We start from the raw sequence: 115,343 nt of genomic DNA, 5'->3' as shown, positions 1-115,343 counted from the left end.
ACGTGTTATCTCATACCATACATTTTGTTTGCCATTTTCAGAATGACTGGTTTTACATATCCTGTGTTTTTGAAAGAGGGCGCAGGCGGAATTATCCGTTCGTTTGTCATGGCATTCATAGTGAGTTGGTTAGTGGGGTTGATGGAAAAACGACGAATCAGGTTAAAGCTGTAGGGGCGGGGAAATTAGGAGCTAGGAATTAGAAGATGTTGTAGCAGAGAGTATATTTTGTTCTTACTGGGGTCGTATATATATCAACGGTAGTTGTAACGAAAGAAGTAAAAAAAGATGAAAAGAATTCTTACAGGTACATTGTTCATTGCATTGTTTATGTTACCCAATGTTGGATTTAGTCAGGTGTCGATCCACGTCAACCAGGTTGGGTTTAATAGTGACGATGCAAAGGTTGCTGTCATTAGTTCGGATAAGCCGTTGCCACCCAATACATCCTTTACGGTTGAATATCTTGACTATAAAATGAGTTTAAAAGGTGTGTTACGTTTGCCGGTACAAATAAGTGATTGGTTCCCTGGAACGTATTTTTACACGGCAGATTTTTCAGCAATTACTAAGGAAGGGAATTATGTTCTGCGCGTTGGACTGGATTCAACTTATTATTCTTCGCAATTTTTTATCGGTAAACATGCATTGGCTAAAGCTACATTGCCGGCAATCCTCAATTACTATCACAAGCAAAGAGCCAATACGCCACAAGAATTAGAAGCAGACAAACATGTAATACTATACGGAAGTAATAAGACCACAAATGTACAAGGCGGATGGTGCGATGCATCGGGAGATATCAGCAAATATTTCTCACACTTGTGTTACACAAATTTCATGTCGCCGCAACAAATTCCTTTAGTAACATGGTCAATGGAAAATGCAGTAGAATCAATTCCTGCTTTACTTACATCATTGAAAATAAAAGACTCACTTGAGAGTGAAGCTTTGTACGGCGCGGATTACGTGTTACGTTCTCTTTCGCCGGAAGGATATTTTTATACAACAGTATTCAGTTATTTCAAACCGGATCCTAACCAGAGAAGAATCGTTGGACTGCTGGCAAATAGCGTCACGACCTCCGATTATCAAAGTGCTTTTCGTGAAGGTGGAGGAATGGGCATTGCAGCTTTGGCCCGCGCAGCAAGATGGAAGAAACATGGTGATTCTACATCGCAGCAATATTTGGCTGGAGCAAAAAAAGCATTTGCTCATTTACTGATAAACAATTTGAAGTATTGCGACAATGGCAAAGAAAACATACTTGATGACTATTGTGCATTGATGGCGGCAACAGAACTATGGATAACTACCAATGAAGAACTGTATAAAAACGAAGCACGAAAACGTGCAAAAAACATTTCTAATCGATTAACACCGCAAGGATATTTTATTGCAGATGATAGCAAAAGACCCTTCTGGCATGCGTCAGATGCAGGTATGCCGGTCGTTGCTTTGTCCAGATATTTAGCAAAGGAATCAGAGCCATCTTTGCGAAGCGCTGCTTTACAAACAATACAAAAAGCGCTTGACTACAATTTGCAGATCACCAACGAAGTGAGCAATCCGTTTGGTTATGCGCGTCAAACATTTGCCATACAAAATAAAATCAAAGATGGATTTTTTATTCCTCATGAAAATGAATCCGGCTGGTGGTGGCAGGGTGAAAATGCGAGGCTGGCTTCCCTTGCAACTGCTGCATTAGTTGGAGGCACATTGGTGTATGGAAAAAACAAAAGTGCAAAAATAGATTCTTTGCAAACATATGCTGCTCGCCAGTTGTCGTGGATATTGGGTTGCAACCCATACGATATATGTTTTATGTACGGCTTTGGAAAAAACAATGTACCACACATGGCATCTATGTTTGGTCATGGGTCGGAAAGGGGCGGTATTTCAAATGGTGTGACCGGCGGCGAGAATCCTGATGGTAGTGGAATATTATTCAAAGAAAAAGCTGATGGCAATGAATGGCGATGGACCGAACAATGGTTGCCACATGCCGCCTGGTTTTTGCAGGCAATGGGCGCCGAAGGGCAGGAATTAGAAATTAGGAATTAGGAGTTGGGAATCCTTGCAGCATGAATCTATCGCTTTCAGTGATTTATTGCTGGCAGAGGCAACGGAATAGAACTCCGAAGCTGGAAGCTTCGGAGAGCACAGTGAATCTTTATTTATAAAAACAACACGATGAAACAATTCTCTTTTGTAATTCTTTTCTCTTTGCTCGCGACTTGCGTTGTTGCTCAAAAAGCAAGCACGACTAAACCCGTAGTAATTGGCTATGTTGGTGGTTACAGAGGATTGGCGGATACTTCAATCATTGAGGCAAACAAACTTACACACATCAACTATGCATTTGTAGATGTAAAAAATAACCGTGCATATCTGCACAATGAAAGGACAGACACGATCAACTTCAGGAATCTAAACGGATTGAAATTGAAAAATCCTTCGCTTAAGATTCTTATTTCAATCGGAGGATGGACATGGAGCAAGAATTTCTCCGATGCGGTGCTTTCAGATACTTCGCGGAAAGCTTTTGCAGAAAGTGCTGTTGCAATAATGGCGAAATATGACTTGGATGGTGTTGATATAGATTGGGAATATCCCGGCTTGAGAGGTGATTCAAACGTATTTCGCCCGGAAGACAAAGAGAACTATACGCTGATGTTTAAAGCGCTGCGTGCAGAACTGGATACGCTGCAGCAAACAACGGGAAAGAAATATTTGCTGACAACTGCGGTTGGCGGCTTCTTAAATTTCCTGCATCACACAGAAATGGGCAAGGCGCAACAGTATCTGGATTATGTGAATTTGATGACGTACGATTACGGCTGGCGCACAGCATCGCATCACACCAATTTGTACAGTGCTTCTAAAGACTCGATGGCGAACTCTGCCGACAAAGCCGTGGCCGCATTTGTTTCTGCCGGTGTTCCGGTTAGTAAACTTGTTATGGGCATTGCGTTTTATGGCAGAGGCCTGATCGTTGAAGGAGATACCAAACGCGGCATCGACAGCAAGATCACATCCCATACCCATGTTGGTGGTTATTCCTACATAAAGGATAGTTTGCTTACGCAAAAAGATTATCGCAGTTATTGGGACAAAAAGGCAAAAGCTCCATATATTTTCAACGCTACCGATAAGAAATTTATTTCCTACGATGATGAACGTTCCGTAAAATACAAATGCAAATATGTGCTTCGCCACAAACTTGCAGGTGTGATGTTTTGGGAATATGCGGATGATAGGAAAGGGTATTTGTTGGCGGAGATTACGAGCACCTTTGGTAATTAAGAATTAGGAATTAAGAATTCTTCACAAACTAGTAGGGCTTACTTTTTTCGAACGATCCGGAGTTGGGAGAACTTGACTTCATTTTTTTCTGTTACACGAGAAGAATTCTTAATTCCTAATTCAATGTCGTTTCCTTAAGGGTACACCTTCGGCATGAGATTGCTTCGCCCATTCTCGTTTGTTTATTTTACTTGTTATAGTTCAATCATTTATCCTCCACAGGGGCTCGCAATGACGTGCAACTTTCGAATTCTGCAATAGCAGGTTGTTGGCTAAAGTTCAAAATAGTAGCGCCGTCATTGCGAGACCCTGCCGAGAATCGAGATTGTAAAAGGAAAATATTTCTGAATTGCAGGGAATGGGTCGAAGCAATCTCCGGAGGCTATTCTTAAGATAACGGCATTAATTTCCAATTCTTAAGTAAATTGAAATGTTAAAGTTTTCTTATAGACCCATTTTTCTGTAACGTTTTCCTTTGCATGGTGGTCAGAATGGAGACAACATTTTTTAAAGAAGTTTCGGTGCAGGCTTCGTGCCTCGCATTGATCCCATTAACCTTAAATATTTCCTCATGCAATGGTATTTGTGTGCGTTGACCGCTCTATTACTTGCTACAGGCTGTAAAAAGACCACCTGTGAATGCCCTCCGAAAACTGATGATCCGAAAATGGAATACACCGAACTGAATGACAAAGCAGTCGGATTTAACTCAAGCTATTCCCTGGACCTGAACAAAGATGGTGAGGCCGATTTCTCTTTTTCAACACTTCTTGTTGGTGATCCGGTCCTAAGAAGGGATTACCGTCAGTACTACATCGTTTCCAAATTTTACACGAACTGCCTGGTAAACGGCAATGAAGAAACTCCGGTGCTGCAAAAAGGCGATAAGATTGGATCGTTGCCGCCCGAAGGTTTTCATTGGTACAATGCCTCGCATGTTGTGATTGCGCAAAAGATCATTGAAGAGAACGGAACATCATGGTCGGGCAATTGGAAACAAGTTGCTCACGCGTACCAGCCGGTAAGCATTCTCAAAGGCGATAAAACCTACTATGGCTGGATCGAACTATCCTTCGACATGCAAAGTGAAAAGATTATTCTGCATCGGGCTGCTGTGGCGAAGGACCCAAATGTGGAGGTGAAAGCAGGGGGGTAGAGAGCAATTAATAATTAATAATTAAGAATTAATAGGTGCTGCGCAGAGATGGAATTCAAGCTTTCGAGAGGATGCAATTTTTACTTTATTGGTGTATTGTATTTCATTTCGCAAACCACTCTATTAATTCTTAATTATTAATTACTTCACCGTCGCTCTTTCCTTATCCTTCCCCATTCCTCCCGCACCAACCTGTTCTTTAATGCCGTAGAAAATGGTTTTCCAGATGAGATTAAACATGGACTTTGTAACGTCTCTTTCATATTGAACGTTTACGACATCGGGACGATTGTCATTCGCCTTATTTTTCTTTTTCAATAAAATTTTATTGGCAAGAAAAGTAATGAAGCCGCGCTTTTTAAAGCCGGTCGGACTTGATGTGTCGCGCTTCAGCATTTCAATATCAACGTTGTCGTAGAGGAATGTGATCTTGCCATTTGATCGAGTGTCGTTTGCAGTCATGTTGAATGAGAGGAGTTTAATGTTCGCACTGTTGATCTTTACTTCGCCAAGTGGAATGGTAACCTGGTTAAGAATTTTGCCATCAAACGCGCCGAATTTTCCACTCACTTTAAATTCTCCGTTAGCCGGATTGTTAGGAAAAACAAAGTGTGCATCAAGAGGTGCCTCACCCATGAATCTCGCGGTGATTGCAATATTCATTACGCCACTTCCTTCAATGTTGCTTAGATTGTTTATATCTCCATTAACTTTTGTAAAACTTATTACACCCACCTTTTTTGTGTCCGCACTTTTTTCTTTGTAGGCAACCGTTGCGTTTTGTACTTTGATATATGGCACACGCACCGGTACGTCAAGTTTACTTAAGAGCTGGTGCGGATATCCACCTACTTTTGATTTGTTATTTGGCGGCGCCGTCCTGTCCTGGTATACCTCAATGTGAGCATCCGATAAAAGAATTTTATCGGCCAGAATAGAACGGTTGTTAAGAAATTCACTGTAGTCAAAATTATCCATAGTGAATTCAGGCGCCCTTATGTCAAACCTGTCAATCTGGTGCCCCAGATGTTTTGCAAAATCATCTTTGTCATATAGCGGGTGCAGTTTAAGGTCTTTAATAGTCGTTATGGTTTTTCCCTTTATCTGTACGTACAGCTTTGCTAATGAAAGTTTGTACATAGCCTTACTCAGCGGCATTGAAAAACTGTCAACATAAATCCTTGCATCGCTGGAATATAGAAATCTGTCGGTATTGCCTCGCGTGGTAGAATCTATAAGGACATTGAAAAGATCTGCACTTATACGATTTACGTCGGTTTCCTTATAATGTTGATTCGTGCCATAATACGCGAAGGACGCATTGTGAAGTGAAAGTGTGTCGATCCTTATCGAGCTAATATCCTTGTTGATCTTGTCATATAGCGTGGTGATCTTTATCGTTGTATCAACTTCTGTTTTCTTTTTTACGGAATCAAAGTGATACATTTTAATCGTTGCATCATCCAATAATATCTTGCGGAGATCAACTCCTTTCTCTGTTAGCAGTTTGTAGGCATCCACATTTTTTATCTCCAGCTTTTTTAGCACGATATCAACTGTATTGGCAGGGATGTCAGCGGGTCTCAGCGTTTTAAGTACGGATGAATCAATTGCAAAATGTATGTCACGGAGAGTGACGCTTAAATTGTCAATATCAACTTCTGTTTTATTAATGTATATTTTGTAAAGGCCGCCAGTTGCTTCATGTACAGTCTTCTCTATACGTTGCGAGAGCCGCCTTTCAACATTGCTGGATTTAAAATAGCTTTTAAGGAATAGGTATGTGCCTAATCCCAGTATCAATATTCCGATCAGGATGTAGAGTAATATATTCTTTCGCATTTGCATAAAAAAGTGAGCAGAAAGTTGTGATATGCAATTCATTCTCACCACTTAACTGCTCACATTTATTTAAGTTCTTATTGTTAGCGCATCACTTTTTAACAGGTGATGAAGCAAAAAAGTTTTCAATAGTATGTAACAGATTTGAAACAGGGCCTTCCATCTTGTTTGTTCTGTCATCGATGGTTGTATCGTCCAGGGCTTTACCCAATTCTATGGAAGCTGGTAGGTGCGTTAAAATTTCATGACGCTGATCTGCCAGTAGCGACTGGGCCTTCACGGGATCATTGCCTGCCTGTTCGTTAAGAAGTTTCACTGCCTGCACTGCAAGGTTATCCAGCACGCCGGCGGTATACATTTCTGAAAAGCCGGAATAGTCAGCTATCTTGTTCACCACGTCCGTATAGTTTGTACCAAGCATATCTGCCAGCACATTAGTAGCCGGATCGCGCTTGAGCAGTTTTGCGCCACCATCGAGGGTGTGTGTATATTTGTACAACACTGTTAAAACAGTCGGAACGCCTGCCTGTGCCAGTTTATCATATCTGTGTGCAAAATCTACTTCTTTAAGTTCCTGCGTGTTGGGGTCAATTTTGTTAATGTTTGTCCCCATATATTCCTGAAGTTCTTTTACCAGATTGAGTTGCATAGTGGGTGGTTTATGTTTGAGTGATAGAGAGCAATTCGGAATTAATAATTAATAATTAAGAATTAGTAGTTGTTACAACAAAATGACATTTAGTTTTCAGAAATGGTACGTCTTATTATTATTTGAAAAAGCATGAAGTACTACATTTCGCTCACCCACTATTAATTGTTAATTATTAATTATTAATTTGGCTATTTCGCCATTCTGCGTGCCGCCTTCTTTGGAGCTGCTCGCTTAGCCGCAGCTTTCTTCGGCGCAGCTTTCTTCGCCGTTGCACGTTTTGGCGCAGCCCGCTTAGAGGTGGCTTTTTCCGGTGCCTTCATTCCTTTTTCTCTTGCTTCACTTAACGCAATGGCAACTGCCTGTTTGGGATTTTTAACAGTGCCGCCTTTGCCGCCGGGTCCGCTTTTCAATGTGCCTTTTTTAAATCTGTGCATATCTTCTTCAACCACGTTTTGGGTTGCTTTTGAATATTTTGGCATAACATGAAATTTAACGATTAATAAATAGGATATGTGAACACAAGTGTGAAACTATTGCCACATAAGCCACTGTATATTCATTAAAAATCCTACCGTTCCTGCTAAGAGGCGAAAAGCCTGAATTTGGGGATTTCTGGCTACATTTTTCCAGTCTTTACAAGGATGTCAAACGGCAAGGTATTTACTGGACATCCTGAAAATACTGTTATGCGACCTGAATATCATTTACAAGAAATGCGTGACATGCGCTACTGCATTAACAAAGCTGTAAACAATGGTTACACGCAGGATTTTAAAGTGAACGAAAAGGGCCTGCTTTCTCTTCAGACAGAACAGGTGTATAAACCGGATGATGTCAGAGTAGTAGATTTCTACAGGTTTGAAGGTGCATCAGATCCGGATGACAATGCAATATTGTATGTGATCGAAACCGGAAACGGTTCGAAAGGAACACTTGTTGATGCTTACGGCGTTTATGCAGACATGCAAATAGGGCGCTTTCTAAAACAAGTTGAAGACATTCATAAGAAATCCCCGATATCGTAGCAGAAGTAAAATTCAAAAGTGAAAAGTAAAAGCTGAAGGACACTGTCTCTTATTTTGACTTTTATCAAATACCAAACATTTTAATCAATAATTAAATTTTCATTTTATGGAAAAAACAACAAAAAGTACAAATGGCAAAGCGGCTGCTGCCACCGCAACAAAAAAACCATCTTCTTCAAAAAACAAAACAGTTAAATCGATGCTGGCTGATTTTTTTGTGGAAGAAATAAAGGACATCTATTGGGCAGAGAAGCACATTATAAAAGCGTTACCAAAAATGCAAAAAGCAGCTAATTCAGATGAGCTTGCCAATGCATTTGCAGATCACCTGAAACAAACAGAAGGACATGTAACTCGTCTTGAACGCGTTTTTGAGTTGTTGGGAGAAACACCCAAAGCAAAAAAATGCGATGCAATGGAAGGTATCCTTAAAGAAGGGGAAAGCATCGTTGAAGAAACTGAAGAAGGCACCAGCACTCGCGATGTAGGTTTGATCCTGGCTGCGCAAAAAGTAGAACACTATGAGATCACGACATACGGTAGTCTTCATCAGCTTGCCACTACAATGGGCAAGAACGATGTAGCTGATTTGCTTGCACAAACTTTACAGGAAGAAAAAAACGCTGATAAGTTATTAACAAAAATCGCCGAAGCGCATATCAATAATGCTGCAGAGGATGAGGAAGAATAGTTTTGCCTAAAGCTGAACGCATAACGCCTAACGCAGGAACCTCTGCGTTGCGTGTTATGCGTTTTTTGCTACTAGCGTAAGCATTAAGCGTTCAGTTTTAAATATCAAACATGGAAGCTCTTAAATTATCGCACCCGCAATTTCTACGAATAGCTGCAGATTACAAAGAGTCTGCGAAAGTGGCGCATTTGGTATACGTGTCTGTTAGTGATCCCGGAATTGTGCGCGTGAAGAAAGGAAAGGGATTCAGTTACTATCTTGAAGATAAACTTGTGAAGAGCAAAGATGAGTTGCTTAGATTCAAGAAGCTGGTTATTCCGCCGGCATGGAAAAATGTATGGATATGCACATTACCTGAAGGGCACATTCAGGCCGCGGGCCTTGATGCACGCGGACGCAAGCAGTACCGTTACCATCCGCTTTGGAATGTGTTGCGCAATGAAACAAAATTTCATCGCATGTTGGAGTTTGGAAAAATGATTCCGGCACTACGTGCAAAGATTGAACAAGACATTGTTTCCAAAGAATTGAATGCGGATAAAGTCATAGCAACTGTGATCTCGCTGATGGAACGCACTTACATACGCATCGGCAATGAAGGTTACGAAAAGCTGTATGGATCTTATGGGCTCACTACTTTAAAGGATAAACATGTTTCTGTAAAAGGAGACAAAATTTCTTTTTCTTTCAAAGGAAAAAAAGGCGTGTATCACAATGTTTCTCTCACTAACAAAAGGCTCGCGAAAATTGTCGAGGCGTGCCGCGATATTCCCGGCAAGGAACTTTTTCAATTTTATGACAGCGAAAACAATCGCAAGTCAATCGATTCCGGGGCAGTGAACAATTATATCAAAGAAGCCACGGGAGCGGATTTTACAGCAAAAGATTTTCGTACATGGGCGGGAACCTTGAATGCATTACGTGCTTTTAAATCGATGGGAGAAGCGGCAACATCGACTGAAGGAAAGAAAAATGTGGTGGCAGTGTTGGATGAGGTGAGCCAAAAATTGGGAAACACCCGGGCCGTTTGCAAGAAATATTATGTCCATCCCGGCCTGATAAAGATGTATGAAGAAAACAATCTGAAAAAATACATAACGGCGCTAGATAAAATCGAAGAACCGGACAATAAGACGGATTTGACGGGAGAGGAGAAGGTGTTAATGAAGGTGTTGGCGGAAACGATTTAGGGAATGTGGAAATTTGAAAATTGGGCCACCGTAGGGCGCATTCATTCTTTTGCACAGAAAAAATTTTTCTGTTCAATAAGTTGATGCGCACAAGCTCAATGCTTAATAGAATTACTGCCGACGAACGTACTGCGACGCAACAAAAGCTCAATTCTTATTCCAACTGCTTGTCTCCAAATCTGCTCAAAACATAAATAACTAACAATCAATCTGGAAAACCGCGTCTAAAGCCATTTTCAAATCTTCAAATTTTCAAATTATCCAATTGTTTACCTTACTTTTGCAGCGCATAAAAGTGCGTTTTAGAGAATGAAGAATATTCGAAATTTTTGTATTATAGCCCATATTGACCACGGAAAAAGTACCCTGGCAGACCGTTTACTACAGAGCACAGGTACCATTAGTGATAGAGACATGATGGACCAGGTGCTGGATGACATGGACCTTGAAAGAGAAAAAGGTATTACCATCAAAAGCCACGCAATTCAGATCAACTACGCGCACAACGGCGAAAAATATACACTTAATCTTATTGATACTCCGGGCCACGTTGACTTTAGCTATGAAGTGAGCCGTGCCTTGGCAGCCTGCGAAGGCGCTTTATTGCTTGTTGATGCTACTCAGGGTATCCAGGCACAAACCATCTCCAATCTTTACCTGGCAATAGATAACGACTTGGAAATCATTCCCGTAATCAATAAAATTGATATGGACGGAGCAATGATTGACGAGGTGAAGGATCAAATCATTGATCTGATCGGATGCAAACCAGAAGATATTCTTTTGGCGAGCGGCAGAACAGGTTTAGGTGTTGACAAGATTCTGGAAGCGATTGTTGAAAAAATCCCTGCTCCGGCAGGCGATCCAAATGCTCCTTTGCAGGCGTTGGTTTTTGACAGCGTATTCAACAGCTTTCGGGGTATCATCGTGTATTACCGTATCATGAATGGTACGCTGAAAAAGGGCGACAAAGTTAGATTTACTTCCAACGATAGTGAATATGAAGCAGATGAGGTTGGCGTACTTAAGCTGAAAATGGAAGAACGCAAAGAAGTGGAATGCGGTACAGTAGGTTATATCATTACCGGTATCAAAAATGCAAAAGAGGTGAAAGTGGGTGATACGCTTACTTTAACTGCAAATCCTGGCGAAGGCATCAAGGGTTTTGAGGACGTGAAACCGATGGTATTTGCCGGCATCTTCCCAGTTGAAACAGATGATTTTGAAGAGCTTCGTGAGTGCATGGATAAACTGCAACTAAACGATGCCTCTCTTACATACGAACTTGAAACCTCACAAGCGCTTGGTTTTGGTTTCCGATGCGGATTCCTCGGAATGCTGCACATGGAAATTATCCAGGAGCGCCTGGAAAGGGAGTTTAACCAAACGGTAATTACAACCGTACCGAACGTAAGCTTTATCGCTTACACAGGGAAAGGTGAAAAAGTGATTGTGAACAATCCTGCTGAAATGCCTGATCCTACTCGCATCGACAGGATTGAAGAGCCTTTCATCAGAGCGCAGATCATCACCAAGCCTGATTACATAGGTAATATCATGACACTTTGTCTTGGCAAACGTGGTATTTTGTTGAACCAAAGTTATCTTACTCAAACGCGTGTTGAGTTGATCTTTGAAATGCCTTTGACAGAGATCGTGTTTGACTTCTACGACAAGCTGAAGAGCCAGACGAGAGGTTACGCTTCGTTCGATTACCATCCGATCGGATACCGTGATAGTGATATCGTGAGAATGGATATTCTGCTGAACGCTGAAAAAGTGGATGCTTTGAGTGCCTTGATCCACCGCAGCCGTTCACAAGATTTCGGTCGTAAGCTTTGCGAAAAATTAAAAGAGTTGTTGCCTCGTCAACAGTTCATGATTGCGATACAGGCTGCCATTGGTGCGAAGATCGTTGCCCGCGAAACCATCAGTGCAATGCGTAAAGACGTAACTGCAAAATGTTATGGAGGTGATATTAGCCGTAAACGTAAACTGTTGGAAAAACAGAAAGAAGGTAAAAAACGTATGCGCCAGATCGGTAGTGTAGAGGTTCCACAAGAAGCGTTCCTCGCAGTATTGAAACTGGATGATTAAAAAAACGATTTTCCAAATAAATAGAATGTCTCACTGAAAAGTGGGACATTTTTGTTTCACGCCGCGAACGCCGCGGGGCAGCGACGCAGACGTTCGCCAGGAAGCCATTTTGTTTTATGCTTTGTAAAAAGTATATGATACAAATTCTTTTCGTATCACAGTAAATTTACCCGCTGCGCCGTTGCTTCGCCGCGTTCGCTGCGTGAAAAAAATCATGTCTTTGCGTGAAATATGTGCGCTACTTGCGTGGAAGTTTTTTTAGCATTTTGGGGATATAGTATTTTGTTGCTGCTTCAGGCGTCATTTTCACGGCCTCGGCGCGTTGGCCCTTGACCATACTTCTCCAGACAATTTCTTTTGATTTTGCGTCGATCATATCGATCACCAGTGATCCTTCCCGCAATGTATCGATCTGCATTTTTCCGTGATAAGTAACGGGCCTGTTGTCGCTGCTGTAATAGTATACGTTGGAAAACGGATCCGTGTTGGCGCGAACATAGCTACCGCCGGAAAGTCCGCTATAACTGTTGTAGGAAGGCATATCCGCACGTGTGAGTGTTTGCGGGCTGTAGTCGACCACTTTGTCCTGCGATACCTGGTAGTCGTACTTCATCACCAGCTCATAGGTAAAAAGGCAATCCGGATGTAGCGTGTCCAGCTTCATTCCTTTTGCGTCCAGCTGATCCTTCACTTCTGTCACCATTAAAGGGACAAGTACGGTTCGATTAACCAATTTCGCATATTGGGTGTCGGTAGTCGGTAAAAAGGCATATGTGTTGTATTTCTTAAAATCTACGTTTTGCATTTTCTCCTGGGAAAACTGAATGGCCTGTTTCGACGAGCAAGAGCAAATAATAACACTTGCAATAAGGGTAAAAAGGACAAGTTTGCGCATAAGAGTGGTTTCTGTTTCTGATTATTAATAGAAACAAGCAAACGTTCTGCTTTGTTCGATCAATAATTTTGATCAATTATTCCAAAAACTTAATTTGGGTTAGAATTTTCGAGGCGTAGCGCAGTCCGGTAGCGCATCACGTTCGGGACGTGGGAGTCGCTGGTTCGAATCCAGTCGCCTCGACTGGGGAAGTTCGGTGGGCAAATCTCAACGGACTTTTTTATTTTAGGGTTATAATATGAAAACATTTTATAGAGTATACAATGATTGGAATTTGAGCCAAAGATATAGTTTGAAATCATTCGGGATTGAAGTGGATGAAGGTTTCAGTTCAATCGATTTTAGTGGCACAGATGAAAATAAAGAGTTACTACAGTTGATAGATGAGTGGGCCTTAGAAAAGTATTATTGGACTGAGTATGACAAAGAAGACTATTTAAATAGTAAATTATTTGTTTTATCTAGTCGCTGGGCTAACGGCTATCCAATGCCCGACATCAATGGGGGGTATTTTGCAAAAACATATCAAACTGATAATAATTATTGTGATGCTTGTGATATCGCGAAAGTTCAACAAGATTCTTTTAGATTGGCAAAGGAGCCGAAGTGGGGTAACAAGACCTGTTTTACTATGAATTGGATTTATGATGAATTATTTGTTCGAAAAAACCTTTATGATAATGTATTTAAGAAAATAGGCTTAGACTTTACACCTGTTGTTTTATTTAAGAAAGAAACAGTTTTGGAGGATACTTTGCAGTTGAAAATACCCAAGGTTGACATGCCATTGAATTTGAAGAACCAACCATTTGAATTATGTGCCAAATGCAACAGAAAAAAATACAGAAATAGCTTTAAAGGACTTTTTCCTTCTTTTAAGGGGAGTATCCCCAATCTTCCAATTTTTAAAACATCTGACTACTTTGGAAGTGGCGCCGAAGCACACAATAAAATATTTATTACAAGAGAATTGTGGGATGAACTTAAGTTATTAAAAGTGAACATTAATTTAATTCCCGTAGAGCCTTAATTCTCTTTTCAACTTATGTATAAGCCTGTTAGCTCTTAAGAATCCTTGCTATCCTTTCCAAATCATCGATAAACCGGTTCGAAAACTGTCCAGTGAGGTCGACTGGGTCTTGAAACCCGCCATCATAGCGGGTTTTATGTTTTTTGAAAAAACAACTTCACTTTAATATCTTAGTATTCAAAGTCAAAGAGATTCGAATCTTGTGAAGTTTCATTGAAACAGCGTACTCTCAAAACCTATCAAATCAAAAAAATGATCAGTTTAAATAGTTTTAAGGAATTCCTTTATCAACAATTTGATTCGAAGCAGATTTACTTCGATGAGCATAGTTCTGACATACATTTTTATCAAATAGATTGTTTTGCTGATCAGCCTTATAAATTGGCAATTGAAGTTTGCCATGATCTTGTTAAGATTGCAACTGTAAGTAAAGAGCCAGAGTTGGACTTTTCACTCTATGATTATATTTTCAATGATTTGAAGAAAGCAGAAGAGCTTATAATTGAAGTTCAAAAAAATGGATATAAATCGCCCTCCAAGTACTCTCACAAGTAAAAAACAATTAGTGGACCATATTGAAAAAGGATTTATAGAAAGACAAAAGGCCCTTTGTAAGAAATACAATGCTGAATTTTTAGAATCTCCATTTGACAAAATAATTGGAGTAGCCTTAAAAAGTTTTAACACTTTTAGCTTACCCATTAATGGACTACGACATCCTATTGAAAATACTCATTCGACAAACTGGTACATATGGGCTGGTGAATATTCTAATTCTGACGACTTTTTTCAACCTGTACATATTAATCATCTTCTCGAACTATGTCCCAAAGCAATTAATTATTTAGGACTGGCTCCTGGATGGCGATTTTTATTTGATAATACGTATGAGGATGTTTGGTATGATAGGCTGATTTTAAATATCTAGCCGCTAAAAACGCAGTCATGAACTGATTAACATATCCTCGCTATTCTTTCCAAATCATCAATAAACCGGTTCGAAAACTGTCCAGTGAGGACGACAAATGTACATTCAAGCGATTTTAAAGGCCTACAGAAATCCAGGTTTTACGGGCCTTTTTCCTCTTTTTATAACAAATCATATCAATTTATTTCAAAGAGTTCGGTGAGTAAAGCGGTGAGCCAGCCTCAGAATTATATTTGACTCACCAGAATGCTTCCATCTTTTTGAGTTTGAAAGAATTAGATCATTGCAATTGATCTGATTTGATAGGATTCGAAACGGATTCGAACCTGCGGACTAGTGAAAATGAAGAGAACGAAATCAATCTATTTCAAAACTTTTCAAATTGTATGCAATGAAAACAACGCATTCATTCAGTATTGATTTTCTTGTCAGGAAATGCAAGGAGGACAGGAAAAGCGGACGTCTCAATAATTGAATCTGATGAGAAGCTGAGTTTCGCAGATGTTGATCGCAGTACTTTACGAAGGTTTAGTTTTCATATCCTGGATGTATCTACGCCGGGATATTTTGATCCAGCATGAAAAAACAATATTCGTTACCAATGTAACACATCAGGTTTCAATTGAGACTCTCACTCCTGAGGGCCTTAGTTAAAATATAAGATTGCAGATCTTTAATTTCTACATATACTGTAGAAAACGCAATACATCACATTGACATATATCCCGGAGAGATTATTAACTAAGAATAAAAAACTAGTTGTAGGTGTTTAGTGGAACATGCGAAATGCCTGTTTCGAAAATTAGCATTGATGGCGTACTTGATCTATTGGATTGGTTGTTCGCGAATCGCTTACAGCGAACAATTTTTTATTTAAATACTTAAGATTAGTTTAATTGAACCCAGGGCGATGATGGTTTACATCAATTCATTCTAGATTATATGCAACTCGTTCTGATATAACTTGGTGTTGCTTTAGGGATACTGCAGTTTTGTTTTATAATAACAAAACAATTAAACTAAATTTCAATGAAAAAAATTGGATTCTTTGTTCTTGCAATCATGTTGATTGTAAGTTCCTGTAAGAAAGATAACGATGGTCACAGTGGTATTTTTAAGGGGCCAGTGGTACAGGTGCATGATGGCAAAGCATGGACCTGGATACAACTTGACAATAGTGGTAAACCTGAAAAATTGGGCATTACAATAGATGACGCCGCTCTCAATAGCCTGCCTATTGGTGGTGATGGCCATACTGGCCACGACCATAGCGGGGAGAATGACTGGATATTAAAATATCATCCAAAAGCTAGTATCTTACCTTTCGATCATACTGGTTTAGATTGGAACCCTGCCGGCCACGAACCTGAGCCCATTTATGGTAAACCACACTTTGATTTTCATTTTTATATGACGAGTGCAGATGCCGTTGACGCAATACCTCCTTACGAATTAGATAGCTTGAAATTTAACAACTGGCCTGCTCCCGCTTACCTTCCTGCCAATTATTTTAATGCAGGTGGAGGCGTTCCGAAAATGGGTGCACATTGGGTTGATCCAACTTCGCCAGAATTTAATGGCCAACCCTTTACACAAACATTTATATATGGCACCTATGATGGCAAAGTGACTTTTTACGAACCGATGATAACGTTAGATTTTTTGAAGAACAACACCAATTTTGAAAGAAGTATTCCACAGCCTTTGAAGGTTCAAAAAAGTGGATACTATCCAACAGTGGAGAGAGTAGTTAAACATGATGGGCTTACAGAAGTAGTATTGGATGGGTTTGTTTTCAGAACACAATCGTAGTTTATTAAGCTTCAAGACAACAACCAAAAAGTCTTCTCAGCAATATTTGAGAAGGCTTTTTTTATTTTTAGGAACAGCCATTTCGCCAGCCCGCCACTCTTCCCTTCCTGCAACACACCATCCGCGAGGGTTTATGAGGCGGGTTTGTCCCCAAGGAAAAGGGGGAGCGTAAATTGTTTTCAATCTAGCCTTAATGGGTAGAAAGAGCTCTCTGAAATTTTCATCCTGCTGCTTATATTTGTGGCAATGGAACGTTATTTTGAAATACCGGTAAGTTATGAAGGGGAAGAGCAACTCCTGAAAGGACGACTGGTTACTTTTATGTGGGGAGTTAATATTTAAGTTGCTCGTGCCCGGGGAGTTTATCTGTGCATGAGTTGACAACATTACAATGCGGACCTCAAATGGTTTTTTAAAAGCCTGGACTTTACTATGCTCCATCTGCTTTATTTAAACAAATAAACAAGAACCGAATTCTTTCAGCTCTTGTTTATTATACGATAGCATGTGTATTACAATAAAGGTTTTCAGTAGTTGATCATTGCAGCGTCACTTTTATGATATTTGGTATCGGGGGGAGCGTAGTGAAATCGTTGGGATTCGGAACTGCCTGGATTGGTTTTCTCTCATTCAGTGGTGTGCCAGCAAGATTGAATTGTGTGATGCCTGCTCCTGGAAACTGATTAATAGCTGTGCCATCATCAAACAAGCCGATCATAGAAGAAACATCTCCTTTCTCTGTAGCCTCAATATCTTTGCCGGTAGTGGCAAAGAACCAATCATTCGAAAAACCGTACATTGTAGCAATGGCTATTTTTTCCCCGTTTCTTAGAGACAATAGTTGAGATACTTTACTTCCCATGTTACCATTGATCCTTGGAAGAAGTACCGTTGTGGCGGGGTCTTTCAGTACATATACAGCCTTCACACCGGGTTTTGTTTTCAACGCCGCGGCAAGAATATCTGCATTGCCTTTTTGTGCAAGGTCTTTCAGTCCCTCACCTCTGTCATACTCACCTGTTTTGTAAAAAGGATTGGCGCCGCCATCATAGACCACAACAAGAACAGGTGACAGTGGTGTAAAGATGCCTGTCAGCTTCGAGACATAAGCGCTTAGGGTCGCATTGTTTCCGGCTTCAGCAATGTCGGTTAGTCCGTTGGCAGAAAGTTTACCTGCACTAAAAATAGGCTCTGGTAATAACAAATTGCCGCCAACAACATAAGAGATGGCCCAAACGCCCGGACTAAAAGGTGTTTCGTTTGGAGTGCCGCCGGAATTATTCATGATGGTAAGTGTGAAGGTGGAATTGCCGTTATAAGCAAGTGATAATTTCATCAGCTGGGAAGCCGGTAAATAAGTGTGTCCATAGTCATCCATTGATGTTACTTCTTTAATGTTCCTGGCAGTTGCTTCGGCTGTTCCGGGATGCACTACACCGGCGCCCGGAGTTTGGTTCATGCGGGTGCCATTATCCCAAAGCTTTACCTGCGAAGATACGTCGCCGGTAATGGGGGTGCCGTCATCATTGTACAGTTTTATGCCGGGGTTTTCCGGCGCAAAGAACAAGTCATTGCTCCATCCGTACATGGTAGCGAAAGTCAATCGCTGGTTTTTAGCAGCTGAAAAAGTAATAGCAGCAGATTCGCCAGGAGGAATTACCGCTGGCTTTCCATTTCCCTGGAAGGTGCCTGATTCTACCAGTGGCCTACTATCCAACACATTCTCAATGGTTATGGTGTTAGGCTGCGGCATAGACGAATTGTCTTTTTTGCAGGCTGTAAAGAGTAAGCAAGGCAGGACAAGTAGTGAGAGTTTTTTTGCAAGACTTGTGTTCATGGTATTATCTTTTTGTACCGGCAAAACAACAATAACAGTGTCCCAAACCTGTTTCATAATTATAACAAAAGTATCACAGCCATTTTTGTAGAAGAATTTTGTTCAATTTTGTTTTGTCTATGGATAACAAAAAAGTATTGATAATAGAAGACGACAACAATATCGTGGAACTACTTACGATACACCTCGTTGATCTTGGCTGTAAAGTGATGTCAGCAGAAAACGGCGAGCTTGGATGCAAAATGGCGAAGGAGGAAGCATTTGACCTTGTCATACTTGATATTATGTTGCCTTTGCTCAACGGAATGGAGGTCTGCAGAAAAATAAGACAAACAGATCGTCGCACACCGATTATCATGTTAACTGCCAAGTCAGAGGAGCTGGATAAAGTACTGGGGCTGGAAACAGGAGCAGACGACTATCTGACGAAACCCTTTAGCATCCGCGAATTCATTGCAAGAGTAAATGTGATTTTCCGCAGAAGCGAAGAGCATGCGGTCTCTTCGAGCGAAACACTGCCACAATCTGTGTTAAGTTATGGTGGCCTCGTTATCGACATTGATAAAAGAAAAGTCACACTGAATAATTTGAGAATCGATCTTTCTCCCAAAGAGTTTGACCTGATAACGCTGCTGGCAACGCATCCCGGTAAGAGCTATAACCGCAAACGCTTGCTGAACCTGGTATGGGGATATGATTTTGAAGGCTATGAACACACAGTAAACAGTCATATAAACCGGCTGCGTGCGAAGATTGAAGAAGATGTTTCAAATCCGAAATTTATTTTAACCACCTGGGGAATTGGATACAGGTTTAATGAAGAACTATAAATTATGTCAATCCGAACAATAAAAGGCAACTTGCTATTTTGGAAAATCGCCATTGTATTTACTACGCTGATTGTTATGCTGGGTGTAGTGTTTGTAATCATTGCTTCAAGATATTCTTCTTCCTACTACACCGCTGCGCACCAGGAATTATATGGCGACCTTGCCCGGCACCTTGCTACTTTTTCCAAACCTTTTAAAGATGGGAAACCCGATACTACCGTAACACACGACATCATTCACTCTACAATGGTCGCCAATCCGAGTGTGGAAGTGTATTTGCTGGACACGGCGGGTAACATAACAGACTATGTTGTTCCGGACACTACGGTGCAAATACGTAAAGTAGATATTGCAAAAGTAAAACAGTGGCTAGCCGCCAGTGAAGGGGATAAGCCAATGGGAGACAATCCTAAACAGCCAAATGAACCGAGTATATTTTCAGCCGCTTCAGTATATGACAATGGGAAGCTTTCCGGTTATGTATATGCTGTTTTGTCCAGCGAAAAACAGCGAAACATTTTGAATGCCGTCAACGGTCATTTACATTATCGTCTTGGTATGTATATCTTTTTCACGGTTCTCGTGGTAACATTTATCGTAGGGCTCGTTACCTTTTTTTTAATAACCGGCAGTATTGACGGTATCGTTAATGTAGTGAAGAGATTTAAGGAAGGGGATTACTCTGCCCGCATCAAGGGGCATGATAAAGGTAATCTTGGAATGCTTACTTCCACTTTTAACGAGATGGCAGATGTCATTGTTGACAATATTGAAAAGATCACGGCTACTGACAAATTTCGCCAGGAACTGATCGCCAATGTTTCCCATGATCTTCGGACACCGCTGGCTATTACCCGCGGTTATGTAGAGACACTTATGATCAAAGAGGCTGATCTAACGGAACAGGACAAGCACAAATACCTGCACATTATTTACGACAGTACAAAAAAACTATCGGTGCTGGTGGAGCAGTTGTTTCAGTTTGCGAAACTGGAGGCAAATCTTATCACTCCGCAAAAAGAGCTATTTCTTATTAGTGAACTGGTCTCGGATATATTAGTAGCAAACGAGCTGAAAGCAAAAGAAAAAAGGATAGCGCTGCATATTGACACTGCCGGTGCGATCCCTGCTGTGATGGCCGACATTGCACTAACTGAACGGGTATTTCAAAACCTGCTGGACAATGCATTCGGTCATACGCCTGAAGGGGGCCGTATCACCGTTCATTTGAGCAACGAAGAGGAAGGTGTAAAAGTGGAGGTGAGTGATACCGGAGCAGGCATTGCTAAAGAACAGCAACCATTTATCTTTGAACGTTATAAACAATTAGGGAGCAAGGTTGTCGAAAAAAAAGGAATGGGAATAGGACTTGCCATTGTAAAAAAGATTCTCGAGCTGCATCAGTCAACGATAGAGGTAATTAGTGAGCCTGGAAAGGGCGCCACTTTTCTTTTTGTGTTACCCATCGTAACAAAGCCTGTTGTGTAAATAAATTATCTGTCCCGGGAAGGTCGGTTGATTCCTTGCTGTTAGAGCCTATCCTTTTACACTTAGAAAAATTTCATTGCCTTATTCTTTTTTTGTTATGTCTTGTGTTTGAAGAGCAATGATTCGCAAACTTTGATTGTAAGTTTTACCGAAACATTTCTATCTAAAAACGTTATACAAACTATTCTGCCAACCAGATCTTCTGAATAGATTTGGAGCATGGCTTTGGATGCTCTGATCTGGATTAGTGGTAAGTCGATCGGTAAAACGACACAATACTACGCTTTCAAATATTGCTACGCACAGTTGATGCATTTCCACATTTACCAGGGTAATGTAACACGAATATTTTGCTCTCCATATTCGTTAGGCCCACTTGATCTGGTGGCAACAATCGGCAGGGCCACATTAAAAATGTTAGACGTGCTGTTTTGATGCTGTCACACAATCATCGGTTGATTCGCATATACATTACCGTTACCAATCCAGATTGAAATATTATAAATTTTGTACTTCATTCGGCAGACTTAGAAAGGTCGTGTACAACATTAGGTTTGTCGTAAGGGTGGCCGGAAGTTGTCTTCGCGCAAGGCAGATAGGACGTATATTGGCTTTGAAATCTTTCTAAAAAGTGCGTGAAGTCGCATTATACAACAAAGGAGATAGGATGACCACAAAACTAACATCAGGGTTGAGTACAATACAGGGTACCCCCGAATGAAAGCTATAAATAACTAATCCTGCCAGCACAAGCGTAGGAAAGCTTGATTTTTTCAGTGAAGCATATAACCCAATCAGCACTTTATATAACATCTCAATCGAAAAACCGTTCCGATGACCTTATAATTGTACGGACCATCGTTGACGCAATAGCAAGAAATATATTTAAGCACCTAACAACCTAATGTGTGGCGATTTTTAGATGGGAACATACTTTAGCAGCAAGTTCTTCGTATTCTTTCACTGAGCATGGCTTGGCAAAATATCCAGCTGCCCCATTGGCAAAACATGCACGTATATGATCTGCATTACTGGATGAACTCCATACGAGTTTTGGTACATTAAACAAATGAGGAAAGTTTTTCATGATTAACAAGACCTCAACCCCAGTAGCTGGAGGCATATTATAATCCAATATAATCAAGCTGGGATATTTATCCGAAGATTCTTGCACCAATGCGTTCAAAAGGGCATCACTATTACGAAAGGTCTTAATAACAACTGAAGGTTTGTGGTTTAAAATGGCTTCTTCCAACAGAACCAAATCTTCCGGATCGTCGTCGGCAATGAAAATAGTTCCTGTTCTCGGGGTAGTCATTAGAGAGGTATTTAATCCGTCATGCAAAAATATAGAAGTCATTTGGTTTGGTTGTTTTTTATCTGTTAAGGCTGTAATACTTTCTGGGTCAATGCTCTTTGCATTATTACAAACTAAGACTGTGTCAGGGGAAGCGTGATTATAAAAACAGCGCCTTCTCCAGGCTTACCTTCGGCCTTAATAGATCCTTTGTGCAGGTCGACAATTTTTTTACAAAGCGCAAGGCCAATTCCTGTTCCTTTGTATATGCCCTTTGGATGAAGCTGTTGAAATAAGTCGAACATTTTCTCTACATATATTTCTTCAAAGCCAATACCGTTATCCGCAAATGTAATTGTGGCGACATCTGCAGCCACCACAGCATTAATGTTCACTACGGGTGATTGGTCGGCCCTGGCGAATTTTAAGGCATTTGACAGAAGGTTCTCAAAAAGTTGTTTGATCTGTCGGCTATTACCCTGAATAGTTGGTAATTCACCTATGGTGATCAACGCGTTTTTTTCTGTGATGGCTATTTCAAGATCCTGGATAATTTCTGCGGCAATCACATTAAGATCTAAAATGTCGAATTCATTTTTTTGCATCGTAGAGTAGGAGAGCACATCCTTTACGAGGAGACGCATACGGTCTGAGGCGCTGATCAGGTTTTCAAAAAACACGAGGGCCTCTGGCGGCATGGCATGTCGAAACTTATGCCCAAGCATATCACTGTAAAAACTTATTTTTCGTAAAGGTTCCTGCAAATCATGGGATGTAACATAAGCAAATTGTTCTAACTGTTTGTTGCTCTGGTTGAGCAATGTAATATATTCTTCGAGTTCTGCTTTTGTTTGCTTAAGCTCTATATTGTCCTTTAAAGTTTGCTCTATCAATTTTTGTGCATGTATGTCAACCAGGAAATTATTGCGTGACATTACTGAACCATTTTCATTGACAATAGCAATCGATACCCCCGTGTGCCATCTGTATTCACCTGTCCGGATATCCTTTACCCTCTGTTCCGGAACTACAATGGCCTCGGGGCTTTCAGCGTTTGTCTTCCAATTTTCCCAGGTCTTTGCCAGGTCCTCCGGATGTAATATTGATTGCCATTGATTATTGTTGATATTCTCAATAGTAGCACCTGTATAACTTTCAACCCATTTATTGGCAAAGGTGAGTGCTCCTTTCTTATTCAAACTGAAGATCATGATGGGCAACGAATCGGTCAGGCTCCTGTATTGCTCTTCGCTTTCGCGCAGCCTGTCCGCCAATTCAATCAACTGACGATTCTTTCGCTTAATTTCTTCGTAGGGAGAAATGCCGGGATCATTGTTGAATTGGATGGTCCATTTCTCAATGATAAAATCATCGATCCGGATGTTATGCGCCAGGCGATATTTTAGTTCAATTCTGGTGCCTGCATCGGCAGTGGATACATTAATATTGGATACCAGCTTTTGGGCGTAATTAAATCCTTCATCTCTCGTTTCAGAAAAATTATGCCTGTTGTCTTCTAAAACTGCATAGATAAATTTTGGCTGTTCTTTTTTCCCGGAAACAAACAAGGTCAGCGTGGTGGTAATGTTGTTTGCAATTGAACTTCTGCTTACTTCTGAAACAGCAGTGGCAAATGTTGTTTGCGCGGAAAGAGACAAGCCGGTTAACTCCGCCAGCCTCATGGATTGTTTGTGAGCAAGTATTAAATCCATTTCATTTTCCAGGATCACCTTAGTTAACTCAATCATAATTTGCCGTTTACTCGTCCCACAATTACAGACATGTCGTCTGTTTTTCTAGCGTGATCTTTGTAAATCACTGCGGCCAATATTGAAAGATCACATTTCAATATGCCGGGATATTTTTGCAGGTCCCATCTCGTTTTAATACCATCGGAACACATAATGATCGTTTGGGAATGTTCCGCATCAGTTATTTGCTCCTTCAGTGTATTGGGAATATTATGCCCGATTATTCCATTATAGGAAAGATAATTTTTGCCGGTAAAACCATTGGTACTTCTTGTAGCTATGTTACCGATACCACAAATGCTCCATGTTTTTTGTTTTATGGAATAGATGGCTACTGTTCCTACCAGCCCTCTTGTTCGTTTTGTTTCAATATGAATCTGTCTTAACATTTCGGAAGGAGATTGCATGAAGGGTATTTTTGCAACAGTCTCAACGGCATGCATTACTGCTTTGTTTGCCTCGACTCCATGCCCCAGGCCATCACCAATAAAAAGCGTGATATAATCTTTTGTCACTTTATGATAAGTTGCATCACCACTCACTGTTTCGCCGGGTTTTGCTACCACAATCGACTTTATTTCGGTTTTACTTTTTCTTTGTGCGGTACTACTTTTTTTAAACACTCTGGATAAAAGAACAGTGCCCCAATCTTTCAATGAGAATATTTCAAAGTCATCCGACAAACGTTTAATAGCGCCAAGTCCGTGCCCCAATGTATTTGCGGTAGACATGCCATCACTGATCATTTTAAGGGGGTCTGTCATGCCGGGCCCATTATCGATGCCGATAATTTCCAATCCTTCCTCGTCAGGGTCTGTAATGGCACGAACGAGTATTTCACCGCCTCCTGCATGCTTTGCAAGATTGGATGTTATTTCTGCAACAATGATATCTATCTCCCCAATTTTTTTCTGCGAAAAATGCAGACCAACTGCAATGTGATGAATTTCCTTTTTTAATATCGAAAAATAACTGCGATCGGAGGCATTAAAACTGATGTGTATTTCGTTAGCCATTCTTCCATTTAATAATTGTGACAATTGTACCTTTTCCTACAACGCTGTTGATCGTAAACTCACTTGACAATCGTTTAGCTCCCGGCAAACCAAGACCAAGGCTTTTACCCGTTGAGAACCCATCTGTCATCGCCCTTTCTACATTTTCAATGCCTGGCCCCCTATCCGTGAATGTAAGCCTGATGCCATTTTCTCTTATTTTACTAACCACTTCTATCAATATTTCCCCACCATTTGCATACCGTAACATGTTTCTTACCAGTTCACTGGCGGCGGTAATTAGTTTAGTCTGATTAACAAGCCCCATTCCTATTTTTACGGCGTGCTCCTTGACGCGATTCCGAAAGGGAACAACATCCTGCTCCTTTTCAATCTTGAAATTGTCTTTATTCAGTACCGTCAAGATTGTCATACTGTTCGTCGTCGTCGTAATCCGGGACTTCTCCATTAACTAGTATTTTATTTTTTAACAGTTCCATTCCCTTCTCTACATTGAGTGCCGTATGAACTCCGGAAAGCGGTAATCCGAGTTCTATTAGCGTGATGGCAACGGCCGGCTGCATGCCTACAACAACAGTAACTGCGTCCATTATTTTGGACATGCTGGCTATGTTCCCAATAATACGGCCCATGAATGAATCAACAATTGAAACAGCGGATATATCTATTAATACACCCCTCGCTTCAGTCGTGCTGACCATTTGCACAAGATCCGATTCCAGGTTAAGGGCCAGGCGGTCGTAAAGATCAACCTGAATAGTAACCAGCAGGAACTGGCCCATTTTTAAAATAGGTATTTTCTCCATCTGATGATCTACATGTTTTTAAGCGAATAATTCTCTTTTTGCTTTTTACGAACTTCCAGCTGCAATACACTAAATGCATGCTTCAATGCGCTTGAAAGCGAACTTTTTGTAATTACATTGGAAAGATCAATGCCAAGATGAACAACGGTTTGTGCTATTTCCGGGCGTATCCCACTGATGATGCACTCTGCACCCATCAAGCGTGTAGCACTAACTGTTTTAATTAAATGTTGTGCCACGAGAGAATCCACTGCCGGGACCCCTGATATATCAAGAATCGCGATGCTGCTGCTGGTGTTTACAATCTCCTGTAACAGGCTTTCCATTACTACCTGTGTTCTTGCACTATCCAGTGTGCCAATAATCGGTAAAGCGAGGATGCCATCCCAAACGCGGATAACGGGTGTTGAAATCTCAGTGATCTCATCGGTTTGTCTTAAAATAACTTCTTCTCTTCCCTTGATGAACGTTTCAAAAGTGACAATGCCGAAGCTATCAATGAGTTTATTGACTTTCATTGTTGCATCGTACAAAGCAACCGGATCGCTCTTTAGTTCCTGTTGAAGTGTTTCAAACAAGGCATCTTTCAAACTAAACACGAATGTTCCTGTTTCACGGGGAGAAAATCCTTGCCTGGCTCTTGTAATAGAGATGCCACTAAGGATTTCATAAACATTTTCAAAATCAGCAGATTCAATATCGGCAAGATTTTCGTCAGTTAGTTTCTTCAGCAGTGCGTCCACCAACTCTTCAGATTGAATACGTAGTTCGTCATTGCTCATCAGGTCCTCACGAAGGTTTGCATCCTTTAGCTGATTTTTCATCCAAAGGTCAAGTATCTGCTTTTTCTTTTTTTGTAGCATTTTTGAAATTTCAATTTTCATGAACAGGAATTTGTGCATGTTGTATAATACAGTACCAATAAATTAAAAAGGGATTTGAGGCCAATTCTAGAAGATAGGATCTTGTCCTTAAATATAGTAATTAAAGTGGTAAATAGCTGAAAGGCAGTAAAATATTGACCCGACCACGAATAATCGTTGCAAACCAAACCTATTTCGTGTATGACTGACACACTCCAAACAATACTAGTGGTTGATTGTCGGCAACTTCGCTGGCATTAAATCGGCAATTTAAGTGGATGGGTATAACTTATATATAAATGCTCTATTTCCATTAATTCCAGAGTTATATTACTGTCTACTTTGTGCTTTTAATGTAATGCAAATTAGGTCCAATTCCGTCAGGCGTTGTATAACTAGTATGTTTGGAGCCGTCAAATTTCCAAAGATCTGCATCAACTGCTCCAATCCAAAGATTTACATTTTCATCTTCATTAATAGCAAATACACGCGTAAGGGTGCCAGGCTTGTCAATTGGTTGATATTGTTGGAAAATGCGCGTAAATTGATCCCCTGACCGCGCCGCAAACTTATGGCAATTAAAGTTCTTTGAAGGAGATAGGCTGCTTTATCTCTACAATGAAACAGATGCCGCAAAGCAAGTCCCATTTTCATTTACCAGTTGGCGCAATAAAATTTCTTTATCAATCAAATTACAGGATATGAAAAAAATATTTTTTCTGTTGATCATTGTTTTGTCCGTTGCAAGCTTTGCACAGTCGGCTATGTTGGAGAAGTTCAAACAAAAAATAAAAGATCGTGCTGCACAACGTACCGATGAAGGGATGGACAAGGCAATGAATAAAAACTTTTTCAATGCGCATTCAGGTTTGAGTTGCATGAAAATAGCCATCGCACCGGCAACAAAAGACAATTGGACGATTTATTTGCGCAGCGAGAGAGCGGACGTCGAAACATTCAGCAATGCACCAAAGCCGCTGGTGAAGCTCGGCAGCTCATACGACAAACCTATACATGTGGCCATATGGATACAAAAAGAACGTTTCCGCCTGTGGATGAACGGCGAAAAATTGTATGACGTACCACAGGTCGTTCCAGAAAAATCGGCGTTCAACAGACTAAGTTGCTAAAATGGAGGTTGCCGATAATTTTAAGACGTGGATAGGCAAAATTGTTTTCATCATCTTATGTTGGTTGAATGTATTTTTAATTCACGGTCATTCATTTTCCCAGCATGTTTTTAAGTTTTGTAAAATCGACCGCTTTTTTTATCGCTTCGTAGTTGTCTGCAAATACCGCATCGCCTTTTGCTATTTTATAAACCACGGTAAAAAATTGGGGGGAAGATTTTGGTAATTTCTTATGATAGTAATCAAGATTGGGCTTTACGGCGAAGAAAGAACCACGGGTACCCTCGTCTACAAATTTTTCAAATCTTTCCTCTTCATTCCACATACAAATAGCAGGGAGGGATAATTCGGTTTCCGGCCTCTTTAAATATTCGTTCACATTATTGAGGTACTTGTTGGTGTATTCTTTTTCGCTGGGAACTTCCTGTATCGACTTCTCCAATCTCTTCTTTTGTATCAATAAATATTCTTTGCGGCTTACATAATAAAAGGGAAGTGTGTCATTGTAGGTAATAAGCCAGCGATATTCTTTTACCTCGCCAGGTGTGCCATAATCAGCAACCACCTCTTCTCCCATATACCAGACACCTTCTTTTTCCTCTGGCTTTTGTTTCAATTTTAAATAGCTTCTCACTTCGTCCGGGGCAATAGTTGCGGCATAGAGATTATTCAATGAGAACACCACATTAGCCGTAATGCTTACATTAGTAGGAGTAGAGTAATCAACATAGTATTTTGATTTATCAGTGCTACTTCCGTCACACAAATACCGGAGAATATGCATCGTATAATTATAGGGATCAGCCACCCAGTTTTGACCGGCAACTGAATACTTGCCATACATATTGCTGTACCCGACCTGACATCCGGTTGGGGTATAGTTAGTAGTGATCATTTTATGAATAGCTGCCATTACTGCTTTCTCTTTTATTAAGTCAGCCGCAGTTACATCGTGAATAGAACCCTGCGGCCCTTCTTTCCAGGTACCCGGTTTTTTGCGGAGTGATTCTTTGGTACAATCTTGCGCAAAGGCAGTTATTGTCATAAGGGTGAGAAAAGTTGAAAGGATGTATTTCATATTGATTGTTTGAATGTTTTACCATTGTGAAAGCGTGATGCCTTTCAGTATGCCGGTTCCACTAACCGATCCGCGGCCGCTGATTAGGCTGGACCGGCTTTCTACGCCTATTTCCACTGATGTGTCTAAAGCACTTATTCCTTTATTTACTTGCTCTATGCCCTTATTAATAGTTTTGTCTATAGGCTTTTTTCCCTCTGATTCCGGCGATTCGATACCCGCTTCCAGTTTGGCTTTTGACACGATGCTTACCTCTTGTACGCCACTTTTGTCTATCTCCAGTTCGATACCTGAGCCGATAGTAGCTTCTGCTTTCACAGGGCCTGCACTGCCGCCGACCCCCAATTCAACACCTGCTTTTACTACTGCATCCCAGTCGCTATTCCCCTCTTTATCCATGTTTATGGTAATATCCGTACCAATTGATGCATCCGCTTTTACCGGCCCCTCTTTTATACCAGCCCCTATCTTCGGGGACAATACCAATGTAGATCGCAAATACTCATTCCCTAACTCCACATGCGTGTATTTAATTACATCAGTATTAAAATGGAAAGTGGTATGACTACAGTTTGTTTCCATAGTGAGAAAACCGGCAAAATTTGTTCTGCTATTATACTTGCAAGCGATGTCATCAAATTCAGCCAACTTTGTTTTTACCAGCTCATTCTCGCTATTAGGCGGACAAATCGATGATTTGTCCATAAATATTACTTTCTGGCTTGCAATGCTGTTCAACCACTCAATTTTTGCATGAATTTTTGTTACTTCAAAATCCTCGGGCCAACTGGTGTACTGTGCATAATACACCTGATCGTTGAGCATTCGACGCATATTGTCTAACACTGCTTTCTGCGTCATTTGGAGTTGGGTATTTACCTTTTCAATGTATTCATTGCGCACTTTATTCACCGCATCGCAATATTCCTTAAGCGGGTTTTCGCGCCCTTCGCCAATAAGTGGTTGGTATTTTTTATCTACAAGTTTTTCTGCAGCAGCCCGGTTATTTTTCCATTCCTCATCATCCTTCAGCACATCATTGACCGCATCTCTTGTAGCCTGCAGCCTGTATAGGAGACCGTTGTCTTTGTCCTCAACCAGGTATTGTAGTTTTCGGAAGGCTGCAACCGCATACCACGGAAATGGATTAAACATTTTTCCCTGACGCTGCGCCGCAAATAGCGCTTCTGTTCTTTTTTGGCTGGCTTCAGTAGCAATTTTTTCAAGTTGTGCCGCACGGCCGTTCAGTTCATTTATCTCTGCATTGCATTTGTCTCTAAACTCATCCCATTCTTTTTCCCGGAGCTGATACTCAGTCACATTCATCTGGTAATTAGGCCAATTGAATTTTTCCAACCCTAATGGATCTTGTGGCATGGGGAATGGGAAATCTATATCCTTACCGGCCTGTTTTTTACGCAGCTCCTGCAGTTTACCATCCTTGTCGGCGTTGTAGCCTTTTTTAATGGATTTCATCAATGCATCAACTGCCCCTTGTACATTCCCCCTGCTTTCCTCAATAACAGATTTGGTGTAATTGGCCTGCGAATGGTAGGCATAAATGCGAATGGTGCTGTCGAGATATTTTTCAGCCCTGGTTATTTCGCCTAACCCAAACCAGGCTTGTCCGAGGTTGTTTAGCAGTGTGCTGTTTTTTGGGAATTTTCCATTCAGGTTATTTAAAATCGGGATGGCCAAATGTTCACCGCCCATCATGCTTAACATGGATGCGTAATTGTTCAGGTTGTCTGTACCCGGTGCAACGCTGCAAATTTTCCCCATCAGGTAGATGGCCATTTTCGGATTGCCCGCAGCCCACAGGCTTGCCGCTAAATTGCCAGCTTGTGCAGTTTTAATTCCCTTCGTTTCCATGTAGGCCAGGAAGTTATCACCTGCGGTAACCACATCCGGTCCAAGCGCAGGAATTATTTTTTTGTGTATGGATGAAACAAAGGTCGCCATACGGGCATCGGTTACTCCTTTGGGTATGGCGGCAATCCTTGCAGCATCCCGGTTTGGAACAACCCTGTTTCCTTCTTCGAATGCTTTTTGTATTTGGGCATCATTTAGGCCCGAAACAGTTTTTTGAATACCGTTCATGTCGGGCATTTTAATGCCCATGCTGTCCATTATCTTTTTATCTTCCGGGCTTATTTCGCCAATAGACTTCTGCATCTCCTTCATCATGTCTGCCATTTCTTTTTGGGTAGGTGCAGCTTCCTTTTGTTTGGGGGTTTGTTTGGTTTGTGCTAAACCTGCAGCAGTAATAGAAACAAACATTAGGAGGAAAAGATGTTTTTTCATACGCTTTATTTTTGGCAAGCCGGGTTCATAAATATTTTTTCTTAACTACACTACGTAATAGATTTTCACGTCACTTCAAAGTCCCAGGTTGAATGGACAGCTGCATTGTCGTTATTATTATCAATTACTTGAATGGAACAAAGGTATTTACCGGACTTTAACGGGTCGCCTACGGTAATGGTTGTCCGAAGAATGGATGCATCGCTTTCGGAAAGCCCGTCGTGGTAAGCAATAGCGAACAGGTCAGACTTACTGAGCATTGTTTGTTGGTTGTCATCTGCATGAGTAGCTAAGTGATAGGAATAACAACTGCTGAAACAATAACAACAAACCAACGAAATTGTTGCGATTATACTTTGCAACCGCATGACGTTATGTTTCCTAAATATAGAAAGCGAGCGGGACAAAAGCAAGCAGCAGGAAGGGTCAGAAAAAGTTTAGCGGCTGACAAGGACTAAATGACTCATCGCTTCCAAGCGGAGGCATCGCGGGATTTGCTGCCTTATGGTATATCGCTTATCGGGTATGTCCAGAAATGCTCACCTAGCGCGGTTCTTTTTATTTAACGGCATTACCTTGAATTGTTCCTTCAATTCTATTTTATTTACGTCCCATGTTGCCGCGAGGTTTGCTTTAAGGTCATCTGAGCATATCCAGGAATAACGGTGCCCGCATTTTCGAACCGCGTTGTGAAAAAAATATTTACGCAACCGTTTGATTAAGCTTTTTAGAGCACAACAAGCTACTTTTAGACAATGATGGCTATGCAAGACGTTGCTACACCAGTCCCAATGATCCTTGATATTGCGGAGGTCCCTTTATTAATTTTAAAACAAAAATTGGGACATCGCTTTTTATGGTTTCCGTTTAGTGAAAGCAACAGGAAATCATACAATAATCTTGCAGTCAGGTAATTAATTGCACATGAAAAAAAGTTTATTATTTATTGCCTTATTGGCCGGGTGTATTGTAAATGCTAATACAGTAAGAGCCCAGGGTAGCAATACTAATGCCGCTCCGTTTGTGATCCCCGCCTTGCGTGAGTGGAAAGGCGGCGTGAATTATTTTGAATGGCCCAATAATGTCAAGTTGGTGGTAGATCCGGCATACAGCAAGGCATTGCTGCCTGTTGCAAAATTATTCGCCGAAGACCTCTGTTCACTCTCGTCTGACATGCATCCAAAAGTTGTCACAGGACAAGCATCGCGGGGTGATGTTTATTTTACGCTTCGCTCAAATGACAGCAGCCTGCCTGCGGAGGGGTACATCTTAGCTATCAGTAATAGTATCCGTATCGAAGCTAAGGATTCCGTCGGCGCTATTTGGGCAACCCGGAGCTTGTTACAGATGTTGGAACAGGATCATGCGCACCATCATATTCCCCAAGGATTGGCCCGCGATTATCCACGCTATGCCGTGCGTGGATTTGTGCTGGATGTTGCACGTAAGTTTTTCACCATAGCGTTTTTAAGAGACTATGTAAAATTCATGTCGTATTACAAGATGAACGATTTTCAAATTCATCTTAGCGATAATGGCTTTAAAGGTTTTTTTGGTGATAACTGGGACAGCACTTATGCGGCTTTCCGATTGGAAAATACGACGTATCCCAACCTCACCGCCAAAGACGGGAGTTACTCAAAAGCAGCGTTTGTCGCATTGCAACAAATGGCCCAACGTTATGGTGTGAACATTGTTCCTGAAATAGATGTCCCCGCGCATTCCCTGGCCTTAAGTAAAGCCGTGCCCGGGATCGGAAGTAAATTGTATGGACAGGATCATCTTGATTTGGATAATCCACTTACCTATACTGTTGTCGATAATGTGTTTAAAGAATATTTACAAGGGCCGCACCCTGTATTCATCGGAAACGAAGTGCATATCGGCACAGATGAATACGCAAAAAAAGAAGCTGAAAAATTCAGGGCATTTACCGATCATTATATCCGTTTTGTTGAAGGCTTCGGAAAAAAAGTTCGCATGTGGGGCTCGCTTACTCATGCGGATGGTACTACGCCCGTGAAAGTTGAAGATGTAACGATGAACCTTTGGTACAACGGCTATGCCGATCCCAAAACCATGTTTGATCTTGGCTACAAAGGGATCAGTACGCCCGACGGCTGGTTGTATATTGTACCGGCTGCAGGTTACTACTACGACTATCTCAACACAAAAAAGCTCTACGAAGAATGGACGCCAAACAGGATTGGCAAAGAAATTTTCGATGAAAATTATCCACTGTTAAGAGGTGGTTCTTTTGCGGTATGGAATGACCATGTTGGAAATGGCATTACAGAAAAAGACGTGCACCATCGCGTGTTTCCGGCTATGCAGGTGTTGTCACAAAAAATGTGGGGTGGAAGCACAAAGCCAATGAGCTATGATGATTTTTCCGTAAAAAGCAAACAGGTAGGAGAAGGCCCGGGACTCAATATATTGGGACGCATTGCCGGCAAAGATTCATTGGTGTTTTCTTTGGATGCGAAAAAGAACGTTGTCAAAATATATAATGCTCACTTTGACAAGACAAAAGAAGCGCTACGTTTAAAAGGAGGTAACAGTTATCTTAAGACAAACATTCCTGGTATTGGTTATGACTATACCGTAAGCTTTTGCATCAACCCATCGAACGATAATTTGCCCGATGCTGTCTTGTTTGCCTCAAATGATGCTGTTGTTATGTTGAACATGCAGGGGAGTGGCAATTTTGGATTTTCCAGGGAAGGATATTCTTATAGCTTTAATTACAAGCTACCTGCTGATATATGGACGCATATCACCATCAAAGGAAATAACAGAGGGACTTCGCTTTATGTAAACGGCGTACTTGCGGAAAAACTGGAAGGTGCCAAAAGAACATTTGCCAACGGCAAGCAGACTGCGAAGGTACAAACGCTGTTCTTTCCTTTACAATACATAGGCTCCGGTAGCAACGCCTGCAAAGCGCAGATCAGTCATCTTGAAGTTTTTAACCGGGAACTGGATGACGAGGTTATTATGTCGATTGCTAAGGAAGTAAAAAATCAAAAGTAAAAAGTCAAAAAAAATAAATGCCTGTCTAACTGTAATCGTAAAAACCACACGAATGGAACCCACCGCTAAAAAATGCTGCAGGCATTCTTTCTTGCTCTGCATTTGAAATTTTTTATAAGGGCAGCAATTTTTCGCCAGTTTATAATGTTATCAAATCAATTATAAGCAGGTTGCTGGAATGGCGCTTATTCACCAGGGGCTATGAATTGCAGTGCCTCATTCAACTGTGCAGTATCAAAATATTTTTCTTCAAATGCAGTGTTGACCAAATGAAGAATCTTGTTTTCAACTTTAACAACGGATTTAATGACGTCAGAATGAGCTACGACGGCGCAGCGACCTATTTTGTTGAAATGCCGGAATCCCCAAATCTCGCCTTCGAGAAATGCTTTCAGGTTCATGTGCCACATCACAGACAGGTTTTCAAACTTTATCAACAGGTTCACATGAGCGGCTCCGTTATTTAGCTTTTCTTCAAAAAGTTGTTTTATCAGGCCGCTGTCTTCTTCTGTAAATGTATCAGTTAATTCAAATGCAAGCGAATTCCCTTTGAATGGTTTGATTTCTTTCAACATGACTTTAGTTTTTACAAGCCTAAAGGTAAATTATTTCAATAGCTGCCTTCAAATGCTGTTAAAAATTCGTTCCAATTGCGTCCACACTATAAACGCAATTGGAACGAAACGAGCCGTTCCTATTTGAAAAAGTTGTTAGTGACAAGGGGTTGTATCATCAGTTGCAACGACAAAAGCCAAGGTTGACAGTCTTAATGGTTGATCGTAATATGTTTTGCATTTGCAAGATTTTGTCGATTATTGTTATTTAAGTTTCGACTAGTGATTGACGTGATATATAGCCTCATCCCAAATGTGCCTGCAGCTCTGGGCAATTTAGAAAGCAAACAGGTCATAAAATAATGTAGCAAACACCGCTATTTATACCTCGTAAAAAAAAGTATCTTGAGGGTATGCGAAAACTACTGCCGGTACTGATCCTCATCTTTACTGTTTTGTCCTATAACGCGCAGGCACAGTCATCCACGAAAAATGACAGCCTGAGAAGTAATATCAACAAGGCAACTACTGATAGCCTTAAAGTCGAAGCCTTGTATGAATATATGAAGGCCAACCTGAACAATAACACATCAGATTTTGAGCCTTATATCCGCCAAATGATTTTTTTGAGTCGGAAAATTAATTTCAAATGGGGGCTAAGTACAGCTTATATCCTTGGGCTGTCTTATCATAAAAATCGTGGAGAGTTTGAGCAGGCTTTGAAATATGCAGACTCTGCAACCTTTGTTACCAAAGGCGATACTGCAGAGAACATGCGAGTCAATATGGGCCATATAGCGCTTAATCGCGGTAATCTTTATTATAATGTTGGCGACTACGAGAGCGCCCTGAAAGACTACTACCAGGCAGAGAAGGTGTTCAGCCAGATACGTCATAAGTCGCTTGCCAGTACCTATAGCAATATCAGCAATTGTTTCATGTCATTGTCCGATCATTCCAACGCAATAACGTATTCCCGGTTAGCTGTTGCCACGGCCAAAAGCTTTGATGATAAAAGGTTGCTGGCCACCGATATGATGAATCTCGCTACCGCCTATATGAATATTAACGACTTTAATGCGGCTGATTCTTTGTTGCATGAAGCCTGGCCCATTGTTGAGCAGTTGAAGAATCTGAAGAGTTTTCATGTGTACTATTACAACATGGGCGATCTGTCGACTTACAAAAAAGATACTCTAACGGCTTTGGGATATTACCGGAAGTCTTACGAATATGCCATGCAAAGTGGGGATGTATGGCAACAGGGGAAAGCCCTCAATCTAATCATCAACTGCCAGTTGGACCTACAACAAAAGGACGTAAAGACAAACATTGACAACCTGTATCTGTTGGCTAAAGAAAATGAAATGGATGATAATAAAGCCGATGCGCTTCAATTCTACTCCAGATGGTACGCTGATAATGGAAATTATAAAGAAGCATATGCATACGAAAAGCAATTTCGAACGATTTCAGACAGCATTTATTCCAACGAGATCAAGGAAAAAGCTTCCTTGATGGATGTGCGTTTTAGGGTTGCCGGGAAAGAGCAGGAAATAAAAGAGTTGACAGCCTCTCAAAAAATACAACAATTGTCAATTCGTCAAAAAAACATCGTTAATTATATTTTTGCCGCAACTACCATTGCTTTAGTCATTATCTCTTTACTTGCTTACAGAAACTATCGACACCGGCAAAAGTTACAGCAGACAAAAATTGACGAACTGGAAACGGAGAAAAAACTTGCTGCTATCGAGGCGGTATTAAAAGGCGAAGAGCAGGAGCGTACCCGCATTGCCAAAGATCTGCATGATGGACTCGGAGGAATGCTAAGCGGAATAAAATATTCGCTGGGCAGTATGAAACAAAATTTAGTGATGACTCCTGACAATGCACAGGCATTTGAAAAAAGTATTGATATGCTGGACAGCTCCATACAGGAAATGCGCCGGGTCGCGCACAACATGATGCCGGAGGTTTTGCTGAAGTATGGGCTGGATACCGCTTTAAGAGAATTTTGTAACGATATCGGCCGGAGCGGAGCCGTCAGCATTAAGTACCAGTCTTTGGGAATGAATGGCGTTGATGTTGAGCAAACAACCGCCATTACCGTTTACCGGATTATACAGGAACTCGTCAACAATGTTCTCAAACATGCTCAAGCGCAAAATTTGCTGGTACAACTCGATTTTGCTAAACAGGAGAATATGCTCGCTATTACCGTGGAGGACGATGGTAAAGGTTTCAATATGGACGCACTGGATCAAAACGGTGGAATGGGATGGAAGAGTATCCAGAACCGGGTGAAGTTTTTAAAAGGTAAGATTGATGTGCAGACCTCGCATGATAAAGGCACCTCTGTAATGATTGAAATTGCTATTTGATCAGCACGAGGATTTTTATAGTGAACGAATAAAGTGAATCAGTTGATTGGAAAAGTGTTTGATGGGAGGAGGTGGTGACTCTTTATTAATTCAATGCCGTTTAATTAAACTGTTTAAAAAAACAAAAGCCTCCCGCTTGTCATCCCTCCTTCGTCGGGATGACAAGCAGTCTTTCTTTCCTGGACATAGCAGCCAAGTAATTGAAAAGTTGCTTAACTAAACAGCATTGCTTTATTAATTGAAATTTTAATTTTTTTGTTGAATAACTTCTTTGCTCATGCCAACCCCTCGAAGCCTCTTTCAACAACAAAGCCGGTAAGTCAAAATCCAGATACCTCATCTTTAGCTGTTTTGACATTACCGGCTGATGGCCTATTCCTCATTAATCCATCACTTAATTATTGTTTAATGATCATCTGCTGTTGTTGTTGATTTTTGTTTTTGTACTGTATTACATATATGCCCCTTGGCAATTTGCTAAGATCAATTTGCATATTGATTGCAGTAGTAGTCAGTTGTTGCATGACTTTACCTTCGATGCTGATGATCTGTATGGTGCCATTTGCTTCAATTCCCTTTACCCGTATGAATTGTTGCGCCGGATTTGGATATACCTGCATCACAAACTCAGTTTCAAACTTCACTTGTTTAATATCCGAGTAGGTAAAGGCTCCGTTGATATCAACCATTTTTAAACGATAGTAATTGATGTTCTGCAGCACTTCGACATCAATGAATTTGTAAAGATGTGTACCGGTGCTGTTTGATGCCGCTACAGTTCCTATATCTTCAAACTGACGGCCATCTGAGCTACGTTGTATTACAAAATGACTTGTGTTGACTTCCTGATCCGTTTTCCATTGCAGCAATGCATTCTTTCCTTGCTCAGTGGCTGCAAATTCAAGCAGATGCAACGGTAGTGCTTCTCCAACACCACTTGTGATTGTAAAAGGAGAGAAACTTGTGTAACCATCCTGCCATTTGCTGTAGTTGCCCAGTGTGTCCGCAACTGCGCCGCCTTTGTTGCCCATTTCCCAAATGGTAGTGAAGTGTGCAGTCCTGGATTGTGCTCTGTCAAATCCCGGAAGCTCATCTGCAGGTTTCCAGAAGAATTCGACTGTTGCATTACTTCCGCCCGGCGTTTCTTCTTCTATGAACCATGTACGATTTACCACATTTGTTTTAACAGTGTCTCCGCTGGTTCCATTGAACAATACATAAGGCACAACGCTTACAGAGAAATCATCCTCCGTTCCTTCATTTTTAATTTTTACAAAATTGCTTTTAAATAGATCAACGCCTACCGGGAAAATATTTTCCTGATCGCTATTGATGAATTTCAATTTTCCTTTACCATTTGTGATCACAAAATGTTCCGGATCGAAATTCTTGATCTTGCCTTTGATAGTGAGATCATAATCGCCCAACACAATCTTACCACCGATCCATCCCGGCAATTGGTCAGGCAGTGCCATCTTCATATCCACATCTGTATTTACGATCAGGTTGCTCTTCATTTTTGCAACAGTTGTGTAAGCCAGTGTATCGTTGTTGTTTAGCGCATCAAACTCCATTGGATAGCAGTTGACGATCTGTGCAATTACTTCACCGTTGTTGGCATCGAATTGCATTTTCCTGCTCACCGTTATGCTTGCTCCTGCGGCCAATGTGAACGGTACGCTGTCGATCGCGGTAATAGAATTATTCGCATCCTTAATCAGGAATCTCACCCATGCACTGCCATCTTTCGCGCCGTTATTTTTGATTGCGTACGAAATAATTACGCTGTCTCCTGCAACAAAACCGGAAGGGTTGAATGTGATGGCACCTGCATGTATTCTGGCCATATCCGGAGCATCGCCTACGATCAATACTCTTGTTGCTTCGTTATTGTTTTCTCTTTCTTCCAATGCGATGTTTGAAGGATCTGCAATGAGTTTCATTGTCTTTACACCCGGTATAAGCGACATGTAATTTGCTGTGGCAGCCACGGTGGTATCTTGTCCCGGTTTCAACGCGTTGATCACTACATCGGCGCCTAATTGAATATCATCCACCATAAACCGCAACACATTTGGCTGAGTGATTTTCAAACCTGCATTTTTCACTGTTCCTACTATCGTGATCGCTTGTCCCGGATTAGGGTTCAGGCTGCTTGGCGAAATGTATTGTGATAAAACTTCAAAGTCTGGATTGCTTTCTACTACTTTCACAAAGAAGCTGCCTTCATTGTTTGTTTCATTGATTTCACAGATCGTATTGGCGGTGTCGACAATGACTTTTACTTCGTACAAACCTGCAGCTGTAAAAGCGTGTTTAAAGGTTGTAAATGATCCAAATGCATCACCCGCTTTGATTACATCAATGCTGTCTGTACCGATCTCTTCATTGTCCAGTAAAAATTTTACAGACACTTTAGTTACGTCGCGATTACCAATATTTCGAACCAATGGATGAAAATCCTGGATGCTGCTGGCTCTTAGTACGACAGGGTTGGATGCTGAACCAACATCTGACGGCAGCATGTTTGGTGAAATGTCTGAGCCCAACTGAATTTGTTTACTGTTATTTGTTTTTGTTGCTTCAACAATGTTGTTATCGATATCTGCCATTACTTCTACTGTTACAGGACAATCATAATCATTCGTGGTAACGGTAAACGCATCAGACGTTACAGTTACACTTCCTGATTCTGCCACACCTGGTACGGCAACCTTATTGCCCACTGCAACACCATTTACCGTAAACTGTACTTTGAATGAACCAGTGGCAATTCCCGTGTTGTTGATGATGGTGGTAAACTTAACTTGTGAACCTACTGACAACGCGGTGTTTGTTGGTTTAACGCTTGTAGCAATCAAATCTGGTTTTGGAACATTAATTCTTGTTTCAAACACATTGTTATCTTCATTGTCTTCAATTACAGCTTTGTCAACATCTGTTACGATGCGGAAGAAATGATCGCCCGGTAACATTGCTGGATCGTCGAAGGTTAACGTAGTTGATGTTTTTCCCGATAAAGAACTTACTATATATTCTTTCAACAATACTCTTGCGCCACCGCTTATGGAATCCAGTAACTGTACTTTGTGTGGGCCGGCATCACCACATTTAATATTCGCGTCAGCAAAAGTAAAGCTGGTGAATTTTGTTTGCTGGAAGTTCTGAATGGTAAGATCCGGATCGGTGCTTTCCGCTATCATTGTTACCGAACCTCCACCGCCCATTGGTTCAAAGACACCCTTATAGAACGCACCAGGTATTTCGAAGAACTCATTGTATACGTAGCTTTGCTCTGCCGTGATTTCGTTCGGACCGCTTTTATCCAATGTGATGAATATAGGGAAGGTCTTTACTTCACCCGGACTAGTTGTGCCGTCTACGCTCCAGAAGGTCTCTATCAGCTTACCATTATGGAACACACGCACCGTGTCCTTCAATATCTGATCCCATGCGTTCCAAAAGTTGCTTAGGTTTCTTGCCCGGTAAGATACTGTCACATTAACTTGTCCGGTTGTGCCCACTTTCTTCGAACATGGTGCATTGCTAAAGGTTGACGCCATTACAACACCTGGTTGAGGTACGATGTTACAAGGTTTTGTTGGGCAAGCTACATTTACATTAACTGTAGTTGGGTTGCTGGTAAATGTGAAGTCTGTAACGGTAACCTGGTAAGTGATCGTGCCGCCACATGCTACGTTTTGCAACAGGTAGCTGTAGTTTCCGTTTGCATCTGTGGTAGTTGTAAATGTTTCTGTACCTATCTTAATATCTACTTCGCCACCCGCAACACCTTGCGGCACTGCTGTTCCATAGTATACAGCGGAACCTGTGATCAACACTGCAGTTGGGCAACTTTGTACGGTAGCCGCTGAAGTAATGTTGATGCCTCCCGGCAATATTACATGACCCACTGTTACGGGACGAATAGCATAGTTGTTCAGTATGTTGGATTCGCCGAGTGTGTTGCTGCTATCGATCCAAACTTTAATAGGATAGAAGCCATCTGTTGCAAAAGAAAATACTTTGCTGATGGTCGCGCTGCTGAATTTTTCTACAACCGGAATCGTGCCACTGCCTATTAAAATGGTGTCTCTGTAAAATTTAATCGGAACATTCGTTGCTGTGTAAGCACTGCTGTTAGTGATGTTCGCTGTTACCGTGAATGGTTCACTAACCGCCGGATTGTTTTTGCTGAATGAAATATCATTTGCAAAAATTTTCAGATCAAGTAATTCGTATGTAATGATTGGCCCGGCTTTGTAACCGAAGTTGGATGAGTTGCCGTGATCATCCGTTGCAAAGAATTGGTAGCCCAGGGTGTTGGTGAAATTGGGATGCTCAACCGTAAGTGTGTAGGTAACACCATTTACATAATCGGTACTGGCACCATCCTGGTTCATGGTATACATGCCTTCGCCTGCATCATCAAAATCTCCGTCGCCATTTCTGTCGATGCCAACTTTGGGGAAATCGGTAGCAGGTGGGCGATTGTCGGCGGATTTATAGACGATCTTATAAGTGTACATTCCCGTTTGTCCGGCTTCTGCGCTTACTCCACGTGTGCCGCCAAAAGGCGCAATGGAGATGAAAGACAATGACGGAGCGGCTCCCGGTACATAGCCGGAACCTGATAACTGCGTAGTAACAGAATCAATACCCGGAGTGGATGATACTATTTTCAACTGACCTACAAAACTGCTTATCAATGACGGTGTAAATGTTACCGGCAAGGTAATAGAGCTATTTACAGGAATCGTTGTGCCTGGTGTAAAGGTCACACCAAACGCGGTATTGCTGCTCACTACATTACTAAGTGTTGCAGTAATATTACCTGTGTTTCTTATGCTGAAAATGAATGTAGATGGGGCGCCTGTTGCTACTGCACCAAAATCATGACCGGCGGCTGGATCTATTGTCCATGATGGAATTTGCGTAGCGCCCTGTCCTTTAACGGCTACTTTAAAGGCATCACCAGATGTATGGATCACGATGGTGTCGCTGTACGCAATGGCATTGGTTGGTGTAAAACTTACCCTGATCGTATCTGTCTTTCCTGCTGCAATGGTAACAGTGCCAGTGATGTTTGTGGTGAAAGGAACTGTGGCATCGACACTGTTAATGGTTTGGTTTGTAGCGCTCGCGTTCGTTACTACAATGTCTTTTGTTATGGTTGTATTGACCGGAACTACCGAGAAATTAAGAGAATCCGGAGCTAACGATAGCAAGCCCACCGCAAATTTTTTCCATGCAGTTATACTCCAATTGCCTTCCTGGTTTTTTGTCCGGATAAATAAGTTGTGATCGCCGCTTGCTAATGATGATGTGTTAATTGATGCGGTAATGTTGTTGAGATCGGTTCCCGCTGCAATCGTAATGCTTTGTCCATTGCCTGTTCCGGGATCGGTATCAATAAAGTATTCTGCAGCAATAATGTTCAGTGGAGGAGTAGGTACAACCGGGTAATAGTAGTCTGCATTGATAATAAAATCCTTTACGTTGGTGATGCTCCAACGGCCCTCGTTGTTTTTACTGCGAATATATAACCTGTGCGTGCCGTTGCTTAGTCCGGTGGTATTTACAGAGGCATTGATGTTATTGAGGTCGACGCCTGCAGCGATGGAGATAGCCTGGCAGCTGCCCACACCGGGATCTGTATCAATAAAGTATTCAACGGTAATAATGTTTTGTGGTGTTTGAGGCGTAACGGGATATGTAAAATCTGCATTGACGATAAAATCTCTCACGTTTGTAAGGCTCCAAAAACCTTCGTTGTTTTTACTGCGGATATAAAGCCTGTGTATACCGTTTGAAAGTCCTGCTGTGTTTGTTGCTACCGCAAGATTCGAAATTTCTGTACCGGCCGCAACGGCAATGGCAGAGCCGCTTCCAAGGCCCGGATCGGTATCGAAGAAATATTCTGTGGCTACAATATTTTGCGCAGCAAGAGGCGCCGGAGCATACGTAAAATCAAAATTCACAATAAACTCTTTCACACTTGTCAGGCTCCAGCGACCTTCATTGTTCCTGCTGCGGATGTACAACCTGTGCGTGCCATTGGATAAGGTGGCTGTGTTAATGGTGGCTGGTATATTGCTAAGATCCAAACCTGCTGAAATTGTAATAGGTGTTCCGCCGCCGTGGCCCGGATCGGTATCTATAAAATATTCTGCTGCTACAATATTTTGCGCAGCGGCTGGTGGCGCGGCATACACAACATTTGCGTCATACAGAAAATCTTTCATAGCTGTAATGCTCCAAAATCCTGACGCATTTCTCGTGCGCAGGTAAAGCCGATGCAGGCCATTGCTTAAACTGTTTACGTTAATGGTGGCGGCAAGATTGCTAATGTCAGTAGCCGCTGTAACGCTTGTGGGTGTTGCATTTCCGGGGCCGGGATCTGTGTCTATAAAGTATTCCGCTGCAACTATATTCTGCAAGGCTGAGGGAGCTGGGGGATATGCCGGATCTTGCGCGTAACTGCAAGCCGCAATAACCAACAATAATATGGCGTAAAAATATTTGGTCATTACTTTGGTTTTTTAGGTCGCTGTTGGTTATTGTTGGCATGATCCAACCAGTTCGCCGTTGTGATTGCGGCAAAAATGACTCCATGAAGAAGACAACGTGGCGTTGTTGACCTTCTCCGATGGATTTTTGTAACAGCGGTGTTGTTTGTTAAAACCGTTACTAGTTATTGTTCCTCGTGCTAAAAGTTATGTTCATGGTTGCACTCCCTGATGGGATGGAGGTAGGCACAGTCAATGTATAAATGGAAGGGATATTGGGAATGCCTGAAAGCCTGTATGGATCGGTTGCGCCAAATGCGCCCATGTCCGGGTTAACAACCGAGCCCACCGTGAGGCCGGTTCCTTTGGCGGGAGAGCCTGCTTTAAGCGCTACACGACTGTCAAGGCTGCCGGTGGTGCCAGCGACATATACAGTGTTCATATCAACATTCACTATGTTTCCAGTTGCTGTGCCGGACAATGTTTGATTGGCCTGAAACAAGTTGTTTTTAACAGTACTGTTGGTGAAAGTACAGGCAGCATAGGTTCCGAAAATATTATTTGCGATGTAGGTATTTAGCAACACAACACCATATGCGCTGCTGTAAATACTGTTGTTTCTAAAAAGATTTCCGGACCCTGTTAATTGATCGATCGCTATGTTGCAATAGCCGTAAAAGATATTGTTTTCACAAACAAAGTTGGTAATGGTTACGCTAGCCGCATTGCTGATACCATTGTTTAAGAAAAAGCATTTCCTGAGCGTTATTGCATCATTGATGCCGCTTTCAAAATAAACATTGCCTGTAAAACCAACTCTTTCAAAAGTTACATTACTGGCGCCATTAAAGTATGCCGCTGTTAATGTAACACCGATGAATTTGGAACCGTTGGCACCTGCATTCAAACGAAAAAATCCTAAACGGCTATCTATTGTTAAAACCTGCAGACCGCTATTGCCCGGTGCGTTTGTATTGGCTGGGTCCAGCAAATAACCAGGCCCAATGAAAGTAAGCCTTTTGCTAATCGTCATACTGTTGGTTACGTAATCGGTAACGCTTGGCTCAATATACAAGCTGTCACCATCTGTTACGCTCGCGCTGTTTACTGCATCGTAAATACTGGTGTAATTCGCGTTTACACCAGCATTGTTGTTGATTCTCCAGCTTTTGGCAAATGAGATAGAGGTTATTGATAATCCGGTTAGGAGGAGGAAAAAATATTTCATTGTGTTTCGTTTAGAATGTAAAAATATTTTTTAGCGAAGCGGAATCATATCCCTGAAAAACATGAATTTCAAATACAGGAACGCATATTTTCAATTTTCCATTAATGAAAAATCATGGAAAAAAGGGATGGTGCGGAGGAAAGCTTTGCGGTTTATTTGTAAAGTGGGAGTAAAAAGTTATTTTACCAATGCGGTTGACTTTTGACTTTCATTTTAGCTACTTTATAAAACAGAAAATATCCTGCATTATACTTTGATAGGAAGTGCCATTATATTACTGATCATTTTCACACTTTCTTACCTCAACTGCAAGCAAAAGCTACAGCGGCAGCGGATTGCAGAACTGGAAACTGAAAAGAAACTCGTAGCTGCGGAAGCAGTGCTTAAAAGTGAAGAGCAGGAGAGAACCCGCCTGGCGAAGGACCTTCACGACGGATTGGGAGGAATGTTGTCGGGCATTAAATACTCATTTCAAACTATGAAAGAGAACCTTATAATGACACCCGAAAACATGCAGTCGTTTGAGCGCAGCATGGATATGCTGGATAGTTCCATCAGAGAAATTCGACGTGTGGCGCATAACATGATGCCTGAGTCCCTGGTGAAATTTGGTTTGGATGCAGCGTTGAAAGATTTTTGCAATGAGATCAACCAGAGTGGTACATTGAAAGTCAGTTATCAGTCGTTTGGATTAGCAGATCAGTCGATTGATCAAATGGTGTCCATTACCATCTATCGCATAGTCCAGGAGTTGATTAATAACACCATAAAACACGCTGCTGCCACTAAAGCTATCGTGCAGGTAACAGAAGCCGATGGTACCATTTCAATTACCACCGAAGATGATGGGAAAGGATTTGATACCAATATTCTTCAAAATGCAAAAGGGATCGGCTGGAGTAATCTTCTAAACCGGATAGCGTTTCTGAAAGGCAAGCTGGATGTTCGTTCTGAGGAAGGCAAAGGAACATCTGTTCATATAGAAATAAACAACAACTAATGGCAATTTCTATTTTTATTGTTGACGATCATTACATGGTGATAGAAGGAATTCATTCATTATTTCATCATGAAAAGAGTGTGGAGTGGCTGGGGCATGCCACCAATGCTGCGTCTTGCCTTGCATTTTTAAAGCAGCAATTGCCCGATATCATTTTACTTGACATTAATCTCCCGGATAAAAGTGGTATTGATCTTTGCAAGGAAATTAAAACATTATACCCGACTGTGTGTGTGATCGGACTAAGCACTTTTAACCAGCAAAGTTTTATTGAGAAGATGATGGCAAACGGTGCTTCGGGCTATGTGCTTAAGAATGCAACGCAGAAGGAGTTAATGGATAGCTTCGAAACCGTGATGAAAGGAAGAGCCTATCTCTCACACGAGGTTGCACAAATGTTGCGTAGCCACGAAGCAACGGATGATGCACCGGTACTTACACGCCGTGAGAAGGAAGTACTGGAGTTGATTGCAGAAGGTTTGACAAACAATGAAATGGCTGAAAAACTTTTTGTAAGTGCCTCCACCATTGATACGCATCGAAAAAATTTACTGATGAAGCTCAATGCAAAAAATACCGCAGAACTTGTGAAGTTGGCAATTGTAAAAAAACTGATTTCGTTTTCGTAAAAAGAACTTATTGACGACACTTCCAATAAAACAGAGACCGGTTTGTGTTTGTTTTGTAGCTTAAATTTGAACAACTGTTTTAGGCATTTGAGAAATATTTTAAAAGATTAATTGGTATGGCAAAAACTGGGGCAATATTCGTAGATACATCGTCGATAATTATAGATGAAAGTGTTTATGAAACGATAATGAATACTCTTTTGAATAACGGCTGGGCTATCAATGACGAATTTTCATACATGGTTGATGGTACTTATGATTTTCAATCCACCAATCGTCAAAATTTTGGGCAGGTGTTTCGGTTAGTAAAAAATAGCATATCCAATGGCAAAGAATGCTTTATTAGTTTGTCTCACCAAGACAATGTATCGATCGCGGTAGAGGTCACTTATCTGAATTCAAAATCAATAATGTTTTCAATTGTAGAAGATTCTGTTACTTTAAAAAATATGAAAGTGACTGACTTTTCATTTTATATTGAAAGACTAGCAAGTATATTCGAGGTGATTGATTTTAACAGAATAAAATGTATTTATGATTAATTAATATTAGCATGTACTGTTCGCTCAACGTTGTAATAGAATGAGCTACCATATTCTCGCTATCCTTTCCAGATCATCCAAAAACCGGTTCGAAAACTGTCCAGTGAGGTCGACTGGGAAAGTTCGATGAGTAATTCTCAACGGACTTTTTTATTTTGCAAAAGCTAATACCACAACAATTGCAGTTGAAATATTATGATTAAAGAAAACGATAAATTTAAGGTTATTGGTGTTTTGATATTTTTTTGTCTAATTCTCTTTTCTTGTGGGTACAGCAAAGAAGATGCAGAAAAATATTTACCAGGTAAATATTTTTATGAAATTCCTTCTGGTGAAATTCAGACACTTAAGATAAATTCAGATTTTACGTTTAAGCAAACAATATATTCTAAGAACAAAAAAAATGTTTTGTATGAAAATATTGGGAAGATGTATGTAGATGGGGACGAAATAAAATTTAGAAATTGGTTGGAATGTTATGAGCTTGCAGATCAAAAAATGCTATTCAAACCATATAATGCATATGCCACCGGAATTTATTGGATAAAGCCGAAGGGGGATGAAGGTGTTCAAATTGTTAAATTTGATCAAACTAACTATATTTTTAAAAAGAGAGACTTGTCTAACTGATAGATATTTAGTGTAGCAAATGAAAGTTGTGTACCTGCGTCTTACCGCTAATGTATCCTCGCTATCTTTTCCAAATCATCGGTAAACCGGTTCGAAAACTGTCCAGAGAGGACGACTGAGGGAGGTTCAGCGAGTAATTCTCAACGAACTTTTTATTTTACAAAAGATATAAATTTTAAAGCTTTAAAATGAAAATTGAGGCTATTGCGAATATCGATAATAAGATTTTTGATTGCAGTGGTGATTTAGAAATTCATTCGGTAAAAGGTCCTCAAGCATATGTGACTTGGACTCTTTGTTCTGGTGATATTCTGGTAGCATCAAAATCGGCTAATTACTTTGTGGGTCGTAATTACAACGAATTAGAATTAATCCAAAAGATTGTTAATGGTATTGAAAATTATAGAATAGGTAGGAGGAAAATTTTTAATCATGTTATTGTCAAGTAGATTTCCTTACACATCTTGGTTCTTAGCCGGCTTAAGCTATAAATATTCTCGCTATCCTTTCCAAATCACCAATAAACCGGTTCGAAAACTGTTCAGTGAGGACGACAGAGACGATACGTTTTTCGAACCACGTTATAGATGATTTGTCAAGGATCAACAAATTACTGTCTGGGATGTAATTTGAAAAACAGTAGTAACTGTCTCCTTTTAGGCGGTTGATTTACAATCGGATAAAAGAGGTTATTGGCGTCTGAATTTCCAAATGGATGTTGAACTAATTCATTCGGGCTCAGTCCGCCTTTTTGTTTAAATATACGCGGGTGTTTAAATCCAAGTTCATATCCGATCACACTCACAGTTTTTTATTGCTAAACACGCAGTTAATAAGGCTGGACATAGCCTTGTCCAAGCATTGCAATCGGGCATTTGGATTTTTCGAAAGCATGGTCTAATAAAGCGGTTGATAAAGTATTAGCCGTGTCATGCACAAAACACGTAATGGGTACATGCTATGAAATGTACTCAATCGTTTGCGTAAGTTTTTCTCTTTCTTCTATAAGGATTACATATTTTACTAAATAATAGATTGCTAACTTTAGTAAATGATAGATCGCTAACTTTCATTACTATAGGTTTGGCTATCTATTACTTAACAAAATCGATTTGCCAACTTAAACTAATTGCCATGTTGAAAGCAAAGAAAAAAAGGCCGTCCCCCGGGCTTTATATGATGTGCTTTGAAAAAAAATATCTTATCTGTACAAAGCAAAGTCAACAAATTACTCAATTTTTTAAGCGAAGTTTCTCTCTGGGTATTGCTATTTTTTTACTGATGGCGGTACAAACTTTTGCGCAGCAAACAACGAAAACTGTGCGGGGAACAGTTCGTAATGAAAATGGACAAGCCATGTCTAACGTTTCTGTAATCGTGAAGGGCCTCGCAAAAGGAACTACTACAGATACTGCGGGGCATTATATTTTGTCAGTTAATGGAGATGCAACACTTGTATTCTCTTACGTCGGGTTTGCGCCTGTAGAAGAAAAAGTAAATAACCGGACAAATATTGATGTTGCCATTAAGGAGTCGGGCAAGAATATTGACGAGGTAGTTGTTATTGGCTATGCTACCGTTAAAAGACGTGATCTGACAGGATCAGTAGCTTCAATAGGTGGAAAAGAACTTGCAGGCGTTCCTGTTCCCAATATTGCCCAGGCTATGCAAGGTAAAATGGCCGGGGTTAATGTTACTACACAGGATGGCCGTCCCGGTGGAAGCGTTAATGTTCGTGTTCGTGGTGGAACGTCTATATCGCAAAGCAACCAGGCTTTAGTGTTGATCGACGGTATGCCCGGCAACTTAAATGATATTCCTTCCGACCAGGTGGAAAGTGTCGATGTCTTAAAAGATGCTTCGGCTTCCGCCATTTATGGATCACGCGGAGCTAATGGTGTAATCCTTGTAACTACAAAATCGGCCAAAGCCGGCAGAACTTCGTTAAGCTATAGTGGCTATGCTAAAATCAACACGCCTGTTAAATATTTAGAGGCCCTGAAGCCTTACGATTATTTACAGTATGTATGGGCCAATGCTGCCGCCAATGGGGCTTCTTATCAAACTCCATTTGAACAATTGTATGGTTTGGGTGCCAATGCCGGAGCGAATACAGGCGGTATTGAAAGTTATAAAAGTTTAGCGTCGGATGACATTCAAAAGGATGCTTACAGTCAATCAACATCCTGGAACCATGCGCTTACACTTACCGGTGGTACCGACAAAACAAAAATATTATTTGCTGCTACTTATACTGATGATCAGGGTATGAAGCTGCAGTCATATCAGAAAAGAGCAACGGCACAATTCAAGATAAATCAAAAGGTATTTAATAATGTTACATTCGATCTGAATATTCGTTATGCAAACATCAATACGCTTGGCGATGAATCAGTTATAAGCGGTGGTGGTTCAATACTTTCTTCAGCCTATCAATTCAGGCCAATTGCAACCAATCATATTTTAGGCAATCTTGGTGCCTTAACAGCAAGCAATAACATATCGCAATACGGCAAAAACGTTTTGTGGGATAGCTATAGCCCGGTTGCCCGTATAAGTGATTATGACCCGCTTACGATTAACGACAATTTTGTTGGTATTGCGGGATTAAACTGGGAAATAATTAAAGGCTTGAATTTTCATACTGAGTTTAACGGTAGTAAAAGTTGGAACCAGCGTAAGTATTGGTCCGGGGCAATCTATAATGCGGGATATACCGATGATCAGGGTAATAAGTTGTTTGCAGGGAATGCTGACTATCGCAAAAACGACAGCTGGGGAACCCGTTGGGCAAATACTTTGAGTTATGATTTTAAATTACCGGTAAACCATAAATTGAATTTATTAGTCGGTACGGAAGTATTTAATTCAGGCGGCACAGGACTGACAGTAACATCCACTAAATTCCCTTCAAATTTCACTAAACAAACAGCTTTTGCCCAAATCCAGAATGGTACTCTTACGACTACTTCCAGCGTAAATACGCCCGATCGTCTTAATTCTTATTTCGGAAGATTAACGTACAACTATAAAGAGAAATATTTCCTTACGGGAACATTTCGTGCTGATGGATCATCTAAGTTTGCTGGTGATAATCGCTGGGGTTATTTTCCGGGAGGTGCTTTCGCCTGGAGAGCATCGCAAGAGGATTTCCTGAAAAATGTAGATTGGGTTAACGAACTAAAACTTAGAGTAGCTTATGGTGCTGTTGGTAACAATAATATTCCTTCAGGTGTAACTACACAATCATGGGGTTCTGTAACTGACGCAAGAAGTCAATACGCCAGTAACCACGTTATTTTGCCTACTTACCAGTTAAGTACGCCTACTATTTTGTCAAATCCTAATTTGAAATGGGAAACAACCGTAACGCGTGATATTGGTACCGATTTCTCTTTGTTTGGTAACAAACTATCGGGTACCGTAGACGTATATTGGAACAGTACTAAAGACGTGTTGCTGCAAACCACTATTCCGGGTATTACGGGTTTTACCTATACTTATGACAATATTGGGCAAACAAGCAATAAGGGAATAGAAATATCACTTTTAGGAACACTTGTACAAAACCATGATTGGAGGGTTATGGTTGGGGGTAACATTACTTTCAATAAAAACAATGTAGATAAGTTGGCTGATAATGTAACGGGTCTGTATGGTTCCGGCTGGAATGGCACTGCAACTTATCCCGCATTTGATTATCAACTTATCGTTGGCCAATCTGTTGGTTTGGTACGTGGTTTAGTGTACAATGGCTTTTATACACCGGCCGATTTTACTTATAATAATGGCGTGTACACTTTAAATAAAGACGTGCCTGATTTAACCAGTGTTTCAGGTGGTGTAATACATGGCATTACGACAGGTCCAGATCGTCCTACAGGGCAAATTGCCTACCCCGGTTTACCAAAATACAAAGATCTGAATAACGATGGGAAGATTGATGATAAGGACCTTGGTATCATAGGGCATACCACCCCTAAGGTTACAGGCGGTTTTAATATTAATGTTACGTGGAAAAGTTTCGACCTGGGCATGAATTTTAATTACAGCGTAGGTAATGACGTGTATAATGCAAATAAATTAATATCATTATTCGGACCTAAAGAAGCGGGTGTTTATCAAAATAAGCTTGCCATCATGGCCAATTCCTACAAGATATACAATGTTGTTAACGGACAACTGGTTCGCTTAAAAACACCTGACGACTTTAATGCGGCCAATACCAATGCCAATCTACCTCTGTCTTACAGTGAAACAGGCGTAACATCTACTCTGGGCATTGAAGATGGATCGTTCCTGCGTTTTAATACATTTACTGTAGGATATACTGTTCCTAAATCTTCACTGGCAAAAATTCATGTAAACAATTTGCGTGTATTCAGTAGCATTTACAACGTATTTACGATTACCAGTTACAAAGGTCTGGACCCTGAAGTTGGAACTAACGACAATGCGAATAGCTCTGTATATCCAACCACAGGATTTGATTATGGAGCCTATCCACGGGCACGCTCGTTTGTTTTTGGTGTAAATGTTAATTTTTAAGCTATTAAAAACACAACAATGAAATCGTATATAAAATATATTGCCATAGTTGTTTTCTGTGTGTCTTTTACACAGTGTAAAAAAACATTTTTGGATGTAACATCTCCTTCCAGTGTAGACGATAATTTTGTTACATCAACACCTTCAGAAACGTTTAAATCACTATCCTGGTGCTATGCCAATTACAGGCAAAACTGTATTATGGGTGTATATCGCTGGAACGACCCCGTAGGTTCAGATGCAGAATATTATCCTGAGGATGGTTCTACCAACAATCTTAATGCTATTGGCCGCTCAGATCAATTAGGTATTGATGCGGTTGCAACAGGGTTTAATTCGCTTTACCAGACACTTGCCCTAGCTACCAGGTTAGCTAATGTTATTGCAACAAAAGATCAATATAAAGCAGATGTTGCGGCTAATAAAACTACGGACTGGACTCAACTATATGGCGAAGCAGTAACCATGAGAGCATTTTGTTACTTTCAATTGGTAATGCATTTTGGAGATGTACCTTATGGTTATGAAAATAGTGGTGCTGATAACTATACATTAAGCTCACGCTTCGCTATTTATGATAGCCTGATAAACGGACTTATAAAAGTTGAGCCGTTAATGTACAGTATAGGGCAGGGTGGCATTAACCAGGAACGTATGTCCCGTACATTCTGTGATGCGTTGATAGGACAAATGGCACTTTTTTCCGGCGGTTACCAAACCATACGTACAGATGTTCCCAATCTATACGGCAGTGTAACCTTCACCAATAAAGGTAATACAGCCAATAATTGTGTGTATACACGCCGCACAGATTATCTTACATATTACCAAACGGCCAAGACATACTTGCAGAAAGCCATTGATAACAAAGGAACATCAGGTTTAATTACTACCGACACAAGAGGGCTGGCTAACACTAACAATCCATTCCAGCGCCATTTTCAGTACTTTAATGATTTAGCTGTAAGTCCTGAATCATTACTGGAAATAGCAAATCTAAACGGTAATACACAACTGGCAACTACCAGCGAATATCCATATGCTTTTGGCAGACCATCAGATGGTGGTAGTGCTAATGCTGCACCTAATAAGGTATTTGCTGCCCTTCGTGTTATTCCTACTATTTATTATGGGGAATTTGAGAATGCCGACCACAGAAGAGATGTTAGCGTAGCTGTTACCGGAAGTAACGGCGATGGCAACGAAAAAATGCTGAGTTTTGTACCCGGCAGTAAATCTCAGGGAGGTTTATCGATAAATAAGTGGGATGATAATCGCATGAATCCTCCTTATGTCGCAGCTCAAAGAAACTCTGGTATAAATTGGCATATATTAAGAATGGCAGATGTTATTTTAATGTTGGCTGAAGTAAAAGCAGAATTAGGTGAAAGTGACGCAGTTACTTTGGTTAATCAAATAAGGGCAAGGGCTTTTGGAAATACATTACATAATATAAACGTAACAGGCCAGGCATTAAAAGACGCGATACTCCAGGAACGTAAACTGGAATTGCTTGGCGAGGGTACACGTCGTTGGGATATGATTCGCTCTGGTACTTATTCTGAAAGGGCCATAGCAGTTCAACAACAAATGGCTGCAGTAATTAATGGCATTAAAACACAGGGCTATTATCATTTTGCCAATGGTAATGATTTCCCTGCCTATATATGGATTAAAAAAGTTGCTCTGACAAATCCATTAACCTATGACTGTGCTTCTACAGATACCCTTACTAATCCTGCTGCTTTTCCGGCATGGAGAGGGCAGTATAATTACAAATCAATTGCGGCAGTAGCAAGTAAAGTAGTTGGTACTACCTATAACGTAGCCATACAAGGATTGTTCCGCTATATTAACCCCACAAGTGCAGAAGCTACTGCCTTGCAAGCCCAGGGATATGTTAAGACAAACTGGGGTATAGATATGGCCAATGCTACTATTGTATATCAAAGAAACATACTTTCAGGTATTACATCAGCAGGAGACCCGCCAAGAATATACTGGCCAATTCCTTCTGAAACGATTAGTAAATCGAAAGGTAAGGTTTCAAACGGCTATGGTTTAGCAAACTAAGAAGTTATCATTTCATTTTACAAAACGATTTATTAAACAACAAAGTCCACTCTAAAGCAGAGTGGACTTTGTCGTTTAATAGAAGCTGGTGTATGAAAGGTATTTTTTCAGCATCTTCCACCGGCCGGTTGACTTGAGAGTGACTTAATAAAGCAGAAAGAAAATTATACAACAGAAAATATCATACTGTCTAATCTAGTAGAGATAGGCGAGAGGGTGTTTAAAGAACTCGCCGAAAACAAAGATGATCTTTGTTTTAAAATAGCGTAAGCCGCCCCATTGTAGATTGATCTGTAAGAAAAAATTGCTGTGATAAATAGCACGCCCGCATTTGCAGAAGATCAGCAAATAAGATACAATAGAATGGATTTTAAACCCCGATTGTCGTCGGGAAGAGTATAGGGAAATTGTCGTTTGTTTGGTTTGGTCAAGCAATTCGTTTTTAGCAGTCAGTATTAAGATGTCATGCCGTTGTTAGTAAAATAGCAACGGCTTTTTGTTATCCGGTCAACTCTGTTTAAAACATTAAGCGGGTATACAGGGTTTAGTTTGTTTTGAACAATTATTAATTGTTGCTCATGATCACAGTGTAAAATATACGTTTTGTTACCTTGATTTTCATAGAGATCACACGTCGATCACTAATCTGCCTTTTATTCGGAATTCATTATGTCTAATCCGATTGCTTTTGTTTGCCAAAGAAGAATATGAGTGACAATTAAGAATTAGGAATTGCAGAAAAATATCCCCCCTTTTCAAGACGTTTTTGCCCTTTTGGTTTAAAAAATTCTTGCCAACTTGCTAACATATAATTAGCTCAGGTTACTAATTTATTTAATAATTATTCTAACGATGACGGCGATGAAACGAAATGGATTTTTGGGCGCGATTTTACTACTGGCAGCAACTGTTGTTGTTATTGCATTTATTAGTAAAAAAGACGGGAGGAGCATGGTGGAGCATTCTTTTGATGTAGCGGAAAAGCAATACCGGCTGATGCTGGATCAAACGAATGACCTGTCGCATTATCCACGTACAAGCGACAGCATCGGCAATACAAAATATGCTGATATATCTGATTGGACGGGTGGGTTTTGGCCCGGCAATCTTTGGTATGTATTTGAGTACACACATGATACAGCCTGGAAAGCAGCTGCTACAAAGTGGACCGAAAGTCTTGAGCAAAATCAGTTCAATACTTCGCACCATGATCTGGGTTTTATGATGTATTGCAGTTACGGCAACGCTTACCGCATTACGCACAACGAAAAATATAAAGATGTCCTTGTGCAATCAGCCAAATCACTTATAAGCCGCTTTAATCCTACGGTTGGCTGCATTAAATCCTGGAACTACCGCAAATCCTGGGACGGGAAAACAGAATGGCACTATCCCGTTATCATTGATAATTTAATGAACCTCGAACTTTTGTTCTTTGCTTCTAAAGTAACAGGCGATCCTATTTATAAAAATATAGCCGTTCGTCATGCGGAGACTACGATGAAAAATCATATCAGAGCTGATTACAGTTCTTACCACGTGGTAAATTACGATACGGTGACTGGCAAGGTGTTGAATCAACAAACCTGCCAGGGCTATGCGGACAATTCCACCTGGGCCCGCGGGCAAGCCTGGGGCATTTACGGTTATACAATGATCTATCGCGAAACAGGAGATAAACGATTTTTGACTACGGCAAAAAAGATGGCAGACTTCTACATGAACAATCAAAATTTGCCTGCCGATAAAATTCCTTATTGGGATTTTAATGTCAATGAGAAAGGATATACTGCAGAGTGGAATTATCAACCAGCAAAAATAAATTACAAGGTGCGTGATGTATCAGCCGCTGCAGTCGTGTGTTCTGGGCTGTTTGAGTTAAGTGGTTACCTGGGAGAGGAGGGAAAAAAATACAAAGATTTTGCGATTTCATCCATGAAAACTTTAAGTACGTCAAATTATATGGCCACGCCGGGAAGCAATGCGTTTTTTTTACTGAAACATTCCGTGGGTAGTTTCCCTCACAACACCGAAATTGACGTGCCTATCGTGTACGCTGATTACTATTATCTGGAAGCCTTACTTCGGTACCAAAAAATAGATAAATAATTTTTTAGGAAAAACCATCCTTTGAAAAATAGGTCCGACAGCTATTTCTTTTTTTGGAAATGCACGTTTACGACCCCTGACGATTTCTAACTGCTAATATTTGAAAAATGAAAAGATGTTTGCTTGCACTGCTTCTTTTTCTGGCAATGTTGCCTGCTATTGCTCAAAATAATGTTATTAAGGGCAAGGTGAATGGTCCGGATGGTCGCCCAATTGAAGGAGCGACGGTAACTCTAAAGGGGACGCCAACCGCTACCCGAACCGACAAGGATGGTAACTATACCATTCATGCCTCCGGTACAGATGCCCATCTCGTTTTCAGTTCTGTTGGCTATGAACAACAGGACCTTGCACTGGGAACAAACACATCACTTAATGCTACGCTAAAATTGAAATCTACCCAAACGGAAGAAGTAGTAGTTATTGGCTACGGTACTGTTAAAAAGAGAGACCTCACCGGTTCCGTGGGCAAAGTAAATATGTCTGATATGATGAAAGCGCCTGTTGCTTCTTTCGACCAGGCATTGGCAGGAAGGGTAGCGGGTGTACAGGTGAATACCATGGACGGACAGCCGGGTAACGCTATCAATATTTTTGTGCGTGGCGCCAACTCTGTTACTCAATCCAATACTCCATTGTATGTAGTAGACGGATTTCCGATGGAGGACATGAATACCAATACCATTAACCCTGCAGATATTGAATCAATTGAAGTGTTGAAGGATGCTTCGGCCACCACTATTTATGGTGCACGGGGTGCCAACGGGGTGGTAATGATCACCACCAAGCGTGGAAAAACCGGCGCTCCTGTGGTAAGATATAACGGCTACTATGGGTGGCAACAAAATATTAAACAAATGCAGGTGCTGAAGCCGTACGATTATGTAGTAATGCAGTTGGAAGCCAACCCTAATTCAGGAGGTGTTTATGTGCCGGGTAATACTCCTACACCTACTCAACTTTATTTAAGTGGCGGTACTACCCTTAATTACTATAAGGATACGGCTGATTTTCTCGATTACCAAAGTCAGATATTCCAACCAGCTCCTACATATAGCAATTCAATTTCTCTGTCTGGTGGAAATGATAAAACCAAGTACACCGTTTCCGGAAACATCTTTGACCAAAAGGGGATGATCATTACATCCGGTTTCAAAAGATACCAGGGACGTTTTTCATTGGATCAAACTGTCAGCGATAAATTTAAAGTGGGCATTAACGTCAACTACAGTCACCTGCAACAAGACGGACTAAGTGTTGGCGGCAACAACTTCAGCAGTACATTAAACCTGATGTACAGTGTTTGGGGAGGAAGGCCCGTGAACCCTAGTCCTGCCAGCTCTGCTGCTTTGGGTGGTGGCTTCGATCTCACAGACGATAGCAATACCGATCCGCTGATAGGTACCAACAATGATTACCGGTTCAATCCATTTAAGTCATTGAAAAATACGCTGAACAAAAATATTACAAATGACCTGATCAGCAACGCTTATTTGGAATATCGTATTATACCGGGGCTAGTGTTAAGAGTAACAGGCGGCATAGATCAGAGGCTTCTTGAGAGCCAGAAATTTTATGGTTCCCAAACGGCGCAGGGGTCATTTCTCAGCGGCGGCGGCGGACCCAATGGTTCAATCACAAACAACAAATTCACCTCATTGCTGAATGAAAACTATTTAACCTATACCAAAACGTTTAATAAGGACCACAGTATTTCAGCGATGGTGGGTATGAGTAACCAAAAGGTTGAAACATCCATCAATGGTTTGGCAGCGACCAACGTACCTAATGAATCCCTTGGCATAAACGCTTTGGGTCAGGGTATAGCCAAAACAAATACAACAACTGCATCTCCAAACACGATGGCTTCATTTTTAGGAAGGGTGAACTATTCGTACCAATCAAAATACCTGTTGACATTATCATACAGGGCTGACGGATCATCCAAATTTGCTCCCGAAAATCACTGGGCATACTTCCCGTCAGCAGCTGTTGCCTGGCATCTTTCAAATGAAAAATTTATGGATGGGTTGAAGAGCGTTATTTCAGATGCAAAGCTGAGAGCTACTTATGGCGTTACCGGTAATAACAGGGTAAGTGATTTCGCCTATTTATCGGTGTATAACATGGATCCGGGCGCTGCCTATACAATAAATAACGTTCCAACAAATGGAGCCTATCCTTCAACCCTCGGCAATCAAAACTTAAAATGGGAAACTACGGCGCAGAGTGATGTTGGGTTGGAACTCGCTTTCCTGAGGGGGCGTTTAGCGTTAGAAATTGACGCCTATAATAAAGAAACTTCACACCTTTTGCTGAACGCAAGTGTACCTACCTCTTCCGGTTATGCGCAGGTGTACAAAAATGTGGGCAGAGTGAGGAACCAGGGTCTTGAGTTTACTTTAAATACGACCAATATTCAAACCAGGAACTTTACATGGACCAGTAATTTTAATATTTCATTTAACCGGAACAAGTTGTTGCAGTTAGCCGAAGGACAGGAATCATTGGGAATAACTACACCCTGGACAAGTGGTCTGGGTTCGGTGAACAGCTATATTGCTAAAGTGGGACAACCCTTAGGACTAATGTATGGTTTGATACAGGATGGCCTTTACCAGTACAGTGATTTTGATAAAGCAACTTCCGGAAATTATACGCTGAAAAGTAATGTAACAAGCAATGGTAATGCGAGCAGAGCAAACATTCAGCCAGGTGATATTAAATACAAGGATTTGAATGGGGATATGACGATCAACCAAAATGATTTTACTGTCATTGGCCACAGTTTACCAAAGCATATAGGCGGGTTTTCCAATAACTTCACCTATAAGAACTTCGACCTGAATGTATTTTTCCAATGGTCCGCAGGAAACGATATTCAGAATATGAACAATTACCAGTTCAGAGGGGCCAGTACAAACATAAATCAGTTTACCAGCTATTTGGATAGATGGACCCCCACCCACACCGATACAAATATCCCGAGAGTAAATGGCCTAGGCAGCGCATTTAGCGGGTATTCCAGCTACACCATTGAAGACGGATCTTATCTGCGACTCAAAACGCTCTCTTTGGGATATAACGTGTCGGCTTCTGTCGTAAAACATTTGAAAATTAAAGGGATCAGAGCATATACTTCGGTGCAGAACGTAATTACCTGGACAAAGTATTCCGGCCAGGACCCTGAAGTGAGCCTGTATAATTCGGTATTAACAGGCGGCTTTGATTATTCATCATACCCGAAAGCCAGAACATTTACACTGGGATTGGATGTTACTTTTTAATTTAAAAAAGAAAATTACATGAAACGCATATATATATTAGCAGCCTTTTTTTTAACCGCTTTTACGGCTTGCAAAAAATATTTAGCCACCGAACCGGAAAGTTTTTTGCCTCCGGCGTCATACTACCAGGGTAGTAATTTAATCAATGCCCTTGCAGCAATTTACAGCCCCTTGGGTTCATTTAATGGCTCAATTTATAATGAGTATGTAAGCAATACTTTGGCGTGCAACGATGAAACCTTTTATGGAGGAGCAGGCAGGCAGGCTTCTGGTTTTCCCCAGGCAGTGTACGATTACGATTATTCCTCCTCTGGCGTCAATAATATTTGGAAATTGTGTTACTCGGGTATTGAACGGGCCAATGAATTACTATCTTATGTTGACCCGAAGGATCCCAGCGTTGATGTGCAGGCAGCCTATGGTGAAGCTTTGTTTTTAAGGGCATACTATCACTTCTTGCTGGTGTCTAATTTTGGCGATGTGCCTCTTAAATTAACACCGACAACAAGCCCGGAAGGTTTACAGATCGCAAGAACACCGACAATCGCAGTCTATGAGCAAATTGTTAATGACATGAAAGCTGCGGAAAACAAAGTGTTTCCTATCACTAAATTCAATTATGCCAGCCGTGTCTCAAAAAGTGCTATCGATGGCATCCTGGCTCGTGTATATCTCTATATGGCCGGTTATCCGTTAAACGGCGGAAAAGCTGGTGCAACAGCTATGTATGATAGCTCCAGAACTTATAGCCAAAAAGTGATCAACTCCGGCTTGCACAGCCTTAACCCCAGTTATAGCCAGATATTTATTAACAATGCGGCAGATACTTATGATGTAAAGGAAAGTATCTGGGAAGTTGATTATTCGGGTAATGATGCTACTGCTATCAGGTCCGGCAGTAATTTAGGATCCGCTAATGGTATTCAATTTACCGCTACCAACGTACTACCGGGTTCTATCAACCAGGTTTGGCAGGATAGTGGTTATTGTTACGGCTTTATTTATGTAAACCAAAAGCTGTATAATTTATATGATTCATGCGACGCCAGAAGGGATTGGAACATTGCCAACTTCACCTTAGGGGTAAGCACTACCACTTTCCCATATGTAACAAGAAATCCTATTAGCAATACCGCAGTGTTTTCTTATAACAGGAACAATGCCAAATGGAGAAGGAATTATGAGACGATCATTCCAAAAGGCAAGAACATTTCCTCCATCAATTTCCCCATTTTGCGCTATGCCGATGTGTTATTGATGTTTGCCGAGGCTGATTTGCAGTTGAATGGTGGTAGCTGTACACCGGCGGGTATTGCTGCTGTAAATGCCGTTCGGGAAAGAGGTTATGGATTAACAGCTGCTACAGCGCCACTTAAATCCTTAACCCTTACCAGTGGCGGATCAGGTTACAACGCTACTATTGTTTCTAACTATAACAATGCCAGCATTGCTGATGTTAATTTGGGTAACTGGTTGGGTTGCGCATCCACCATCACCGGCAGTACGGTAACGGCCGTAAAACTTACATCCGGTGGTAAAGGTTTTACACCGGCTTCAGCAGCCACTATTTATTTAGGCAGTCCCTGGACATCCAATACAACTTATACAGTGAACAAGCAGGTAATCAACAATGGAAATTTATATACGGTTACTACTGCAGGTAACTCTACTACCACGCCTCCTACACAAACATCGGGCGCATCGAGTGCAGCAGTTACCGGTGCTGTATTTACTTATGCAGGGGTGGCGGCCACCGCAAGTGGTACTTTGTTAACAGCTGCAGACGTAGATAAAACCGCCATAACGCTGAAGGATATCCAGGATGAACGTGCACGTGAACTTTGTTATGAAGGCACCAGAAAGGCTGACCTTGTTCGCTGGAATATTTTTTACTCAACGATGCTTGACGTGTACAACCAGATGAATGCATGGTCCTCATACGCCACAAACACCAAAGCCAATGCAATTACAGGATATAGCAACGTGGCATCGGCTCCGCAGTACAAGCATTTGCTATTGCCTATTCCATCATCCGAAATGAGCGTTAATAAAAACATGACTCAAAATCCAGGATGGTAAGAATAACGGGTACAGTCATTTATCACAATGCGAAAAAACTTAAACTATGCTTTCTTCTAGAAATATATTAGCAATAATAATTGCTGCAGCTTCTGTTACTTCATGTAATAAGAAACCGCTGGATCTTGCCCCAGTTTCTTCATTCGGTGTTCAGGCTGATTCAATGAATGCCAGCCATGATGGAGCTTCTTATTCATTGGGCAGCCCCGCAACTTTTAATTTCACCGGCAATCCTGTTGCCGTTACTTTTTATTCAGGAGAAATAGGGCACAATTATATTTATCGTAACCGCACATCTGCTGCCGGTATTTCCAGGCTTATTTTTACCAATGCGTTAAATGCTGGTACACAGGCTAACTCATTGCACGTAATGTTGTCTACTGACTTTAAAGGTGTGGTTAGCAGCAGGACAGTTGTTCAGGGCGTAGTAACTGCCAATACATTGGTTTACGATAGTGCTGCAACGCAGGCCAATATTGCTGCGGCTTCCTGGATCGATGTAACGCCTTCAAAACTGGCAACAAATGCAACGGCGGTTACTGATACAATAGATCTTAGCACTTATGCAGCGGCGGGTAAAAAAGTATTTATTGCCTTCAAATACACTGCACAAGCCGGTTCCATTCAAAATAAATGGACGATTACTAACCTAACACTTAGCAACAACTTATCCGATGGTACCATCTATACTATTGGTAACCTCGGTGCATACAACGTTCCCATAGTGAACTATGGAGGAACTACATTTAGTCCCGGCTGGATGGCATTTCCAGTTGCTAATACTTATAACTGGACCATTACGGCAGGTACTTCATTGGTGATAACAGGAGCCGCGACAGCAACAGATGCTACTTCCAATGCTGAAGCGTGGACGTTTATGGGAAGTATTGATCTTACTTCAGTGACACCTGATATGGGAGTTGCGGTAAAGAATATAACTACTGCAGTTGCGCCCTTTAAATACTTGTATCCGGCAGTGGGAAAATACGATGCAGTTTTTGCGGCCACAAACCTTACTGCATATACACAGGATACTACCACAAGAAAAATTCCGGTTGTTATAAAATAGCCGCGGCGGATTCTGTCTGTAAGAACCTTATATAGATTGGTTTAATGATCAAGATGCCGCTCTCCTTCGAGGCGGCGCCTTTAGTTATCATTGAGGCGAAATGGTTCAACGCCGAAAAACACCAAAAAACATTACAGAGAAACTTAGATAAACAACAAACTGCTTTATATTATACCGGCTAATACTTCAAGGTTAATCACACTGAAAAATGATAACAGATAAAAAAATAAAAAATATAATGCTTGTTTTTTCTGCTATTCCCTGTGCCCTTCAATGTTGGGCACAAGATGCAGAACGGAAGTTTGCTTACGACAACTATGTGAAATATTCCACGCAAGCCATGACGGTAAAAGACGCACAAAAAGAAGCAGCCATAAAAAAATACCGCGAAGGTTTCAACAAAACGCCCTATCGATATGCGCAATTGAATGAAGTGAAAATGAGTAGCCGGGAATGTCTTGGCTTACTTGGAGACTACGGACAGTTTACTGATCTGGCGCAACAGGAAACGAAGATTGCGGATGAAAAAATGTTGATTTCAAAATATACGCCACAAAGCGATGTAATTGCGAAAGTGGTATCGGAAGCAATGAACCGCCTTTGGAAAATAGCAGACGCTTATCGTCGTGGTGAATTGAATGAAAGTGATGTATTAGCAGATAAATATCTCAAAGCCATTATTCGTTATTCTAATCTCGAAACGGGCCGAAACAATGCAGCGCCAAGGTTCCATGCCTCTTGTTTCCTGATTCCTACGGCGGCAGTAAATACTTATTTTTCGTTGCTCAAACAAATGGATGAAGTAGAAGCTGGCAAGAGCAATGATCCGCTACTAAAAGATGCTTGTCTTAAATTGAAAGAAGTGGCTTTGCAATGCTGGACCCAACCATTGCGCAATGACTCCACCGACAGGAATGTGGTGCAGATAGAACGCTTCAGAAACCATGTCTGGTGGGTGGGCGGCAACGCGTTGGCCTATCGTTCGCTATTACCTACAGCATTTATGTACAAGTCCATTCCCATGATCGATCTGTTATCAGAAGTTTGCCAACGCGGCATCAGCCAAGCCTCCCAAGCAACATATCATGAGTCATTTTGGATAGAAGGGTTTACTGCCGATGGAGCAGGTTGGGGGCATGGCAAGCAATGCTTGATCTGGGGCTATCCGATTGATGGCGGCAACAATGCGTTGAACATGCTGGTGATGTTACAAGGCTCTCCCTGGGAAAAGAAATTAACGCAGGAAAATAAAGAAACTCTAATCAATTTTTTCAGAGGGAGCAACTGGTACGATTATAAAGGCTACGCGCCTCCATGCCTGGACCGTGGCTCGTCGGTTTATGTTAAAAGTAGTAGTACGATCCCTTCGTTGGGACTTGCAAATAGCCTGATGAAAAACTGGAAGTTTTCCTTTACAGGTACAGAGCAAAATGAAATAGAGCAGTTCATCCGTGAGGCCAATGCGAAAGATATTAATATGCTGCAGTTTGCCAGCGGCTTGTACAATGGCACCCGATGGTTTTTTAATAACGACGATCTCATCAAGAAAAACCCTAACTATCACATTATGGTGAACATGGCTTCCAACAGGTGTGATGGAATTGAAAGTGCTATCAATTTTGCCGATTGCTATAACTTTTTTAATAATGATGGGCTGACGCTCTTTCAACGTAACGGAACAGAGTATCGGAAAATATATGGTGGCTGGGATGTTACTGCTTCTCCGGGCGTTACCGCTCGTGAAGGCATGGATAAAATAAAACCCGTTACCAACTGGAGAGGCTATAACAGCAAATTCAATTTTGCCGGGGCGGCTACTTCAGGAGGAGAAAATGCGGTGGCAGGTTTTGTTTTTGAAAAAATGAATGCTTCCGATAGAGACGATGTGAATGATAAAGGAAACAATAAAGGTGAAAACGAATCTATCTATGGCGTGCAGGTACACAAAGCTTATTTTATACAGGGCGATTACCTGGTTGCTTTAGGGGCGGGTGTTAACAATCTTCGCCCCGGATTGGAAGGTACTATTCGCACCACCATTGATCAAACGGCAAAAGAGAGTGAGGTAGCAGTGCTCGAAAATGGCTCCTGGCAAAAAGCAAAACCTGGCATTCCGTCATTCTTTGATAAAGGCAAACCGGTTTGGGTAAAGCAGCAGGATAAATTTGCGTACACCGTTTTACCAAAATACAGCAAGACTGCCTACTATACATACGAAACAAAAACAACAGATTGGTTAAAGATGAATAAGGCTAACAGCGCGGTGAAAGATTTACCTGCCGCTGTGGATATCCTGCGACTTTGGATCGATCATGGCCGTGAGGTAAAGAACGATACCTACGGCTATGTTGTGTACTGTGGAAAAGATGATCCGTCTGCTGCATTGCCTTTTGCAGTATTGCAAAACGATACTTTGATACAGGCAGTAAAATCATCAGATGGCAATTTGTGCCAGGCAGTGTTTTATAAAGGAAACACAAAGCTTGATCGGCAGGGCGTTAAATTAAGCGTTTCTGATCCTTGCATTGTACAACTTGAGTTGATCAACAAAGAATATGTGGTTTCTGTGCAAGATCCACTTATGAGAACTGATTTGAAACAGATCACTATTACGCTCGGCAATAAATCATTTGTATTCGAATTACCACAAGGAAAATTGACAGGAAAGCCGGTTGTGCAGAAACTAAATTTTTGATATGATACGCACGGCAAGTTAACCTTTGTCACTTAGATTTTGATAAACCATAAACAAAAAACTACGAAATGAAAGATCGTCTACGCAAACTTGTTTTGTTTGCATCATTGTTAATGTTGGCAAGTTTTTCCTTTGGCCAAAAGAAATTAGGCAATGAAACAAAAGAGCAGAAAGCGAAAAGGATGGAATGGTGGACAGATGCCCGGTTTGGGATGTTCATTCATTGGGGTTTATATGCCTTGCCCGCACGCCATGAGTGGGTAAAATTCAGGGAACAACTAACCAATGAACAATATCAAAAATATTTTGATCAGTTCAATCCTGATCAATTCGATCCGAAACTATGGGCGAAACAAGCGAAAGCAGCCGGCATGAAATACGCAGTTTTAACTACCAAGCATCATGAAGGTTTTTGTTTGTTCGATAGCAAATACACCGACTATAAAAGCACCAATACTCAGGCAAAGAGAGACCTGGTAAAAGAGTTTGTAGATGCTTTCAGAGCGGAAGGAATTAAAGTAGGGTTTTATTATTCCCTGCTTGATTGGCACCACCCGGATTTTACCATCGATCGTCAACATCCGCAGCGTCCGGTAAACATGACAGATACAGCAGCGGCGTTCAATCAATTGAATAAAAACAGAGACATGGCCGTGTACAGAAAATATTTGTACAATCAGGTTACAGAGTTGCTCACCAAATATGGTAAAATAGATCTGCTGTGGTTGGATTTTTCATTTGCTTCAAAAGGCAATTTGCCCGGAAAAGGGAAAGACGATTGGGGCTCAGTGGAATTGTTGAAACAGGTTAGAAAATTACAACCCGATATCATCGTTAATAACCGCCTGGACTTAGGCGAGTACGAAGATGGCGCCGACTTTGAAACGCCTGAACAAGTGAAGCCCGAAACACTGGCAAAATTCAAGGGAAAGACATTTGAAACCTGTCAAACATTTTCAGGTTCCTGGGGATATTACAGAGATGAAAATACATGGAAGTCGCAAAGACAACTGCTCGACCTGCTTATTTCTTCTGTTAGCAATGGCGGCAACCTGATCCTGAATGTTGGGCCCACTGCCCGTGGTGAATTTGACTACAGGGCAAAAAATGCTTTAGACAGCCTTGCTGATTGGATGCATGCTAACAGCAAGTCAATTTACAAATGTACTTTTGCTCCTGAAGAATATAAAGTGCCCGAAGGAAACAAGCTTACCTATAATGCTGATAGCAAAAGGTTGTATGTGCATCTATATAATTATCCTTCTGATGGTAAATTGATTTTAACGGGCTATGCAAGCAAACTGAAATATGCGCAGTTTTTATTTGATAACTCTGAATTGAAATTTGAAGTACAGGGAGATGATATCGTACTAAAGCTACCTGCTAAAAAGCCTTTGTATGAAATACCGGTAGTAGAATTAGTGTTGAAGCAAAATGAAATGTAGAAAGTCTATTTTTTTTTGTTTTTTCTATTGTGTCTGTTAGTCATGTTAACGCACAGCTCTTTAATATCTTGCTGTTCGAGATGTTCCGCAGGGCATCTCGAACGATAGATAAAATGGATATTGATCCTGTAAAAATGAGCGGTTGATTTAGGGATTTAAAAGGTATAAAAATGAATGAAAAGAAGTTTGATAATTTTATTGTAGTTGTTACGATAATGTTTACGGGAAGTATGCTTTTTCATAATTACTCCACAAAGAGGCTGATCTTCTTAAATCCATATATTCCTTTTCTAGTTTATTTTGCCGGTTCTGCTTTTGGAATAGTAATAATATACTTGATTAGAAGAGTCTTCTTTAAGATAAAAGAGAGTATCGCGATTTTTTTTACCGACTTTATAATACTCGTAAAAAGTATTTTTCTTTCAGTATTAGTTTTTGGTTCATCATTCTCCTGGATATTCGATTACATAAATATGAAATCGGTTTATTCGTCTGAAATGATATACATGAAATGTAAGGTTTACCGAATACAACTTTCAAGTGCATCAGGTACACACAACTCAATTAGTTTTCTGTTTTTAGGAAAAGATAAGTCGATTAGTAATTTCTCGTCAACCGATGCAATGCGAATTGCATATAAAGCTGGCAATTGTAATGGATGTTATTTGAATTTGTCATTTAAAAAAGGGTTACTGACCTCATATATTATAGAAGATTTCGACTTTATTGTGCAATAAATATTTAAATTGTCCTTTCTATTTTTTCAAGTTTCATTTCAAGTGCGTAAATATTTATTTGGAATGTTTGTCGGAAAATAGTCTATCCCATAATTACTTTTCAAGAGCAGAGATACTATTTCATAAATCTGCTGTTCTGTTCTTTGGAACTGTCGGAGTAGTCCCATCATTGCGTAACTTATAGGATTAACGGAAGGAATAAACGTCTCCCATTCATAACCTTTTCCCCAGATAAGCCCAGGTATGGTTAATGATAAGTCTGCATTTTGCGAAACAAGAAATTTCATCACATCACTACAAGTATTGGCATGTTGATTAACCGTATGAAAAATTGGGGTTTGTCCACCAAAGCCGTTGTGGTCAAGTCCCGCTTTTATGTTAATATCAATTCCATGTTCGACAAGAATTTTAGCACACGACAGATGGTTGTACTCTGCACAAATATGTAAAAGAGAGGCTTCATAAAGCGGCGTAAAAGTACAGTCCAATGAGTATTTATTAAATAGCAGTTTTTTGTCACCAATTAAAAGTTTATCAAGTGAATTGGCATCATCAAGTAAAACTGTCAATAAAACTTTGTCTTCGAATTTTACACCAAAATCTACAAAAGCCTGCATACAGTTTTTGAATTCAGAGCCACGCAAATACATGTTTATCATCTCATAAATCAGCGGCTTTCCATTATATGATTGATTTGGGTCAACTCCGTTTTCAAAACACTCCTTAATTCCTTCGACAGAATGTATTTCAAAGTCTCCGATAATTTTTTGTAAATAGTCCATTTAGAAATTGTAAAGTGTTTAAATAAGATAACCACTCACGTCGATCATAAATTACAAGGTAGCGAACAATCATCTGGTTGCGCAAAATCCTGATCCCACACGCCATTCTTCGGGTTCAATGCTGCCATGTGGTTTGAACTTAACGCTGGCCGTAATTATGCACTCCAGCTTTTTTTATCGCCCGTGGCGCTGCGTGCGTCCACGACTTAAAGGCTTTTCTGAATGCAGTCGGATCAGAGTAGCCCAGGATATCTGAAACTTCCGATATTTTTATCGCCGGGTTTTGCATTAATTGAAAAGCAATATCTTTTCTAATTTCCCCGGCAACATCGCGGAAGGTAGTGTGCTCGTTCATCAGTTTTCGCTGCAAGCTGCGGGTTGTCATATCCAATGCTGATGCAGCTTCGTCAATAGAAGGTATCCTTCCCCTGAACTGCATGAACAATACCTGTTTCAAATTTCCACTGGTCGTGTTGGTTGCGAGTAGCGCCTGCTTTTCGGCTACCATTGAGTTGAAGCGCTCAAACATAGATTGATCGCTGGTGAGTATGGTGGTGGCCATATCTTGTTTATCTAAAATAATCCGGTTCACCTCCTGGTTAAAAAGTACGTCGCAGCCAAAAAACTTTTGATATTCTGAAACTTCCCGCTTTGGATAAGCCAGTTCTACCCTTAACGGAACAATGCGTTTACCTGTAAGAGCTGCGGACGTGTTGAGGGTTGATGCAAATAAAAAATCGTTTGCCTGCCTTGCCGGTTCAGGATGCTTCAGCAGCCACATTTTATTCTGTTCTATTTCAAGCACGGCCACATCATCGACTGTGTATTTATATGAAACCATCGGCGACACCATGTGGCCATACCGGCTTAACATTTGCAAGGCCTGGTCAAGGTCTTTACAACTTTGGATCAAAAAGCCAACCATGCCATGGAGCATTTTAGGCGTGCCGATACCTATATGTAAACCGATTAAGGGATCGCCGGTGATCTTTAAAAGTGGCACCCAAATCAACGCTGCTTTTTCCCATTCAACCATTTTTTCTGAGTCGCCCACTTCATCCGCATTGATGTGTGACACCTTGCAAAGTTCATCAAATGCCGCCCCGAATGAAGTAGCTGTTTGAAAGATGGTGCGTATAACAGTTCCCTGTAAACCCATGGCGCAAAATATATCATTTTAAGAATAAAAGATGCCTTTTCAGGCCGGCAAAACGAAGGTCCTTTGTGTTTCTAAATTACACTATTATGAACAACACTAAAAGCATGTTTTTAAGAAAATGGGTGGTTAGCAATCTGCTCGTTTACCCCGGATTATTAGGCCTTTTGCACCCTCTTATTGCGCACGGGTTTACAGGCGATCATGATAAACTTTTAACAACGCCCCAGTTTATCATGCATACAATTTCTATATTCATTTTTGTATTCTTCGTTGCCATTTCGAGAAACAAAACATTTGAGATAATAGGAAAAAAGAAAACCCTGTCAGACGCCTGGCCATTTCTTTTCTTTACACCATGGGTGTTCTGGCTGGGCTATTATACCTTGTTCGTACCCTTCGATATTCTTTTTATGTTCCTCTCCATCGGCATCATCAACGCCATACAACTACGGCCGTTTGTTAAATCTCCCGCAAAATGGATATGGCAATGTATACTCGGTTATTTGCTGGCCGCTGTAGCAGGTATTTTGATCGGTCTGGGCGCATATCTTCAGTATTACAAAGATTTCCATGGCATTGCAAAAGATCTTGCCACATGGACATCCATCAGTATTCCCGCCGCATTCGTTGTTGCTTACTATTTCAGGTATATCCTGAGCAGGCAGATACGATTGGAAGACAGCCACATGATTTCCCAAGACAAACCGCATGTCTCAAAGGTTGCGTGAAAATATCCAGCCATTAAACCGAAAAAATATTTCACATGAAATACAAAACATTCTATTGGCTATTGCCATTTATATGCAGTACTGTTGTAACTGCCTGTAGCAAAAATGCTGGCTTACCTGATGCTCCTGCCACGGGAACGAAGAATGGCGTTGTAACCGGTATCGTAACCGATACTAAAGATCTGCCAGTTAAAGGCGCGAACGTTACCATTGAACACACAGTGTGGTATAACAGTTATCTTCTTGCTGCCAGTAATAACGAAGGGAAATACGAGGTGTCGTTACCCGATGATCCTGCAGGTGACTGGACTGCCAAAGCCCAGCTTACAAAAGACGCTTACGGGCAAACATATAAGTTTGACCTGGAACCGGATAATACAGGGACTTTCAGCAAAGCCAGCGGAGCTGTCAGAAACTTCAAATGGAGGCTCAGCGGCCAGCGGTCCGGCGGTACTGGCTATTATGGTGCACATGTTGATCTATACATGTTTGGTGCTGATGTGAACATGACGAAAATAAAACTCGTGTTTACACCTTATCCCGACGAAGCAAATTTGATTGATGGAACCGTTGCTGCTGCATTTGAAAGGCCGGTAGAGGACATTGCCGGCACTTTTATGGTAAAAGATATACCGATTGGGAAATACACAGTAAAAGCGGTATACAACGGTAAAACATTATTGCTCAATAACCGGCATCAGGATGATAATAACGAAGAAACTAAAACAGTGATTTTTGGTAAAAATGGCTACCTCGGCGAAACGGAATACAATATTGAATTTTATGTAACAGAATAGGATAGTGGTAATAAAAGAAAAGACGAAGACCTTGATTGATTTTATGAGTTTACTGCCGCGCCGGTCGCAACTGCGATACAACCTAAAATAGCTACAACACAAATAGCAAGAAAGCCCGCAGGATCATCATCTTTATTGTGTGACACCTTTATGTATAGTCCTGCTATTACCACTAAAACACTTAATACGATTGCACAATATTTTATTCGCTTTATGGTGTCCACTGATCTTAATGAGTATGTTTTATTTTGCCCGATGTATCCAAGAAATTTGAACGCCTGGTAGAGTGCAACAAAAAAAGCGATCGATGCTGCGTATCCATACAAGATGAACGGGTCAGCATAAATGCTGAACAGATCGAGGTTTGCAGCTCTGCCTTCTGTTAAGGGAAACCTGATCAAAATGGCAAGTGTCACTATGCCAATAAACACAATGAGCGCCTGAAAAAGTCTTACTGAATTTTTTTTCATTGTATGTCGTCAAAAGAAAGTGTACTTTATTAAATGAGAGCGTTTTGAAAAACTAAGTTAGTATTTGTTTAGTTTTAGGAGTATATCAAATTACCAGCTTCTCGCTGAAACAAACGGTTCTTCTTCGAAAGTTGCAGTTTTTCAGTTTTATTTTCTCTCTTCATTTTTTAGGATTTTTTCTTTTCTCGAAAGTATGCATTCCGCTAGCGTTTCATTGTTCCTTTCGCGTCCGGTAGAATATTGTTTAGGTGAGCGAAAATTATTTTTTATATACTTTATTTTAATGGCTATTTTTATTTACAACTTTTTTGCTCATGCCAACTTCTACAATCGATTGGTCAAAAGCCGTCAAACCTCTGATCAAAAAATACAAAAATGAACCGCATCCGCTAGAGGCAGGAAACCTCTATGAAATGGTCGTCATGGTGGTCTTGTCTGCAAGAAGCAATGATAAGCTGATCAATAGTATTGCCCCTGCATTTTTCAACGTCTATCCTAATATGTCTTCTCTTGCAAAAGCAACAGCTGACGATTTGATGCCCTTGCTTGCCAAAGTCATCAACTCGGCCAATAAGGCAAAGTGGCTCGTAGAAATTGCCACCCGCGTTAAAGGAGATAAGAATATTCCACTTGAAATAGACAAGATGGTAGAGTTGCCAGGTATTGGCCGAAAATCTGCGAATGTGATCAAGCGTTTTGCCGGAGCTCCTTATGAAGGCGTGATAGTAGATCTGCATGTCGTAAGAGTATCTCAAAGACTAGGAATTGCGACAAGCGACGACCCTGTTAAAATCGAAAAGCAGATCATGAACGTGCTTCCCCGGGAAGAATGGGAAGCCGGTATGTCGATGTCTTTTCTTGGAAGAGATATTTGCCGGCCAAAGCCTTTATGTGAAGAATGTTTGATGAACAAGGTTTGTGCGTATTATAACGGGCAAAAGGTAAAGGTGGGATAATTCACACTACCAATTTACTTTCCTTGTTTATTTTCCGCCTGTTGTTTCTTCGCCAGTGCTTTTTTTCTTCCCACGGGAATGTATGCGCCCAGCTGAAAAGATCGATTGGTATTGGAGCCGGCGTCCTGCGGAAAAATGTCGATAAAACCGAAGTAGTAGCGTACGCCAATCTTTACACCGTTGCCTTTTATCTGGTATGAAATGCCGGTCATTGCGCCTATATCGAAACGTGTAGCTGCGTCTGAAATGTCTTTTTCAAAGTTCAGCGTGCCATTATTTCGATCGGTGTAAAATATGTCCTTCGCCTTCGTTCGTAAAATGATCTGCGGACCGGCTTCAATGTTGAAATAGTTAAACGCCCGGTATTGTGCAGTGGTGACTAGGCCCAGGTAATTGAGTTCTCTTTTCACATGTCCTGTTGCAAATAAAGTGTCCAGTGGCACGTCGTTCAAATTATAAACAGGCAGGCCTTTTGAGCCTAGTCTGTATTTTGCCATGGCATCAAATTGCAGGAAAAAACGTTCACTCATTTTCAGACTTAAGTATAGTCCCAGGTTGAAGTTAGATAATGATGATGATGTTTTGTAGTCCGACAAATGGGCCCAGGAATTGCCGACCAATAAGCCAAAATTCAGTTTCTCAGAATTGAGTTTATCACCAAACAAAAGCGAGATGATTACCTGCGATTGTGCAATTGTACTATATGCCAACATGAAAGTAATAATGACTGTTGTCTTGATTTTCATTGTAGAGCATTTTGGTTATAGAATAATAAAATCACGTCTTTTGCCGGTTAGCCTGTTTGGCGAATTAGAGACGTGATCTTATTAATCTGTTTGTTCTGGCAGTGAAATTATGTACATCATTGCAAGACTTGGTAGAATATGCCCATTTAACCGATAAATGCAAACGTTATATTCTCGTATGCCTTTTACCAATTTCCCTGCGGATGTTGTTGTAAAGGCCGCAATCCATTACAAAGTTTTGGCCCAGTCATCCATATACCTTTCAAACACATCCAAAGGCATCGGACCGCCGTTTAAAATTGCGTCATGGAAGCTTTTTAAACTAAATTTTGTACCTAACTGCCTTTGATATTTATCACGAAGTTCTTTTATTTTCAGTTCGCCCGTTTTATACGATACGGCTTGCCCGGGATCCGCCATGTAACGCTCAATTTCTGCTATGACCCTGGTTTCAGAAAGCGATTCGTGATCCATCATATAACGAATGGCATCTTCCCTTGTCATCTTGCCGGTATGAATGCCGGCATCAACCACTAATCTGATAGCACGGTGAATTTCATTTCCCAGAGCACCGAGCTTCTGATATGGATCCGTATAGCAGCCCAGCTGATCTCCTAACGATTCTGCATATAGTCCCCATCCTTCAACAAATGCCCCATTTTCGAGAAACCTTCGGAATTTAGGTACATCGTTATTCTCCTGTTGCAGTGATATTTGAAAATGATGCCCTGGTATAGCTTCGTGTAAAAATGTCGCTTCCAATGCAAATGCGGTCGTGTTGATCTTGGTAGGATCAACAATAGGAACATAATAAATGCCCGGTCTTGTTGCGTCCGGTGATCCTGCTGCATACTGAGGCGGCGCTGCTGCGGCCCTGTAAGCTTCTACTTCTCTTATTTCAAAGGGTGTTCGAGGCTTCACCCCAAACATGTTATTTAAATGCTCATCGATTTTACTTAGCACGGCTCTGTTTGCATTCAATACTTCTTCTTTTGTTTTAAATGGCATGAACTGCTTGTTAGTTTTCATGAACTGGAACAAGTCGTTCAGCGATCCTTTAAAACCAATAGCGTCCTTTATTTTTACCATCTCTGCGGTAATTCTGGCAACTTCATTTAAGCCCGTTTGATATATTTCGTCTGCTGTTTTGTGCGTGGTTGTATTGTAATAAATAGCGAAACGATACATCTCATCTCCATGCGGCAAAGCATTAATACCGGAACTTGTTCTTGCCTGCGGCAGATAGTCATTGCTGAGGAAGTCTGCTAACTTTTTGAAGCAAGGAATAAGTTGCTGATTAATGGATGTAAAGTAAGCAGCAGTTAGTCTAGCTTTGTCTGCTTTAGAAAAGTCCGTCGGGAAATTTCTTACCGGTCCGTAAAAGATACTTTTGGAAGAGTCCATCTCCGCGAGGCTTGTCATCTGTGGGATCATCTTTACCACAAGTGCCTTTGGTAAAACGTAACCGGCTTTTATTCCTTTTCTCATGTTGGCAATTGCCGTATCCGTCCAATGGCTAAAAGCAGCAATTCTTTTGAGCCAGTCATTATAATCCTTTAATGTTTTGAAAGGCTGAAAGCTACTGCCAGAGCCTAATTGCCCAATCAAGAGAGGCAGGCAGTCCATCTGGTTCACAGGCATGTACTCTGGATGAAATTTTTCGGATCCCAATCTTCTTTCAATAACATCCATCAGGATATCATAAGAGAGTTTATCCTGTGCATTTAGCTTTTGATAGTTGTATGTCTTTAGAGAATTCTGATACTTTGTATAAAACGCATGGCTGGCTTTTATAAACGATGCGGCACCATCATTAGGCAACAGATCGTTGAACCGGTCATCGCCCTCCATTGTGGCACTGAGGGGATTGAGCTTTAGGCCTTCTTCATGATATTCATCAAAAAGCAGGTGCAGTGATTCATTTTTGCCAGTAGATTGAGCGACAAGCTTTACGTTTGGCAAGGCTGCAATAAAAAGGACAATCAATTTCGAACGGGTGATTTTCCAGGGGGTTAACGACATAAGCAACATAGTTGAGTCTAGGGTGTGATTTTTAGTATTAAAATTTATGGGAAACCTGCAAGGGCGTAAATATAGAAAGGTTTTGAAACCTTTCTATATTTACGCCTAATAATTTTCGCATTCTCCGGTTTCAATGATCATGGCAGTTTGGTCTGGCGGGCACGGGAGCTGGCGATACTTTTCAATTGATTAATTACAGGTACTATTTTTATAAATCAGGGAAATGACACTAAAGGAAAATCTCGAACGCGCTAAATGGCCGATAACTTTTTTTCTTGTTGCAATATTGATGACGACGCTTTGGCAACACTTTATTGGTGTTCCGCAGAGTCGAAGGCAGTATATCGCGTTTTACAAAAAAGATATCCGTAATGGAACGCTCAATTACGTCTATGCAAGTAACGGCGGTACACGCATTAAAATAGACGGAGTGAATGAGGTATTTACTTTTTATCCCGATTACGCGGACTATAACCTTTCCTTTGCCAGCATCGCAGAGGTTGGAGATATTGTGATCAAACCCTCACGGACAGATACGATAATCCTGGTCCATCATAGAAAAGAGTATCGGTTTACATTTGAGAAATTAGTTCCCGGTTATCAAATTCCTGAGTGATAGGGACTCCCTGTGCTTTGTAATCACGGGCCGCTTGTTAAAAAATCTTGATAATGCTACTTGCGGTAAGTATGTACCACCGTTCCTTTCGGGAAAGCTTTTACCTCTGCCAGCGTTAAGTAAAGGGGTACTGAGAGACCGCTGAAGATTGGAAATCCTGCACCTAGCGCCACTGGGTGAATCGCAAGCTGGTACTCGTCAATGAGGCCGGTTAGTATAAGATTTTGAATAAATCCGGCGCCGCCAATAGCAACTATCGGTTTCCCGTTTTCAGCTTTCAGTGCGCTGATTTCCTCCGCAAGATCGCCGTCGAAAACCCGGGCGTTGGTCCATGAATCTGCATTGGGTGACTGGTTCGCAGTTGTAGTATTTACCGCATCGATACTCTTAAATCCTTTTATTGTAAAAACTCCTTTAGGTATGTTATTCATCGGTTCGGCAAACGGCCCCGTGGCAGTAGGCCAGTAAGGAGCCATTGTTTCAAAAGATTTTCTGCCCATGATAATAATGCCCGCTTCTTTGATAACTCCAACACTCCACGCTGATGACTCCTCGTCTCCGGTCTTAAAGATCCAATCTCTCTCGTCATTGGAACCGCTCACGAAACCATCGAGCGACATCGACATCTTCACAATTAACTTGCGCATAAGTTTGATTTGTTTCACAAATGTAGCTCACACATCCTGAAACCGTGAGGGGCAAAAACGTCAATCTGTGGGGCAATTGTGTCTCAAACTGATTTACCATTGTTTAAGATTTTCTTCATCATAATATCCGTTTGTTCATCTTCGCCCAGTTTAAAAATGTGTTTGTCAAATTCAATAAATCCATTCTTTTTATAAAAGCTGATGGCTCTTGGATTTTTTTCCCAGACGCCCAACCACATATAGTGCAGATTTTTTTCTTCCGCCACCTGTCTCGCTTTTTCAAATAGAACCTGTCCAACACTTTTGCCGAAATATTCCTGCAAAACATAAATGCGCTCGATCTCCATGCCGTTGCTATCCTGTAATTCAGTTTGTGCATTGCTGAAGTTTAGTTTTACATAACCAATTATTGAATTATTCAGCGTGGCAAAATAGAAAGTTGAATACGCGTTATCCAACTCTTCAGAAAGCTTGCCGAAGGAAAGGAACTCGCGTAAATATTTTGCCATATTTTCTTCAGTATTGTATGCCGCAAACGTTTCTGTAAAAGTTTGTATGCTTATTTTTTGAAGATCAGCTACATCGTTTTTAGTTACGGGTTTTATCTCTATGTTTTCCATTGCTTGATTTTTTGAGTGGAAAAAAGAACGCAGATTTTCATGATTGTCATGAGGTTTTCTGATAGGAAAATTGGGGGTCGGATTGAAACACCATCAATGGGCGGGTAGTTTGTGCCATACCCAATGCCGGTCTATTCTTGTTCCTTTTGAGATTACGCTATCGAAAGTATGTTTATAGTTGTCTACAATCAAAATGTTATCTGGCAAATAGTCTAGAAATTCTTTTCCGCCCTTTAGTTCTATTATAAAAATATTACCAAAAGTAGGTTTTGAAATTCCCTCTATTCCAACACTGTCCATTGTTTTGGTCCTTGCCTTAAAATAGTCGAAAGGATTTGTACTTATAAATATAGAATCTGGTTCAACAGCACTAAACAGCACATCATGTTGCTCATCATAATTGTTATTGACCCAGGATAGTTTAATGTCAATCAGTCCGTTCTGATTTAAAATCATATGGATGTTCTTCGGAGGCAATTTTATTTTCATTGGAAAAAATCGGCTAAAAACGAACCTGTTGGAAATCCAGATTCTTTCAAGGCTATCCGAAACAAGAAGGGCGTAATCAAAGTTTGTTCTGTCCGGGAAACTTCGCTGATAAGTAAAGCTAATATTTCCAGAGTCGGCCACTCTCCAATAGTTATTTCCACCGTTGATATTCTTTTCAAACTTCACGGTATCAAGTTCTTTTATCCTGTTGCTGTCAAAATAATTGATTACCGACAACAGCCGTTGCGGAATTTCTTCTTTTTTACCGGGAGTTTGGCAACCCACCAGGATTAGGAATGCAGTCGTTATGAATAAATATTTCAACATGATTGTATGAAAAACAAGGGTTTGCCCAGATGACGACTCTAAAAATAATATTTTGAAATCAATTCAGAAATGTGTCGCCGGAAGGTTATAAAGAACAAGCGCTTCTAATTGCAAGTTTATATATCTTCGTGACAACACGACAATAACTCATATGAAACTAGTTGCACTATTACTGGCAGTGTCTTTGACTGTCACCGCGCATTCGCAATCACAAAATACTATCAACAGCTACAAGTATGTTTTAGTGCCCCAGCGATTTGATTTTTTGAAATCGGATAATCAGTATGGGGTGAACATGCTTACAAAATCTTTGCTGGAATCGGTAGGGTTTTCCGCTTACCTGACGGATGAAACGTTGCCGGCAGAAGTAGCTGCCAATAAATGCAGTGCGTTAAAAGCGGAAGTTGTAGAGAAGAAAAAGTTTTTAACGACTGTTTTAACGCTGCTGTTGAAAGATTGCCAGGGCAATGTTGTTTTTAAAAGCGTTGAAGGGAAAAGCTCCGAAAAGGAATGGGGCACTGCATATTCAGAGGCCTTGCAAAACGCTTTCGTATCACTTCATAATGCACATTATAAATACGATAGTACCCTTGCAGCACCGGCGGCTGTGCAAACAGGGGTGGGCGCTGTGCCTGCAGCAGCCGTAGTTGCAGTTGGCGTAGGTGTGCCGGCTACAGTTACTGAAAATGGTAATGTCTTATATGCGCAAGCCAATCCCAATGGCTACCAACTAATAGACACCACTCCTAAAAAAGTGATGACACTTCTAAAAACTTCCCAGCAGGATAGTTTTATTGCAGATGACGGTATCTCTAAAGGCATTGTGTTCAGGAAAAACGGCGAATGGTTCTTCGAATATTATAAAGACGATAAACTTGTTTCGCAGAAACTTACTATAAAATTCTGATACAGCTTATGATCCTTAACCCTGGTCATTAATTGCGTAAAATGCCCGATTAAACCCAATGAGACCTCTTATAACCCTATTCTTTAGCATCATTCTGTTAATGGCATGCACCTCCTACGCGCAAACCAGTCAGTCGCCGTCTTTTATGCAGCGAGGTGAGCTGGACTCAATAATGCTTTTGCAAAGGGAAAGAATTACCGGGCGACTCGATAAGCAGGATTTATTTCATTCAACGCCCGCAAAAATGGCCGGGTTACGTGCCGGTCCTGCTTCTTTCATAGGACAATCAATAAGTCCCGCTTCGTTAAACGGCCCTATTCGCAGCGATTGTAACGATACTTCCGGAAGATTTTTTTTACAACAGGATGGCATTGCTTTGTTTTTCAACAAATCAATAAGAGCGTCGGACAATAATATCCTGATCTGCGGCGAGTTCCAGGACATGAACAATAGTTACAATATCGGCGGAATGCTGACAAAGGTGGACGAATGGGGCAATGTGCTGTGGTCCAAATATTATGACAGCACAGGAAAAAAAGCCAATAGCAACGAATGGCTCAATTATTATAAAGTGCTCGAACTTAGGGATAACTCCATTCTTCTAGTGGGTAGCACTGTGAATCGCACAACGGGCAATGATGATTTGTTGATTTCCAAAACAGACGACAAAGGCAATTTGCTTTGGACAAAAATATTTGCTTCAAGACTATGGGAAAATTATCACGGGAGCGGCGATTATTATTATGTACAACAAATCCTGCAAGACCCTTCCTCTGACGATGTTTTTTTTATCGGGCCAAACTGGCTCGCAGGGCATACACTCATAAGGTTGAACACGAACGACGGACATATCGTTTGGAGCAGGTTATACCAGAGCAAAAACTTTTCCTACGACAGGCCTTTTGGTCTTGATGTAACTGCCAATGAAATAATCACATTCAGCAAGTCGTCAGTAAACAACGAACTCTACCTTACTGCATTCCGCATCGACAAAAACAAAGGCGATACTTTGCAAACGAACTATTTTAAAATAACTGACACGGCCGGCAGCAAGCCCGGATTTTTACAAAACGAAGAGGTCACGAAACTGAACAACGGTCATTACATGATAAGCGGCGCGCCGTACGGTTACTACCAGTACCAATGGAACGGTGTAACCCCGTTTTATCAAATGTCGTTTGGTGAGTTCGACGAGAAGCTAAACCTTGTCAGCACTTACTCTTTTAGAAGCACCGTGCAACCCAACATAAATTCCAGTTACAATACAATTTATCCTGATGGCAGTGGTTTCTTTATCATGAAAAATGATATTGATAACACCACATCAGACATGTATTTTGTGCAGTATAAAGGCAAAAGCCTTTTGAAGCAAAGAAAGCGCAGGTACGAAGTGGAATTGGTTCCCTATTCGTCTAATTCCCTTCGCATGGATGATGGTGGCGATTTGGACATAAAAACAAACTACAATTATCCCGCGGGTATTTTTAAGCTGGAGTTCATGAAACTGCACCTTTCCGACACAGCATCAGATTGTTTGGGCTACAACGATAATTCACTGTTCGTGCAGCCATTTACAGCACAATGGGCTAAGTGGTCGCTTGATTCAACGGGAGCAAACGTGTTTAGTGAAAGCCAGTTTAAAGCATACAGGGCTTTCAATGCCAGCCTGACTTTGCAGCCCGGTTGTCAAAAGATAGCGCACTGCGATACGATATCGATGGTCTTTCAAAAAGACACTGTTTGTGTAAACGAACCTTTGCCTTTCCTTGTCAGGAAAAATCCGGCATGTGGCGCTATTCCTTTTTTTGACTACGACACAACAGCGGTTAAATCATTGTTACAGGTTAATGATTCGACCTTTCATTTCACTTTTAAGAAGTCATGGGAAGGCTTTGTTCATGCTTCGATCAATGGCTGCAAGACGTTAATGGACTCGTCAAAAATTACGGTAATGGCGGCGCCTGGGAATGTTTACCTGGGAGCCGATAAAGAAATATGCCCTGGCAACACCATCACCTTAAATGCACATAAAGGATACGCTTCTTATAAATGGCAGGACGGTTCAACTGACTCAATATTCCAGGCAACAATGGCTGGGAAATACTATGTAACCGTGGCAGATGCCTGTGGTAATACATACAGTGACACATTGTTGATCACTGATCATGCGCCTGTTCCCATGACGCTGGGTTCCGATATGAGTATTTGCAAAGGCGATACGATTTCCATTACTGCACCTGCCGGTTTCAAAACATACGAGTGGATGGTTAACTACAATAGCCTCCAGCTTGCAGCAAATATTATGAGGGTATTTCCTGCAAGTGATACATTGTATGCAGTAAAGGCAATTTTGGAATCCGGTTGCTATGCAACAGATTCTGTGCAGGTCACGGTAAAACAGATCAACAAGATAAACCTTGGAAATGACACCAGTCTTTGCGAACAGCAAACGCTATTGATGGATGCCGGCGCGGGATACGACACGTATAAATGGAATACCGGAGCCACTTCCCGCAGCCTGACCGTTTCCACAGCAGGCAGCTTTATTGTAACGGCTTACCTGAACGGATGTAAAACAGCAGACACTTTGCAGGTTAAACAGATCAATACCCTGCCATATTTTACATTAGGCAATGATACAACGCTGTGCACCGGACAAACGTTGATCTATGACTTCAAAATTAGTAACGCTGCTTATTTATGGAACACCGGAAGCAGCTCCAACTCGCTTTCAATTACATTGGCCGGAACCTATTGGCTGCAGGCATCCCGCAATGGCTGTATGTTTAGCGACACCGTTAAAGTAAAAAACATCACAACGCCTTTTGTAAGCTTGGGCAATGATACCACATTGTGTGAAGGTGACATTAAAATGCTGCATGCTTACAATCAAAACGCACAGTATAAATGGCAGGATGGGAGCAGAGCTGCGGATTATGTTATATCAAAAGCAGGAATATACAATGTTGTAGCGTCCATCGAAAATTGCGAGGCAAAAGACGAAATAAAGATTCAGTACCTCGCTCAGCCAAAATTCAACCTCGGCAATGATACTGCAATATGCAAAGGCTCAGCCATAACGTTGTCGCCCGCATTAAACACGAAGGCAGATTTTCTGTGGCAGGACAATAGTACGATGCCGTATTTCACTGCTTCTGGCGAAGGAACTTACTCTTTAAAAGCCACCAACATTTGTGGGTCATACAACGGCACGATACGTATTGGCACTGTTCTTTGTCTGCTAAACATGCCCAATGCCTTTACACCAAATAATGATGGCAATAATGATGTATTCAAGGTGAAATATGTTTTCCCCGTTCAATTATTTACCATGGACATCTACAATCGCTGGGGACAAAAAGTGTTTACAAGCAACGACATAAAGAAAGGATGGGACGGATCTGTTAACGGATTGCAGGCTCCAACGGGCAGCTACATCTGGACGATCTCATTAATAGATATCGACGGAAAAAAACAACAACAAAAGGGCGTTGTCACTCTGTTTAGATAATACGCGGAAAAGGCTATGAATGGAACCAAAACAGGATTTCTCAACAGAGGTAAAATAACTTTGCACTTAAACTCGCGAAAAACAAAAAGCCTGTAGATGCAAAGTTTACAGGCTTTTTGTTATGAACTTTCTAAATTCTGCAACGCAATAATTTGCACGCTTACTTCACCCCTTTAAGTCTTTTCAATGTAGCGACCATTACATCTACATCATTGCATGTGTTGTAAAATGCCAATGAAGGACGTACAGTGTTTTCCAAACCGAACCTTCTAAGGATTGGCTGCGCACAGTGATGGCCTGTGCGTACTGCAATACCTTCCTGGTTCAGTGCTTGTCCTACCTGATCATTGGTGTAGCCGTTCAAAGTAAATGAAAGCACGCTGGTTTTATCCGCTGCGGTGCCGATTAATTTTAACCCCGGCACTTGCTTCATTAGCTGAGTAGCGTACTGCAACAAGTAATGTTCGTAACGATAAATGTTGTCAATACCAAGATGCGTTACATAATCCAGAGCAGCACCCAAACCCACTGCATCTGCTATGTTGCCGGTTCCTGCTTCAAAGCGGTAAGGTGCATTTTGAAATTGAGTACGCTCAAAAGTAACGTCCTTTATCATGTTGCCGCCCCCTTGCCATGGTTGCGTTTCATTTAGCAAAGCTTCTTTACCAAACACAACACCTATCCCTGTTGGACCAAATATTTTATGGCCGGAAAATACAAACCAATCTACGTCTAACTCACGCACGTTTACACGAAGATGTGAAACAGATTGTGCACCGTCGAGCAATACTTTTGCACCCGCCTGCTTTGCCATTTGTATAATTTGTTTTACAGGCGTAACAGTGCCCAATGCATTTGACACTTGCGTAAAAGAAACCAGTTTGGTTTTTGGATTCAGGAGTTTAGCATATTCATCCAGTAAAACCTGTCCGTCATCATCCACAGGAACAACGCGGATCTTCAGCCCTTTTTTTGCCGCAAGTTGTTGCCAGGGAACAATGTTGGCGTGATGTTCCAAGTGCGTGAGTATAATTTCATCGCCTGCTGCAAGATTTTGTTCGCCCCAACTTTTCGCAACAAGATTTATCGCTTCGGTTGTACCTCTCACGAAAATGATTTCGTTAGGCGAACCTGCACCGATAAACAGCTGCACTTTTTTGCGAGCCTCTTCATAAGCATCTGTGGCACGCGCCGCAAGTGTGTGCGCAGCACGATGAATGTTGGAATTTTCGTGCTCATAAAAATAACTGATCCTGTCAATTACCTGTCGCGGCTTTTGCGTGGTAGCTGCATTGTCCAGCCAGATAATCGGCTTACCGTTCACACGCTCATTGAGTATTGGAAAATCTTTTTTGATGATATTGGCATCAAAACCCCATGGCAGTAGTGTAGAAGTGGAATACGTGCTCTTGGCAAGGACAGGCTCGTTGATCAATGGCTGCGTGCTGTTTCCCGTAAGGTGATTGTCTGGTAAAAAATAAAAACCCGGTACTTGTTCATTGCCTGTAGCAGGCAATTCATAGCCAGCAGGATATTGATCAATAGCCGGTTGTCCGAAATTAAAATCATTGAATGGGACATGCTCATCAAAACCTACACCATATTCTTTCAAAATAATTGCCGGAGAAAACATACTGTCGCCCGGAATATTTCTGTTGTCATTCCCCGATAAATTAGGATCATGAAAACTGGTTTGCGGATCCTCAAAATCAACATTGTTGCCGTGGTGTATGGTTGATGGCGATGCGCCGCTACCTGCCACCGAAAGAGGTACACCCCCTTCACTGCTGCTGCGGGACACGAGTGGTGGTTCAGTCGCAACCGGTTGTTTAAAATGGGAGTCATTAAACGGTGTATACTGATCAAAGCCTACGCCATATTCTTTCAAAACAGTTGCAGGAGAAAACACGCTGTCGCCCGGAATATTTCTGTTGTTGATCCCTTTCAAATTAGGATCGTGAAAACTTGTTTGCGGATCTTCAAAATCAACATTGTTGCCATGATGAATCGTTGACGGAGACGCGCCACTGCCAGCTACAGAAACAGGCACACCGTCACCATTGCTGTTGTAAGCCGGTAGCGGCGGTTCTGGTGCTGTATTGCCGAGATCAATAAAATTAGCATAACTTCCTACAGAGGAAGAAGCGCCTGAACCCGCCACAGACGGCTGTTGCAGCGGAACAGTTCCCGCCATGGGAGCAACCGGCACCAATGATGACTGACCAATCAGTGTGTCATAATTTGATTCCTGTCCTGCATAAGGTGGGCGTTGTGTTGTGTTGAAATCCCCTTGTTGTGACGCAGGCACTTCTTTAAAATATTGATTTGCCAATTGCTCCAAAAAAGCAATGTCCGGCAAACCATTGGGCTCAATATTTGTACTCATGGTATTTGTCTATTTCAACGTCTTCTAATACTGCAATAGCATCATCAACCAATACGGCCAATGAGCAATACAATGAAACCAGATAAGAAGCGATGGCCTTGTCGTTAATGCCCATAAAGCGTACAGACAATCCCGGCGATTGCTCGCCCTGCAAGCCCGGTTGAAACAAGCCGACAACACCTTGTCTGCTTTCGCCTGTGCGCATCAGAATGATCTTTGATTTATTTTTTTCTACAGGCAGTTTATTAGAAGGAATCAATGGGATGCCGCGCCATGTAATGAATTGCGAACCGAACAATGACACAGTTGGCGGAGGAACTCCTCTGCGTGTACACTCACGGCCGAATGCTGCTATGGCCAAAGGATGCAGTAAGAAAAAGCCGGGCTCTTTCCATACCAGCGAAATCAGTTCATCAAGATCATCCGGAGTGGGTGCACCCGTGCGTGTTTTAATGACCTGTGATTTGGCCACACTGTGCAGCAACCCATATTCTTTGTTATTGATCAACTCGCTTTCCTGGCGCTCTTTAATTGTTTCTATTGCAAGGCGAAGCTGTTCGCTGATTTGATTATAAGGTTTGCTGTACAGATCAGAAACTCTGGTGTGCACGTCCACAATGGTTTGTACCGCAGCGAGATTGTACTCTCTCGGATTTTCAATATAGTCGACGAATGTTTGTGGTAACACACGCTCGTCTCGTGCGGAACAATCTACCTCAATGGCGGTTCCGTCTTTTACTTTGTTAAGGCGGTAAACACCTGACTCTACACCAACCCAACTCATCATTTTTGTAAGCCAGCGGGGACTGATGGTAACCATTTGCGGAACGGTACGGGTGGCAATTGCGAGCTGCCGTGCTGCTTTGTCGCCGAGCGCAGTCTGTTGGTAAGTTTGTTTAGGATCTGCCATGTAATTTGTATTTATTATTAGTAAAAAAAGCCTTTCTATATACGATCAAACGAAGACAATGCAGTGTAACAATTGAATTGAGGATAGGTTTGAGCAAACGATATTATTCTGACAACCGTTTAGGCGAGCTATGGTTTTTATAGTGAAAGTTTTCAGCTTTACCTGTTTTAAGATAAGAATAAAAATCGTTGTTTAAAAGTAATACGAAAGAAAAAAAGGCTGCACACGTAATGTGTACAGCCAGTCGTTTTGGTTAATGGTAATTGAGCTATGCTATGATGGAATTTGTATCTATTGTATATCCGGAGCAGGAAGTAAAACGCCTCCAAACAATAACCAGGCCCAGAGCAATGTCCATAGAATATTAAACAATTGGGCGCCAATGAAAGCAAGTGCCGGACGGCCACCATCCATTTTGTACAGATCCGAAAATCTTGCTTCAAGACCGATTGAAACGAATGCGAGGGCAAACCATATTGTACGCAAACTGCTGAAGATGCCAGATACCTGTTTGCCTGCTTCGATTGGAATAATGAATGAAAAAAGGAGAGACGCTGCAATAAAACCAATCACAAATTTTGGAAAGCGTTCCCAAACTAATTTTAAAGATGGTTTTTCTGCGTTCTCATTCACGCCTGCTGTTTTGCGCCATACCCACCATCCGGCGATGAAAAATGCCGCTACACCTATCAGTACATTCTGTGAAAATTTAATGATTACACCTGCTTTAGTGGCAGTGGGGCCAACCAATTCAGAAGCAGCCGTTACAGAAGCAGTAGTATCAAGCGTGCCACCGAGCCAAGCGCCGCCCACTACCTCTGATATGCCTGTTTCTCTTATGATCCATGGCATGAAAATAAGCATAGGAATTGCGACAAGAAGGACCAGGGTGGTGACATACGATAACTTCTTTTTATCTCCGCCGATCGCTCCGCATGCAACGATAGCTGCGGACACGCCACAAATGGAAACCGCAGAAGCAAGTATCACGCCGAACTCATCATCCACTTTTAATTTACGTGACAACCAAAGTGCGAAGAACCAAACAGCAGCAACAACAAAGATCGCCTGCAGGATCCCCGGCAATCCTGCTTTTATAATATCTGTGAAGAGAATGCTAGTGCCAAGAATTACGAGCCCTGTTTTAATGAAGAACTCCGACCGTGCAGCTTCTTTGATCCAGTCTGGCAGTTTCGTTAGATTGCCTAACAACAAACCCAACATCAATCCGAATACAACGTATTCTATGCCATAAAAACTAATTGTCTTATTGCCGGAAACCACCAGCGATACAAGTGCAAGCAGGTAAATGAATAGAAAGCCGGTAATATATCTGCGTACATTGCCTACGGAAAATAAAATTGCAATAGAAGACAATGAGCAAAACACCGCAGCGATAATAACAAGCAGGAACAGATTGTTGAAAGACAAAACTTTTGTCAGCAGTTCTTGTGAATTGGACCACTGAAAAACGGGTGTTTTAAAATGAAAGTCAGGCGAAAGAAAGGCGCTTGTAAGAATTCCTGTAACCAAAAGCCCCGCTATGATTACGGCCCATACATCTTCATGGAGCCCCTTTAAGATGTTTCTTTTTGCCGGAGCAGAAATCGAGAGTTCCGGCGATAAAATATTACTGTTGATCGTTTCGTTTGACATTTGCTTTGTTGGTTGTTGTATCCTGAGAAACTGACGATGAGTTATCGTCGGATAATCGTTAAGGATGATTGTACAAATATGGGTTCAAATCTTTTTACTCAATTGATGGTTGTAAAAATAGTTTGTTTTTTACATAAGTCTACTATTTTAATAGACTATATTTTTCAGAACAGATCTTTCAGTACTCTGCTTGCTGCGTTGTATCCACACATGCCATGCACGCCGCCACCGGGAGGAGTAGAGGCAGAACATATGTAAATACCTTTTGTTGATGTTCGGTACGGCGAATAGCGTAATGCGGGCCTGGTAAATAATTGACCTATATCAGTGGCGCCGCCGATCACATCGCCTCCAATGTAATTGGCATTGTATTGCTCAAGTTCACTTGTGTTGAATGTGTGCCTTGCGATGATCCGCTCTTTAAAACCAGGCGCAAATCTTTCCACCTGCTTCTCTATTGCTGCTGTCATATCTTTGGTAGAACCATTTGGTACGTGGCAGTAAGCCCATGCAACATGTTTGCCCTCGGGTGCACGTGATGAGTCAAACAAACTCTGCTGCGCCAGCAATACAAAAGGTTTCTCAGGGTGTTGCCCCTGCCAAGTTGCTTTTTCGTTAGCCGCGATCTCCGTCAATGTATTGCCGATGTGGACCGTACCAGCCAGCCTGCATTCTTCTGCAGTGAAAGGAATGGCGCCATCGAGCGCCCAGTCTACTTTGAACACACCCATGCCATATCTGTATTTCGTTAATTGGGATCTGTATAGTGACGAAAAATTATGTCCGGCGATTTTCAACAATTGTTTTGGAGAAACATCAAACAACACGGCACGTGAAGATGGCAATTGTTTCAATGAACTTATCGGTGTATCTGTTTCTATTTTTCCGCCCAGCGATAAAAAATAAAATGCCAGCGCATCTGCCAATGATTGCGAACCGCCTTTTGGCAAGGGCCAGCCACCGGTATGTGCAGCAGTGGTAAGCACCAGGCCGATAGCTGATGTAGTAAGCCGATCAAGCGGCTGAACGGCGTGTGCCGTTAAGCCCGCCCATAAAGCTTTTGCTTTTTCAGTTTTAAAACGCTTCGCAAATTGAGTGGCTGGTAACAGTGCTTTTGTGCCAAAATCAACAAATGAAAAAGGCGCCTCCGGAATGTGCAATGGAGCCATCACATCATGCTGGATCGATTTCCATTGCTTTACCAGCTTTCCAAAAACTTTTAGATACACTTCTTTGTCCTCATTCAACAATTGTGCAGTTGTTTCAAGAGAACGGGTGAGAACCGCCGCTGTACCGTCATCAAGTGGATGTGCAGCGGCCACTGGCGGTTCTATCCATTCCAGTCCAAAAGCCTCCAAAGGCAATGTTTTAAAAAATGGTGACATGACAGCCATTGGATGTATGGCGGAACATACATCGTGTTTGAAACCGGGCAATGTGAGTTCCGCTGTGCGCATACCGCCACCTATTGTTTTCTTTGCTTCGATCAATAGCACCGATAGCCCTGCCTGTTGCAAAGTAATTGCTGCCGCGAGACCATTTGGGCCCGCGCCTACAACCACTGCGTCATAGTCCTTTCTTTCGTTCATCTTATTTCCATTTTTCCGGTTTAAACAAAACCCTGCCGTCCCTTTTTATGGCCCAGGCTGTGATGGGATTCAAATGATAACCGCCCATATCGTTTCCGCGGGCATCCGTCAATTGTTGCAGCGTTGGTTGCGTATAACCCGTCTCATCAATGGCCCTGCTCATGATTTCTGTTTCATGTCCGTTCCATTTCCACAAGAAACGAAAACGTGTATGAGCTTTGTCCAGTACTGGTTCCTGTAATGTTGCAGAATACCATTTTTTTCCCGCATCAACACTTACTTCCACTGTTAAAATTTTTCCACGTCCGCTCCATGCGAGTCCTTTTATTTCTACCCAGCCTTTATCTAACTGTACCGGATATGCGGGAAATGTAATGATAGAGCGGGCATCCATGTCAAAACTGAATTGCCGTATTTTTCCATCTTTGATATTCTCGGTGTATTTTGATGTTTCCTCTCTTGTCATAAATGGCTGATCAGATACTTCAATGCGCCTGATCCATTTCACATTCGTGTTGCCTTCCCATCCCGGCAAAAACAGACGGGCGGGATATCCTTGCTGAGGACGTAGTGCTTCACCATTTTGTCCGTAAGCAATCATAGCGTCGTTCCATCCTTTGCTCATTGGAATGCTTCTTGTCATTACCGCCGCATCAGAACCTTCTGCAAGAAACCAGGTGGCTTTGGGGCTTGCACCCACTTCTCTGAACAGAGTGGAAAGCATTACGCCCGTCCATTCACTCTGACTTGTCAGTCCGCAAATTTCCTGCGGTGTCATTTCTTCTTTTCCACTTCTGAAATTGCCCGAGCATTCAAGGAAAGCGATACGTGAAGCTGAAGGAAAACGTTTGAGATCATTCAATGTAAATGTCATCGGCCTTTTTACCATGCCATGAATAACGAGCTTGTATGCCGTTGGATCGATAACAGGCACGCCGCCATGATGCCTTTCGAAATGCAGGTCAGAAGGAGTGATGACCCCATAGAGACTTTGCAACGGCGTACGTGATGAGGTGTCTGAAGTTTTTTTAGCGAGTTGCTCAAAAGGAGAACGCGTACCTAATGCACCAGGCGGCGGTCCCTGCACTTTTGTAGGATCAGGAGGAACGGAGACATGCTTGGGAACAGCGGCCGGCACGAGCTGTCCTGTAGTAGTTTTCACCAATGCGATAACGGCACTTGCCGCCACTGATCCCAGCAGCAGTCTCCTGTTTATTTTTTTACTATCGTTAAACGAATATTCCTTTTCTTCTTTTGGTCTTTCCATGTCAAAGCTGTTTTGCATAGTGTTCTTATCTAACCTCCGGGCCACCGCGCCTGTCGTCGTTCACATAATATTTTCGTGCAGGCATCACTACCCCAGGCAGGCTTCTTGCATCGATGATCTTCGACGAATCGATGATCTTGTTGCGGTACAGAAGATATGCCGTGAGGCTATACACTTCATTATCCTTCAATGAACCCGGCATATTATAAGGCATCGTGCGGCGTATGTAATCAAACAGGGTAGTAGACCATGGCCAATAATTGCCGATTGTCTTTGTTTTAACGGTATCGCCCATTGCAGCTACAAGACGGGCATATGCGCCACCTTCTCCATCCTTGCCATGACATGCAGCGCATTTCTGTGTGAATATTGCTTTGCCTTCTGTTGCATTGCCGGAGCCTTCCGGAAGGCCCTTTCCATCGGCACGTACATCTATGTCCCATTCGTTTATTTCTGCGCTGGTTGCTTTTCTGCCTATGTCAAATGTTGGTGGCATCTCTGTAATGATCTTCACATTTATCACGCTGTCTGCATGTTGTCGCTTTGCCGCGTGTTTGTTGTAGACGATCATTTCATCTTCCTGCTTGTCTTTGCATGAAACGATGAATACCACGGTCAGGAGTAAAAGCAGCATATTGTGTCTCACTAGGCCTTTAATATTTTCCAGCCTGCAGGCTGCTTTCAGTCAATACATAATTCCTGTTGATCCTGTCCAGCACTATGTAAATAGAATCTTTATTTTCGTTAATGCCACTAAGAAATATTCTTGAGCCGTCTTGCGTATCGTATTTCAATACCATGCGGTTCCTGTTTTCATTGTTACGCACGTTTTTTAATTCTCTCTTTCTTCGTGTAGTAACCGCATTCTTGTCTATTTTGTAGATTTCATCGCCAATGTTGGCAAGGGCTTCTTTAGGTATCCAGTTATCCTCTTCTCTGGCTTTGTTTTTATTTAACCTTCCTTTGCCTTTCTCCGTGCGTTCGTTGTTGACCAATGGGTCAGGATCGCCGGTGTAATCGTCTTCGCCGCCACCACGTCTTGCTTTGTACTTATCCTGCAGGTACAGTGTTTTGTTCACTTCATCTGCGTAGTAATGAAATACTCTTTGTCCGCCGCCAACACCGGTCAGTTCAAAAGTGCGATGCAGATCTCTTTGCGGACTTCCGCCTCCATTAGAGAGATCAAGCGGGTTGGGTTTGTTCACTCTGAATGTAAGCGTGGTCCAGTTTTCGAAAGTTGCTTCGTTCCATCTTGTAGTATCGGTAGGTGAGTACGGGATAACCTTGTTATTAATTTTGAATTCCGTTACTGTGTAATTTCCCCTCAAAGTTTTAACGCCAGCAACAGATGGTTGTTTGTACGGGTCGTATCTCCAGTTGATGAACTGCAGATAGAAAAGCACAACAAGGAAAATAAATATTGTCGCGCTTTTGAGTGAAATGCGTGTTATACTTAGCCATTTTGGAAGAACAGGATAAAAATTTACCGGAACAGTAAAACGTTCCTGTATAAAAAGGCGATATATTTTAGGAAGATCACTGATCAATAAAAAGCCAGACAGCAATACAAAGTAGCTGCTGTAGCCATGTACACCGCCATCATATGCAAAGTTCACGTACACGATATCACCCAAAGCGCCGAATAGCAGTATAGCTCCTAATGTTGTGGTGCGTCTGAAAAACAGCAATGTGCCTGCTGTCAATTCTATAACGCCTGCAAACACCTGGTACCAGGGTACAATGCCAATTGACAGCCAGTATATTTTTTGAGAAGTGAGATCTCCAAAATTAGTATTGAGTACACCGAGTGAAGGGTAAGGCATTTGAACAGGAAACAGTTTGGTAAAACCAAAACCTATAATGCCAATAGCTGCTCTGTACCGAACAATGGCGCGGAGCCAGTAATAGGCAGTGTTGTATTCCTGTCTTTCTTTTTTTAATGCCTTAGCAGAGAACGTCCAAACCAGTGCTCCTGCAATGGAAAACAGCAGTGTATTGATCCACACTGCATAACCAAGCAATGAGCTTCCAAATATCTTGTTGCCAAACCACGTAATGCCTGAATTAAAACGTGCGATATCATAAAGGTCGCGGTAGTGTAGGCTTGTCCAGTCAATATGGGCAACGAGTTTGTACCAGCCCCAGCTATTGGGAATAGATAGGAGGATAAAAAAGATGAATGCTATGCGAAACAGGAAACGTTGGAAAGGTTTCCATGCAGCAAGATTTTCTTTCTGCTGCTTACTGTTCGCAGCTGCAGATGGCTCCTGTAACAGTGTACCGGTGTTTGGTGTAGTTCTGATGGCTTCTATTGTTGACATGATGTTGTTATTTATTGGTGAAACAGTTGATCAAAGCTTTAATGCTTTGCCACGGTTTTGTTTTGTTGCTTCTTTCAACAAATATTTTTTGTCGATCTTATCCAACACGACATATAGCGAATCATTGTTTTGATCTGTACCCGCTAGAATAATCTGCTTGCCGTCTGTTTTCGTATAAACAAGATGAAGCGTTTCGTTTGCATAGTTTTTGTTTCTGTTATGCAAAACGAGCGAATGGCCTACAGTGTCAGCATCATAGCTATAATAGTGTCTGCCACCGGAACCTTCAAGTTCATATGTTCTCAGACTGTCTGCTGCTGTGATACGATCCTTGTTGGATGAGTCAACTTGCACCGGCCTGTTAGATCGGATACTTACTGTATTCCATGTTTCAAACACAACATCTTTCCATCTTTTTGGATCTGTTTGCGAGTAAGGAAGTTCCTGTCCATTCACACGATACTCGCTTACATTATAAAGCCCGCTTACACTTGCAAGACCTTTGGTGTTGGGATATTGATAACTGTCTTTGCGTGCGCCTGACCATGTTTTTGCGCCATACAATATCACGAAGAAAAACAGCAGGAAACTCTTCAGACCAATACTTGCATATTTTTGCAGCTGCATTTCAGAAGCAGGAACATACGTAACTGGTGCAGTTGGTTTTTGAAGAATTAGCAAATTGAAGATTCGCTGTAAGTCGTGTGCAATGACAAACAAGGCAAGTGTGATCAGGTAAAAACTATATACCACTTGCCCGCCATCATACGCGATGTTTGAAACAAATACATTGCCTGTAAAGATCAATATCAGGAAAGCACCGATGGATGCAGTTTTTCTTGATATCAGTAATAAACCAAAAGTTGTTTCTACAAGGCCGAGAAAAAATTCATAAGATGGAACGATACCTAAACTTAGCGAAAACAATTTCCATCTGTTGAAATCGCCATAGGCCGTATTCAAATTGCTGAGCGACGGATAAGGTGATTGCAGATTGAACACTTTTAATAAGCCGTAAGCTACAATGGCGATGGCTAAACGATAGCGTACAACAGTGCGGATCCAATAATAAAGGCGATCATAGTTGGTTGTACGGTTCTTGTCTGCGATCGTCCAGGCGGTTGCGCCTATCACAGCAATAAGAAAAATGAACAACCAGTTACCAAACCCGTCGCCTGTAAACTGAGGCGTGTAATGGGCCAGTGTAAAGATGTCACCGTAATGCAGCGATGCCCAGTTGATGGAAAAAAGTTGCTGATAGAACTTCCAGTCAACAGGAATTGCTTGTATGAAAAAGTAGATGAAAAAAATGCGAAACACTATCTTTTCAACGTTTGTCCATGCGGGAGAACCGGCAGTAGTGGAGGCTGTAGTCATAATGATGAACTTTTAGCAATTGTTAGGAATATATTTTAATTATAACCCGGGTTTTGTTTAAGTGCAGGATCCAACAGTATTTGCTGGTTTGGTAAAGGCAGAACGAATTTGGTTGTATCAGTTACGCCCAGCACTGCAGCTGCTCTGTTGGTTCTTACGAGGTCGAACCAGCGGTGTGGTTCAAATGCAAATTCCACGCGACGTTCATTCTCTATAGCCAACAATACATCTGATTGTTTGGTGGCTGTGCTGGCATCCAGGCCGGCTCTTGCACGAACAGCATTCAAGTCAAACAAGGCACCGTTTGATCCGGTAAGAACATTTTGCTGGGCTCTTGCTTCTGCTCTTATGAGAAATAATTCCGCAATTCGTATTACATACGAGCCGGAAGAAGTGGTGCTGCCATATAATGTGCCATACCAGCGGTTCTGGTTGTCTTTTGCGACAAGCACACTGCGGTTGCCGCCAATGGCAGTAGTGTTTACCAACGCAACGAATGCATCATTTGGAGCCCATTGTCTCGTGCCACCCAATGTTTGCGGTAACCATTGACCACCGTGACCATTTGTTTCCGTAGTCCCATTGTAGTAAATTTCAAACACTGATTCTACTGTACCTCTTGCGCCGTTGGCAAAAAATGAACTGTAAGGAGATTTTAGCTGATAGTTGGTTACATCACTGATTACTTTCGTCGCGTAAGACTCAGCATTGGCCCAATCTCCCTGGTAGAGATAGTAGCGAGCTTTCAATGCCCAAACGGTCTTTACAGTGGCGCGATAACGGTTGGTCGCAACAGGAAGCAACGCTTCGGCTTTATTCAAATCATTAAGCACCTGTGCATATGTTTCCTGTTTGGTACTTCTTGCAATGCCAGAATTGTCAGCGGCAGTTTTGGTGGGTTTTAAAATAAGTGGCACACCGCCCCAGGTACGAACAAGATCAAAGTAGGCAAGTGCTCTGAGGAAATATGCCTCACCCAATAATTGGTTTTTGTTGTCTTCGCTGACATGAGGATCCTGTAACGCGGGCACTTTTTCGATCACATTATTTGCACGATTGATAGCGACATATATTTGACCCCAGGCCGAACTGATGGTAGGGTTGTCGGCTCTTACATTGTGATTGATGAATTCCTGCACCTGTGATTGCGAGCCTGTCCATTGGATGTTGTCTCCGGAAAGATAGCCGATTGATTGAAAAGTGGTGCCGTAGTAACTGCCGCTTGCAAATGCATTGTAAATACCACGCACTGCTTCCGTGGCAGAGGTGACATCAAAAATCGTTTGCTCGTCTGAAACGGATTCCTTTGGCTGTACATCCAAAAATTTCTCGCAGGATGAAAGTGAAACAGAAAAGGCTGCCGCTAGTATATAGTTAGAAAATTTCATGATGATATTTTTTTGCTGGCATGCGCCAGGTTAATGTTCAGTTTAGATACCTACATTGATACCGAATTGTACGCTGCGCGGTTGTGGTGGCGTGCCGAGGTCTATACCCGGTTGGTTCTGGTTGCTGTTCGCGCTTGATTCAGGATCAGGTCCGCTGTATTTTGTTATGAGAAACAGGTTGCTACCGGTAACGTATAACCGAATATTACGCAGGCCGATCTTCTTAACGAATGTTTTAGGAAATGAATAGCCAAGCGTAACGTTGCGCAGGCGAACAAAACTTCCGTCTTCTAACCAGCGTCCGCCAGCATCCAGGTAGTTGTTTACGTTCACACCATCAGCTTTGGGAACATCAGTAATATCGCCGGGTTTCTGCCAGCGTGCAAGATCACTTGCGAAGATTACCCTCGCAGCATCTCTTGCGCCGCCGCCTTCACCAAAGAAGCGGTTGTGATTGTATGTTTTGTTGCCATATTGAAAGGAGAAGAAAATGTTGAAATCAAAATTGCCGAACGTCAGGTCGTTACCCAAACCGCCGAAGAATTTTGGCCATACACTTCCCATGATCTGCTTGTCGCTTGTCTTGGGATTCATGCCCTGCGTTCCATCTGCTTTCTGGTAAATTGCGTTACCTGTTTGCGGATCAACATACAATTGTTTGTACAGATAGAAAGAATACATTGGTGATCCTTGTTGCAGCAAAATGAGGTTGCGGCTGCCATATTGCAAAGGACTCGCAAGCTTTTCAATCTTGTTGATGTTTTGCGCCACATTGAAATTAGTCGACCATGTAAAATTCTTGTTCTGAATATTTACACTGTTGATCGTAAGTTCAAATCCTTTGTTGCTGATCTCTGCCGCATTGCTCCAGTAAGTGCTAAAGCCCGTAGTAGCAGGTCTTGGCAATTGCAGCAATCCATTACTGGTGTATTTGTAGTAGTAGTTCGCTTCCAGCGAAAGTCTGCCGTTGAAAAAGGAAACGTCAGCACCAATGTTGAACTGGCTGGTTTTTTCCCACTGCAAATTGTCGTTTGCCAATTGTTGTGGCGCGATACCGGCAGTGTCTTTATAAGACGATCCTCCTGTCCACAAACCTTGCGAAGCAAAATCTCCAATACCGTTTTGATTCCCTGTGATGCCATAGCTCGCTCTTAGTTTGAGGTCGCTGATCACGTCAACATCCTGCAGAAATTTTTCCTGCTTAACTCGCCATGCCGCACCTACAGAAGGGAAGTAGCCCCATTTTCTTTCAGGACCAAACTTAGAAGAACCATCTGCACGAAGACTCGCATTGATAATGTACTTATCATTAAAATTATAATCCACTTTTCCAAAGAAAGAAGCGAGCGTGTTCTGGCTCCAGTTTTGTGTTCCTGTGATTACAGAAGCTGAGGAAATTTTTGTGAAGGAATTATTGGCGAAACCTTTTCCATCCAGGAAAGTTCTTTCGTAAGTATTGCTTTGTAGTGTATTTCCGACAAGTATACCGAAGTTGTGCTTGCCCAATTTTTTGCGATAGGTAAGTGTTTGTTCATTCACCCAACTGGCATTGTCCGATATGCTGGAAGTGGCGTCGCCAGAAGGACTTCCTGCGATTAGCATGCTGTTCCAATATTCGGATTCTTTGTAGTTGTCATAATCAACGCCCCAGCTCGTACGGAATTTCAGATCCGGAAGAATTTGCACATCTGCATACACATTGCCGATATATCGTAAGCTAACCGCATTCACATCATAGTATTGCAACAACAATGTAAGATTGTCAAATCCTGCACGACCCACCAGTACTCCCTGGTCGTTGGTAGGAGGCAGGTAAGTTGGTGTGTGCAATGCCGCTTGCAAAATACCACCGGCAGGACCGTCGCCGGCTCTTCCCTGGTTTCTGTGCGTGCGGGTTAGTGTGTTGCTGCTACCAATCTGCACAATGGAACTGATCTTATGATCGATATTGAATTTGAATGTGGCACGGTCAAAACTGATCGGACGAAGAATAGATTCCTGGTTGTCATAACCCGCGCCAAGATAAAATCTTGTGGCTTTATTACCAGACGCAACAGAAAGATTGTAACTGCTAAGATTCGCTGTATGAAAAGCTTCACCGAGCCTGTCGTATGTTTTCTGTAGTTCAGGCGTGCCGCGGGCAGATGATGCTGCAGGATTCCATACATCACCAGTAAACGGTTGTTTGCCGCCAATGTTAGCGTAATATTCATTTACCAGTGTGGCATGCTCAGGGCCCGTAGTTAATTTCCACAAAGGAGGCGCCCATGCATACCCGTGTGACGCTTGTGCATTGATGCGTGTGCCATCGCTAAAGTTGCCGCGTTTAGTCGTTACAATGATAACACCGTTTGCACCACGGGAACCATACAGCGCAGAAGCTTCAGCATCTTTCAACACTTCGACGCTTTCGATGTCCGCAGGGTTGATGTCTGCAATGGGCGACGTTGATTTGCCACCAGTGCTCACTGTTTGCAAGCTGGTGCTGTTTACAAACACACCATCAATTACGTACAGTGGCGTGTTATCTGCATTGATAGATGTGGCACCGCGAAGGCGCACCGTTACACTTTCTCCGGGCACTCCGGTTGTTGTGGTGGTTTGCAGGCCTGCAGCTTTACCTTGCAGTTGCGCATCGAACCCACCAGCTGGTATATCTCTGAGCTCACTGGCATTTACTTTGGTTACGGCCCCTACGAGATTCTTTCTTTTTGATGTACCATAACCCACTACAACAACTTCCTCCAGCCCTTTGGATGTTTCTTTAAGCTGGATTTCGATCGTGTTTGAAGTTACAGTAACCTCTTGTGTCTCGTATCCGACGTGTGATACAATAAGTATGTAAGGAAATTTTTGACCTGTTCTGAAATTGAATCGCCCCTCATTGTCGGCAACAACTTCATGCGTTGTACCTTTTATTTGAATGTCTGCGCCGCTTAAGGGGAGATTGCTTTTGCGATCCAGTACTCTTCCGTTAAGAGTAGAATTAATTAGAGGTTCAATTTTTTGGGCGAAAATCAGAGATAGGACAGACAGGAGCAATAGCCCCGTCAGTACATATTTTTTCATTATGTTTGCTTTGGTTATTAGTAATGAGGCCGCGAAGCCTTGTTATTTCCGGGCCAGGACTGCGCGAACAGTTCCTGGCTTTTTTATGCTTACGACACGATATTTTTTATAAGAAAATCCATATACCCAAAGGCTTTCGGACGATAACCCGCGAATGTTATGCACCGGTAGAGCCCATGAATATTTATTGTATTCCTGGTTAAGCATACCTACTATACGACGGCAAAATATTTTTGTCCTTAAAAAATCACGAAAGAAAATTGAGTAGGGTATAGCACATATGATCAATGCAGAATTAACAGCATGTGCAGGCACAACAGTAACAGGTTGTTACGATTGCCATGGAGTGGGTTGGCAATTGATAAAAGTAGCTCGTTGAAATACTTGTATTGTGGGAACTATTGCGTTTCATATATATAGTTCAGATGACTAATGAATCACAATATTATCCTAAATCTAATAGTCCACCAAATAAATAGACTAATATTTTTATTATATTTTTTAAAACCATAAAATCTTTAAAGTTGCTGGTGCAGGAATTTAAAACCATTGTTCTTTATTACAATTCAAATCCTCTTTGTACATTTCGAATACCTTGAATGTTTTGACTTTTTTGTTTTTAATAACTGGCCTCTTATCTTTAGACGCGAAAAATAACCCCGAATGCGACCCTATAGATACGTGATTTTTAAGTTATACAAATGGGCTTTAAGAAGACCTAACGATACTCCGGTTTTCAATGTTTTGTTTACTTTATTCATAACTCATTTCTTTCAGTATGCTACATTGGTAATGGTTGTACAAACGCGATTTGGAAGTCGAGGGCATTTGTTGCCGGCTAATAAAGCGGCTATTCTCCTGGGATATCTTTTTTTTATGCTTTTGTTCTCCCTGGTAATGTACAATAAGAAACGATGGAACGGTTATTTGCAGGAGTTTGAGAACGAGAGTGAAGAGGATGCAAGAAACGGAACATGGTTTGTTTTAAGCTATTTAAACGGATCGATCTTGCTTTTCTTTGGTGTCGCAATCCTTTTAGTATATTTCGATTGAACGCCGCACTAATAGTTTTTGGCAACCTGATACAATAGTCAATAATAAACCCGCTTTGGAAGCGGGTTTATTATTAGTAGACAAGTAATCGTCAAATATCTCCTTTATACATATTGCTGTCACTATGGTTTTAAGGAAGAGTGATTTTAAGTATTTGTCCTCCGCCGATCGCCTTTGGGCTGAATCCCCAGTTGGATACATAAAGATTTCCATCTGGTCCCATGGTCATACCGGTAGGCAGAGAAAGGCCACTTGCAATAACGCTCATGCTGCCGTTTGGATCTATGCGCAATACCTTTCCAAGTCCAGGAGTGGGGAACGGTGCGCCGTCTGTCATTTCCAGCACATACATTCTGTCTCGATCGTCAAATACCAATCCAAGAACTGTGTTAAGGCCTGTAGCCACTTCTTTTATTTGTCCTGAAGGCGTGATCTTAAAAATTTTGGAAGCGCCACCGGGGATAGGGAAAGGGTTTAGATTACCCACGTAAAAGTTGCCATGATAGGACAATGCTGTTGGAACAATATGTCCCTGGCTTGCAGAAATATCTATAACACGGCTAATGCTGCCGCTGGTAGTTACCCTGACAAGTTCCCCGTGGTTGGGCTCGAGCGCATACAGGTCTCCCTGCAAACTCATCATACTATACCATGTGCCGTCGGGCTCAAAATCATCTGGTTCAGGGTTCGCTACAGGGTGCGCCATCTGCCATGCGCTAAGATTGGCTACCATCCACCATTTTCCGCTGCTGGCATCTACCTTAATAATGCCGTTTGGAACTTTTGGAACGCCGTGCGAACATCCCGCTCCAGCTAGCAGTGCATATAGTTGGTTGCCTATAAAAGCAACGTCAGCTACGCCTTCTACATCGCCACCAATAATTTCATTCGCACTGCTGGTTGGTAATGAATCTGTCACTGTTGAGCGAACGCCCCATGCGTTTACTTTAGAAATACGACCGCCATACAAACTTCCCTTATATGGACCTACCGGAAAAACAACCTGGGCGCACTGGTCGGTTATTGTAGTGCCGCCCACGCCACCTTCCGCAACATAAAGATTTCCGTCGGGGCCCCATTTTAGTCCTCGCGGATTATTGAAGCCTGTAGAAAATACAGAAACTGAACCCTGAATGTTTTCAGTGGGTTTTGCCTTGAGCAATTCCACTCTTTCATTTGTGTTTTGCTGATCTGATTGTTGTGCTCCTTTCTGACAGGAATAAAACGTAAGTGCAGCAGGAATGCCAATCGTAATCAACCTGATAAAACTTTTCATATTTGCCTCCTGATAAATTGGTGAATAAATAAAACAATACAAATAGTGACAGAACAGGACAAGGTCTGTGATGGACATTGGGCTTTACGTATGAGGAGATTGTCTTCTCAATGCAGAAAAAGAACAGCAGTATATACGAAGCAAAAATTCAGATTGTGATCAGAAGTAGAGGTAAAAGCTACTCAATTTTATAATGATAATCAAGTGGTAATTTTATTTGGTGAAAAAGAGTGCTGCTAATGCAGATGACTTTTTACGCGTATCAACTGAATTTCAGGTTCATTCCAGGCTTATTGTTCCATGATATAAAATGTAAACCCCGCTGATTTGCGGGGTTTACTTTTTATAAAAATCGCATATAGATGGGCATGCGCTAATTCTTTAAACGTGTCGTCAATTCCTCAATAAATCCGTCATATTTTTTTAGCACCCGGTTAAATGCATGAAATTGTTCGTCTGCACTAAATGCGGTGCCTGACCTGCCAGACTCTTCGGAAACAAACTTCACCTTGTATGCAAGAGGATCCTCTGATGATTGTTTAATGATCAGTCGGATGCGAACGGTGTTTGCTCTGTAAGTGCTGCCGTTCCAGGATGTGCGGAGATAACCGGCTTTTTCATCATTGTTTTCCAACACATCAAACTTGCCAAGCACTGTGCTTACGATCTGTTTCCATGCGTCATCTTTACTGCGCCCTGGTTTAACATTGATTAGTATCTCATTGTTGGCAATATCTGTTTGAAAACTCGATGTGTAAGATTCATCAGCCTGCAATTGTATAATCTGTGGAAGGCGGCTCAGACATTCCTTTTTTATCACAGTAAGTTCTTGTCTCCTGGATATAGCCTTCAAGTTTTATCTCTACGGTTACACATTCTTTTTTTGGAACGGTTACTGTTATTTTTCCAGAACCCATCAAAACGCCATTCACAAATATCTTGGCCGTTTGTGGTGACGTAGTAACAGTTACTTTTTCAGATGCAGAGGCGTTAACGAAAAGCAGAGATAGAAGCATTGAGAAAACGGGTAGAAGGGATTTCACTTTCATTTTGATTTTGGTTGTTGATTTAAAAACTGTATTTATTGAATCGTTTTGAAAAGTTGTAACGAAAAACTGAGCAAATATTGACTGACTAGTTTCTATGTTTGCGGAAGTTTGAAATTAAGCTTGTTAGTATGAGAAACCTCCCTTGGTATTGAATACCATCAGCACTTTGCTCGTCTCAAGCTCGCTTTTATTGGTGCCACCAATTTCCGGAGTAATGTTATTTTGGATGCAGTAATGTCAACAACCTTGCGTTGTTTAACGGAGGAACCCAGGTAAAATTTGTCCTGTGCAGATACATTTAATCCATGCAGCAACGATGTCAGAAGCAAGGGCTTAAGGCTCAGTAAATCCATAACGGTATTTAAAAAAGGGGCTAAAATTTGTGGTGCTCTACGCCTGAACAATATAGAAACTAATTGCCATTAAAGCAAAAAGTAAGTGTTTTTTAATCTGGCAGAAAAGCCTGACCACGTTCTACCCATGCGATGGAACCGGGTTTTCCCATTCCATTTTCAAGGCAGCATTATAACTAATTACCATCGACAGAAATGTTTTCCAGTTGGTAGTATCTCCATTAATTACAAATTGTTTGGAATTTTTTGCTGCAGCAGTTATTCCTCCAATTATTGCTCCACCGGCCAAACCTAGGGCTGCAAATATGGCTGCTGTTTCTGCAGGCGAAACAACTGTTTCAGAACCGCCGCTTGCTGCGCCGCCAATACCACCCAGGATTGCTCCCGAAGCAGCTCCAATACCAGCACCAAAGCCTATATAATGACCATTAGAATGTTTGGTTTTAAAAGAGCCAATGCCTCGCGGCAAATGAGATAATGATATTGTTGCAAAATACCCGGGTATTATAACTTTTCGTTACCGTTTAGTAACACACTATAAGCGCTGGAAGATTTTTATTATATTAGAAAAAAGTTGAATCTTTTTATAACACTATTAAAAACCTCCAAAATTAAAGAACATTAAAATGGAATCAAATCAAACAAACCCAACCACTTTCCTTTCAGAAGATGGCATGTCTGTATTTTACAGAAGCTGGAAATCTGCTGACCAACCAAAAGCCGTGGTCGTAATAGCGCACGGGTTCAACTCCCACAGCGGGTACTACGAATGGACGGCACAACAGTTAGCCTCGCAGAATTATGCGGTGTATGCAATTGACTTTCCCGGACGTGGACAGTCAGATGGCGAACGATATTATATTGCTGACTATAACTCGTTCGTAACTGAACTTGACAAACTGGTGGACATTGCCCAGGCCGCGCATCCCAACTTGCCTACATTTTTATTGGGGCACAGTGCAGGCGGCGTACTGTCTGCTGTTTATACATTGGGTTATCAAAACAAATTGAACGGTTTCATCTGCGAAAGCTTTGCATTCCAGGTGCCTGCGCCTGAATTTGCGCTTGCTGTTTTGAAAGGACTGAGTCATGTCTTTCCTCATGCACACGTATTGAAATTAAAGAACGAAGACTTCTCACGCGACCAGGAAGTGGTTGATTTTATGAATAGTGATCCACTTATCGATCACGAAGTGCAGCCCACTAAAACCGTGCAACAACTTGTACTTGCTGATGAAAGACTTAGGGCCGAAATACCCACCATTACACTTCCGCTGCTTATAGTACACGGCACTGCTGATAAAGCTACCAAACCGAGTGGCAGTCAGTATTTCTACGATAACTCATTATCGCAAGATAAAACGCTGAAGTTGTATGAAGGACATTATCACGACTTGCTTAACGACATAGGCAAGGAATTGGTGATGAATGATATTTTGGATTGGTTGAACGTTAAAACGAATTGATAAACTGCCTTGACATTGGGCTGGTAAGAAATAAATGGGCAAATAGAACCTGATTTCTATTTGCCCATTCTATTTGATCATAGCCGCAAAGTGAATAATGGTATAGTCTACACTTATGCAGCCTCGTTTCATATTTTTGTCAGATACGATTGTTTTAACTGAAGTATAAGAAACACTCTAAAGCAGCTCTGCTTAAAAAAAGCGAATCGTTTCTCCGATGAAATTCATTAGCTTGATTTTGTTTTGAAATAATTATGAAAAAGATTTTTCTTATTGCCGCAGCAGTCATTCCGGGTACATTTTCTATCTATGCGCAGATCACAAAAGCCGCACGCAACCTTTATAAAAAAGAAAGGTACAAGCTGGTGTGGGCAGACGAGTTCAACAAGAATGGAAAACCCGACACCGCCAACTGGGGCTACGAACATGGATTCGTGCGCAACGAAGAGGACCAATGGTATCAACCGGATAATGCCTGGTGCGAAAATGGAAGCCTGATAATAGAGGCAAGAAAAGAAACTAAAAGTAATCCACGTTATGAAGAAGGCAGTCGCGACTGGCGGAAGAGCAGGAGAGAAATCAATTACACTTCTTCGTGCCTTATAACCGCTAAGAAAAAAACATGGACATATGGTCGCTTTGAAATGCGTGGCCGTATTGATATAAGCAGCGGCATGTGGCCCGCATGGTGGACATTGGGTGTTGAAAAAAGATGGCCCGCAAACGGCGAAATTGATATTATGGAATATTACAGGGGAATGTTGCTGGCAAACCTCGTAACACTTGGTCGTGGAGATAAACAGGAGTGGCACAGCAAACGTTTTGCTACTGATTCGCTCGGCGGCGAAAAATGGGCATCACAATTTCATACATGGAGAATGGATTGGTCAGCAGATTCAATAGTGCTTTCTATTGACGGACATACACTCAACAAAATAATAACAGATTCGGTAGTGGATAAAGACGGAAGTGGTTTTAATCCATTCAAACAACCACACTACATGTTGCTGAACCTCGCTATTGGCGGGCAAAACGGCGGTAACCCAGCAAACACTTCTTACCCGAGGCGTTTTGAAATTGACTTTGTAAGGGTTTATCAAAAACAATAAATCAAAAATTGGTCAAAGTAATTTTCGGTTGTCAAACATAAAGTGCGCAGATCATTTGCGAACTGCTCAACAACCTTTTCAACGAACGACTCGCTCCGCTAGAAAAGCTATTTTTCACTATTAGTAAAGTTCTCGTTTACTACCATTTTATTAAATGCTTTCCATCGCTCGGCGTCTCCGTAAATTATGAAATGTTTAGAATCCTTAAATGGGAGCGTCAAGGCTCCAAGTGCACCTCCAACCGGAACGCCTACTATCAGGCCCATCAATGCGCCTTCCGCCGCCGTATATCCCAAAAACTCATCTGGATCAGCCGATGCAATTCCGTAGGTTACAAATCCCACTGTGCCAATACCTGCGCCAATACCCAAATTATGAGCCGCGGAATGCTTGGTTCGAATGGCACCAATATCCTTTACCCGAATAGTATCATTGCCTTTGTCTCCGGCAATAATGACTAGTGTATCCGTAATGGCTAATATAAATCCTTTGTCTACTTTTTCCCCTTCGAAATTGTATACCCGTATAAAAAGTGGTTTTTGTGCACAGATGCTATAACATAATGTAATAGATACCAGCAGCGCCAGGAGTTTCATAACGTTAGGTTTGTGGGGTGAATAGGGTTGTCTTAAAGCCGATCCAGGGAAGGATAGGTGTTTGTCGTATTACAGCAGGTTGAGGAAAGCAGTAATTTCTGTTATTTTCCAGCGAAGCATCCAATGCTATCTAAATATACAAAAGCCCACGATTAATTCATAGCGTATTTTTCGGATAGCAATATGGGTAAGTCTAAATTCTTCGCGACGAATGCAGCAACTTGTACAGCAAAAGATTTTTCATCTTTGAAATAGATCCTGTCGGCGAATTCTATTTCCATTTGGAAAATGGATTCGACGTCAAATTCGAATTATAATATTTAGCATCATCCGTTACCTCTTGTAAAATCCAGTCGGGCAATTCAAATTTTTCATCCTCATTATCCAGTTCTATTTCAGCCACGATCAGGCCCGCATTCGCATCATGAAAAACGTCTACTTCCCAAAGTTTGCCCATGTAATGAATTTCGTAACGGGTTTTCGATAGCTCACTTTCCGAAAGCGTATCCAGCATTTGTGTCGCCTCGGCTAAGGGAATTTCATACTCAAATTCACTGCGTGTTGCGCCCTTCGATTTTCCTTTAATCGTCAAATAGGCTTCTGCACCGGTTGTCCTTATGCGTATTGTTTTATTTTCATCTGTTGAAAGATAGCCTTGCCTATAGCGCTTGCCGGCAGGCTTTTCAAGCGAGTTCCACTTTTGGTGGTCGACAAGATATTTCCGTTCTATTTCTAGTGGCATGATGGGTTTAAAGTTATTGTTGAAAACTATACGTACATGAAGGATTCCCATTGAGGTTTTATTTTCAAAAGCTTCAATAAATAGGGGACGAGCGCAATAAGCTCGAGCCTTATCGAAAAGCCACCGGTGGAGCCTATAACAGGAGAAAACATTACAAGCGGGCAAATTGTAATTCCTATAATAGCGTCCACTATTCCAATTTTAATTGCCCAGTCTTTTTCTTTCAGTAACCCAAATGCGGTAATTCCTTTGATTGCAAAAATCGCTGTAATTATGATACCAGTCAATGAAAACGGCTTATTTGTTTCAAGCCCGTACAAGGCCAGTTTGGCATCATGTTCCGATACTCCTAAAACCAGTACTATTGGCACAAATAAGCTAAAAATCAAAAAAATCCATGCGAATATTTTAATCCATAAAGGCAGCATTTTTTTCCTTGGTAATGCGTTTTCGGGGGCGAGTTCGTGGGTAAGTAGGTCTATTTGATTTTCTTGCATGTTTATCAGTTTATATATTAAGGTTAAACTTTTTCAAAACCTCCATAAAGGAATTGAATCGGCCAATAATATCACCGTTGCTATTGATAACTACATAGTATGGTGTGCCACTTACTTTCAGGGCTTCCGTAATTTTATTTTTTGATGCCTGCAGGTAATTCGGCCAATCGTATTTGTTTGCAGAAAGATATTTTTCCCATTGCTTACAATATTCATCAGTAGCAATGCCGATCACTTCAATGTTTTTCGCAAGCAACTGATTATATTTTTTTGCTATTATTTTGTGTTCTGCTCGGCAAGGTGCGCAGCCGAGGAACCAAAAATCCAAAACATAATAGTCTGCTTTGTTAAGAGTCAGAAAAGTCTTTGTGTTCTGTTTTCCAATAAAATCAAAATCCGAAATATTCAGTCGATCGGTTGACAAGACACTTTTTATTCGTCCTTTAACAACGGGAAAGCATGAGAACCATGAAAATTTGTCGCCTTGTTTGGCTAGCGTTTGCATTAGCAGATCAACTTTGCCTTTACTGTTTTGATTCAGGTTTAGATAATACATCGCAATCCACAAAGAAAACGGATTGTCTATATTGGCATCTATTCTGTCAAGGAGAAATCTGTTGATTTGAATGGTATCATTTCGTGTAAAATAGTCATCATATTTCGCATGAAAATTTGCCACATAGTTGAAGAACCGGGAATTAATAACAGTATCGATTTTAAATGTTGTTGAGTCCAAATGTGCATGGATTTCTATGTTGCCGGAATCCAGCCAGATTTGGTCCCAAAATTGTCTTTTTCCTACATAACAACCGATATTATACAGATCGATATTACTTGTTTTAGTAAAATTTAAATTGACAGTATCCCGATAAGTTGAGGTAAGTTTCTCTTTCTGACTAATATCCATGGCATATACTTTCGCAACCTCTTTGCCTGCGGTGAGTATTAATGTTATATTGGTTTGGGAGAAGCCTTTAAAGCAGAGTGTAAACAGAAATAACAGTAGGGTAAGGAGTCGCATAATTCGGGTTTGTAATAGCACGCTGTCACCAGAATGACACGCGATGGTTTAGGTATTTACGGATAAACTTACTAAATAATACGGAAAAGAAACAGGGAACGTCAGTTTGAAAACAAGAGTATGTATCAGGCATTAAACTGCCTCAAATGATGATCGCTATGCTTATACGCCAAAATACCTACCTGCTCCCTAGTCATTCGTCCAAAAAAGGGATGAACAAAACTGCTGTCGCCAAATTGCTCATATTCTTTCATCAGGTTGATCCACTTTTTCTTAAGCTCCTCTACGTTTCCATTTGTTTCCTTTATTCTAAACTCGGGAACAGTCGGCACATTTCTGCGAAAAGGAGTTTCGTCTTTTATAAATCCTTTTAATGCTTTTTTTCCAAAAAGTTTTCCGAGAAACGATTGCTTGTAAATCCTTTTGCTCAATGCCATTTCTTCCCACTGCACACAATGTGCAAGCATTTGACTGACATTCATTTTACCCCATTCACTTTTACTGCTTTCATTTACGTGGCCGATTCTTTCAATCAATTCATCTCTTATTGATTTATCAAATATTGTCTTCATTAAAAAAGTTATTTGTCAGTTGTAAAGAAAAAGATAACGGTCGGGCCGGCAGAACCAGTTTTACCCCGCAGACAAATCTAATCAACAAACCCGTGCTATTATAGTGCAAATGCGACAATTACAAGGGCGTCCTTCGACAACAGCATGAGTACAGTTGTTGGATCAGGCTGGTCAAAGCCTGTCCGAACCGGTTTCATCCGTGCAGATCATCACAGTGATTAAAGAACATTAAAAAAGTAAATGCAAATAGATAGGATGCATTTTAAACTTCTATTCATATAAATTATCTAACTCCAGCTTTCTAATCCGCGCCACAATAGCGCCTTTTGTGCGGCTAAAGTGTTTTGCCAAATCAGGAAGGCGCGTGCCATTGAAATACATTTGGGTCAGCTCTTCGTCAAGTTCCTCAGTCCACGGTTTATATGCGACCTTGTGTACCTCCCGCATTTTATCGATTGAATAAGCTTTGGCGTTTCCGGCTCCCTTTTTGATCGCCACTTTTGGTTGTGCGGCGGTTCCTGTTTTTTTCTTTTCTTCCTCCGTCAAAGGTTTTATGACATGAATATGGGAAGAACGTGGAAATTCCTTCGGAACAAGTGTTTCCGGAATATATAGTGTGTTTTTTGCCCGGGTTACGGCAACATATAAGAGATTGATCTCTTCGTTGAGTTTAGCAACATCAATATCCAGGCCTTCTTTCTTCTTCCTTTCTAATTTTTCTTCGGAGATAAAATCGTCTACGATCTGAACTGCATCGTACTCCATTCCCTTACAACGATGAACGGTTGAAAAGATCATCTCCGCATTTTCTTTTTCATCATTGCCAATATGCTTGTCTTTAATCGCTTTAATAATGCCCGGAATTTCATCTCCGTATTCTTTTACAATTTCAACCATCATTCCAAGTTGCGGGTCTTCCGTTTTTTCTATATAGTCTTCCAACTCATCAAGGTCTTTCATTCCATTGATTAACTTGTCCCTGATAAGATGACGTTTCCCGTTATATAAGTTCAGAACATCGTAAAGTGAAGCGCCTTCATCTGCATACGTGTAAGAGTTGATGTTGCCTTCAAAATAAATGTTCTTAACCTTTTTCTTCTCTGTTACATATTCAATGGCTTTCAAAAGCAAGCCAAGATTTGTTCTTGCAATTACCGCTTTTGATTTTACTTTACCAGCTGTTCCTTTTCCTGTAATAGTAAATTTTGGTTCTTCGCCAATATGTTTTTTCCATTTCAATACCTCCATTGCAAGAAGTGCAACATCCTGCGGAAAACGAAAACTGGTTGAAAGATAGTGTGTGTCGAAGTTGGCCTTCTCAAGAGAGTTCACAGCGTAGCGCCAACCATAAATTTGCTGATGCGTGTCGCCCACAATTACTTTCGTGGCTTTTTGTTTAAAGAAAACATCAAGCATCGCTGATGAAGCATCTTGCCCTTCATCAAATAAAATATAATCGTAGTGAAGCGTTGGATTGGAAAGCTGAAATTTCTTGAGATAAAAATCATGTGTGATTTCAATTTCACCTTTATCCATTTTGCTCAAAAACAATCGTGTTTGTTTCTCAATATAACTGTAAAAGGTGGTTACAAATTGTTTAGCCTTCTCGTCGGAGATGGTGTCGAGATAATTTAACTCCTGTATTTTTAGTTTATTGCTGTTTGAAAAGTAAGCGATGAATTTGTTGATATGATTGGCAACAATATATTCAGCGTGTTTTTCTCCATTGCCTTGCAGGTTCAGTAATTCGGCTATTTCGTTCGTTTTGTAGCCTTGCAGTTTTACTTTGTAACCATGTTTGAAAACAATGTGTTTATACGCGAGAGAATGCGCAGTTTCTACTTTTACATTGTCAATCCCCAAATCAGCAAACCTTTTTTGCGCTTCCAGTTTCACCGATTTATTGAAAGCAAGATAAAGTATCCTTGCGCCTTTCGGACGCGTCTTTGCATATTCAATGACAGTCGTTGTTTTACCCGAGCCTGCAACGGCATTTATTTTGATGTTGCCAGATGACTTGATGATATTTTGTTGTTCAGGTGTAAGCTTCATTTTTTAAAAAACGTTTGTTATTATGCTCTTCTCAGCCCTTGAATTTTATTCCTTTCATAATGCAAAAAGGAAACCAGATACATCCTTTGTCCATTCTGTTCGGTACTTAGTCAAATAGTTTTCGTGCCCTGATAGCTTATAAGTTTTTAGTATTTTTTCACCTGCAAGATTTTTAAAAATAGCATCAATTTCCTGCCTGCTTACATTTTTATCTTGCTCACCATATAACAATAACGTCGGGCAGGTTATACTCTTAGCATAATCGACGGGATTGTGACCAAATGCCCAAAAATTGTTTTGAACACCACCCCAGAAAACCAGGAGGCTGGCGATGGGAAATGTTGGCACGTTCATGTTTTTAAATCGCGCCGAAACCGTTTGATACATTGTTCCGAAGGGGCATTCAATAATAATTGCTTTTGGTTTCAGGTCGTAGTCTTTTATAGCTTTCATAATGGCTACTGCACCCATAGAGGTTCCAAATAAGTAAATGTCCTTTATACCCTTGCTCTTCAAATATTCATAGGTAGTCCAAACTTCTTCGGCTTCTTTAAAACCAATGGTTGTTGTATTACCTTCGGAGCCGCCGCTTCCCATAAAATCAATCAAAAAAGTATTGTATTGCAGACTGTCAAAAATCGCTGCTTTGTCAAGCATAGATGACTTTTCTCCCCCCGTATCCATGGCAAAGAATAACAGTTCCTTTCGTGAGATATGTTTTTGTCGAACCGCGGTTGTTTAAATACCAGCATTCAATTTTCTTGTTACTTTGAAGCTCAATAGTTTCAAAGTAACCGGCGGGTTTCATTTTAGTTACCGGCTTTGGATTATCAACTCCTAAAAACAACGTTTTTATTTTTTTTGCAAAAGTCAGTTGCTCTGGCCTTTGTGTCTTTTCGATTTTGCTATTACTAAAGTGCGTGAATTTGTATGAATGGAAAATTGCGACAACATTCATTATTACAAAAGCGATAGCCAATGTCGAGGCAACGCGACTTAATATTTTTCGTCTATTTGTCAAGCGTTTTTTATTGTTGGAAATTATCTTCATAGAATAACTGCTATCGGGTAAATTTAGTGCAATTCAACGTTTCGCATATTAGTGTAGTCCAATACTTCCGAAATATTTATTAATCTCATGCGAACTTGTTCAATAAATCGAAACGCCTTGCTCGTATGGCAGGAGGCGCATTCAATGTGTCTCTACGGAACTATTTCTTAACTAACGCGAGCAACCCGTTGTCCAATAATTTTATTACAGCATCCGGCATTTTCAAATTCTCAAATCGTTCAATTTTCAAATTATTTCATTTCGCTGGCGCACCTTCAATTTTCAAATTTTCGAACTCATATATTTTCAAATTACCTTGCGCTTTCGCTTTTTAAATAATAATTTTACATTCTCAAAACTAAATGCGATGCGACCCCTGCCAAGGTCCTTACCCTTGGTCTTATGTTTCATCTCCTCCGTTTTCATTTTAAAAGCTCAGGAACAGGGAAAAATTGTACCAGTCGCAAAGACTTCTTTTTCTCAAACTAAAAACAACAAGGCTGGCATTAAAAGCAATTCTGAAAGTTGCATTTGCAATGTCAATCCCGTTATTGTACCACAGTCAAAACAAGGCACAACATGGATCTATCAAGGCATCCCAAATGCATCCTGCAATCCTTTTCCCACTTCATTTAATCTGCCGAACAACCTTACCGCCCGAAGTAATGATACCTGCGGCGTATCGAATGTGCAGTACGACTGGAGTATTGCGAGCGGCAACAATGTTGCATCCATCAACGGACCTACAAATGGGAGCACCGTGTCGGTCTCCCTAACCGGTAGCGGAACATTTACCATCAGGCTTTCGAACACGGCCACATGCAGCGATAATTCAAGTTGCACCAATTTTACTTATTACACTGATAGTGTAAATGAGGAGAACTGTACCTGCACCGCAGGACCTGTTACAATTACTCCTACTAACAAACAAGGAAATTTATGGACCTACCAGGGCTCAGCGCAGGCGAGCTGTACGGGACAACATGGCGTGTCCCCAAACCTTCAAGCCTGCACCGTTCAAAACACCAGTTACTCGTGGAGCATTCTGGCGCAAGGTGGCTCGGCCTCTCTATCAGGGCCAACAAATGGGCAAACCGTAAATGTAACCATCAACAACAGTGGTTCGTTTGAGTTGCGGCTGGATGCTACTACCACTTGCAGCGATGGTAAGACGTGTACGAACTATAATTTTTACACCGATTCATCCAAAGTAGATTCTGCAAAACATTGCTCCTGCGATGTTGATATTGACTGCGCAAAAGTAAATGAGCAGGGAAGCATCCGAACCTACACCGGCGTTGTCAAAGGTGGCTGTACCGGAGAGTTTGGTGCCTCACCGCCGTATCAGCCTTGCGGCATTAATAATGTGGTTTGGTCATGGTCAATTGCAGAAGGCAATAACATCGCAAAAATAGTTGGCCCGGCAAATCAACAAACTGTAACTGTTCAGATAACAGGCACAGGTTCGTATACATTACGCGTACAGGGAGATGTGACGTGCAGCGATGGTAATCAAAGTTGCGGATCAAACAATTTCGATTACTGTAAAGACAGTGCAAACGTTGATAAAAAATGCGGTTTTGTATACACAGAAAGTAAACTGCCGATAATGTCTGGAGGTCTTAGTGCTGCAACGTCAAGACACAGCAGAATAAGAAGAGATGATTTTGTAAGCCTCATAGCAGAAGGAAAGGATTACGATAAGGTAACCATTGAATGCACACCTTCATATGATTGTGACAGCACTCAAAAGAAGAGCTCAAAAGATGTTTTGCTGGTAGGAAAAGTACGCTTTGAATGGGAGATTCAAAGTGGTGAAGGAAATTTTGTGAAGCTTGGCCTGTTGCCTGAAAATGCAACAGATGGTGATGGCGACCGCATCATCTTCCAACCGCCTTTTGTACCATGGCCAAAACAAGGACAACCACCTAATACAAAAACGACAGAAATACTTTTGCGGGTCATTGATGAAACCGGTTCAGGTGTTTTGCTGGATGACGATGCATACGACAAGATCACCATCGTTACGAAAAGATCGTACGATGCAGGCGATAATTATGATGTTGATATAACCAACAGCGGTTATACACTTCCTAAGCCCGACATACAGGAAGACAACAATGGTACTTGTTCTGCCGCTTATTCGTGGGATAAACCCAATGATCTCAAAAAGCCAGTTATTAAACTGCCCGCTGTTGCCGACAATAATAAAATGGTATTGGGCGAACTAATGGTATTGGAAGCTGAAAACCAAAATGAAACAGATGAATTGAAAATGGTTTGCCAATCCTCATCCTGTAGTAACGATGGCGGCAAAAAAGAATATCCGGATGACATACAATGGACATGGAAAATTGAAGGAGATGATGGCACCAAAGGAAGCTTTGTTGGTGGCAACACAGGCAGGTTTGTAATTTACAAGGCGCCGGATAAAATGCCGGGACAACAAAAGGAATTCTCCGTTTACATAACTGTGAAGGTAAAAAATACAGGAGTGCAAAAAGATGATGTAGAGCCCCCACCATCAGATTCATTAGCTATCAAAATATTCCGACCGGGTGTACAGCTTGAATATCCTGCATTGGATTGGTTGCCTAAATGGAACAACACTGTAGAATTAAAATCTTATTTACTGTACAATGAAGGCGGTACCTGGAAGCCAGCGCTTGCACACATGGGACGTATTCACTTCTTTGAACTGCTAAATCTTTCCCACGAAAAGGGCAATGCCATGAACTGGCCTCTTCCTGGAACCGCAAACGCTTGCCAGGACTATGTGTTCGAAGACGGTGATCCGCGTATGGAAATATTTCAAAGACCGAACGATCCCGCATCAACAATTTGCGACGGATACAAACATTGGATACATACACGTTCACAAAAACCAGCCAAAGAAGAAACCGTGACAGTTGTCAGCGAGGACCAGGGCGGCTATGGATTTTTGCGAAGCTTTGCCAACATTAACCATGGCGGCGCTGATAGCATAAAAGGCGAAACGCCGGTGTATGAGCCGGTTCCGATTCCTCCTGAAAAAGTTGCGCACCCATCAGGACGGCCAAAGAAAACTATTTACACCGACAACAGGGTAACTATACCCCGTGATGTTGACGAAAACAAAATTGCAGATGGCGGCTGGCGAACACAGGGAAATGTATTGATAAAAGATCCTGTAAATCCACGGGATGATAACGACAATCAATTGGTGGGCGATGGCTTCGCCGGAGATGGTTTGTCCAACTACGAAGAATACAGAGGCTTTCTAGTGCAAGGCAATTACATTCGAACCAATATTTTCCACAAGGATCTTTTTATAAACAATGCTGCGAGCTTCAATCTCACAAACTTCAGAGAGTCGCTTACTGGTGCAAATGGAGCAAAAGTGGATGTACATGAAATAAGACCATCTGAATACGTAGATAACAAAACAAGAGAAATTAATTTCAACTACAATCCGCAGCTACACTATATACCAGTGCTCTTTGAACCGCTTCGTGCACAAAAAGGTTTGTGGATGATCGATGCAAAACAGTCCGACGAAAAACCGGGCTTACTGGGACAAACTTTTAGTGCCGATCCAAGATTCACAGAAGTAAACACTCCGCCAAACTGGGTGGCCGGCATTGCTATTTTTACCACTGCTATAAAAAAATATTGCACCCGATATGGTATAAACCAGGCCGGCAAGTTAAACCATGTTGTATCACACGAACTCGGTCACGGCATTTCCATGTATCACCACGGTGAAGAGCCTTATGTTTTGCAGGGCTTGCAAAGCGGCGACGTGGGCTGCATTATGCGTTACGACAATATTCCACCTGATAACGTTGGAGAAGCGATAGGCACTATCTTTTGTAACCAAACAAAAGGTACCGGCACCAATGCATTAAAGCCATGCGTTCCTACCGAATGTTATGGAGATGCAGCCAAGGGCAGAGGAGATTGCATTCACCAATTCAGGATATCCTGTCGCACCATTCTTTTTCCGACCCGTTGATTATTAAAAAAACGTTATGGCTAATAACATCTGACCAAAAACAATAAAAAATGTAGAGATGAAACTACGCCTGTTTTTTTGCATCATTTGTTTTTTAATGCCTCGCATTATTCTTGCGCAGGACAAGTTCTCCATTACACTTGCGGTAAACGATAGTTCTGCGTTTAGGGTGTATCACAACGAACCGATAGTGTTTT

88 protein-coding genes and 1 tRNA gene (2 of these 89 running past the window's edge) are annotated in these 115,343 nt (G+C 41.5%); 43 read left to right on the top strand and 46 right to left on the bottom strand.

Annotated elements, in window-relative coordinates; genetic code table 11:
• The 4 genes from QJ048_RS13070 to QJ048_RS13055 all read left to right on the top strand — a co-directional run.
• A protein-coding gene (locus tag QJ048_RS13070; protein WP_282334817.1) for a DUF5009 domain-containing protein crosses the window boundary here: on the top strand, nucleotides 1-174 show its end. The gene continues 999 nt to the left of window position 1, outside the view; the window shows 174 of its 1,173 coding nt (coding positions 1,000-1,173); its start codon lies off the left edge, out of view; the stop codon is at nucleotides 172-174.
• Nucleotides 175-288: 114 nt separating this feature from the next.
• Nucleotides 289-2,064: a glycoside hydrolase family 9 protein gene (locus tag QJ048_RS13065; RefSeq protein WP_282334816.1), complete on the top strand. Its 1,776-nt coding sequence runs from the start codon at nucleotides 289-291 to the stop codon at nucleotides 2,062-2,064.
• 129 nt (nucleotides 2,065-2,193) lie between these two features.
• A complete protein-coding gene (locus QJ048_RS13060) occupies nucleotides 2,194-3,306 on the top strand; it encodes a glycoside hydrolase family 18 protein (protein ID WP_282334815.1) in 1,113 nt (370 codons plus the stop codon).
• A gap of 571 nt (nucleotides 3,307-3,877) precedes the next feature.
• The gene (locus QJ048_RS13055) at nucleotides 3,878-4,462 is read left to right on the top strand and encodes a hypothetical protein (RefSeq protein WP_282334814.1); all 585 of its coding nucleotides are present in this window, start codon (nucleotides 3,878-3,880) and stop codon (nucleotides 4,460-4,462) included.
• A 141-nt stretch (nucleotides 4,463-4,603) separates the two neighbouring features.
• Here QJ048_RS13055 and QJ048_RS13050 read toward each other — a convergent pair whose 3' ends face one another.
• The 3 genes from QJ048_RS13050 to QJ048_RS13040 form a co-directional block, all read right to left on the bottom strand.
• Nucleotides 4,604-6,304 carry a hypothetical protein gene (locus QJ048_RS13050; RefSeq protein WP_282334812.1) on the bottom strand — a complete coding sequence of 567 codons (1,701 nt, stop codon included), beginning with the start codon at nucleotides 6,302-6,304 and terminating at the stop codon, nucleotides 4,604-4,606.
• 91 nt (nucleotides 6,305-6,395) lie between these two features.
• The gene (locus QJ048_RS13045) at nucleotides 6,396-6,953 is read right to left on the bottom strand and encodes a hypothetical protein (RefSeq protein WP_282334810.1); all 558 of its coding nucleotides are present in this window, start codon (nucleotides 6,951-6,953) and stop codon (nucleotides 6,396-6,398) included.
• A gap of 191 nt (nucleotides 6,954-7,144) precedes the next feature.
• Nucleotides 7,145-7,435 carry a DUF6496 domain-containing protein gene (locus QJ048_RS13040; protein ID WP_282334806.1) on the bottom strand — a complete coding sequence of 97 codons (291 nt, stop codon included), beginning with the start codon at nucleotides 7,433-7,435 and terminating at the stop codon, nucleotides 7,145-7,147.
• Between the two features lie 207 nt (nucleotides 7,436-7,642).
• Here QJ048_RS13040 and QJ048_RS13035 point away from each other — a divergent pair, with 207 nt between their 5' ends.
• The 4 genes from QJ048_RS13035 (at nucleotide 7,643) to lepA (ending at nucleotide 11,959) form a co-directional block, all read left to right on the top strand.
• Nucleotides 7,643-7,981 (top strand): hypothetical protein, encoded by a 339-nt coding sequence (locus QJ048_RS13035; RefSeq protein WP_282334805.1) that lies wholly within the window; start codon nucleotides 7,643-7,645, stop codon nucleotides 7,979-7,981.
• A gap of 106 nt (nucleotides 7,982-8,087) precedes the next feature.
• Nucleotides 8,088-8,672, top strand: coding sequence for a YciE/YciF ferroxidase family protein (locus tag QJ048_RS13030; protein ID WP_282334803.1), 585 nt, complete (start codon nucleotides 8,088-8,090; stop codon nucleotides 8,670-8,672).
• Between the two features lie 110 nt (nucleotides 8,673-8,782).
• Nucleotides 8,783-9,862, top strand: a complete 1,080-nt coding sequence (locus QJ048_RS13025; protein ID WP_282334802.1) for a DNA topoisomerase IB — start codon at nucleotides 8,783-8,785, stop codon at nucleotides 9,860-9,862.
• Nucleotides 9,863-10,171: 309 nt separating this feature from the next.
• Complete coding sequence (lepA, locus tag QJ048_RS13020) at nucleotides 10,172-11,959, top strand: translation elongation factor 4 (protein WP_282334801.1); 1,788 nt, start codon at nucleotides 10,172-10,174, stop codon at nucleotides 11,957-11,959.
• A gap of 238 nt (nucleotides 11,960-12,197) precedes the next feature.
• Here the strand turns inward: lepA and QJ048_RS13015 are convergent, their stop codons facing one another.
• Entirely contained in the window at nucleotides 12,198-12,854 is a 657-nt protein-coding gene (locus tag QJ048_RS13015; RefSeq protein ID WP_282334800.1) for a DUF4136 domain-containing protein, read from the bottom strand.
• A gap of 109 nt (nucleotides 12,855-12,963) precedes the next feature.
• On the opposite strand from QJ048_RS13015, the gene QJ048_RS13010 reads away from it, so the two are divergent.
• The 5 genes from QJ048_RS13010 (at nucleotide 12,964) to QJ048_RS12990 (ending at nucleotide 16,624) form a co-directional block, all read left to right on the top strand.
• A tRNA-Pro gene (locus QJ048_RS13010) sits at nucleotides 12,964-13,037 on the top strand.
• Between the two features lie 55 nt (nucleotides 13,038-13,092).
• Nucleotides 13,093-13,884, top strand: coding sequence for a hypothetical protein (locus tag QJ048_RS13005; RefSeq protein ID WP_282334799.1), 792 nt, complete (start codon nucleotides 13,093-13,095; stop codon nucleotides 13,882-13,884).
• A gap of 252 nt (nucleotides 13,885-14,136) precedes the next feature.
• Nucleotides 14,137-14,439: a hypothetical protein gene (locus QJ048_RS13000; protein ID WP_282334798.1), complete on the top strand. Its 303-nt coding sequence runs from the start codon at nucleotides 14,137-14,139 to the stop codon at nucleotides 14,437-14,439.
• On the top strand, nucleotides 14,402-14,812 hold the full coding sequence (locus QJ048_RS12995) for an immunity protein Imm33 domain-containing protein (protein WP_282334797.1): 411 nt from the start codon (nucleotides 14,402-14,404) through the stop codon (nucleotides 14,810-14,812). Before QJ048_RS13000 ends, QJ048_RS12995 begins: the two co-directional genes overlap by 38 nt.
• 1,029 nt (nucleotides 14,813-15,841) lie before the next feature.
• On the top strand, nucleotides 15,842-16,624 hold the full coding sequence (locus QJ048_RS12990; RefSeq protein ID WP_282334796.1) for a DUF5602 domain-containing protein: 783 nt from the start codon (nucleotides 15,842-15,844) through the stop codon (nucleotides 16,622-16,624).
• 538 nt (nucleotides 16,625-17,162) lie between these two features.
• On the opposite strand, the gene QJ048_RS12985 is transcribed toward QJ048_RS12990, so the two are convergent.
• Nucleotides 17,163-18,518, bottom strand: a complete 1,356-nt coding sequence (locus tag QJ048_RS12985; RefSeq protein ID WP_282334795.1) for a spondin domain-containing protein — start codon at nucleotides 18,516-18,518, stop codon at nucleotides 17,163-17,165.
• Nucleotides 18,519-18,580: 62 nt separating this feature from the next.
• On the opposite strand from QJ048_RS12985, the gene QJ048_RS12980 reads away from it, so the two are divergent.
• From QJ048_RS12980 to QJ048_RS12970, 3 genes are all read left to right on the top strand, one after another.
• Nucleotides 18,581-19,291: a response regulator transcription factor gene (locus QJ048_RS12980; protein ID WP_282334794.1), complete on the top strand. Its 711-nt coding sequence runs from the start codon at nucleotides 18,581-18,583 to the stop codon at nucleotides 19,289-19,291.
• Between the two features lie 3 nt (nucleotides 19,292-19,294).
• Nucleotides 19,295-20,779 carry a sensor histidine kinase gene (locus QJ048_RS12975; RefSeq protein ID WP_282334793.1) on the top strand — a complete coding sequence of 495 codons (1,485 nt, stop codon included), beginning with the start codon at nucleotides 19,295-19,297 and terminating at the stop codon, nucleotides 20,777-20,779.
• A 219-nt stretch (nucleotides 20,780-20,998) separates the two neighbouring features.
• On the top strand, nucleotides 20,999-21,214 hold the full coding sequence (locus tag QJ048_RS12970; protein ID WP_282334791.1) for a hypothetical protein: 216 nt from the start codon (nucleotides 20,999-21,001) through the stop codon (nucleotides 21,212-21,214).
• 466 nt (nucleotides 21,215-21,680) lie between these two features.
• Here the strand turns inward: QJ048_RS12970 and QJ048_RS12965 are convergent, their stop codons facing one another.
• From QJ048_RS12965 to QJ048_RS12940, 6 genes are all read right to left on the bottom strand, one after another.
• The gene (locus tag QJ048_RS12965) at nucleotides 21,681-22,139 is read right to left on the bottom strand and encodes a response regulator (RefSeq protein ID WP_282334790.1); all 459 of its coding nucleotides are present in this window, start codon (nucleotides 22,137-22,139) and stop codon (nucleotides 21,681-21,683) included.
• 71 nt (nucleotides 22,140-22,210) lie between these two features.
• Nucleotides 22,211-23,824, bottom strand: coding sequence for a sensor histidine kinase (locus QJ048_RS12960; RefSeq protein ID WP_282334789.1), 1,614 nt, complete (start codon nucleotides 23,822-23,824; stop codon nucleotides 22,211-22,213).
• Nucleotides 23,821-24,843, bottom strand: coding sequence for an ATP-binding SpoIIE family protein phosphatase (locus QJ048_RS12955; RefSeq protein WP_282334788.1), 1,023 nt, complete (start codon nucleotides 24,841-24,843; stop codon nucleotides 23,821-23,823). Before QJ048_RS12955 ends, QJ048_RS12960 begins: the two co-directional genes overlap by 4 nt.
• On the bottom strand, nucleotides 24,836-25,291 hold the full coding sequence (locus QJ048_RS12950) for an anti-sigma regulatory factor (RefSeq protein ID WP_282334787.1): 456 nt from the start codon (nucleotides 25,289-25,291) through the stop codon (nucleotides 24,836-24,838). The genes QJ048_RS12955 and QJ048_RS12950 overlap by 8 nt, the downstream gene beginning before the upstream one ends.
• On the bottom strand, nucleotides 25,230-25,649 hold the full coding sequence (locus QJ048_RS12945) for an STAS domain-containing protein (RefSeq protein WP_282334786.1): 420 nt from the start codon (nucleotides 25,647-25,649) through the stop codon (nucleotides 25,230-25,232). The genes QJ048_RS12950 and QJ048_RS12945 overlap by 62 nt, the downstream gene beginning before the upstream one ends.
• An 8-nt stretch (nucleotides 25,650-25,657) precedes the next feature.
• Entirely contained in the window at nucleotides 25,658-26,533 is an 876-nt protein-coding gene (locus QJ048_RS12940; protein ID WP_282334785.1) for an STAS domain-containing protein, read from the bottom strand.
• A 680-nt stretch (nucleotides 26,534-27,213) separates the two neighbouring features.
• Between QJ048_RS12940 and QJ048_RS12935 the strand changes: the two genes are divergently transcribed.
• The gene (locus tag QJ048_RS12935; protein ID WP_282334784.1) at nucleotides 27,214-27,642 is read left to right on the top strand and encodes a hypothetical protein; all 429 of its coding nucleotides are present in this window, start codon (nucleotides 27,214-27,216) and stop codon (nucleotides 27,640-27,642) included.
• Nucleotides 27,643-27,733: 91 nt separating this feature from the next.
• Here the strand turns inward: QJ048_RS12935 and QJ048_RS12930 are convergent, their stop codons facing one another.
• From QJ048_RS12930 to QJ048_RS12920, 3 genes are all read right to left on the bottom strand, one after another.
• A complete protein-coding gene (locus QJ048_RS12930; protein ID WP_282334783.1) occupies nucleotides 27,734-28,720 on the bottom strand; it encodes a hypothetical protein in 987 nt (328 codons plus the stop codon).
• Between the two features lie 18 nt (nucleotides 28,721-28,738).
• Entirely contained in the window at nucleotides 28,739-31,024 is a 2,286-nt protein-coding gene (locus QJ048_RS12925; RefSeq protein WP_282334782.1) for a tetratricopeptide repeat protein, read from the bottom strand.
• A gap of 65 nt (nucleotides 31,025-31,089) precedes the next feature.
• Complete coding sequence (locus QJ048_RS12920) at nucleotides 31,090-31,284, bottom strand: hypothetical protein (protein ID WP_282334781.1); 195 nt, start codon at nucleotides 31,282-31,284, stop codon at nucleotides 31,090-31,092.
• A 664-nt stretch (nucleotides 31,285-31,948) separates the two neighbouring features.
• Here QJ048_RS12920 and QJ048_RS12915 point away from each other — a divergent pair.
• Nucleotides 31,949-34,057 carry a family 20 glycosylhydrolase gene (locus QJ048_RS12915; protein WP_282334780.1) on the top strand — a complete coding sequence of 703 codons (2,109 nt, stop codon included), beginning with the start codon at nucleotides 31,949-31,951 and terminating at the stop codon, nucleotides 34,055-34,057.
• Nucleotides 34,058-34,242: 185 nt separating this feature from the next.
• Here the strand turns inward: QJ048_RS12915 and QJ048_RS12910 are convergent, their stop codons facing one another.
• Nucleotides 34,243-34,632, bottom strand: coding sequence for a SpoIIAA family protein (locus tag QJ048_RS12910; RefSeq protein WP_282334779.1), 390 nt, complete (start codon nucleotides 34,630-34,632; stop codon nucleotides 34,243-34,245).
• 392 nt (nucleotides 34,633-35,024) lie between these two features.
• Here QJ048_RS12910 and QJ048_RS12905 point away from each other — a divergent pair, with 392 nt between their 5' ends.
• Nucleotides 35,025-36,995, top strand: coding sequence for a tetratricopeptide repeat-containing sensor histidine kinase (locus tag QJ048_RS12905; protein ID WP_282334778.1), 1,971 nt, complete (start codon nucleotides 35,025-35,027; stop codon nucleotides 36,993-36,995).
• Between the two features lie 398 nt (nucleotides 36,996-37,393).
• On the opposite strand, the gene QJ048_RS12900 is transcribed toward QJ048_RS12905, so the two are convergent.
• On the bottom strand, nucleotides 37,394-43,525 hold the full coding sequence (locus tag QJ048_RS12900; RefSeq protein ID WP_282334777.1) for a CARDB domain-containing protein: 6,132 nt from the start codon (nucleotides 43,523-43,525) through the stop codon (nucleotides 37,394-37,396).
• Nucleotides 43,526-43,685: 160 nt separating this feature from the next.
• The gene (locus QJ048_RS12895; protein ID WP_282334776.1) at nucleotides 43,686-44,732 is read right to left on the bottom strand and encodes a hypothetical protein; all 1,047 of its coding nucleotides are present in this window, start codon (nucleotides 44,730-44,732) and stop codon (nucleotides 43,686-43,688) included.
• 253 nt (nucleotides 44,733-44,985) lie between these two features.
• On the opposite strand from QJ048_RS12895, the gene QJ048_RS12890 reads away from it, so the two are divergent.
• The 13 genes from QJ048_RS12890 (at nucleotide 44,986) to QJ048_RS12830 (ending at nucleotide 66,838) form a co-directional block, all read left to right on the top strand.
• Nucleotides 44,986-45,732: a sensor histidine kinase gene (locus QJ048_RS12890; protein WP_282334775.1), complete on the top strand. Its 747-nt coding sequence runs from the start codon at nucleotides 44,986-44,988 to the stop codon at nucleotides 45,730-45,732.
• Entirely contained in the window at nucleotides 45,732-46,361 is a 630-nt protein-coding gene (locus QJ048_RS12885) for a response regulator (protein WP_282334774.1), read from the top strand. The genes QJ048_RS12890 and QJ048_RS12885 overlap by 1 nt, the downstream gene beginning before the upstream one ends.
• Before the next feature lie 116 nt (nucleotides 46,362-46,477).
• Entirely contained in the window at nucleotides 46,478-46,903 is a 426-nt protein-coding gene (locus QJ048_RS12880) for a hypothetical protein (protein WP_282334773.1), read from the top strand.
• Nucleotides 46,904-47,098: 195 nt separating this feature from the next.
• A complete protein-coding gene (locus QJ048_RS12875) occupies nucleotides 47,099-47,533 on the top strand; it encodes a hypothetical protein (RefSeq protein ID WP_282334772.1) in 435 nt (144 codons plus the stop codon).
• A 188-nt stretch (nucleotides 47,534-47,721) separates the two neighbouring features.
• Nucleotides 47,722-47,982 carry a hypothetical protein gene (locus tag QJ048_RS12870; RefSeq protein ID WP_282334770.1) on the top strand — a complete coding sequence of 87 codons (261 nt, stop codon included), beginning with the start codon at nucleotides 47,722-47,724 and terminating at the stop codon, nucleotides 47,980-47,982.
• 685 nt (nucleotides 47,983-48,667) lie between these two features.
• The gene (locus QJ048_RS12865) at nucleotides 48,668-52,081 is read left to right on the top strand and encodes a SusC/RagA family TonB-linked outer membrane protein (protein WP_282334769.1); all 3,414 of its coding nucleotides are present in this window, start codon (nucleotides 48,668-48,670) and stop codon (nucleotides 52,079-52,081) included.
• An 18-nt stretch (nucleotides 52,082-52,099) separates the two neighbouring features.
• A complete protein-coding gene (locus QJ048_RS12860) occupies nucleotides 52,100-54,154 on the top strand; it encodes a RagB/SusD family nutrient uptake outer membrane protein (RefSeq protein WP_282334768.1) in 2,055 nt (684 codons plus the stop codon).
• A gap of 861 nt (nucleotides 54,155-55,015) precedes the next feature.
• Nucleotides 55,016-56,263: a glycoside hydrolase family protein gene (locus tag QJ048_RS12855; protein ID WP_282334767.1), complete on the top strand. Its 1,248-nt coding sequence runs from the start codon at nucleotides 55,016-55,018 to the stop codon at nucleotides 56,261-56,263.
• 107 nt (nucleotides 56,264-56,370) lie between these two features.
• A complete protein-coding gene (locus QJ048_RS12850) occupies nucleotides 56,371-59,550 on the top strand; it encodes a SusC/RagA family TonB-linked outer membrane protein (RefSeq protein WP_282334766.1) in 3,180 nt (1,059 codons plus the stop codon).
• 18 nt (nucleotides 59,551-59,568) lie between these two features.
• Entirely contained in the window at nucleotides 59,569-61,629 is a 2,061-nt protein-coding gene (locus tag QJ048_RS12845; RefSeq protein ID WP_282334765.1) for a RagB/SusD family nutrient uptake outer membrane protein, read from the top strand.
• Nucleotides 61,630-61,675: 46 nt separating this feature from the next.
• Complete coding sequence (locus QJ048_RS12840; RefSeq protein ID WP_282334764.1) at nucleotides 61,676-62,698, top strand: DUF5017 domain-containing protein; 1,023 nt, start codon at nucleotides 61,676-61,678, stop codon at nucleotides 62,696-62,698.
• A gap of 208 nt (nucleotides 62,699-62,906) precedes the next feature.
• Entirely contained in the window at nucleotides 62,907-65,393 is a 2,487-nt protein-coding gene (locus tag QJ048_RS12835) for a polysaccharide lyase family 8 super-sandwich domain-containing protein (protein ID WP_282334763.1), read from the top strand.
• 68 nt (nucleotides 65,394-65,461) lie between these two features.
• Nucleotides 65,462-66,838: an alpha-L-fucosidase gene (locus QJ048_RS12830; protein WP_282334762.1), complete on the top strand. Its 1,377-nt coding sequence runs from the start codon at nucleotides 65,462-65,464 to the stop codon at nucleotides 66,836-66,838.
• Between the two features lie 775 nt (nucleotides 66,839-67,613).
• Here QJ048_RS12830 and QJ048_RS12825 read toward each other — a convergent pair.
• A complete protein-coding gene (locus QJ048_RS12825; protein ID WP_282334761.1) occupies nucleotides 67,614-68,357 on the bottom strand; it encodes an ankyrin repeat domain-containing protein in 744 nt (247 codons plus the stop codon).
• Between the two features lie 139 nt (nucleotides 68,358-68,496).
• Nucleotides 68,497-69,516, bottom strand: coding sequence for an AraC family transcriptional regulator (locus QJ048_RS12820; protein WP_282334760.1), 1,020 nt, complete (start codon nucleotides 69,514-69,516; stop codon nucleotides 68,497-68,499).
• Between the two features lie 86 nt (nucleotides 69,517-69,602).
• Between QJ048_RS12820 and QJ048_RS12815 the strand changes: the two genes are divergently transcribed.
• Both QJ048_RS12815 and QJ048_RS12810 read left to right on the top strand, forming a co-directional pair.
• Nucleotides 69,603-70,244, top strand: a complete 642-nt coding sequence (locus QJ048_RS12815) for a hypothetical protein (protein WP_282334759.1) — start codon at nucleotides 69,603-69,605, stop codon at nucleotides 70,242-70,244.
• 35 nt (nucleotides 70,245-70,279) lie between these two features.
• On the top strand, nucleotides 70,280-71,041 hold the full coding sequence (locus QJ048_RS12810) for a carboxypeptidase-like regulatory domain-containing protein (RefSeq protein ID WP_282334758.1): 762 nt from the start codon (nucleotides 70,280-70,282) through the stop codon (nucleotides 71,039-71,041).
• 41 nt (nucleotides 71,042-71,082) lie between these two features.
• Here QJ048_RS12810 and QJ048_RS12805 read toward each other — a convergent pair whose 3' ends face one another.
• Nucleotides 71,083-71,511 (bottom strand): DUF2975 domain-containing protein, encoded by a 429-nt coding sequence (locus QJ048_RS12805; RefSeq protein WP_282334757.1) that lies wholly within the window; start codon nucleotides 71,509-71,511, stop codon nucleotides 71,083-71,085.
• 314 nt (nucleotides 71,512-71,825) lie between these two features.
• On the opposite strand from QJ048_RS12805, the gene QJ048_RS12800 reads away from it, so the two are divergent.
• Complete coding sequence (locus tag QJ048_RS12800) at nucleotides 71,826-72,467, top strand: endonuclease III domain-containing protein (protein WP_282334756.1); 642 nt, start codon at nucleotides 71,826-71,828, stop codon at nucleotides 72,465-72,467.
• A gap of 14 nt (nucleotides 72,468-72,481) precedes the next feature.
• Here the strand turns inward: QJ048_RS12800 and QJ048_RS12795 are convergent, their stop codons facing one another.
• Both QJ048_RS12795 and QJ048_RS12790 read right to left on the bottom strand, forming a co-directional pair.
• Nucleotides 72,482-73,213, bottom strand: a complete 732-nt coding sequence (locus tag QJ048_RS12795) for an outer membrane beta-barrel protein (RefSeq protein ID WP_282334755.1) — start codon at nucleotides 73,211-73,213, stop codon at nucleotides 72,482-72,484.
• 228 nt (nucleotides 73,214-73,441) lie between these two features.
• On the bottom strand, nucleotides 73,442-75,235 hold the full coding sequence (locus tag QJ048_RS12790; RefSeq protein WP_282334754.1) for a DUF885 domain-containing protein: 1,794 nt from the start codon (nucleotides 75,233-75,235) through the stop codon (nucleotides 73,442-73,444).
• Nucleotides 75,236-75,458: 223 nt separating this feature from the next.
• Here QJ048_RS12790 and QJ048_RS12785 point away from each other — a divergent pair, with 223 nt between their 5' ends.
• Complete coding sequence (locus QJ048_RS12785; protein WP_282334753.1) at nucleotides 75,459-75,851, top strand: hypothetical protein; 393 nt, start codon at nucleotides 75,459-75,461, stop codon at nucleotides 75,849-75,851.
• Between the two features lie 56 nt (nucleotides 75,852-75,907).
• On the opposite strand, the gene QJ048_RS12780 is transcribed toward QJ048_RS12785, so the two are convergent.
• The 3 genes from QJ048_RS12780 to QJ048_RS12770 form a co-directional block, all read right to left on the bottom strand.
• Nucleotides 75,908-76,498, bottom strand: a complete 591-nt coding sequence (locus QJ048_RS12780; RefSeq protein WP_282334752.1) for a dihydrofolate reductase family protein — start codon at nucleotides 76,496-76,498, stop codon at nucleotides 75,908-75,910.
• 83 nt (nucleotides 76,499-76,581) lie between these two features.
• The gene (locus QJ048_RS12775) at nucleotides 76,582-77,118 is read right to left on the bottom strand and encodes a GNAT family N-acetyltransferase (protein ID WP_282334751.1); all 537 of its coding nucleotides are present in this window, start codon (nucleotides 77,116-77,118) and stop codon (nucleotides 76,582-76,584) included.
• Nucleotides 77,119-77,211: 93 nt separating this feature from the next.
• Nucleotides 77,212-77,934 (bottom strand): hypothetical protein, encoded by a 723-nt coding sequence (locus QJ048_RS12770; protein ID WP_282334750.1) that lies wholly within the window; start codon nucleotides 77,932-77,934, stop codon nucleotides 77,212-77,214.
• A 151-nt stretch (nucleotides 77,935-78,085) separates the two neighbouring features.
• Here QJ048_RS12770 and QJ048_RS12765 point away from each other — a divergent pair, with 151 nt between their 5' ends.
• Nucleotides 78,086-78,841: a hypothetical protein gene (locus QJ048_RS12765; protein ID WP_282334749.1), complete on the top strand. Its 756-nt coding sequence runs from the start codon at nucleotides 78,086-78,088 to the stop codon at nucleotides 78,839-78,841.
• Nucleotides 78,842-78,899: 58 nt separating this feature from the next.
• Entirely contained in the window at nucleotides 78,900-82,352 is a 3,453-nt protein-coding gene (locus tag QJ048_RS12760) for a T9SS type B sorting domain-containing protein (RefSeq protein WP_282334748.1), read from the top strand.
• 160 nt (nucleotides 82,353-82,512) lie between these two features.
• Here QJ048_RS12760 and QJ048_RS12755 read toward each other — a convergent pair whose 3' ends face one another.
• The 10 genes from QJ048_RS12755 to QJ048_RS12710 all read right to left on the bottom strand — a co-directional run bounded on the left by QJ048_RS12755 (nucleotide 82,513) and on the right by QJ048_RS12710 (nucleotide 98,315).
• Complete coding sequence (locus QJ048_RS12755; protein WP_282334747.1) at nucleotides 82,513-84,738, bottom strand: family 2A encapsulin nanocompartment cargo protein cysteine desulfurase; 2,226 nt, start codon at nucleotides 84,736-84,738, stop codon at nucleotides 82,513-82,515.
• The gene (locus QJ048_RS12750; protein ID WP_282334746.1) at nucleotides 84,722-85,648 is read right to left on the bottom strand and encodes a family 2A encapsulin nanocompartment shell protein; all 927 of its coding nucleotides are present in this window, start codon (nucleotides 85,646-85,648) and stop codon (nucleotides 84,722-84,724) included. The genes QJ048_RS12755 and QJ048_RS12750 overlap by 17 nt, the downstream gene beginning before the upstream one ends.
• 291 nt (nucleotides 85,649-85,939) lie before the next feature.
• Entirely contained in the window at nucleotides 85,940-87,304 is a 1,365-nt protein-coding gene (locus QJ048_RS12745; protein WP_282334745.1) for a YeiH family protein, read from the bottom strand.
• Between the two features lie 164 nt (nucleotides 87,305-87,468).
• Nucleotides 87,469-88,893, bottom strand: coding sequence for a phytoene desaturase family protein (locus QJ048_RS12740; RefSeq protein WP_282334744.1), 1,425 nt, complete (start codon nucleotides 88,891-88,893; stop codon nucleotides 87,469-87,471).
• Between the two features lies 1 nt (nucleotide 88,894).
• Nucleotides 88,895-90,160, bottom strand: coding sequence for a sulfite dehydrogenase (gene soxC, locus QJ048_RS12735; RefSeq protein ID WP_282334743.1), 1,266 nt, complete (start codon nucleotides 90,158-90,160; stop codon nucleotides 88,895-88,897).
• A 25-nt stretch (nucleotides 90,161-90,185) separates the two neighbouring features.
• Nucleotides 90,186-90,794 (bottom strand): c-type cytochrome, encoded by a 609-nt coding sequence (locus tag QJ048_RS12730; protein ID WP_282334742.1) that lies wholly within the window; start codon nucleotides 90,792-90,794, stop codon nucleotides 90,186-90,188.
• 19 nt (nucleotides 90,795-90,813) lie between these two features.
• The gene (locus QJ048_RS12725) at nucleotides 90,814-92,481 is read right to left on the bottom strand and encodes a hypothetical protein (protein WP_282334741.1); all 1,668 of its coding nucleotides are present in this window, start codon (nucleotides 92,479-92,481) and stop codon (nucleotides 90,814-90,816) included.
• A 30-nt stretch (nucleotides 92,482-92,511) separates the two neighbouring features.
• On the bottom strand, nucleotides 92,512-93,858 hold the full coding sequence (locus tag QJ048_RS12720; protein ID WP_282334740.1) for a DoxX family protein: 1,347 nt from the start codon (nucleotides 93,856-93,858) through the stop codon (nucleotides 92,512-92,514).
• 35 nt (nucleotides 93,859-93,893) lie between these two features.
• On the bottom strand, nucleotides 93,894-95,246 hold the full coding sequence (locus QJ048_RS12715; RefSeq protein WP_282334739.1) for a RagB/SusD family nutrient uptake outer membrane protein: 1,353 nt from the start codon (nucleotides 95,244-95,246) through the stop codon (nucleotides 93,894-93,896).
• Nucleotides 95,247-95,288: 42 nt separating this feature from the next.
• Nucleotides 95,289-98,315 carry a SusC/RagA family TonB-linked outer membrane protein gene (locus QJ048_RS12710; protein ID WP_282334738.1) on the bottom strand — a complete coding sequence of 1,009 codons (3,027 nt, stop codon included), beginning with the start codon at nucleotides 98,313-98,315 and terminating at the stop codon, nucleotides 95,289-95,291.
• Between the two features lie 663 nt (nucleotides 98,316-98,978).
• Here QJ048_RS12710 and QJ048_RS12705 point away from each other — a divergent pair.
• Entirely contained in the window at nucleotides 98,979-99,368 is a 390-nt protein-coding gene (locus tag QJ048_RS12705) for a hypothetical protein (protein ID WP_282334737.1), read from the top strand.
• Nucleotides 99,369-99,498: 130 nt separating this feature from the next.
• Here QJ048_RS12705 and QJ048_RS12700 read toward each other — a convergent pair whose 3' ends face one another.
• The 4 genes from QJ048_RS12700 to QJ048_RS12685 all read right to left on the bottom strand — a co-directional run bounded on the left by QJ048_RS12700 (nucleotide 99,499) and on the right by QJ048_RS12685 (nucleotide 102,515).
• Nucleotides 99,499-100,644: a ScyD/ScyE family protein gene (locus QJ048_RS12700; protein ID WP_282334736.1), complete on the bottom strand. Its 1,146-nt coding sequence runs from the start codon at nucleotides 100,642-100,644 to the stop codon at nucleotides 99,499-99,501.
• Nucleotides 100,645-101,017: 373 nt separating this feature from the next.
• A complete protein-coding gene (locus tag QJ048_RS12695; RefSeq protein ID WP_282334735.1) occupies nucleotides 101,018-101,464 on the bottom strand; it encodes a hypothetical protein in 447 nt (148 codons plus the stop codon).
• On the bottom strand, nucleotides 101,409-101,693 hold the full coding sequence (locus QJ048_RS12690) for a PEGA domain-containing protein (RefSeq protein ID WP_282334734.1): 285 nt from the start codon (nucleotides 101,691-101,693) through the stop codon (nucleotides 101,409-101,411). The genes QJ048_RS12695 and QJ048_RS12690 overlap by 56 nt, the downstream gene beginning before the upstream one ends.
• A 474-nt stretch (nucleotides 101,694-102,167) precedes the next feature.
• Nucleotides 102,168-102,515 carry a hypothetical protein gene (locus QJ048_RS12685; RefSeq protein WP_282334733.1) on the bottom strand — a complete coding sequence of 116 codons (348 nt, stop codon included), beginning with the start codon at nucleotides 102,513-102,515 and terminating at the stop codon, nucleotides 102,168-102,170.
• Between the two features lie 157 nt (nucleotides 102,516-102,672).
• On the opposite strand from QJ048_RS12685, the gene QJ048_RS12680 reads away from it, so the two are divergent.
• Nucleotides 102,673-103,512 carry an alpha/beta hydrolase gene (locus tag QJ048_RS12680; protein ID WP_282334732.1) on the top strand — a complete coding sequence of 280 codons (840 nt, stop codon included), beginning with the start codon at nucleotides 102,673-102,675 and terminating at the stop codon, nucleotides 103,510-103,512.
• A gap of 254 nt (nucleotides 103,513-103,766) precedes the next feature.
• On the top strand, nucleotides 103,767-104,621 hold the full coding sequence (locus QJ048_RS12675) for a glycoside hydrolase family 16 protein (RefSeq protein ID WP_282334731.1): 855 nt from the start codon (nucleotides 103,767-103,769) through the stop codon (nucleotides 104,619-104,621).
• Nucleotides 104,622-104,728: 107 nt separating this feature from the next.
• On the opposite strand, the gene QJ048_RS12670 is transcribed toward QJ048_RS12675, so the two are convergent.
• The 7 genes from QJ048_RS12670 to QJ048_RS12640 all read right to left on the bottom strand — a co-directional run bounded on the left by QJ048_RS12670 (nucleotide 104,729) and on the right by QJ048_RS12640 (nucleotide 110,758).
• Nucleotides 104,729-105,217 carry a hypothetical protein gene (locus tag QJ048_RS12670; protein ID WP_282334730.1) on the bottom strand — a complete coding sequence of 163 codons (489 nt, stop codon included), beginning with the start codon at nucleotides 105,215-105,217 and terminating at the stop codon, nucleotides 104,729-104,731.
• 271 nt (nucleotides 105,218-105,488) lie between these two features.
• A complete protein-coding gene (locus QJ048_RS12665) occupies nucleotides 105,489-105,959 on the bottom strand; it encodes a CYTH domain-containing protein (protein WP_282334729.1) in 471 nt (156 codons plus the stop codon).
• Between the two features lie 26 nt (nucleotides 105,960-105,985).
• Complete coding sequence (locus QJ048_RS12660) at nucleotides 105,986-106,456, bottom strand: hypothetical protein (protein WP_282334728.1); 471 nt, start codon at nucleotides 106,454-106,456, stop codon at nucleotides 105,986-105,988.
• Nucleotides 106,457-106,466: 10 nt separating this feature from the next.
• Nucleotides 106,467-107,477 carry a TlpA family protein disulfide reductase gene (locus QJ048_RS12655; RefSeq protein ID WP_282334727.1) on the bottom strand — a complete coding sequence of 337 codons (1,011 nt, stop codon included), beginning with the start codon at nucleotides 107,475-107,477 and terminating at the stop codon, nucleotides 106,467-106,469.
• 125 nt (nucleotides 107,478-107,602) lie between these two features.
• Complete coding sequence (locus QJ048_RS12650) at nucleotides 107,603-108,049, bottom strand: DUF1569 domain-containing protein (protein WP_282334726.1); 447 nt, start codon at nucleotides 108,047-108,049, stop codon at nucleotides 107,603-107,605.
• A gap of 270 nt (nucleotides 108,050-108,319) precedes the next feature.
• Nucleotides 108,320-110,101, bottom strand: a complete 1,782-nt coding sequence (locus tag QJ048_RS12645) for a UvrD-helicase domain-containing protein (RefSeq protein WP_282334725.1) — start codon at nucleotides 110,099-110,101, stop codon at nucleotides 108,320-108,322.
• A 54-nt stretch (nucleotides 110,102-110,155) separates the two neighbouring features.
• Nucleotides 110,156-110,758 (bottom strand): alpha/beta hydrolase, encoded by a 603-nt coding sequence (locus QJ048_RS12640; RefSeq protein ID WP_282334724.1) that lies wholly within the window; start codon nucleotides 110,756-110,758, stop codon nucleotides 110,156-110,158.
• A 761-nt stretch (nucleotides 110,759-111,519) separates the two neighbouring features.
• Between QJ048_RS12640 and QJ048_RS12635 the strand changes: the two genes are divergently transcribed.
• Entirely contained in the window at nucleotides 111,520-115,146 is a 3,627-nt protein-coding gene (locus QJ048_RS12635) for a hypothetical protein (protein ID WP_282334723.1), read from the top strand.
• 58 nt (nucleotides 115,147-115,204) lie between these two features.
• On the top strand, nucleotides 115,205-115,343 hold the 5' portion of the coding sequence (locus tag QJ048_RS12630) for a hypothetical protein (protein WP_282334722.1). It continues 746 nt past the right edge of the window; 139 of the gene's 885 nt are visible here — the first part of the coding sequence; its start codon is at nucleotides 115,205-115,207; its stop codon lies beyond the right edge, outside the window.

It is taken from the genome of Pinibacter soli, assembly GCF_029961145.1.
Lineage (GTDB): Bacteria > Bacteroidota > Bacteroidia > Chitinophagales > Chitinophagaceae > Pinibacter > Pinibacter soli.
This window is presented reverse-complemented; position numbering and strand designations above follow the sequence as displayed.

Coding starts and splice junctions, on each gene's coding strand:
- QJ048_RS12815 (WP_282334759.1), top strand. CDS start 69,603: ATGAACAACACTAAAAGCATGTTTTTAAGAAAATGGGTGGTTAGCAAT.
- QJ048_RS12640 (WP_282334724.1), bottom strand. CDS start 110,758: ATGCTTGACAAAGCAGCGATTTTTGACAGTCTGCAATACAATACTTTT.
- QJ048_RS12700 (WP_282334736.1), bottom strand. CDS start 100,644: ATGAAAAGTTTTATCAGGTTGATTACGATTGGCATTCCTGCTGCACTT.
- QJ048_RS12645 (WP_282334725.1), bottom strand. CDS start 110,101: ATGAAGCTTACACCTGAACAACAAAATATCATCAAGTCATCTGGCAAC.
- QJ048_RS13030 (WP_282334803.1), top strand. CDS start 8,088: ATGGAAAAAACAACAAAAAGTACAAATGGCAAAGCGGCTGCTGCCACC.
- QJ048_RS12975 (WP_282334793.1), top strand. CDS start 19,295: ATGTCAATCCGAACAATAAAAGGCAACTTGCTATTTTGGAAAATCGCC.
- QJ048_RS12865 (WP_282334769.1), top strand. CDS start 48,668: ATGTTGAAAGCAAAGAAAAAAAGGCCGTCCCCCGGGCTTTATATGATG.
- QJ048_RS12985 (WP_282334795.1), bottom strand. CDS start 18,518: ATGAAACAGGTTTGGGACACTGTTATTGTTGTTTTGCCGGTACAAAAA.
- QJ048_RS13025 (WP_282334802.1), top strand. CDS start 8,783: ATGGAAGCTCTTAAATTATCGCACCCGCAATTTCTACGAATAGCTGCA.
- QJ048_RS12710 (WP_282334738.1), bottom strand. CDS start 98,315: ATGAAAAAATATGTACTGACGGGGCTATTGCTCCTGTCTGTCCTATCT.
- QJ048_RS12935 (WP_282334784.1), top strand. CDS start 27,214: ATGAAAAAAATATTTTTTCTGTTGATCATTGTTTTGTCCGTTGCAAGC.
- QJ048_RS13015 (WP_282334800.1), bottom strand. CDS start 12,854: ATGCGCAAACTTGTCCTTTTTACCCTTATTGCAAGTGTTATTATTTGC.
- QJ048_RS12675 (WP_282334731.1), top strand. CDS start 103,767: ATGAAAAAGATTTTTCTTATTGCCGCAGCAGTCATTCCGGGTACATTT.
- QJ048_RS13065 (WP_282334816.1), top strand. CDS start 289: ATGAAAAGAATTCTTACAGGTACATTGTTCATTGCATTGTTTATGTTA.
- QJ048_RS12945 (WP_282334786.1), bottom strand. CDS start 25,649: ATGGAGAAAATACCTATTTTAAAAATGGGCCAGTTCCTGCTGGTTACT.
- QJ048_RS12875 (WP_282334772.1), top strand. CDS start 47,099: ATGATTAAAGAAAACGATAAATTTAAGGTTATTGGTGTTTTGATATTT.
- QJ048_RS12910 (WP_282334779.1), bottom strand. CDS start 34,632: ATGTTGAAAGAAATCAAACCATTCAAAGGGAATTCGCTTGCATTTGAA.
- QJ048_RS12900 (WP_282334777.1), bottom strand. CDS start 43,525: ATGACCAAATATTTTTACGCCATATTATTGTTGGTTATTGCGGCTTGC.
- QJ048_RS12920 (WP_282334781.1), bottom strand. CDS start 31,284: ATGCTCAGTAAGTCTGACCTGTTCGCTATTGCTTACCACGACGGGCTT.
- QJ048_RS12780 (WP_282334752.1), bottom strand. CDS start 76,498: ATGCGCAAGTTAATTGTGAAGATGTCGATGTCGCTCGATGGTTTCGTG.
- QJ048_RS12835 (WP_282334763.1), top strand. CDS start 62,907: ATGATAACAGATAAAAAAATAAAAAATATAATGCTTGTTTTTTCTGCT.
- QJ048_RS12770 (WP_282334750.1), bottom strand. CDS start 77,934: ATGTTGAAATATTTATTCATAACGACTGCATTCCTAATCCTGGTGGGT.
- QJ048_RS12680 (WP_282334732.1), top strand. CDS start 102,673: ATGGAATCAAATCAAACAAACCCAACCACTTTCCTTTCAGAAGATGGC.
- QJ048_RS13000 (WP_282334798.1), top strand. CDS start 14,137: ATGATCAGTTTAAATAGTTTTAAGGAATTCCTTTATCAACAATTTGAT.
- QJ048_RS12740 (WP_282334744.1), bottom strand. CDS start 88,893: ATGAACGAAAGAAAGGACTATGACGCAGTGGTTGTAGGCGCGGGCCCA.
- QJ048_RS12785 (WP_282334753.1), top strand. CDS start 75,459: ATGACACTAAAGGAAAATCTCGAACGCGCTAAATGGCCGATAACTTTT.
- QJ048_RS13060 (WP_282334815.1), top strand. CDS start 2,194: ATGAAACAATTCTCTTTTGTAATTCTTTTCTCTTTGCTCGCGACTTGC.
- QJ048_RS13050 (WP_282334812.1), bottom strand. CDS start 6,304: ATGCGAAAGAATATATTACTCTACATCCTGATCGGAATATTGATACTG.
- QJ048_RS12745 (WP_282334745.1), bottom strand. CDS start 87,304: ATGTCAAACGAAACGATCAACAGTAATATTTTATCGCCGGAACTCTCG.
- QJ048_RS12965 (WP_282334790.1), bottom strand. CDS start 22,139: ATGACTTCTATATTTTTGCATGACGGATTAAATACCTCTCTAATGACT.
- QJ048_RS12885 (WP_282334774.1), top strand. CDS start 45,732: ATGGCAATTTCTATTTTTATTGTTGACGATCATTACATGGTGATAGAA.
- QJ048_RS12825 (WP_282334761.1), bottom strand. CDS start 68,357: ATGGACTATTTACAAAAAATTATCGGAGACTTTGAAATACATTCTGTC.
- QJ048_RS13045 (WP_282334810.1), bottom strand. CDS start 6,953: ATGCAACTCAATCTGGTAAAAGAACTTCAGGAATATATGGGGACAAAC.
- QJ048_RS12950 (WP_282334787.1), bottom strand. CDS start 25,291: ATGGAGAAGTCCCGGATTACGACGACGACGAACAGTATGACAATCTTG.
- QJ048_RS12805 (WP_282334757.1), bottom strand. CDS start 71,511: ATGAAAAAAAATTCAGTAAGACTTTTTCAGGCGCTCATTGTGTTTATT.
- QJ048_RS12930 (WP_282334783.1), bottom strand. CDS start 28,720: ATGAAATACATCCTTTCAACTTTTCTCACCCTTATGACAATAACTGCC.
- QJ048_RS12895 (WP_282334776.1), bottom strand. CDS start 44,732: ATGAAATATTTTTTCCTCCTCCTAACCGGATTATCAATAACCTCTATC.
- QJ048_RS12925 (WP_282334782.1), bottom strand. CDS start 31,024: ATGAAAAAACATCTTTTCCTCCTAATGTTTGTTTCTATTACTGCTGCA.
- QJ048_RS12755 (WP_282334747.1), bottom strand. CDS start 84,738: ATGAGTACAAATATTGAGCCCAATGGTTTGCCGGACATTGCTTTTTTG.
- lepA (WP_282334801.1), top strand. CDS start 10,172: ATGAAGAATATTCGAAATTTTTGTATTATAGCCCATATTGACCACGGA.
- QJ048_RS12665 (WP_282334729.1), bottom strand. CDS start 105,959: ATGCCACTAGAAATAGAACGGAAATATCTTGTCGACCACCAAAAGTGG.
- QJ048_RS12840 (WP_282334764.1), top strand. CDS start 61,676: ATGCTTTCTTCTAGAAATATATTAGCAATAATAATTGCTGCAGCTTCT.
- QJ048_RS12635 (WP_282334723.1), top strand. CDS start 111,520: ATGCGACCCCTGCCAAGGTCCTTACCCTTGGTCTTATGTTTCATCTCC.
- QJ048_RS12855 (WP_282334767.1), top strand. CDS start 55,016: ATGAAACGAAATGGATTTTTGGGCGCGATTTTACTACTGGCAGCAACT.
- QJ048_RS13040 (WP_282334806.1), bottom strand. CDS start 7,435: ATGCCAAAATATTCAAAAGCAACCCAAAACGTGGTTGAAGAAGATATG.
- QJ048_RS13005 (WP_282334799.1), top strand. CDS start 13,093: ATGAAAACATTTTATAGAGTATACAATGATTGGAATTTGAGCCAAAGA.
- QJ048_RS12980 (WP_282334794.1), top strand. CDS start 18,581: ATGGATAACAAAAAAGTATTGATAATAGAAGACGACAACAATATCGTG.
- QJ048_RS12650 (WP_282334726.1), bottom strand. CDS start 108,049: ATGAAGACAATATTTGATAAATCAATAAGAGATGAATTGATTGAAAGA.
- QJ048_RS12970 (WP_282334791.1), top strand. CDS start 20,999: ATGGCTTTGGATGCTCTGATCTGGATTAGTGGTAAGTCGATCGGTAAA.
- QJ048_RS12750 (WP_282334746.1), bottom strand. CDS start 85,648: ATGGCAGATCCTAAACAAACTTACCAACAGACTGCGCTCGGCGACAAA.
- QJ048_RS12860 (WP_282334768.1), top strand. CDS start 52,100: ATGAAATCGTATATAAAATATATTGCCATAGTTGTTTTCTGTGTGTCT.
- QJ048_RS12765 (WP_282334749.1), top strand. CDS start 78,086: ATGAAACTAGTTGCACTATTACTGGCAGTGTCTTTGACTGTCACCGCG.
- QJ048_RS12955 (WP_282334788.1), bottom strand. CDS start 24,843: ATGGCTAACGAAATACACATCAGTTTTAATGCCTCCGATCGCAGTTAT.
- QJ048_RS12845 (WP_282334765.1), top strand. CDS start 59,569: ATGAAACGCATATATATATTAGCAGCCTTTTTTTTAACCGCTTTTACG.
- QJ048_RS12670 (WP_282334730.1), bottom strand. CDS start 105,217: ATGAAACTCCTGGCGCTGCTGGTATCTATTACATTATGTTATAGCATC.
- QJ048_RS12990 (WP_282334796.1), top strand. CDS start 15,842: ATGAAAAAAATTGGATTCTTTGTTCTTGCAATCATGTTGATTGTAAGT.
- QJ048_RS12995 (WP_282334797.1), top strand. CDS start 14,402: ATGGATATAAATCGCCCTCCAAGTACTCTCACAAGTAAAAAACAATTA.
- QJ048_RS12850 (WP_282334766.1), top strand. CDS start 56,371: ATGAAAAGATGTTTGCTTGCACTGCTTCTTTTTCTGGCAATGTTGCCT.
- QJ048_RS12905 (WP_282334778.1), top strand. CDS start 35,025: ATGCGAAAACTACTGCCGGTACTGATCCTCATCTTTACTGTTTTGTCC.
- QJ048_RS12660 (WP_282334728.1), bottom strand. CDS start 106,456: ATGCAAGAAAATCAAATAGACCTACTTACCCACGAACTCGCCCCCGAA.
- QJ048_RS12795 (WP_282334755.1), bottom strand. CDS start 73,213: ATGAAAATCAAGACAACAGTCATTATTACTTTCATGTTGGCATATAGT.
- soxC (WP_282334743.1), bottom strand. CDS start 90,160: ATGGAAAGACCAAAAGAAGAAAAGGAATATTCGTTTAACGATAGTAAA.
- QJ048_RS12690 (WP_282334734.1), bottom strand. CDS start 101,693: ATGAAAGTGAAATCCCTTCTACCCGTTTTCTCAATGCTTCTATCTCTG.
- QJ048_RS12870 (WP_282334770.1), top strand. CDS start 47,722: ATGAAAATTGAGGCTATTGCGAATATCGATAATAAGATTTTTGATTGC.
- QJ048_RS12820 (WP_282334760.1), bottom strand. CDS start 69,516: ATGGGTTTACAGGGAACTGTTATACGCACCATCTTTCAAACAGCTACT.
- QJ048_RS12830 (WP_282334762.1), top strand. CDS start 65,462: ATGAAAGATCGTCTACGCAAACTTGTTTTGTTTGCATCATTGTTAATG.
- QJ048_RS12800 (WP_282334756.1), top strand. CDS start 71,826: ATGCCAACTTCTACAATCGATTGGTCAAAAGCCGTCAAACCTCTGATC.
- QJ048_RS12715 (WP_282334739.1), bottom strand. CDS start 95,246: ATGAAATTTTCTAACTATATACTAGCGGCAGCCTTTTCTGTTTCACTT.
- QJ048_RS12915 (WP_282334780.1), top strand. CDS start 31,949: ATGAAAAAAAGTTTATTATTTATTGCCTTATTGGCCGGGTGTATTGTA.
- QJ048_RS12940 (WP_282334785.1), bottom strand. CDS start 26,533: ATGAAAATTGAAATTTCAAAAATGCTACAAAAAAAGAAAAAGCAGATA.
- QJ048_RS12720 (WP_282334740.1), bottom strand. CDS start 93,858: ATGACTACAGCCTCCACTACTGCCGGTTCTCCCGCATGGACAAACGTT.
- QJ048_RS12810 (WP_282334758.1), top strand. CDS start 70,280: ATGAAATACAAAACATTCTATTGGCTATTGCCATTTATATGCAGTACT.
- QJ048_RS12655 (WP_282334727.1), bottom strand. CDS start 107,477: ATGCGACTCCTTACCCTACTGTTATTTCTGTTTACACTCTGCTTTAAA.
- QJ048_RS12880 (WP_282334773.1), top strand. CDS start 46,478: ATGGCAAAAACTGGGGCAATATTCGTAGATACATCGTCGATAATTATA.
- QJ048_RS12775 (WP_282334751.1), bottom strand. CDS start 77,118: ATGGAAAACATAGAGATAAAACCCGTAACTAAAAACGATGTAGCTGAT.
- QJ048_RS13055 (WP_282334814.1), top strand. CDS start 3,878: ATGCAATGGTATTTGTGTGCGTTGACCGCTCTATTACTTGCTACAGGC.
- QJ048_RS12790 (WP_282334754.1), bottom strand. CDS start 75,235: ATGTCGTTAACCCCCTGGAAAATCACCCGTTCGAAATTGATTGTCCTT.
- QJ048_RS12960 (WP_282334789.1), bottom strand. CDS start 23,824: ATGATTGAGTTAACTAAGGTGATCCTGGAAAATGAAATGGATTTAATA.
- QJ048_RS13035 (WP_282334805.1), top strand. CDS start 7,643: ATGCGACCTGAATATCATTTACAAGAAATGCGTGACATGCGCTACTGC.
- QJ048_RS12730 (WP_282334742.1), bottom strand. CDS start 90,794: ATGCTGCTTTTACTCCTGACCGTGGTATTCATCGTTTCATGCAAAGAC.
- QJ048_RS12705 (WP_282334737.1), top strand. CDS start 98,979: ATGCGACCCTATAGATACGTGATTTTTAAGTTATACAAATGGGCTTTA.
- QJ048_RS12760 (WP_282334748.1), top strand. CDS start 78,900: ATGAGACCTCTTATAACCCTATTCTTTAGCATCATTCTGTTAATGGCA.
- QJ048_RS12725 (WP_282334741.1), bottom strand. CDS start 92,481: ATGTCAACAATAGAAGCCATCAGAACTACACCAAACACCGGTACACTG.